The following is a 111,600-nucleotide window of genomic DNA, read 5'->3' on the forward strand; positions in this document are numbered from 1 at the left end:
GGTTCGACGCCGAGCGAGACCGCCCCGACATCGCCGTGCTCGCCGAGGGCGTACCAGCCGAGCACGTCCTCCTCAGCGGCACTGATCTGGACGTAGGTGCGCAGTTCGCCGTCCTCGACGGCCGTCCCGGCGAGTTCGACGCCGCCGATCGCGCCCAAGTCGCCCTCGATCGCTTCGCGCTCTTCGCGGCCGGTCGCGGTCTCGCCGTCGAGGAGCGCGAGCACGTCGGCCTCGTGCGCGGCGACGTCCTCGACCGTGTACTCGCTCGACGCGAACATGGCCGCGACGGCGTCGGCGCCGTCCGCCGCGACTTCGAGGCCGTCCGCCGTCGCGGCGACGTGGAACGCGCCGCCGGTGTCGAGCGTGTAGACCCCTTCGCGCGCTTCGAGTTCGGCCGGGTCGACCGTGGCGGCCGCCTCGGGGGCGGGGATCGGCTCGCCGCTGACGAGCGCGGGCGCGATCGCCTCGACCAGCTCGCCCGCCACGACCGCCTCGGAGTTCGACACCACGGCCACGGACGTACCGGTCTCCGGGAGCCAGGCCGCGACCGCGTTGTGGCCGGTGTCCCCGCCGCCGCCCGAGGCCGTGATGACGGGCGCACCGAACAGGTCCGGGCCGACCGACACCCAGCCGGGCAGCTCCACGCTGCCGTCCCCGTTGTCGAAGGCCGTGTCCAGCAGCAGGTCCGTCGCCTTCGGTGAGATCACCTCGCCGGTGAACAGGTCCCTGGTCCAGGCTCCGAGCTCGGCGGCGGTCATCGCGAGGTCGCCGTTGCCCGCGAGCGCCCAGTGCGGCCCGGCGAACCCGCCGTGCTGCACCGCGGGCGCTCCGTCCACGGTGCCGACCGCGCGCGGCCCGGGCGCGGCGGGCTCGCCGTCCCAGAACCCGCCGATGCGTGCGCCGCCGACCCGCAGGATCTCCTCGGCCAGGTAGGCGCGGTAGTCGCCCGTGGCCTCGTCGACGATGAGCGCCAGCAGCGAGTACCCGGCGTTGGAGTACAGGAACTCGGTGCCCGGTGCGAAGGCCGAGCGCATCGCGCTGAGCATCGCGACGGCGTCGTCGCGTTCGAGCGGACGATGGTCTTCGCCCCATGCGCCTTCGATGCCGCCGGTGTGCAGCAGCAGTTGCTCCACTGTGGCCTCGGCGGCCGGGCCCTCCAGGCCGGGCAGGAGGTCGCCCGCGCGGTCGTCGAGCGCGAACCGCCCTTCATCGGCGAGGTCGAGGACGGCGGCGGCCGTGAACGCCTTGCTGATCGAGCCGATCGCGAACACCGTGTCGTCGGTGTTCGGCGCGGTCCCGTCGGCGAGGCCGAACGCGGCCCTGCAGTCGTCGCCGATCGCCAGCGCGCCGCTGAACCCCGCGTCGGCCCAGCCGCTCAAGGCGCCCGTGAACGCGGGTTCGCAGCCGCCGGTCCCGGTCTCGGCTTCGGGGTCCGCGGTGCATCCGGCGGCCATGAGGACCGCCGCCAGGGCGATGAGAGTGCGTTTCATGGGCCGAACGGTAGGCGCGGCGCTGTGAACCGGGTGTGAACGCGGGGGGCTTGGGCCGCCCGCTTCCCGGGTATTCGCGGGCATGGACCGTGAACCGCCGCGAGACGACCAGGGCATCCCCGGCTTCGACGAGTGGGACGTGCCCGTAGCGCCCGGGATCGCCCTGCACGGGAGGTCGGGCGGCTCCGGACCGGCCGTCCTGCTCCTGCACGGCCACCCGCGCACGCACGCCACCTGGCACCGGGTCGCGCCCGCCCTCGCGGCCGCGGGACACACCGTAGTCTGCCCCGACCTGCGCGGGTACGGGCGCTCCTCCAAGCCCGAGCCCGACCCCGGGCACGAGGTCTACTGCGACCGGGCCATGGCCGCCGACGCGGTGGCCCTCATGGCCGCGCTCGGCCACGAGACCTTCGCCGTCGCCGGGCACGACCGCGGCTGCTACGTCGCCTACCGGTGCGCGCTCGACGCGCCCGACCGCGTCACCGCGCTGGCCGTGTGCGACGGCGTGCCGATCCTCGAAGCGCTCGAACGGGCCGACGCCGGCTTCGCCGAGCGGTGGTGGCACTGGTTCTTCCTCGGCGCCTCGCCGCACGCCGAGCGGGTGATCACCGCCGACCCGCTCGCCTGGTACCGGCCGGACGAGGCGTGCATGGGCACCGGCAACTACCGGGACCTGGTCGCGGCCCTCGCCGATCCGCGCACCGTGCGGGCGATGGTCGAGGACTACCGTGCCGGGCTCACCGTCGACCGCGCGAACGACGCGGCCGACCGCGAGGCGGGCCGGCGCATCGCGGCGCCCACCGTCGCCGTGTGGTCGCGTCACGACGACATGCCGCTGCTCTACGGCGATCCCGCCGCGGTCTGGGCGCCCTGGTGCGAGCGGCCCGTCGGGACCGCCGTGATCGACTCGGGCCACCACATGGCCGAGGAGGCGCCGGAGCAGACGGCCGCCGCGCTCGCCGCGTGCTTCGGCGGTCAGGGGCGGGGGAGGTCCAGGAGCACGACTTCGCACCGGTAGTGCTGGGAGGCGGTCATCGGCCCGCGGAACCACAGGAGCGGGGTGCGGGACGGGTCGCCGGGGGCCACGATCGGCCGGAGATTGTCCACTTCGGAGTTCTCGGTGACGGGCGTCCACGCCCAGAACCGGCCCGCCGCCGCGGCCCGGCCGTGGAAGATCTCGCGGTGGGGGAGCTCGGTGCCGTCGCGCGGGTCGACCGGCGTGGAGATGTAGACCGAGCCGGGGTCGTACGGGTCGATCGCGGCGAGGCCCGTGTAGTCCTCCTCGTGCGGCATGAGGCCGGGCCCGGCCTTCGCCAGCTCGTTCACCGTCCACTCGCCGCCGGGGGCCATGCGCGCGTAGAAGAACCGCAGGTCCGGCGCGGCCTGCCGCCGACCGAGGTCGAGCTCCTCGTCCCCGGCGCGGGCGGTGAGGACCGCCGCGACCCCGCCGTTCGCGGTCGTGCGGATGTCGGTGGTCCAGCAGTGCGAGATCCGCACCCCGCCCCAGCGCGAGCCCGCTTCCAGGACCGTCGTGAGGCCCTCCTGCGACGGCGCCTCCCCGTCGAGCGCCTTCGGGTCCAGCACCGTGCCGTCGCTGCGGTGCAGCGCCCCGTTCTCCAAGTACCCGTGGTAGATCGAGTTGTCGAAGTCGCGCGGGTGGTGGTCGGTGGTGACCAGGTGGAGGCGGTCCCCGGCCGCGGCGTACCGCGTGTAGCCGTTGACGTAGCCGACCTTCGGGCGCGTGAAGAGCTTGCCCGCGTAGGACCAGGTCTCGCCCTCGTCGTCGGAGACGAGCGCGCACTGGTCGTCGTTCACGGCCCGCGCGAAGCAGTACAGCCGCCCGTCCATGGCCCGCAGGTTCGAGTAGGTGACGCCGCGGCCCCCGGTGTGCGGGCCCCAGTCGAAGGTCCGCTCCGGGCCCCACCGGGTCGGGTCGCCCGGTTCGCTGACGCGCCAACGGGTCAGGTCGTCGGTCTTGTGCTTGGTGTAGACGGCGAGCCAGCGCCCGTCGGAGCGCCGCCACAGGGCGGGCACGTCGTGGTCGTCCACTTCGAAGCGCTCGTGGAGGACGACGACCTCGGACTCGCCGGTGCGCAGGTCGACGACGGCGAGTTCGACGTTGCCCGAGCGCGCCTCGCCGCCGGGCCCCTCGGCCGCCGCGATCGAGCCGACGACCAGGCGCTGTGCCTCGGGGTCGACGAGCGCGCGCTCGTCCTGGAACCAGCACCACGCGCCGTTGTCGTTGACGACGATCGGTTCGGCGAATCCGGGCATGACGGCCTCCTAGTCGTATCGACTCCCGACACTATATGAAAGCGCTATCCAACGGAAGGGCGGCCCCGACCGCGCCCAATGGCGTGCCACCAAAGATGCAGTCCCCCTGCGAAACCTCGGTCCCCAGGCCGACGTGCGGGCCCCCGCGCGTCCATAGGCTCGAACCATGGACCTCGCACTCGGCGCCTCCCTCGCGGCCCTCGCGCTCATCGACTCGACCAGCTTCGGCACGCTGCTCATCCCGATCTGGCTGCTCCTGGCCCCCGGCCGCGTCAAGGCCGGGCGCATGCTCGCCTACCTGGCCACCATCGCCGCGTTCTACCTCGGCGTCGGCCTCCTCATCAGCCTCGGCGCCGCCGCCTTCTTCGACGACATCGGCGCGCTCCTCGAGACCCGCCCGGCACTGTGGACGCAGCTCGTCCTCGGCGTCGGCCTGCTCATCCTCAGCTTCCGCTTCGACTCCAAGAAGCAGAACGGCGAGAGCGGCCGCGTCTCGCGCTGGCGCGAACGGGCCCTCGGCATCGAAGCGGCCGAAGGGGACGGCGCGACCCGCACCCGCGCGTCCGTGCTGCCGCTCATGGGACTCGCGCTCGCGGCGGCCACCATCGAGGTCGCCACGATGCTCCCGTACCTCGCCGCGATCGGCATGGTCACCTCCGCCGGGATCGGCGCGGCCGGGACCGTCCTGACGATGGCCGGGTACTGCGCGGTCATGGTCCTGCCCGCGCTGCTGCTCCTCACCGCCCGCCTCGCGGCGCGCGACGCCGTCGAGCCGGTGCTGCGGAAGATCAACGACTGGATGGTCAGGAACGCCGCGTCCACGACCGGCTGGGTGCTCGGCATCGTCGGCTTCCTCGTCGCCCGCGACGCGGCCTGGCGGCTCGACCTGTTCGCGACGCTCCTCAACCGCTAGCGGGGCGCCCCGGCGGAGTCCGCCGGGGCGCCCGCGCGTCAGCAGCCGATCCGCTCGGGCCCGAAGGCGACGTCGTCGTACCAGAGGGTGTCCGCGTCGTTCCCGTAGCTCTCCCAGCCGAGCCGCAGGTCGGCGAGGTCGGGGCTCCAGCCCGGCTTCGCGAGCCACTGCGCGTCGACGTCGTGGGTCGCCGTCCCGTCCACGACGAGGCCGTCGACCAGTTCGCCGTCGACCCACGTGGCGAGGGTCCCGCCGCTGATCCGGAACTCGACGCACGTCCACGCCGCCACCGGGAGCGGGCGGCTCAGCGCCACGCCCGCCGGGCTCTGCGCCGGGAGGGTCGCGTCGTCGGACTCCCGGTTCCACTGCAGCGCACCGTTCTGGCCGCCCAGGCGCAGGTCGGTGTTCGCGTCGTTCCGGTCCTGCATGGCGATCATCGTCGTGTGGTTCTGCGGCTGCGCGGTCGAGTGCCGCATGTAGACGCGGAACCACTCGGCGTCGGCGGGCAGGTCGCGCCCGATGAACACGTGGTTGCAGTAGGTCGCTCCGCCCTCGATACGCACCGAGGCGCCGCCGCTGTTGGCGACCGACCGGTCGACCGCGGCCGTCCCGGTGCCCGTGCAGTCGGCCGCGCCCACGGTCCACGCGCCGCCCGGGACGGTCCCGGTCTGGTCCTCGAAGCCGTCGCACACCGCCCCGGCCGGGCAGTCCTCCGGCGGGCCGGTCGGGTCCTCGCTGGGCGTCTCGCTCGGGGTCGCGCTCGCGGTGCCCGTCGGCTGGGCGACCCCGCCGCACTCGACCCCGTTGAGCACGAAGGAAGGCGGCTGGACCGCGCTCCCGGAGACGATGAGCCCGAACAGCTCCCGGGTCGCGCCGGAGGCGACCGAGGCGTTCCAGCCCACGTCCGATCCGGTGAAGCGCGCGCCCGACTGGGCCCAGTCCACGTTCCAGGCGCTCTGGACCGAGGCCCCGGCCGCCAGGTCGAACGCGACGGTCCAGCCGTTCACCGGCTCGGTCCCGGCGGTGAGCCGCACGGCGGCCTGGTGGCCGCCGTTCCATGAGCTGACAACCGTGTAATCGATCCGCTCGCAGGCGGCGGCGTGCGCCGGGCCCGCCGACACCACTGCGATCGCGGAAGCGGCGAGCGCCGCACAGGCGGCGGCGATGGCCGCGAGCCGCCGGGTTCGCATGACAGGCATGCGCAGTCCTCCTCTGGTCGGGTCCGCTCCACCCCAACCCGACGGCGGACTTGCACCTATATATCGACTTTCATGAATATAGACCCGTTTCGGCCTCCGGAGAAGACCCGCGGAGTGATCAGGAATCGAGAAGCACCGGGGGCCCCGGCGGAAATATCGTTGTGACATCAGCAAGACCACCGCACCGATCAGGGAGAAGACCATGAACGCCATCGACACCGTCACCTTCGAAGTCGACGACACCGCCGCCGCCGAAGCCTTCTACGCCGCCGCGTTCGACCTCGGCGAGGACTCGTGGCTGCGCGTGCGCCCCGCGAAGGACGCGAGCAGCGGCTTCCGCGGCTTCGCCGTCTCGCTCGTGGTCACCGAGCCCGGCACCGTCGACAGCTTCGCCGAGACCGCCCTCAAGGCCGGTGCCACCGCGATCAAGGCCCCCGAGAAGAGCCTGTGGGGCTACGGCTGCGTCCTCCAGGACCCCTTCGGCAACATCTGGAAGATCGCGACCTCGCAGAAGAAGCACACCGGGAACGCCCCCCGCACCGTCGACTCGGCGAACGTCGGCATCGGCGTCGCGGACGTCGCCGCCACCAAGCAGTTCTACATCGGCAAGGGCCTCGAGGTCGCCAAGAGCTTCGGCCGCAAGTACGTCGAGTTCGAGGCCCCGGCGGGCAGCGTCTCCCTCTCGCTCTACAGCCGCAAGTTCGCCGCCAAGACCTCGTTCGTCTCGCCCGAGGGCTCCGGCTCGCACCGCATCGTCTTCGGCAGCGGCGCGGGCACCTTCACCGACGCCGACGGCTTCGAGTGGGAAGCCGCCTAGGGCCGCAAGCGGTTCGGCGCGGGCGTCCGGCCCGTGCCGCGGCGGCGGTGACGTATGCGGCACCCGCGGGCAGTTCGGGCGAATCGGGGCTTCCGGCCTGTTAGCGTGGCCCCACACCACGCGGAACGGAGCACCCAATGACGGCACGACGAACCCTCGCCGCCCTCGCCATCGGCGCACTCCTGGCGCTCAGCGCCTGCAGCGAAGACGGCGGCATCGAGATCCCGACCGACGCCCCCACCCTCCCCGACTGGGAGTCCTCCCTCGACGAGCTCGCCTCAGAGTTCCCCACCGACCTCGCCGGGGACCTGCACGACCTCGTGCCCGACGCGACGCCCGAGGAGCTCCTGGCCGACGCCCAGGCGCTCTGCGGCGAGGTCGCGGCCAACGCCGACGAGGAGCAGCTCGCCCGCGACGCCGCCGAGCTGTTCGGCGTCGAGGAGGCCGAGGGCCCCACGATCGTCGAGACCGTGAAGCCCTACTGCGACGTCATCAGCCAGTAGCCCCCGGATCCGACAAGACACGGGCGCGCCCGCGCGCGCCCGTGTAGCGTCCGGATAGACCGCTTCCGCCGCTTTCGTCACGGCTTGTCAAGCCCCCCGCGGCGGTCCGGTCGGACAGGGGGCTCGGACGTGGCAGACGGCAAAGCACCGGTCGACATGGTGCTGGTGGAATTCCCAGGCAACGACTTCACCGGCGAGATCTTCGCCGAACTCGAACGGCTCGTCGACGCCAAGACGATCACCGTCCTCGACGCGCTCTTCGTCCGCAAGGACGCCGACGGGTCGGTGCGGTGGATCGAGGCCGACGAGACCGAGGACACCCGGCTCTCGCGGCTCGTCCGCGACCCGGCCGGGCTCTTCGCTGAAGAGGACGTCGAGGCCGTGGCCGCCGACCTCGAACTCGACTCCTCGATCGCCATGCTCCTGTTCGAGCACACGTGGGCCGCGAACCTCTCTGGCGGCGTCCGGCGCGCCAACGGCCGCGTCATCGACTGGGCCCGCGTGCCCGCCGCCGCCATCGACGAACTGACCGGCCTGATCGAGGAGGAAGCCCGATGATCCGCAGAGTCGGCAGGCCCGGCCTGCTCGGGACGATGGCCCGCACCGCCGTCATCGCGGGCACCGCCAACGCCGTGACCAGGGGCATGAACCGCGCGTCGGCGTCCAAGGCGCAGACGCAGGCCGACGCCGAGGCGTACCGCGCCCAGCAGGCCCAGCCCGCGCCGCCCGCCCCGGCCGCCGCGCCCGCGGGCGACGACACCATCGCCAGGCTCAAGCAGCTCGCCGAGCTGCACTCCGCGGGGGTGCTCGACGACGCCGAGTTCGCCGCCGCCAAGGCCAAGCTGCTCGCATAGGACGGACGGAGGGCACGGAGCACCGGGCTCCGTGCCCTTCCGCGTGCGGACATATAAGTACCAACCAGGCCGAGTGTCCGATTCTCGGGCCTCTGGTGAGGAAGCACCCACCCTTGTCGCCGAAACGAGCGGTCCGGGCTTTGCGGGATCGCGATCCGGGGCGGCTACCGTTGAAGGATGACCTACAGCTATCTCTCGAGCGACGACGCCACCGCCGTCCTCGAGTCCAAGTACCCCAAGGCGCAGCGGCTCGCGGCGCTCTCGGACATGCTCGACGCCGAACTGCTGTGGGACCACGATGCCCGGACGTTCGTGTACGCCGTGGACTGCTGGATCGAGGGCACGGGGTACGGCACGCGCCTGCACACGTGCGCGGTCTGGAACGTCACCGCCGACAAGGACCTGGCCTTCGGGTTCTCCAAGGCGTCCCGGAACGCCGACCCCGAGCTCGTCTCGGCCGCCGCCGGCGAGATCCTCGACATGGTCGCCGCCGGCGTCGCCGCCGCCGACGACGCCGCGGCCTCGGTCGCGATCACCGCGGTCCTCCACTCCGGGCTGGCCGAGTCGCCGTCCCGCAAGCCCATGTTCGCCGCGCTCCGCGCCCAGCAGGCCGCCCGCGCGTCCGCCGTGTAGCACCGACCTCTCAGCGGGCCGCCCTCCCGGGACGGCCCGCTTTTCCATGCCCTGAACGTGAGGCTCGCCATGCCCCAGGCGCGGCGCGCCTGGTCCCGGTCCCGCCTGCTGGAACCATGCCGACCCCGGGTTGCATGAAAATTCAGCAGCATGCATACTCATAACCATGTCTAAAGTTCTCTCCTCGCTCCCCGTCGGCGAACGCGTCGGCATCGCCTTCTCCGGTGGCCTCGACACCTCCGTGGCGGTCGCCTGGATGCGCGAGAAGGGAGCGGTGCCCTGTACGTACACCGCCGACATCGGCCAGTACGACGAGCCCGACATCGCCTCGGTCCCCGGACGGGCCATGGAGTACGGCGCCGAGATCGCCCGGCTCGTCGACTGCAAGGCCGCGCTGGTCGAGGAGGGCCTGGCCGCGATCGCGTGCGGCGCCTTCCACATCAAGTCCGGCGGGCGCACCTACTTCAACACCACCCCGCTGGGCCGGGCCGTCACCGGCACCCTGCTCGTGCGGGCCATGCTCGAGGACAACGTGCAGATCTGGGGCGACGGCTCCACGTACAAGGGCAACGACATCGAGCGGTTCTACCGCTACGGCCTGCTCGCCAACCCGTCACTGCGGATCTACAAGCCGTGGCTCGACGCGGGCTTCGTCTCCGAGCTGGGCGGCCGGACCGAGATGTCCGAGTGGCTGACCGAGCGGGACCTCCCGTACCGGGACAGCAAGGAGAAGGCCTACTCCACCGACGCGAACATCTGGGGCGCCACCCACGAGGCCAAGGCCCTGGAGCACCTGGATGCCAGCCTGGAGCTGGTCGAGCCGATCATGGGCGTCGCGCACTGGGACTCCGAGCTGGAGATCCTCCCCGAGGACGTCACGATCGGCTTCGAGCAGGGCCGGCCGGTCCAGATCAACGGCAAGGAGTTCGGCTCCGCCGTCGACCTGGTGCTGGAGGCCAACGCCATCGGCGGGCGGCACGGCCTGGGCATGTCCGACCAGATCGAGAACCGGATCATCGAAGCGAAGAGCCGGGGCATCTACGAGGCCCCCGGCATGGCGCTCCTGCACGCCGCCTACGAGCGGCTCGTGAACGCCATCCACAACGAGGACACCCTCGCGATCTACCACGCCGAAGGGCGGCGGCTCGGGCGGCTGCTGTACGAGGGCCGGTGGCTCGACCCGCAGGCGCTCATGATCCGCGAGTCGCTGCAGCGGTGGGTCGGCACGGCCGTCACCGGCGAGGTGACCCTGCGGCTGCGGCGCGGCGAGGACTACTCGATCATCGACACCTCCGGGCCCGCGTTCAGCTACCACCCGGACAAGCTCTCGATGGAGCGGACCGAGGACTCGGCGTTCGGCCCGAACGACCGGATCGGCCAGCTCACCATGCGGAACCTCGACATCGCCGACTCGCGGTCGAAGCTCGAGCAGTACGCCGGGATCGGCATGGTCGGCAGCGCCCACCCGACCCCGATCGGCGCGGCCCAGGCCGCCTCCACGGGGCTCATCGGCGCGATGCCCAGCGGCGGCGCGACCGCCATCGCCTCCCGCGGCGAGGCCCCCGAGGAGGAACTGCTCCTCGACCACGCCGCGATGGAGTTCGGCACCGACTAAGACGCACGCGAAAGCGCCCCGGGGTCCGCGGACCCCGGGGCGCTTCGGTGTTCCGGGACCGCGGCGTCGCGGCCCGGAACGCTTCCATTGGCGCGCTTACTGCTCCAGGACTTCGCGCAGCTTCGCCGCGAACTCGTCGGGCTTCTCGGTCTGGCCGTACTCGCCGCCGAGGAAGCCGCCGTGGCCGCCGGGGAAGACCACCGGCTCGGCGCCCAGGCGCTCGGCCACGACCTTCCCGGCCCGGGCCGGGAGGATCTCGCCCGAGTCCTCGCCGATCCCGACCACGATCCGGGTCGCGGCGGCGTTCAGCGCCGCGAAGTCGTGCCGGTAGGCGTTGCAAGTGACCATGTTCAGGCCCAGGAGCGCGTCGTCGCGGCTGCCGTCGTCCTCGGCGGGGAGCCCGAACGCGGCCGGGTCGGGCGCGGGCTGCTCCAGGTACGCCTCGGTGAACGGGCCCTGGTGGGAGACCAGCGCGATGAACCGGGCCATGGCCGGGCCGAACCCGGTGGCCAGATAGTCGTCGCGGATCTGCGTGCAGGCCTTGAGGATCACCTCGGCGTCGGGCAGTTCGGCGGACGCGGGCGGCTCGTGGGCGACGAGGGTGCGGACCAGTTCGGGGTGCCGCGCGACCAGCGCGAGGGCGTTGACCGCGCCGCCGCTGCTGGCGAACAGGTCGACCGGGCCGCCGACCGCTTCGACGACGCGGCGCAGGTCGTCGGCGTGCTCCTCCACGGTGTTCTCGGCCGCGCCGTCGGTGCGGCGGCTGCGCTCGGCCCCGCGCGGGTCGTAGGTGACGACGCGGCGGTCCGCGAAGTGCCCCGCGAGCGTGACGAAGCCGCTCGCGCCCATGGGAGAGCCGACGAGCAGCAGGGTCGGCCCGTCGCCTTCGCGCACGTCGTAGTGCAGGACGGCCCCGGGGGCTTCGATCGTGTGGGACCGCATCTCGGTCATCGTGTGTCTCCTCGTGTGTCAGCAGGTGCTGCCGGTGTAGACGACAAGCGTTCCGCGAATTCATCGCCGGGTTTGACCTCCGCCGATTTTTATGCTTAAAATCTGAGGCCGGGACACTGCAGAGAGGAGGCGGCGGATGAGCGGCGCAGCGCGCAAGGCGAGCATGTCCGACGTCGCCGACCTCGCCGGGGTCTCGGCGATGACCGTCTCGAACGTCATCAACCGCCCCGAGGTCGTCTCGGAGGCCACCCGCGAGAAGGTCCTCGCGGCGATGCGGGAGCTGCGCTACCGCAACAACCTCGTCGCCCGCAGCCTGCGCCTGGCGCAGCCGCGCCAGATCGGCTACGCCCTCCCCGCCCGCAACCTGGTCGACAACCAGTACATGGACGCGTTCCTCCACGACCTCGCCGCCGCGTGCCAGGACGCCGACCGCAACCTCACGCTCATCACCGAGCAGGACACCGACGCGCTGCTGAAGGCCTGCGAGGACCTCTACTTCGGCCAGTCCGCCGCCGGGTTCGTCATCTCGAACGTGCGGCCCGACGACCCCCGGCCGGTCGGGCTGCGCGAACGCGGCATCCCCTTCGTCGCCTACGGCCGCACCGCCGAGGCGTTCGCGACCCCGTGGAGCTGGGTCGAGGGCGACGCCGCGCGCGGCATCGAGGCCGCGGTCGACCACGTCGCCGAGCGCGGTCACCGCGAGCTGGCGCTGCTGGGGGCCGTCCCGCACACCGTCATCGGCCGACTCCGCGAGCTCGGCTACCGCGACGCCTGCACCCGCCTGGGCCTGACCGGATCGCTCGCCAAGACCCGGATCGTGAACTGCGCCAACGACCTGGCGACCGGGGTGCGGGCCGCCGCGATCCTGCTCGACTCGCCGTCGCCGCCGACCGCGCTCGTCTGCGCCTCCGACCCGCTCGCCGCCGGAGCCGTCATCGCGCTCCAGGCCCGCGGCCTCGCCCCCGGCCGCGACGTGGCCGTCACCGGCTTCGACGACACCCCGCTCACCTCGTTCGGCACCGTCGGCATCACCTCGGTCCGGCAGGCCTCGGCCGCGATCGCCGCCGAGCTCGTGCGCCTGGTCATCGAGCAGCCCGGCTCACCCGAGCACCTGGTGGTCCCGGGGGAGCTCGTCGTCCGCTCCAGCACCGATCCCGACGCCTAACGCAAAAGCCATGGCGCCCAACGATTTTTAAGCTCACAATGCGTAAAACCACCAAAGGAGACACACCAATGACCACTGATCCGATCCGAGTCGTCGTCTGGGGCGAGAACCGGCACGAGCAGGTCGAGCCCTCCGTCGCCGAGCGCTACCCCGACGGCATGCACGGCGCCATCGCCAAGGGCATCAGCGCGTGGCTCGGCGACAAGGCCGTCATCACCACCCACACCCAGGACGAGCCCGAGCACGGCCTGACCTCCGACGTCCTCGACGCGACCGACGTCCTCATCTGGTGGGGCCACGCCGCGCACGGCGAGGTCCAGGACGAGATCGTCGAGCGCGTGCACCGCCACGTCCTCGCCGGCATGGGCCTCATCGTGCTCCACTCCGGGCACTGGTCCAAGATTTTCACCAAGCTCATGGGCACCACCTGCACGCTGCGCTGGCGCAGCGAGCACGACCGCGAACTGGTGTGGACCGTCAACCCGCAGCACCCGATCGCGCGCGGCATCCCCAACCCGATCGTCATCCCCGAGCAGGAGATGTACGGCGAGTACTTCGACGTGCCGACCCCCGACGAGCTCATCTTCATCTCCGGCTTCACCGGCGGCGAGGTCTTCCGCTCCGGCATGACCTACCGCCGCGGCTTCGGCCGGATCTTCTACTTCAGCCCCGGCGACCAGGACTTCCCGGTGTACCACCACCCCGACGTCAACCACGTGATCGCCAACGGCGTCGAGTGGGCCCGCCCCGACCGCGAGCGCGAGACGCCGACCCTGCTGCGCTACGACACCGACGACTTCTTCAACGGCCAGGGCTACCGCGGGGCGTTCGAACGATGAGCTTCCGAACGATCACATCCGAAGGGCCCCTGCGGCTCGTCGTCGCGGGCGCGGGCGGGATGGGCCGGGCCTGGAACCGGAACATCATCGGCGAGCCCGGCGCCGAACTCGTCGGCATCGCCGACCTCTTCCCCGAGGCCGCCGCCTCGGCCGCCGCGGAGACCGGCATCGAAGGCCTCGCCACGGGCACCGACGCGATCGAAGTCGCCCGCCGCACCGGCGCCGACGCCATCGTGAACGCGACCATTCCCGAAGCGCACCACCCGGTCACGATCGCCGCGCTCAGCGCGGGCCTGCCCGTCCTGGGGGAGAAGCCGGTCGCCGCCACCGTCGCCGAGGGCCTCCAGCTCGCGGCCGCCGCCCAGCTCACCGGGCAGCTGTTCATGGTCAGCCAGAACCGCCGCTACCACCCGGCGCTCCACCAGGCCAAGCAGCGGCTCGCCGGGCTCGGCGCGGTCGGGATCGTCTCGGTCGACTTCTTCCAGTCCCCGCACTTCGGCGGCTTCCGCGACGAGATGGCCAGCCCGCTCCTGCTCGACATGGCCATCCACCAGTTCGACATGGCCCGCTACCTCCTCGACGCCGACCCCGTCTCGGTCCTGTGCGAGGAGTACAACCCGGCCTGGAGCTGGTACAAGGGCGACGCCGCAGCGAACGCGGTCTTCGCCATGGAGGGCGGCGCCCGGTTCACGTTCAACGGGTCCTGGTGCAGCCCCGGCCACGAGACCTCCTGGAACGGCTCCTGGCGGGTCTCGGCCGAGCACGGCTCGGTCCTGTGGGACGGCGAGGGCGACCCCGTCGCCGCGCCCGACGCGCCCTTCGAGCCCGGCGAAGACCTCGGCCGCGACATCGCGGGCTCCTTGCGGCAGTTCGTCACCGCGCTGCGCACAGGGCGGGAACCGATGGGGCGCGTGCACGCCAACGTCATGAGCCTCGCTATGGTCGAGGCCGCGACGCAGAGCGCGGCACAGGGGCGGCGGGTCGCGATCGACGACGTGCTCGACCGCTCCTATGACGCGGCGCTCGCGACCGAGCGCGACCCGGAGGTGCTCGCCGTACTGAAATCGTGGCCTTCCGTGCGGGAGGCCCTGAGCGCTGAAGAGGAGCGCAGCAGTGAGTGATTCCCTCAATGTCGGCATGATCGGGTACGCGTTCATGGGCGCGGCCCACTCGCACGCGTGGCGCACCGCGCCCCGCTTCTTCGACCTGCCGCTCGCGCCGAACATGACCGCGCTGGCCGGACGCGACCCCGAGCGGGTCGCGGCCGCCGCGTCGAAGCTCGGCTGGGACTCCAGCGAGACCGACTGGCGGCGCCTGATCGAGCGCGACGACATCGACCTGATCGACATCTGCGTCCCCGGGAACCTGCACGCCGAGATCGCGATCGCCGCGCTCGAGGCGGGCAAGCACGTCCTGTGCGAGAAGCCCCTGGCGAACTCGGTCGAGGAGGCGGAGCGGATGACCGCCGCCGCCGAGGCCGCGAAAGCCCAAGGCGTGTACGCGATGTGCGGGTTCTCCTACCGCCGCACCCCGGCCCTGTCGCTCGCGAAGCGCCTGGTCGACTCCGGTGCGCTCGGCCCGATCCGGCACGTGCGCGCGCAGTACCTCCAGGACTGGCTGACCGACGAGAACGCGCCGCTGACGTGGCGGCTCGACAAGTCGCTGTCCGGTTCCGGCTCGCTCGGCGACATCGGCGCGCACATCATCGACGCCGCGCAGTGGGTCTCGGGCGCGGACATCACCGGCGTCTCGGCGCTCATGGAGACGTTCGTGAAGGAGCGGCCCATCGGCGGCGACTTCGTGGGCCTGGGCGGCACCGGCGGCGCGGACGGCCCGAAGGGCCCGGTCACCGTCGACGACGCCGCGATGTTCACCGCCCGCTTCGACGACGGCGCGGTGGGCGTGTTCGAGGCGACCCGGTTCGCGCTGGGCCGCAAGAACGCGATGCGCGTGGAGCTCAACGGCACCAAGGCGTCCCTCGCGTTCGACTTCGAGGACATGAACTCGCTGTGGTTCTACGACGCGTCCGAGGAGCCCAACGCGGGCTTCCGCCGCATCCAGGCCACCGAGCCCGAGCACCCGTACACCGGCAACTGGTGGCCGGTCGGGCACGGCCTCGGCTACGAGCACGCCTTCACGCACCAGGTCGTCGACCTCGTGGGCGCCATCGCGAACGGCGAGCAGCCGACGCCGTCGTTCGCGGACGCCCTGCGCGTCCAGAAGGTCCTCGCCGCGGTCGAGGCGAGCGCCGGGAACGAGAGCCGCTGGACGGCGGTCTAGCGAACAGTGCGGGGCCCGGCCGATCGGCCGGGCCCCGCACTGCGCTCAGCAGCGGGTGCGCTCGGCGAGCCACCCGGCCATGGCGCGGACGCCGAAGCCGATCGCCGCTTCGTCGGGATCGAACAGCGGGAAGTGCGGCGACGCGGTCATGATGTCGGTGCCCGGGCCGCGCACACCGAGGTACGTGAACGTTCCCGGGACGCGGTCGACGAACAGCGCGAAGTCCTCTCCGTTGAACGGCACCACCGCGTGCAGCACGGTCGCCGAGTCGCGGCCCATGGCCCGGCGCAGGTGCCGCTGGAACGCGTGCGACTCCGCTTCGGGGCACACCAGCGCCGGGAACGGGTCCCCAGGGAAGTCGACGGCCCCGTACGGTCCGGCGATCCGCCCGACCTCGGCGCGGACCTCCGTGTACCGCTCCTCGGGCCAGCACCGGTACGACACCCGCACCTCGGCCCGGTCGTCGGCGGCGCCGTCCGCGACACCCGCGCGCATCGTCACGAACTCGGCGAGCGGCCCGTCCTCGGTCTGGAGGTGCGCCACCAGCGCCTCCAGGTCCGCCGAGTCGGCGGGCAATGGCACCGTGGAGAGCCCGTTCAGCTCCTCGGCCAGCGCCGCCGCGCGGGCCCGCGCGTCCGCTCCGGTGACGTGGACCGCGCCCCTGTCCTGGCCCGGCAGGCCGAGCCCGGGGTTGACGCCGAACGTGCCGACCGGGAACGGCCCGCAGTGGAACGCGTGGATCTCCTTGAAGCCGTAGGTCTCCAGCACGCCTTCGGCGAGCATCGCCCTCGCTCCCGCGAGGCTCTCCTCGGCGGGTTGGAACACGAAGACCACGGTCCCGTGCAGGCGGTTGCGCAGCGAGGCGAGCACGCGGGCGATCCCGACGCCGACGGCGGTGTGCAGGTCGTGCCCGCACAGGTGCTCCGGTCCGGTCGCGCCGCCGATCTGGTCCTGGCCGGGGACGGCGTCCATGTCGGCGCGGAACGCCACGGTGCGTCCGGGCCTGCGGCCCTTGAGGACGCCGACGACGCCGTGCCCGCCGACGCCGGTGGTGACGGTGAGCCCGGCGGCCGCGAGGTGCTCGGCGACGACGGCGGCCGTGCGGGCCTCCTCGCCGGGGCCCTCGGGGTGGGCGTGGAGGTCGCGGCGGAGTGCGATGAGGTCGGCCTCGACCCGGGCGGTCGCCGCGTCAACCGCGTCCTGGTCGAGGAAGGCGATGCTCGTGGCCTGCGCGACCGAGGGCGCAGTGGCCGCGGCAGCCGCCGCGGCGGCGCCGATCACGGCGCGGCGGGTGAGGACGGGGGTGTCGGTCCTGAAGCGGGACATCGGGTCTCCTTCGTCGTCGGAGGGGTGGTGACCTCTCTGATTCTGTGGAGAACGGCCGTGAAGCGCAGTAACGGAGGCCCCCGGACCGGGGTGGGGCAGCCCCCCGAAAAAATACTGGAGAAAAGTTCCGCAGGGATGTCGAGAACCGCGGGGCGGCTCCGTCCTAGGGTTGTCAGCGGCGAACGAGCCGCCCGAACCGAAGGAGGCCGTCATGGCCAAGTACCTGCTTCTCAAGCACTACCGCGGCGGACCGAAGCCGCACGAGAACGCCGTGCCGATGGACGAGTGGACTCCCGAGGAGATCACCGCGCACATCCAGTTCATGAACGACATGATCGAGGACCTCAAGAAGCGGGGCGAGTTCGTCGACGCCCAGGCGCTCGCGCCGCAGGGCGAGTTCGTGCGCTACGACGGCGAGGGCCGGGCCCCCGTCACCGACGGCCCGTTCGCCGAGACCAAGGACCTCATCGCCGGGTGGATGGCGATCGACGTCGAGTCCAAGGAACGCGCCTACGAGGCCGCCGCGTACCTCTCCTCGGCCCCCGGCAAGGACGGCAAGCCGATCCACGAGTGGCTCGAGGTGCGGCCGTTCTACGGCGAAGCGCCGACGGTCGAATAGGCGCGGTGGGCAGCCGATGATCGACGAGCACCTGCTGCGGGACCTCACCCCGCAAGTGCTGGGCGTCCTCGTCCGCCGCGGAGCCGACTTCGCGGCGGCCGAGGACGCCGTCCAGGACGCGCTCGCCGAGGCGGTGCGCCGCTGGGACGGCGGGGTCCCCGACGAGCCGAAGGCCTGGCTCGTCACCGTGGCCTGGCGCAAGTTCCTGGACGCGCGCCGCTCGGCCTCCGCCCGGGTCCTGCGCGAGGTCGCGGTCCACCGCGAACCGGAGCCGGGCCCTGCCGAGCAGTCCGACGACACGCTCCTGCTGCTCAGCCGCTGCTGCCACCCCGCGCTCTCGCCCGGGTCGGCCGTCGCGCTCACCCTCCGCGCCGTCGGCGGCCTCACCACCGCCGAGATCGCGCGCGCCTTCCTCGTCCCCGAAGCGACCATGGCGCAACGCATCTCGCGCGCCAAGCGGACGCTCGCGGGGGAGCGGTTCGAGCGGCCCGGCGACGTGCGCGCCGTCCTCAAAGTGCTCTACCTGATGTTCGACCAGGGGTTCGTGGGCGGCACCGACCTCGCGGCCGAGGCGATCCGCCTGACCCGCCAGCTCGTCGCGTCCGTCCCGGACGACCCCGAAGCCGCGGGCCTGCTCGCACTGCTCCTGCTGCACCACGCGCGCCGCCCGGCCCGCACCGACGCCGCGGGCCAGCTCGTGCCCCTCGCCGACCAGGACCGGTCCCTCTGGGACACAAGGATGATCGCCGAAGGCGTCGACCTCCTGCAGCACGCGCTGGCGGCGGACCGGCTCGGCGAGTACCAGGCGCAGGCCGCGATCGCCGCGCTCCACGACGACGCGGCCACCGCCGACGAGACCGACTGGCCGCAGATCCTCGAGTGGTACGACGAACTCGACCGGATCACCCCGGGCAGCCCGGTCGTCGCGCTCAACCGCGCGGTCGCGGTCGGCCACGTCGACGGCCCGCTCGCGGGCCTGCGCCTGGTCGAAGCGCTCGACCCCGGCCTGCCGCGCCGCGACGCCGTCGCCGCGTACCTGCACGAGCGCGCCGGGAACCTGAAGGAGGCCGCCCGCCTCTACAAGGCCGCCGCCGAGTCCACAGTGGTCATGTCGGAGCACATGCACCTGCTCAAGCAGGCCGCCCGCCTCAACCGCGGCTAGCCCAGCTTCACCCCCGTGTGCGCCTCCAGCCGCTCCAGCAGCGCGTGCTGGAAGTCCGGGTCCGAGGCCGCCGGATGCGAACGACTGACCTTCCGGTGGTACCAGTAGCCGCCGGTGCGCGGGACGATCTCCTCCTCGGGCGCGGTCGCCAGCCACTCCTGGGTCCGGTGCCCCGCCTCGAGGTCGCCGGGCGCGCCCGGGCCGCCCATGCGGGTCGGGACCCAGCCGGGGTCGACCACGTGCGCCACCGTGTCCGCCCAGCGGCGCGCGACCGCGAACGCCAGCGTCGTCTCGTACAGCTTCGCGTCCTCGTACGCGCCCGGCCGCACCCGCGTCTCCGCGAAGTCGATCCCGTCCAGGTCCGTCGAGCCGTCCAGGTGGTAGCCGCTGCTCAGATAGATCAGCCTGCGCGGCTTCGCCATCGCCGCCGTCAACAGGTACGGGGCGACCGTGTTCACCTGCAGCGCACCGGGATCGCGATAGACCCCGGCATTGTGGATGACCGCGTCGAAACGCCCGAACGCGTCCGCCTGCCCGGCCACCGAGAGCGTCTCGCCCATGTGCGAGAGGTCCCCGTGGACGAACGCGTACGGCGCCAGATCCGGCAGCCGGTCGGGACTTCGCGTGTGGACGACCACGCTGTGCCCCTGGGCCGTGAGCGTCCGCGCGGCCGCCAGGCCGAGCCCGGTCGAGGCCCCCGTGATCAGGATGAGCGCCATGGGCGTCCTTTCGTCGAATCCCTGCGGGGCCGAAGATACCCGCGCCGGGACCGCGAAAACCGATTGCGCCGCACCGGCGCGGTCGTGTGTGATGCGTGCATGGAAACCGAACTGAATACCCCTGACAGCACCGCCGAAGCGATCGCGGCGCTGCGCGAATGGCAGTCCGACGACGCGCCGATGCAGCTCCACCCCGGCGACCTCGGCTGGTACCAGCAGCTCGGCGCCGAGAGGGCTGCCGCGGCAGTCCGCACCTGGAGCCGCGACGGCCGCATCCTCGCCGTCGGCATGCTCGACGGCCCCGACGTGCTGCGCGTGACGACCGCACCGGAGTACCTGCACGACCCCGACCTGGCGCGGCAGATGGCCGCCGACATCGGCGACCCCGGACGCGGCGTCCTCCCCGAAGGCGACGCCAACATCGAGATCCCGGACGGCGCGGCCCTGCGCGAACCGCTCGCGGCGGCCGGCTGGCAGGCGGACGAGGCCTGGACGCCCCTGTTCCGGAGCCTCGCCGACCCGGTCGAGGCCCACGGCCTGCGCATCGAAGTGGTCGGCCCCGAACAGGCCTCCCTCCGGGCCGAACTGCAGCGGGCCGCGTTCGAGGGCTCCCGCTTCGACGAGGAGCGCTGGCACGCCATGGCCTCCGGCCCGGCCTACGCGGACGCGCGCTGCCTCATCGGCTTCGACGACAAGGGCGACGCCGTCGCGCTCACCACCGTCTGGTCCGCCGGACCCGGCAGGCCCGGCGTCGTCGAGCCGATGGGCGTCCACGAGGACCACCGCGGACGCGGCCACGGCAAGGCCATCTGCCTCGCCGGGGCGGCCGCGCTGCGCGACATGGGCGCCTCCAGCGCGATCGTGGCCACGCCCCCCACCCTCACCGGAGCCGTCGCCACGTACAAGTCCGCCGGATTCCTGCCCCAGCCCGAGCGCATCGACCTCGCCCGGAAGGCCTGACCCGGGTTCCCCTCGCGCAGGGGAGGAGCCTCCCCCGCGCGAGGGAACCCGGAACCCTTGCGGCGCGCGCAGAATGAATCCGAGAGCGAGACCACCCGCCACCGTCAACGACGACAGTCCGATGTGAGCGATGGGTCCCGCCGATAGGAGTCAGCCATGCAACGCGTCGTCATCGTCGGAGCCGGATTCGCCGGGTACCACGCCGCCCGCAAGCTCGCAAAGGGCCTCAAGGGCCGCGCCGAGATCGTGCTCGTCAACCCCACCGACTACTCGCTCTACCTCCCGCTGCTGCCCGAAGTGGCCGCCGGAGTGCTCGACCCGCGCCGGATCGCCGTCTCGCTCACCGACACCCTGCCCGGCGTCCGCCTCGTCCTCGGCACCGTCGACCGCGTCGACACCGCCGCCCGCCGCGTCCACTACCGCGACCCCGAGGAGACCCCGGGCGACCTCGCCTACGACCGGCTCGTGCTCGCCGTCGGCAGCGTCAACAAGGTCCTCCCCATCCCCGGCGTCGCCGAGCACAGCCACGGCTTCCGCGGCATCCCCGAAGCGATCTACCTGCGCGACAAGATCATCCGCCAGATCGAACTCGCCGCCACCGCCGCGGACCCGGCCGAGCGCGCCGCCCGCTGCACCTTCGTCGTCGTCGGCGCGGGCTACACCGGCACCGAGGTCGCCGCCGCCGGGCAGCTCCTCACCAGGGCCCTCGCCCGCCGCCACCCGGCCCTGCGCGACCAGCCCGTGCGCTGGCTCCTGCTCGACCTCGCCCCGCGCGTCCTGCCCGAGCTCTCGCCGCGGCTGGCCGCCACCGCCGAACGGGTCCTGCGCCGCCGCGGCGTCGACGTGCGCCCCGGCACCTCGGTGAAGGAGGCGACGGCCGAAGGCGTCCTGCTCACCGACGGCGAGTTCGTGCCCACCCGCACGATCGTGTGGGGCGCGGGCGTGCGGCCCGACCCCGTCGCCGCCGGCATCGGGCTCGCCCACCTGCGCGGCCGCATCGAGACCGACGAGTTCCTCGCCGTGCCCGGCTACCCCGAGATCTTCGCGTGCGGCGACGCCGCCGCCGTGCCCGACCTGACCCGCCCCGGCGAGCTCTGCGCGATGACCGGCCAGCACGCCGAACGCCAGGGGAACGCGGTCGCGCGCAACGTCGCCGCCTCGCTCGGCCACGGGGCCGCCCGCCCCTACAAACACCACGACCTCGGCTTCGTCGTCGACCTCGGCGGCTGGCAGGCCGCCGCCAAACCCCTCGGCGTCCCGCTCTCGGGCCTGCCCGCCAAGGTCGTCACCCGCGGCTACCACCTGATGGCCATGCCCGCGAACCGGATCCGCACCGCCGTCGACTGGGCCCTGGACGCCCTCCTGCGACGCCAGAGCGTCCAGTTCGGGCTCGTCCGCTCGCCCGCCGTCCCGCTCGACTCGGCCGACCCCGAACTCCCGGCGCGCGACCTCGCCGCGCGATAGGCGGGGCACCCGAAAGTTCCGCGGCCCCGCGAAACCTTAATCTGATTCGCATGTTCAAGACTTCCCTGGGCGACGGCGCGGAACTGCGCCCCCTCACCCCCGACCTCGCCGAGGAGTTCATCGCGAACGTGGACCGGGGCCGCGAGTTCATCGGGCGGCACGTGGGGTTCGCCGACGCGGTCGCCGACCTCGACGCCGCGCGGCGCATCCTGGAGACCTACGCGGAGAAGGCCGCCGCCGACACCGGCCGCATCTGGGGCGTGTGGCTCGACGACGTCCTCGTCGGCGGCGTCCTCTTCCGCACCATGGACTTCAACATGGAGACCGCCGAAGCAGGCTGCTGGCTCGAACCCGCCGCCGTCGGCAAAGGCCTGGTCACCCGCGCGGTCACCGCGATCATCGACTGGGCGGTCGAGGTCCGCGGCATCCACCGCGTCGAGTGGCGCACCTCCACCCGCAACGCCCCCAGCATCGCCGTCGCCGAGCGCCTCGCCATGACCAGGGAGGGCGTCGCCCGCGACTCCTACATCCACCGCGGCGAACGCCTCGACATGGAGGTCTGGGCCGTCCTCGCCCCCGAATGGCGGGCCGCCCGCCGCCCCTGAGACCGCGAACGCGGCGTCCGGACGGACGCCGCGTTCAACTGCGGTTCAGGACTCCCGCTGGAGCTTCGCCACCTCCTGCTCGAGGTCCTGGCGGGTCAGGCGCAGCTGCTCCTCGGCGACCTCCACGGCCTCGAGGAAACTGCGGGCCCGGACCAGCTGCCTGATCCGGTCCTCGGCCTCCGCGTCGCGGCGGCCCTCGTTGGCCCGCCGGTACTCCGCGACCGCCCGGTCCGCCTCGTCCTTGGCGCGCGCCTGCGTCTGGCGCATGAGCTCGGAGGCCTGGGACCGCGCCTGGGCGATGATCTGGCGCGAGTAGTGCTGCGCCTGGTTCACGTAGCCCTCGGCCTGCTGCTGCGCCTGCGAGACCAGGTTGACGGCCGTCGAGGTCGGCGTCGTGGGGGCCGCCGCCTGCAGCCGGAGGGAGCTCTGCTGCGACTGCCAGGACCGCAGCGCCTCCTTCAGCTTCTCGGCGTCGATCCGCAGCGCGGCCTCGCGCTGGTCGCGGCTGGCGAGCTCGTCGGCCACGAGCTCCAGGAAGCGGTGGACCTCGTCGGGCTGGTAGCCGCGCCGGGTCAGGCTCGTCATCGAGAACCTGGCGTTGTTGACCTGCCCGACGGTGACCTTCACCTCGCGCGAACGGTAGCTGTACATGCTGGAACGTCCTCTCTCACGCGCCCGAGGGCTCGAAGTGGATGGCCTCCGCCGGGACGCCGGCGCCGGCCAGGTGCTTCCTGCTCGCCTCCACCATCCCGGGCGGCCCGCACAGGTACACGTCGGCGCCCGAGCAGCGCCCCTGCGCCACAGCCAGGTCCGCTGGAGCGCCCACGCGGGCTCCGGCGCCGAACAGGTCCTCGTCGACGCACGGCACGACCTCGAGCCAGTCGTACCGGGCCGCGAGGGCCCGCAGCTGGTCGAGGCAGTACAGGCCCGCCGGGTTCCGGGCGCCCCAGTACAGGCTGGTCGGCCGGGGCGCGGCGGCCACCTGCTCGACGAGGGCCTTCATGGGGGCGACACCGGTGCCGCCCGCGATCATGGCGATCCGGCCCGAGCCGGGGCGCAAGGTGAGCGCGGTGCCGGTGGCCGGTCCGACCCGGAGGGTGTCGCCGGGACGGAGCAGGGAGACGAGCGCGGTCGAGACCTCGCCGCCGTCGATCGCGCGGACGTGCAGCTCGACGGTGCCGTCGGTGCGGGGCGCGTTCGCGGGGGAGTACTGCCGCCAGGCCCGGGGACGCAGGCTCGTGCACAGTGAGACCGATTGGCCCGGAAGGTAGTCGAGCCGCGTGCCGGGGTCGATGGTGATGACGGCGGTCTCGAGGTCGCGGCGGTCGTGGGCGACGACTTCGGCGTCCCACCAGGCCGGCGCGTAGTGGGCCGCGGCGTCGGCGGCGTCTGCCATGGTCGCGGCTACCAGCTCGTAGGCCGCCGTCCAGTCCGCGGCGATCGCGGGCGTCCAGTGCGGGCCGCTGAAGTGCTCGAGCGTCGCCAGGAGCGCCGCGCCGACGGCGGGGTAGTGGCCCCGCAGCGCCCCGAACTTGCGGTGGTCGCGGCCGAGCGCCTGGAGGGTGGGGACGACCGCGTCGATGGTGTCGACGTTGCTGACCACGGCGCCCAGCGCGGTCACGAGCTTGTCGCGCTGCGCGGCCATGTTCATGGGGAACAGGTCGCGCGTCTCGGGGTGGGTGAGGAACAGGGTCGAGTAGAAGTACAGCGGGACCTGGTTGCCGTGGGCGGCGACCAGGCTCCAGTTCTTCTTCAACCGGTCGGCGTCGATCATGCGCCTAGTCGGCGCCGATGACGTCGGGTGCGACCGATTCGAGGACCTGGCCGACGTGGTCGATGATGTCGCGGGGGACCTCGAGCTCCTCGAGGACCGCGGTGAGGTGCGCGCCGACCGCCTTGTACTGGCCGACGGAGATGTCCATGGCCTTGTGGGCCTCGGCGAGCTCGCGCCCGGCGTAGCTCTTGGGGCCGTCGAGGACCTGCGAGATCAGGGCGACCTGGTGGCGCTTGAGGACGGCCAGGTCGGTGCCGGTGAAGAACCCGGCCAGCTCGTCGTCGGCGAGGAGGCGGCGGTAGAAGCGCTCCACGGCCTCGGTGACGGCGGGGGCGCCGCCTATGCGGTCATATGCGGACATGCCCTGCTCATCGGCTGCATTCATGGTCACTCATCCTTAAACGTGATGCCTGATACGCGCCAGAGCCTACCGACGATCACCCGCAAGGTCCATAGTGCTGCTCATGTTTCCGCTTGCCGTTGTTGCGATAGTAAATCGTAAGTGGACGATTACCGTTCGCATCGTGCGCGACTTGTCACGGAGGGAAGACGACGAAGAAGGCCCGGAGGAATTCCTCCGGGCCTTCTTCGTATCGGTGGTCGATACTGGGATCGAACCAGTGACCCCTCGCGTGTGAATCCATTCCAGCCCTGAATCGGTCCACGTTGTCGGCACATGGTTCATATCTGACCTGCACCTACGTGTCCCGTAGCGTCCGCTGAAGTCCAGAGCGGTGCGCGACCTATGGCCCCGGAATTGGCCCCAGCTTGGTTTCTGGGAGGGGCTGAAACACGGGGAGTCTCGATGGGGGCGTTCGGAAGCCTGAACCCTTTTGAACCCTTTCGCGACAAGGCTCTGACCTGGTCATATATCGGTAAAGGGTTCAAGGGGTTCAAAGTTTCAAGATTGGGCGTACAACAGAACCCCCCCTCTCTCTTGTTGAGGTTCTACAAGAGGGAAGGGGGTTGAACCCTCTTTTCTTGCCCCCCAGGGGAATTGGGGGGTATACCCACATAGGGAAACCCGCTGAAAGTCGCTCTACGTGGCTCTCAGCGGGTTGCGTTTTCCCAGCTCACGGGCTTATTTGCCCTCCTGTTTCAGCTTCGCCCTGACCTCGCGGTGAGCTTGCCACGGGCGGCTTCTCATCGCTCTTCCGGAGCGCAGCGGCGAGCAGGACAACGGCCATACCTATGAGGACTTGGAGCTCAAGTCGTTCACCGAGAACGAGAGCGCCGAGAAGCACGGAGACGACGGGAAGCAGGTAAACGACGACGGACGCGGCGGTCGGTCCGTCGTCGGTGATGATTCGGTAGTTCAGCAGGTACGCAAGGCCGGTGCCGAGGACACCGAGGATGAGCACGGCGACGACGGGACCGACCTCCCACCGGGGGACAGGCCAACCGAGAATCGGGATGAGAGCGAAACTCAGCGCGGTGGCGCAGATGAGTTGCCCTGCGGCCATTCGCAACACACCGAGATCGCGCTTTACGAGGAAGTGCCCAATGTACACGTAGCTGACGCCGTAGGACGCCGCCGCAGCAAGACACGCGAGGCCGCCCCAACTTGCAATGTCGGCCCCAAGATTCCACGGCGAGAAGATGAGCACCACGCCGACGGAACCCAGGACAAGGCTCCACGCGTTCAGCCGGGCGGACCTCCCGCTTCGATACGCCAGCACGGTGAACAAAACGGTCCATAGGGGAGTTGAAGCGTTGATGACCCCGGCTGCGGCCGATGACACGGTCTGCTCTCCGATACCGAACAGCAGGTACGGGATTGTGTTGCCGAAGAGGGCGGCTATCAGCAGATGACCCCAGGTGTTCCGGTCTGAGGGCAGTCCGAGACCCTGCAACCGCAGGATCGCAACGAGTGCTGCGGCTCCAAGTGCCATCCTCAGTCCTGTGATCTGGATCGGTGAGAACCCGCCAAGGCCGATCTTGATCCAGAGAAAGCCGGAGCCCCACAGGGCCGCCAAGGCGGCTACCCGCAGGGCCCCCGAGTAGCGACTTGCCACTAGTCCTCGATCCGAATGCGGTAGTCGAGTCCGTTGATGTCGGCTCTCATCGTGAAGTGGGTGACCTCAAACGGCTGGTCATCCTGGTCGATCCCGGTGTGAACCACGTCGATGACCGGAACTCCGGCGGGGATCTTCAGGCCCTTGGTCTCCTCGGGAGTCGGCATCCGGGATGAGATCTCCTCCCGGATCGCGGTGATGCGGTGCCCTCGGTCCTCGAAGCGGCCGTACAGGCTGCCCTTGCCCATGTTGGGCGAGTCGGCGAGCACGGTTCCCTCCGCGATCTCCCAAGGGATGTAGGTGATGCCGATCTGGACTGGCTCCTCATCGGCGTAGTACCAGTTCTCTCTGCGAACGACGAAGTCGTTCTCGGGGGTGAGACCGAGTCGGCTCGCGATGTCAGCAGGCGGCCGGATCTTCGTGATGGAGGGGCAGTTGACCCTCGGGGTCTTCCCTTGTTTCTCAACCTCGGCGCGGAACGGCGACTTCCCGGTCTCCTCTCGAAGCTGGTTCGAGTAGCGCTCGGCGCCGAGCCTGAGCAGCCGCCGAGGTCCCCGGACTGTTGGGCGGGCTCGGTCCCGGTTGTCGATCAGGCCCTCGGCGATAAGGATCTTGACCGCCTCGGCCGCCGTGTTGCGGGCGACGTCGTACCGCTTCACCAGCTCCCTCTGCGACGGCAGCTTCTGGCCAGGCTCGTAGACGCCGTTGATGATGTCGTCCCGGAGCTCGTTCGCCATCCGGTGCCGTGGCGCGAGCTTCGTGGGCTCTTCGGGTCCGGTCGCTTCGGGGCCGGAGGTCTGGTTGGTCATCCGTTTCACCTCGTTAATCAGTGTATCTCAACTGGCTTGGGCCAGATACTTGCGCAGGCCGAATCATCCATGCTATAACTGGCTTAAGCCAGATCTGGCCTAGGCCAGATTTACTACATGGAGGCACGCATGGAATTCAACGGCTCGAACCCGGTGGCGTCGGTGGCGGCGCGTCTCTGCCGCTCGCTGCATGACCACACGCCGTCCTGGGAGGACGTGGCGTGCCCGGAGTGCTGGGAGACGGCGCTGATCGCTGACAAGGAAGCCGCTGCCGAGGCGGGGCTTCCGGAGGTGTGCGAGGCGGACCCGGACCTGGTCGATGAGGTCGCGGTTGAGCGCGCGGTGGCCGGCAAGGCGGTCGAGCTGACCGTGGCCGAGTGGCAGGCCGCGAAGCTTGCGCTCATGCAGCGCCGCCAGGTCGGTCTCTGTCACGCCCGATACCTGCTCTCCCGCACGGTGACCGTGGTTGACGCCCTGGGATCGCCGCTGGACCCGCGTCTCCTCGGCCAGGTCTCCGGAGCTCGCTCGTTCAGCCCGGCCCGCGTCGTCACGCTCGCCGCCCGCACTCGCGCCCGCCGCCAGGCCTCCCGCCGCGAGGCGTTCACTGCCGGGCTGGTCCCGCAGGCCGCTTGAGGGCGAAACCCAGGCCCCTGGGCCTGTGGTCCGGGTGAGGGCGGCTCCCTCCCCGCTGATGAGCCAAGCCGAACCGAAAGCAGGAAGCCCATGCAGCGCAACTTCTTCGTCTCCTACGCCCGCGTCAGCCAGAACGGTGGTGGGTTCGGGTTCTCCTCCCTGACCCTTTCCCAGAACAGCCCGATGACCGCTGAGGCGTTCAACGGCCTCATCACCCTGCTCAAGGAGCAGAACCCCGGCTGGGACTGCATCGTCCTGTCCTTCCACGAGCTGGAAACGACCGAAGCACCCGCAAGCGTCTAGGCGAAACCCGGCCTTCGGGCCGTGGTCCGGGACCAGGTGGCACCTGACCCGCTGACGAGCCAAGCCACACCCACCCAAGGAGGACCGATGAGCCCCGAGGAACGCGCCGAGGCCCTGGAGCAGGCCCGCGACCTGATCGCCTGGTTGGAGTCCAACCCCGACATCCCCTTCGACAACATCGAGGTCCGCTACAGCGTCCACGGCGAGAGCGACGAGGCCGAACTTGCCGAGCTGGCCTCGATCAGTGCCGCGGCCGGCATCGCGATCACCGGAACTTTTGGCGGCGCGCCGCAGGACGGCGATCACCAGTACGTGCGCCGTGGGGGCCGCTACGAGCCCGTCTACTACCAGGCCGTCGCGATCCCCAGCGAGTACATGGCCCGCCACGACGCCCTCTACTCCTACCGCGACTGCGTCGAGCCCGAGACCAACAAGACCGTGCTCGCGACCGCTGCGTGAGGCGAAACCCGGGCCTTCGGGTCCGTGGTCCGCCGGTGGATGGCTTCCCCGGCGCTGATGAGCCAAGCCGAACGAATCGAGGAGACGCGGATGAGCAACGGACGCAAGCACATGACCCGCCAGGAGCGCCGCGAGGCGGACCGCCGGTACACGGAGGCGCGTGACCGCCTCAACGCCTACACGCCCGAGGGCGGTGCGGAAGACGACGAGTTCCTGCGGCTCAATGCGGCCGTGATCGAGGCCGAGCAGTCGGCCGGGCTGTGGGCGAAGCTCCGCAGCTGAGGCGAAACGCAGGCGCAGCCTGCGTCCGGTGCCGGGTGGCTCCCGGCCCGCTGATGAGCCAAGCCAGATCAGATCGAAGGGAGGTACAGCCGGTGTATCGAGTCGAGTTCGATGACCCGGAGGGCGAGCGGCACGGCGGGTTGCCGACGTTCAACTTCCGCCACGCCCCCAAGGGCCTTGCCACGCGCCGCCAGCTCGCGGCTGAGGGCAAGACACCGGGTCGCCAGCCGATCGCGGCGCAGATCCTGTGGCGGCGCGGCTCCCGCGTCCGCTGCGCCTACCTCTACCGCACCGACTTGGCCCGTCCGAAGCGCCCGGCGACGGACGCGCAGTTGGCCGCGCTGCTGAAAGCGCATGTGGCGCAGTGCATCTGTCCCACCTGCGGGCGCGAGTTCGGCTACTACATCCCGCGCCGCTTCGGCGAGTGCACCGACTGCCACAACACCCCCGCCGCCGAGCGGGCCGAGGCGTGGACGGAGGCGGCCTGATGGAGACCATTGCCGCTCGCTTCCCGGCCTACGCCGCCTTGACCGATGACCAGCTCCTCGAACTGATCGAGGAAACCGGGATCGCCCTTGCCGAGTCCGCCCGCGGCGCCCACGAGCGCGCCGTCTTCCGCATGGACACCGTCGCCATGCGTCTGGGCATCGCCGAGGAGATCGAACCCCTTGCCGCCTACCTCGTGGGCGAGAACGGAGACCTGTCATGAGCACCAACCTGATCGGGCCCGACGAGCCTGGGAACGAGTGGGCGGCGATCGAGGCCGCGGTCCTGGCCGCCTCCGGCATCGAACCGAACCCCGCCCCTGCGGACGTCCCGGCGCCCGCCGCCGTGGACGAGTCCGAGGCCGATGTGGACCCCGAGGCCGACTCGTACCTGTGGCCGTCCGTGGTGGATGCCAAGGGCCGCAACACTGGCGAGTTGGCCCGGCCCAACCCTGAGGCGGCGCGCGCGGCGATGCGCCGCGCTGCGGCCGTCTCGGCGGCCGACATCCAGGCCCTGGCCGGGGCGATCTCCGAGCCCGAGGCGCGCGACATCATCGCGCAGGCTGCCGGACAGCGCTCGGTCGAGCGGGAGCTGGGCGCGGGGGTGGCGAAGCTGCGGGCGCAGCTGGCGGCCGAGGGCGCCCGCCGCCAGGCCGAGCACGAGGCGCGCATGGCCGAGGCGCGCCGCCGCCGTGAGAACCGCGCCGCAGCGGCCCTGGAGCGCCGCGACCGCGCTCTCGACCCGACCACCCGCGTCGTGCGCCTTGCCGCCGCCGAGCGGTGGGTGCCGTGGATCGCGACGCTGCCGGCGTTCCTGGCCGCCGGGCTCGGCGCGGTCAACGTCGGCGTGAGCCTCGACGTGCTCTCCCCGGGCACGCAGCTCATCAACTGGATGGTGGAGCCGCTACTGACGCTGCCGGTTGTGGCGATCTTGATCGCGCAGATCCTCGGCGCGGTTGGCGAAGGCGACGCCAACCCGTACCGCCGACTGGAGCGGTGCCTGGTCTTCGTGGCCCTGGTGCTCAACGTCGGCCTGCACATCGCCGTCGACGGGCTCACCCCTGCCGCGTTCGTGTGGGCGATCGTCCCGGCCGGGCTCGCGATCTCCGCGAACCTGGTGCCGCGCTTGATCGGCCACACCCGCCAGGCCCTCACCGCCGCCTCCGCCGAGCCGATCACGGACGTAGCGCCGCAGGCGTTCCGGGTGGCCGCCGGGAACCGAGTCCAGGTGGACTCAGACTGGACCGCGCCTGGACCGTCGCAGGTCAGCACGGGTGACGCGGGTGAGTCCAGGTCGGACGCCGAAGTCCTCGCCGACCTCGCCGAAGCCGTCCGCAACCGCACGATCGACCCCGGCACCGGCCGCCCGATCGACCCCAAAAGCGCCGAGTCCATCCGCCGCACGATCGGCATCGCCAAGGCGCGCGCCCGGTGCGCCCGTGACCAGTACGCCTCGATCGAGGCGACCGAATAGCCCACCTCTGGCGGGGGCCGGGCCTGCTGCTCGCCCGGTCCCCGCCGCCACCGATTGGAGAAGCGCATGCCGAAGAAGGGGCTGTGGACCGGGTTTTGGTCCGAGACCGGCTACAAGGTCGCGCGCAAGCAAAAGCAGAGCCTGCAGAACTGGTTCACCCACCACCCAACGACGTTCCTGCTCGCCTGGGGCACCAAGGGCCTGGTGTGGAACCTCCCCAAGGTCACCGGCAAGGCCGCCTGGAAGGGCGGGCGGCACCTGCTGGGCAAGACCACCAAGACCAAGACCCTCAAGGCCGCTCGCGAGAGCGTCACCGTCATCACCAACGCCGACAAGGGAACCGGCGGCACCGCGCAGGTCAGCTACGGCGGCAACGTCGTCACGTTGATCCCCAACGGCGCCGCCCGACCCGCTCACATGAAGGGACCGCTCATGCAGACCGGAAAGCAGATGCTCGGCTCCACGCCCATGGGCAAGCTGTTCGTCGCCCTCGCCGCCGAGCTGGAGTACTTCACGCCCGCCCGCGACAAGGAAGCGACCTCGACGCTCAACCTGCTCACCGACGCCCACCAGGCGTTCGGGCGCCTGGCGGGCGGGGTCGACATGTTCGCCGATGTCGTCTTCGCCTGCGGCATGCACTCGCGCGTCGTCCACCACCTCTACCAGGCCGTCGAAGACGCCGAGACGATCAGCGAGCGGATGCGCCAGGCTCGCCGCCTGGTCGAGACCATCTACGGCGACCGCATCATGCAAGAAGAGTCCAGCGTCGGTGTCGTCAACGCCCTGCCCGCCATCGCAGGCGGCGAAGAGACCACCGGCCTGGTCCCGCTCGCGACCAAGCTCGCCGCCTACTACATGGCGTTCGAGCCGCGCGTCGACGAGGAAGCGACCTCGATTCTCGAGGTCGTCAAGGTGAGCCAGGCCGGGTGGGCCGTGGTCGGTGAGGCCGCCACGGCCCTCGCCGAACGCCTAAGCGCCTTCGCAGTCGACCGGCGCGTGCGCGTCAAGGTCGCCTCGGGCGCCGACTCAGCGGTCGGTACCTCCGCTGCGTTCGGGGCCGCCCGCCGGTCCCTGACGAGCCTGTACCGCGCGCAGATGGCCCAGGAGGCCACCGGCACCGCCACCATCCTGACCATCCCGCTGGGCCGCGCCGCCTAGCACCGCCTGCTGGAGCGGCGGCACTCGCCGCTCCAGCACCACCCTTGAGAGGACGATTCCCATGGGCTCCAACACCAATGCCAAGCACGTCGGCCACGTGGTCATGCAGACCGGGCGCGGCGCGGTCAAGGCCACCGAGTTCACCGTGCACCACTGGCGGGGACTCCTGCCGGTCCTGTGCATCGGCGCGGCGATGGTCTTCGCGGGCGGCTCCAGCCTCTTCGCATGGCTCTACGGCCCCTGGGCGTGGGCCTGGACGAGCGCGATCGGCATCGTGCTGTTCATCTGGGCGGACGGGTGGGTCGGAACGCTCCAGCGGCCCGCACGCGCCCCCGGCGTCGCCTTCCTGCTGTTCACCACCGCAGCCTCGGTCGTCCTTATCCTTGCCGGGGCCTACATCGAGGCGTACATGGTCGTCGGCGTCGCCGGGCTCGTCCTCGGTACGTGGTGGTGGAACGGGCAGGCCTACCAGGGCCACAAGGCCGTCAAGCGCGCCGAGCGGCGCATGGAGACCGTCCTTGCCAAACTCGGGATCTCGGCCGGCACCCGGATCACCTCCACGCGCATCCTCCCCGACGGGTCGCGTGAGTGGCGGCTCTACCTGGGCGACGAGGACCGGCCCGACCAGATCAAGGCCGAGGACGTCGCCCACATGCTCAAGACCAACCTCGACCGCGTCGTGGTCCGCCGGGTCGAGAAGGGCTCCTCGCGGTCGGTCAAGATCGTCCACCTCGCCAAGTCGCCCGACCAGATCGCCGAGAAGGTACACCCAGCCCTCAAGGCCACCAACCGCGCCGCAGGCGGGACCTGGGAGCCCGGCAAGCGCTCGGTCCTCAACGGCCTGCCGACCGGGTCCGTCCTGGGGTCGGCCGCCGAAGCGGTCATGAAGCTGTACAACGCCTCCCAGGACGCCCGCTGTGTGATGCTGCTGGGCAAGTCCGGCATGGGCAAGACCAACACCGCCACGGCCGCCCTGCTGTCCCTCATCGCCTGCAAGGACGCCGTCGTCGGAGTCTGCGACATCCCCAAGGCCGGAAACCTGGGCCTGCCGTTCGCCCCTGTGCTGCACCGGATCGCCCGGACCGCTGACGAGCTGGAGGCCGACCTGGTCGGGCTGTACAACCTTGCCTCGGACCGGTGCGCTCGCCTGGCGCGCGGCGAAGTCCACACCGCCGAGGGCAAGCGGGCCCGCAACTGGGTGCCCTCGCCGACCTCCCCGGCTGTCGTCTACTTCCTCGACGAGCTCGCCAACACCATGCTGGCGATCGGCGCGAAGAACGCCGACCAGGCCGAGCGGATCTGGGACCTGCTCATCGGGCTGGGCCAGTTCGTCCGCCAGGCCGGGATCGTGCTCGTGCCGATGTCGCAGACCGCCAAGCTCCAGATGATCCGCCCCGACTTCACGAGCCAGATGGGCACCTACGTCGTCCACCAGCTCAAGAAACTCGCCGACGGCGGCGACATCTGGCAGGGCCTTGACGTCAACTACCTGGAGGCGGGACTGCCGAAGGTCGGCATGAACCTGCTGGGTGATCTCGACGGAGGCGACCCGGTCAAGACCATGTCTTACGACATGGACTCCCAGATCGCCGACGAGGCCGAATGGAACCGCGCTGTCGCTGACTACATCGGTCACCGCCCCCACCTCCACCACGTCGAAGTCGGCACGCTCGGCTGGGGCAACGCCCTCTGCGGCACCAACACCGCCGAGACGGCCGTCGCCGTCGCCGGACAGCACCCGGCCGCTCTCGCGCCTGCCGCGCCGCTGGCGACCGATGAGCGCGGCATGGACGCCGCCGCCCTGCTCGCCGACGCGATCGAGGACGACCAGATGCCCGCCGGGGCCGGGATCATCACCGGCGCCGACCCGGTCGACGGCGACGACGAGCGCCAGGCCGCCGTCCTGGCCGCGCTCGTTCAGGCCGCCGCGAAGGGCCTCTCGCGCGCCGACATCGAGCGCACCGCCTCCCTGTCCACCTCGACCGCCAAGCGCGTCCTGGGCGCCCTCCAGACCGGCCAGAGCCCCCGCGTCCGCCGTGAGGGCTCAGGCCGCGCCACCCGCTACTACCTGGCCGACGACCAGCTCGTCTCGGCCTGAACCGCACCACAACCCGAAGGGACACCACGGTGAAGAAGAAGCCCGGCGACCGCTACCAGATCGACCACAACCCGCTGGAGGGCTACACCCTCGACGAGCTCGTGACCGTCGCGCTTGGCCGCGCCAAGGACCACGCCGAGCTAGGGGAGGAGACCGAGTCGACCGCTTGGGCGGCGATCGCCCAAGCCGCAGCGACCTTCCACCTGTCGCAAACCCTCGCCAACCTGCGCGAGTAGCAGCGGCTCACCAGCCGATCCTTTCGGCTCAACCGAAGAGATTAATACCCGATAGTCCGATTTATCGGCCCAGTTTTCGGCTCACGGCCCTGGGCTGCGGCTCACGCTGCGGCCGAAGCGCGCCCGATTCATGCCTGGGAATCCGGTTTACGGCTCATCGTGAGCCGCAAACCGACCCCCCATAGGGGGCAGGCGACCCGGGTGAGCCGCAACCGTACCCGCCAACCACGCACGCAAGGAGTACCAGCGATGCCCGAGAACGACGACACGACGCCCGAGCCCTGCCGCGAGTGCGGCAAGAGCCCCTGCGCCTACTGCCACGACTGCGGCGGTGAGTACGGCCGCGGCGGGCCCTACGCCTGCGTCTGCGGCGACGACTACGAGTGCTGCGTCGACGGCGATTGCTACGACTGCCTGCGCGCCGCTGGCCTCGCCGACGACTACTAGCCACCACGGCCCGGCCCCTCGGGGCCGGGCCTTCAACGAAGGAGCAACCGATGCGACACACCTGGGAACACCGCGACCGCCACAACGCCACCTGCACCACGTGCGGCACCACCGCGCAGAAGCGCCCGCACCCCTACGAGCGCCGCTGGTTCACCGAGTGGCACCTGCCCGACGGCAGCTACACCAACAACTACGAAGGCCAGCCCACCCCGCCCTGCTCGCCCGCCGAGGACGCGGCGCCCGCGAACGATCTGCTCGCCGCAGCCCTCGCCTGCGCGCGTCGCGGCTGGCCGGTCTTCCCGCTCCTCAAGGGCGGCAAGCGGCCCGCGATCACGAACTGGGAGGCCCGCGCCACCACCGACCCCGACCGCATCCGCGCATGCTGGGGCAAGGCCGATTGGAATATCGGCCTCGCGACCGGCCCCGCCGGTTTGGTGGTGGTCGACCTCGACCGGCCCAAGGGCGGGCAGGAGCGCTTCAACGACGACGGGTCGATCTACACCGGCGCGGTCGGCTACGACGCTCTCGCTGCCGAGGCGGACGGGGCGAGCGGCCTGGGGGAGACCTTCACCGTCGCCACCCCCTCGGGCGGCTGGCACCTCTACTTCGACCACCCCGAGGGCGTTGCGCCGCTGCGCAACACGGCCTCGACGCTCGCCTACCTGGTCGACACCCGCGCCCACGGCGGCTACGTCGTCGCGCCCGGCTCGCGCACCGACGCCGGCGCCTACACCGCGATCCACAAGCACGACCCCTTGCCGCTCCCGGCTTGGCTCGCGCAGCGGCTCACGCCCGCCCCGCGACCCGCACACGCCCCTGGCGCGGCGGTGCCTGCTGCGGCCCAGCTGGCGCGCTCCAAGCGGCGCACAGCCCGCCTCGCGGCATACCTCGCGTCTGCGATCGAGCGCGAGACCACCGCCGTCGCCTCCACCGCCACAGGCGGGCGGAACCACCGCCTCTACTGCGCCGCAGTGGCTCTCGGGCAGCTCGCCGCCTCCGGTTACCTCACCGATGCCGAAGCGACCGAACCACTCACGCTCGCCGCCCGCACCGCTGGCCTGGAAGACCTCGAAACCGCACGCACCATCGCCTCCGGCCTCACCGCAGGCGCCCGCAACCCCCGCACCCTCGATCTCGACTAGCCACACCGAACCCGAAGGGAGACAGCATGTTTGACCACGAGCACACGCCACCGCCGCCCGAGGACACCGACCTGGGCGTGTTCGCGCCGCCGAAGCGGCGCGTGGCCTGGTCCGCGACCGACCTCATGGACGCCGAGTTCCCCGAACCGAAGTGGGCCGTGCCCGGCATGATCTGCGAGGGCGTCAACCTGTTCTGCGGCCCGCCCAAGGTCGGCAAGTCCTGGGCAAGCCTCGGGCTCGGCCTCGACATCGCCGCCGGGGGCGTCGCGTTCGGGTCGATCCCGGTGAACGCCGGGCCGGTCCTCTACCTCGCACTGGAGGACACTGCGCGCCGCCTCCAGTCGCGGATGCGGACCCTGCTCGCCGGGAACCGCGCGCCCGAACAGTTGACGATCGTCACCGAGTGCCCGCGCCTGGACAACGGCGGCGCCGAGATGATCGACGGCTGGCTCACCGCCCACCCGACCGCGCGCCTGGTCGTGGTCGACGTGTTCGCCAAGATCCGGCCCGCCGCCGCGCACGGTTCCAACGCCTACGACGCCGACTACGCGGCGATCGGCGCGATCAAGCGCCTGGCCGACAAGCACGCCGTCGCCTTCCTCGTCGTCCACCACGTCCGCAAGGCCGGGTCGGACGACTTCCTCTCCGAGGTGTCCGGGACGAACGGCATCGCGGGCGCCGCTGACGCCACGCTCGTGCTCAAGAGGGGGCGCGGCAAGGCCGACGGGCTGCTGCACATCACCGGCCGCGATGTCGAAGAGGTCGAGCACGCCTTCGCGTTCGACCCCGCACGCGGCGCCTGGCGACTGCTCGATGGCGATCCGCGCAAGCTCACCGAATCCGACAACCTCACCACTGTCTACGACTGGCTGCTCGACAACCCCGAGTCCGGCCCCGCCGCCATCGCGGCTGGGACCGGGATTAAGCCCGAATCGGTCAAGACCACACTCAAGCGCGGCTCGGAGAAGGGCTGGTTGTTCCAGAAGGCCCGCGGTCGGTGGACAGCGGTCGAGAACACCACCGCCGACGAGTTGTTTTGAACCCCTTGAAACTTTGAACCCTTTGAACCCTTTACCGGTATAGACGCAGGTCAAGACCTATATCCGAAAGGGTTCAAAAGGGTTCAGCCCGAAGAACGAAACAGGCCCCGGCGCGAGTTGGAAGTCCGCCGAGGCCCGAAAAGAAAGGTTGTGAACCCAGCATGACACACGCCAACACCAGCACCACCGACGAGGTCCAGCCGCTGTACACCCCTGAGGAGGCCGGACGAGTCCTCCGCATCGGACGCTCCCGCATCTACGAAGACCTTCGGCGCTGCCGCCTCCGCTCGATCAAGGTCGGGAGGTCCCGCCGCATCCCCGCCGAATGGCTCAACGAGTACCGCACCCTGCTCATCACCGAAGGCACCGAGGAGAACTAGCCGTGAGCGACACGCCAGCACGCCGCAAGAAGGCCAGCCACGGCGAAGGCACCATCTATTGGAGCGACGCCGAGAACTGCTTCATCGGTGAGATCTCACTCGGCTTCAGGCCGGATGGCAGCCGCATCCGGCCGAAGGTCCGAGGCCGCACCAAGACCGAGGTGCGGAACGGCTTCAAGGAGCTCAAGGACGACCACGCCAACGGGATCGAGCTGGGCGACAAGTACACCGTTGCCCAAGCCTGCCGGGACTTCCTGGCGCGCGGACTTCCGCGCCAGGACGAGGAGACCGTCAAGGGCATCGCGATCCACATCAACAAGCACATCATTCCGGGCCTGGGCAGGGCGAAGCTGAAGCGGCTCAGTGCCGACGACGTGGACGACTTCCTGGCCGCCAAGAAGACCGAAGTCTCCACGAGCTACCTCGGGCGCATCCTCGGGACGCTGCGACGCGTCATCCGGTTCGCGCAGCGGCGCAACAAGGTCGCACGCAACGTCGCCGACCTGGTCGAAGCGCCGACAGCGAAAGACGGCCGCCCGAGCAAGGCCATGACGCTCGACCAGGGCAAGGAGCTGGTGCGCAGATGTCGAGAGAGCCGGGAGCCCTGGATCTACGCCTACGTCGCGCTTTCGATGTTCACCGGTGTTCGCACAGAGGAGGCCCGGCCGCTGAAGTGGGAGCACACGCACCTCAACCCGGTCAAGGGCGAGCGCTGCTCCTGCCGGAGGGTCCACAGGGAGGACCTGCCGCCGCACGTCGAAGTGTGGCGCTCGGTCCGCAAGAAGGGCGACACCAAGACCGAGAAGAGTCGCCGCACCATCGCGTTGCCGGCGTACGTCGTCGCGATCCTCACCGATTACGCGGCAAGGCAATTCGAGTCGCGCAAGCGCAACGGGCACGAATACGAGAACATCGTCTACGTCTTTGGCACTCGCAACGACACGGTGAAGGACGCCCGCAATGTGGCGCGCTACTTCCAGGACATCGTGGCGAACGACAAGCTCGGCGAGACGATTGAGGGGGACTGGACGCCCCGGGAGCTGCGGCACACGTTCGTCTCGTGGATGTCCGACCAAGGCGCGAGCGACGAACTCATCGCTGACCTGGTGGGCCACAAGAAGACCTCGACCACGCGCACGGTCTACCGGCACCAGCTCCGGCCGGTCATCACTAAGGGCGTCGACCTACTCGACGGCGTGTTCGCGGAGGAGTTCCGGAAGGCCGAATAACACCGGCAATGGCCCCGGATTTGGCGACAAAGAAGGCCCGGCGGATATCCGCCGGGCCTTCTTTCTGCTGGTGGTCGATACTGGGATCGAACCAGTGACCCCTCGCGTGTGAAGCGAGTGCTCTCCCGCTGAGCTAATCGACCGGGACGAGGTAGAACTGTACCGGAGTGCGCTGCGCGGGCGTCGTCTGGGGGGTTGGGCGTACCGGCGGTCACAGGGCGGCGGGTTTGGGAAGCGCTTGACAAGGGAGTGAGGGGTCGATAGTCTTCGATGCGTTAAATCGTTTCAATTGAGGTCTGCGCGCGTCCCCTCCGCGACTCCGACGTGTTCTCGCAGGCCTCGAGCGTTCTCGAGGAGCCCCTTCCATGAGTCCTCCCAGTATGTTTCGCAAGGTCGTGGCGGTGTCGATGGTCGGCGCGCTGGCCGGGGCCGGAGTCACCGCCTCGGCGCAGTCGCACGGCGGCGGCCACCGCGACGACATCCAGCTCGAACGGCTCGACCGCGGCCTCGTCGCGGCCGTGACCGGCGACGGCGTCTTCCTGAGCTGGCGGCTGCTCGCCGACGAGGTGAGCGGTTATAACGATTCAGGTCTGACCGGCGCGGTCTTCCGCGTCTACCGCGACGGCCGCAAGATCGCCACCGTCACCGACTCGACCAACTTCCTCGACACCAAGGGCGACGCCGACTCCGAGTACCGCGTCGTCGCGCTCGAACGGGGCTGGCCGACCGACATCTCCGACGAGGTCACGCCCTGGTCCCAGGAGTACCTCGACATCCCGATGCAGAAGCCCGCCGACGGGGTCACCCCCGCGGGCGAGGCGTACACCTACCGCGCCAACGACATCAGCCCCGGCGACCTCGACGGCGACGGCGACTACGAGTACGTCGTCAAGTGGGACCCCTCGAACTCCAAGGACGTCTCGCAGGTCGGCTACACCGGCCCCGTCTACATCGACGCCTACACCCAGGAGGGCGAGCTGCTCTGGCGCATCGAGCCCGGGGTGAACATCAGGGCCGGCGCGCACTACACGCAGTTCGACGTCTACGACTTCGACGGTGACGGCATCTCGGAGGTCATGCTCAAGACCGCACCCGGCACCAAGACGGTCTCGTATGTGGAGGACGAGGAGCGGTACATCACGCTTCCCGAGGACGACGTCGAAGCGGGCGTCACCCACGAGGACGACTACCGCCTCTCCGCCGCCGGGTACTACGACCACCTCGTGGAGATCTTCAAGGGCTGGGACCAGCACCCCGAGGTCGTCAAGGGTGACTGGCCCGCGACGATCGAAGCGGCGCTCGGCGCCGACGCGCAGTTCGACTTCGCCTACCCGCTCTCGCAGGCGGACGCCGAGACGCTCGCCGACTACTTCATCGACGTCTACGCGCCCGCCCGCTCCACCCGGAACCAGCTCCGGAACTTCGCCGGATTCGTCCTCTCAGGACCGGAGTACCTGACGGTCTTCAACGGCCGCACCGGCCTCGAGATGGACACCGTCGACTTCCCGGTCCAGCGCGGCGACGACGGCCTCGAATGGGGCGACTACGCGATGGCCCGCATCGAGCCGGGCAACCGCGTCGACCGCTTCCTCTCGGGCGTCGCCTACCTCGACGGCGAGCACCCGACGGCGATCTTCGCCCGCGGCTACTACACGCGGACCACGATCACCGCGATCGACTGGGACGGCGAGGAACTGACCCAGCGCTGGCAGGCCGACTCCGGGCACGCCCCCATGGCGAACCCGTTCAACGCCTCGCCGCACGGCGTCGAAGGCCCCGACCCCGAATGGGGCACGCTGACCACGCAGGGCGACCACTCGCTGAGCGCGGCCGACGTGGACGGCGACGGCAAGCAGGAGATCGTCTACGGGGCGGCGACGCTCGACGACGACGGCTCGCTGCTGTACTCCTCGTACGACGTCATGCCGCCGCAGGCCAACAACCCGGGCACGCTCGCGAAGCTCGGCCACGGCGACGCGCTCCACGTGGGCGACTTCGACCCGGCCCGCGAGGGCCTGGAGATCTTCTCGGTCTTCGAGGGCGGCGCGTGGGCGCCGTACGGCTATGCGATGCGCGACGCCGAGACCGGCGAGGTCCTGTGGGGCGGCTACTCCGGCCGCGACACCGGGCGCGGCATGGTCGGCGACGTCGACCCGTCCATCCCCGGTTTCGAGGCCTGGGCCTCGCTCCCGCCGGACCAGGCGGGCAACCCCGAGGGCCTGTTCACCGCCACGGGTGAGCCGATCGAGGGGGTCACGCCGGGCACGAACATGAGCATCCGGTGGGACGCCGACCTCACGACCCAGCTCGTGCACGGCGCGGACGCGGCCACGAAGGAGTACACCACCGTGCGCGACTTCCAGGACGGCGTCGTCCTCGACGCGGCCGGGACGCTCACGAACAACTACACGAAGGGCAACCCCGGCCTCGTGGCCGACGTGTTCGGCGACTGGCGCGAGGAGCTTTTGGTGCGCACCGAGGACTCGACCGCGATCCGCGTGTTCCTCTCGACCGAGGTGACCGACCACAAGCTGTTCACGCTCATGCACGACCCGCAGTACCGGGTCGGCGTGGCCAATCAGCAGACCACCTACAACCAGCCGCAGTACACGGGCTTCTACATGGGCTCGGACATGGACTTCGGCGACGTCGAGGTGCCGGACTACTACACGCCCCGCTACCGGGGCTGACCCGGACGGATCGGGACAGGGGACGGGCCGCTTTCTCGCGGTTCGTCCCCTGTCTGCTGCTGCACAATGGATCGGCGCTCGGTTGGACCCCTTGGGAGCGTCCGCTTCGAACCCCTGCTGAGGAGCCACTGTGCGACGATCCGCCCTTCCAGTTGCCGCGAGCATGCTCGCCCTGACCGCCTGCACCGCCGAGACGCCCGCCGAGCCCGGCCCGGAGCCGGTCATCGAGCTCGTGACGGACGGCCTCCAGTTCCCCGGCGACCTGCACGACCTCGGCGACGGGCGACTCCTGCTCTCGGACCAGATCGGATTCATCTACGTGATCGCGGACGGCCAGCTCCAGCCCGGCTCGTTCCTGGACCTCTACGACGCTGTGCGCGGCCCCCTTGAAGGTCCTGAGCTGGGGCTCTCCGGGTTCGCCCCGCACCCGGACTTCGCCGAGAACGGCCGCTTCTTCGTCTACTACACCGCTCCTGCGGACGAGGACGCCGAGCGCGCCACCCGGACCGGCGTCCTCTCGGAGTTCGCTCTCGCCGCGGACGGAGCGTCGCTCGACCGCGGCTCCGAGCGGGTGCTGCTGCGCCACCACGGGATCGACGACCACATCGGCGGCCACATGGCCTTCGACGCCGACGGGATGCTGCTCCTCGGTCTCGGCGCGCCCACCGGCTCGCAGCAGGCGCAGGACCCGTTCGACCTGCACGGCAAGGTGATCCGCATCGACGTGGACGGCGCCGAGCCCTACGGCATCCCCGCGGACAACCCGTTTGCGGACGGCGCCGAGGGCGCTCCCGAGGTCTACACCATGGGCCACCGCAACCCGTGGCGCGTCCACTTCGACCCGGAGGTCGGCCTGCTCATCCCGGAGCCGATGTTCACGGACAAGTACTCCGAGGTCAACCTCGCCGCCCCGGGCGCGAACTTCGGCTATCCGAACGACACCGCCGGGGAGCCCTTCTGCTACGAGGACGGCGCTACGGAGCCGCTGGAGCCCTGCGCCGACCCGTTCACCGCTCCCGTAGTCGAGTACTCGTGGGAGACCGGGACGATCTGCGCGGGCGCGGTCGTCTACCGGGGCGAGGCCCTGCCGCAGTTCCAGGGCAAGGTCATCGCCGCGGACTGGGACGGGGCGCTCATCGCCGCCGAGGTCGCTTCCGATGGGCGCTGGGAGCACGAGGCGATCCCGGTCGAGTTCCCGGCTACCGCGCCCCTGCAGGGGCAGCTGTGGTCCATCGACGTGGACGCGGCCGGGGAGGTGTACCTGATGACCTCGCCGCTGGGCGGCGGCGGTCAGGGGAAGCTGTACCGCCTCACCGCGGCCTGAGCCATAAGGGACGTTCGGCGGGGCGCCTGACCGGGCGCCCCGCCGCCATGCGGCGGACATGGACGTATCCGAATTGAGACATGGGATGATACGAGGAATTCACTCCGAAGCCTTGCTTTCGACCCGCTGGTGCGGTTGAGTGAAGACCGCCCCCATCATCCGCCTCGCGCCCTCGCGCCGAGGTCCCGTACGACAGCATTGGAGCCTTCCTGTGCGTTCCCTCAGACGGCGAGCCCGGCTCGCGGCGGCGGCCGCAGGCGCGGTCATCGTCGGCGCGTCCGGTCTCGTCTTCGCCTCTTCCGCCTACGCGGACATCGACATCGTGAACATCGGCGAGGTCCAGGGCTCGATCGCCGACGGCGACACCGACTTCACCTCGCCCCTCGCGGGCAAGACCGTGTACGTCCAGGGCGTGGTCACGCAGCTGACCCTCGACCCCTCCGGCAATCGGGGCTTTTTTATTCAGGAGCGCGCCGACGCCACCGACGGCGACCCGCTGTCCTCCGACGGCATCTTCGTCTTCAACAACAAGTTCTCCACGGTCCGCACCCTCAACGGCTCGCCCGCGCAGGCCGAGCTGGGCGCGAACTGGAACGTCAAGGTGGGCGACGAGATCGTCGTGCGCGCCGTCGTCGGCACCTACTTCGGGAACATCCAGTTCAGCGGCGGCTCCACGTTCGTCTACGACGTGGTCGAGTCCGGTCTGGACCCGCTCAATGAGGTCGAGCACGTCGAGGTCGACCCGCCGAACGACGCGAAGGCCTCCACCGAGTACTTCCGCCGCCACCTCGGCATGCAGCTCACCGTCCCCGCCGACTCGGTCGTGACCGCCGGGCGCGACGTGTACTCCAGCGGCGGCGAGGTCTGGGCGATGCGCGGCGACAGCGAAGCGGCCCAGCAGGACGGCTACGCCGCCCGCGCCTTCCGCGACGCGCACCCGCTCGACACCGCCGAGGGCGCCTTCGACGACGGCAACGGCTACCTGTTCGTCATGGGCGACCTGGGCCTGCGCGCCACCGAGGGCACTACCGAGACCGTGATCGCCCCGGCCAAGACGTACGACGTCATCACCGAGGCCAACACCGGCGGCGTGTACCTCTCGTTCGCCAAGTACGCCATCGAGGTCGCGAACGACCTGACCCTCGAGGGCGGCCTTGAGCCGGCCGAGAACGAGCCGGTCGAGGCGGCGGGCAAGAACGAGGTCGCGATCTCCTCGTACAACATCGAGAACCTGTACGACTTCCGCGACAACCCGAACTCCGGCTGCGACTTCGCCGGCAACACCGGCTGCACCGACCCCGAGGATCCCGAGGGGAACGTCAAGCCCCCGTTCGACTACGTGCCCGCGAGCGTCGAGGAGTACCAGGCGCAGATGGAGCGCCAGGCGCAGCAGATCGTCGAGGACCTGCAGAGCCCCGCGATCCTCATGACCCAGGAGGGCGAGGCCCAGGACGTCTGCTCGGTCAACCCGGAGTGGACCGCCGGATCCGGCCTCGGCGCCGACCGTCTCGTGTGCGACCTCGTCAACACCGGTGACGCGAACACCGGCGGCGACGGCGCCCCCGACTCGATCCAGGAGCTCGCGCTCGTCATCGCCGAGTACGGCGGCCCGACCTACGAGGTCGCGGGCGACCTGGACTCGGCCGACACGCGCGGCATCATGACCGGCTTCATGTGGCGTCCCGAGCTCGCCGAGCTGGCCGAGGCCGACGAGGACGACGCCGTCCTGGGCGCCGCGCCCGCGATCGACTACGCGACGGCGGCCGACGAGATCAACGCCGACGTGCAGAACCCGAAGGCCCTCAACGCGGCGCTGCCGCAGGAGGTCGTCGACCAGTGCAAGAGCTCGGGCGTGTTCGCCTGCAACGGGTACGACGTGTACAGCCGTCCCACGCAGGTCGGCAAGTTCGACCTCAAGGACCGCAAGGGCAAGGTCGTCTCCGAGATCTACCTGGTCAACAACCACTTCTCGTCGGGCCCGAACACCCGCGTGCTGCACCGCACCGAGCAGGCGAACTACCTGGCGGCAGTGACGAGCGCGATCCTCGCGGACGATCGCAAGGCGAGGGTCCTGGCGGGCGGCGACTTCAACGTCTTCCCGCGCCCTGACGACCCGTTCGCCGAGGGTCAGGTCATCTCCGGCGACTGGGTCGGCCCGTCCGACCAGCTCGCGGGCATGTACGAGGACTCGGGCCTGTCGAGCCTGTACGACGTGATGGTGCGCTGCCAGCCCGAGGCGGCCTACTCCTACACCTACATGGGCCAGACGCAGACGCTCGACCAGATGTGGGGTTCGCCGGCCGTCCTCAGGAAGCTCGAGGACGTCACCAGCGCCCACATCAACGCGGACTACCCGGCCGACGCCTACGAGTTCGGCGAGGAGCCCGCTTACGGCCGCTACGGCGCGTCGGACCACGACCCGACGGTCGTGACGCTGAAGCTGAAGTAGCGCAAGCGAAAGCGAAGGGGCGGGATCATTCGATCCCGCCCCTTCTCACTTTGCAACTCAGGTCTTAACGGCGCCTTCTCAGAAGAGCTTCTTGGCGTTCTGGATCGCGGTCGCGAGGGCCTCGATCGAGGCGGCGGCGAGGCCGTAGGAGTACATCGGCTCGGCCTCCCAGCCGACGATCTGTCCTTCCTGGACGGCCGGGAGGGCCTGGAAGGTCGGGTACTCGGTCAGCTGCGCGGGCTGGAGCGACTGGACGCGGTTGTCGAGCAGGAGCACGTCGGCCTGGTACTTGTCGACGTTCTCCCAGGACAGGAACTCGAAGTACGAGCCGGTGGCCTCGTCGAGCGCGTCGGGCACGATGATGTCGACGCCGAGCTCCAGGAAGAAGCGGGTGTCGTTGCCCATGAGCGGGCTGGAGGCGTAGAACGTGTCAGCGGCGGCGGCGCAGGCGAGGACCTTGACCGGGTTCGCGGCGGCGGCGGCCTTGAGGGCCTCCACGGCGGCGTCGTAGCGCTCCTTGTTAGCGGCGTTGGTCTCCGAGTCGAGGTCGGCGCCGAGGGACTCGGCGAGCTCGGCGTGGCGGCCGATGACGGTGTCGAGCGTGTTCGACAGGCCTTCGTCGTTGGCGCTGAGGGCGACGACCGGCGCGAGACTCGTGATGTTCTCGGCGCTCTCGGCGGGCACGTACCAGAGCGAGGCCGGGTCGATGTAGTAGTGGGTCATCATGACCTCGGGCCCGTAGGCGGCGTAGGCCTCGACGTCGAACTCGCCGTAGACGTTGCCGAAGACCTCGAGGTCGGCGACGGGGAGGTTCCCGGCCTGGGTGGTGGGGGTGCCGTCCTCGTTCGTGGTGGGGCCGTAGACGGCCGGGATCTCGATGCCGAAGTCGTAGAGCGCGGCGGCCATGCCGGTGAAGGCGACGATCTTGGTCGGAGTCGCCTCGAGCTCGGTGGTCTCGTCGCGGTCGTCGGTGAACTCCCAGGGGCCGGTGCCCTCGGCGCCGTCGTCGGACGAGGAGTCGTCGTTCCCGCAGGCGGCGAGAACGCCCGTGAGTCCGAGGGCGCCGCCGCCCGCGAGCAGGCCGCGGCGGCCGAGCTTGACGCTGTCGGCATCGAAAGCCATGTGTTTCTCCTTCTTGAAGGGCGGTTGAGGGCCGGATTCCGAACGGCTCGCGGACGCAGCCCGGCCGATCGCAGGTTAGGCTAACCTAAGCAGATTCCGGCCCTCTGAACTGGGGTCATGACGTGGCGTCAGCCACTGGCCCCGCGGCTAGGGGGCGGTGCCTACGCGAGCGGCTGCGCGGCCGCGAGCCCCTCTGTGATCCGTTCCAGCTCAACGGCACCGCCGATGTGCGAGTACACCGGCTCGCCGTTCCAGCGGTACACCTGCCCGGCCTGCACCGCCGGGAGCGCCGCCCAAGTGGGGTAGTCCGCGAGCAGCGTCTCGGGCGCGATGTTCCCGGTCCGGATGTCGAGGAAGATCGCGTCGGCCTCGTACTTGTCGATGTTCTCCCAGGACAGGAGCTCCCAGTAGTTGTTCTGGTCCGGGTTCTCGGGCACGACGAAGTCGACGCCGAGCTCGACGCACTTGGCGATGATGTTGAACGTGGGCGGGTTCGCGATGTACAGCCCGTCGGGCCACGCGCCGACCGCGACGACCTTCAGCGGCTTCTCGGCGACCGCTTCTGCCACGCCTCCGGCGGCCGCGCCGAAGCGCTCCACTCCGGCCGTGTTCGCCTCCGACTCGAGGTCGGCGCCGAGCGCCTTCGCAAGGGACGCATGGCGGTCGATGATCTCGTCGATGGTCGGCTTCGACACCTCGATGCCGATCCCCGGCGCGAGCGCCTGGACTTCCTCGAGGCGCTCCTCGGGCACGAACCACAGGTCGAAGCCCTCGTAGTAGTGGGAGACGATGAGCTGCGGGTTCAGCTGGGCGAACTGCTCGACGTCGAACTCGCCCCAGGCGTTGCCGAGGACCGTGAGGCCCTCGACGGGCATGCGCCCGGCCTGGATGTCGGGGGAGCCGTCGGCGAGCGTGGTCGGCCCGAACACGGCCGCGACCTCGACGCCGTAGTCGTACAGGGCGGCCGCGAGGCCGGTGAACGCGACGACCGCGGTCGGCGTGCTGTCCAGCTCGACCTCGGTCTGGTCGCGCTCGTCGAGGAACGAGAACGGCCCCGACGCGGCGCCGGTGCCCTCGGCCGCCGGCTCCTCCTCGGAACCGCAGGCCGCGAGCAGCGAAGCGGCCCCGAGGCCGCCGCCCGCGGCGAACAGGCCGCGACGGGTGAGGCCGGAGGGGACGAGGACGGGGCGGGCGCGGAGTGGCACGGGGAACTCCTTCACGGGGGAGAGCGACGATGGCAGGGGTGTCGCGGTTAGGTTAGCCTAAACAAAACCGCAGCCACTATCCCTCCGGAGACCGCACTTGTCAACCGCCCAAAGCGCCAGGGAGCAGGCCCCGGCGCTCGACTCGCCAAGGGACGCAACCGCTGCCGCGCCGCCCTCGCGCACGGCCCGCCGGATCCTCGGCCTCTTCGCCCTCGTCGCCCTCCTGGCGGTCCTCGCGGTCCTCAGCGTCGCCGTCGGCTCCCGCGCGATGGACCTCGGCCAGGTCTGGGCCGGGCTCACCGACGCGAACGCGGAGTCCTACCCCGTCGTCACCGAGCTGCGCGTGCCCCGCACCGTGCTCGGCCTCGCCGCCGGGGCCGCGCTCGGCCTCGCCGGGGCGCTCATGCAGGCCATGACCCGCAACCCCCTCGCCGACCCCGGCCTCCTCGGCGTCAACACCGGCGCCGCGGCCGCCGTCGTCACCGCCTCCTACTTCATCGGCTCCGTCGGCTTCACCGGCACGATCGCCTTCGCGTTCCTCGGCGCGGCCGCCGCCTCCGTCGCCGTCTACCTCATCGCCGGGGCCGCCAGCGCCACCCCCGCGCGGCTCGCGCTCGCGGGCGCCGCGGTCACGGCCGCCGGGTACGCGTACGTCTCGGCGATCCAGCTCATGGACGCGGCGACGCTCGACCAGATGCGGTTCTGGTCGGTCGGGTCGCTCGTGAACGCGCACGTCGCGCCCATGCTGCCGGTCGTCCTCCTCATCGGCGGCGCTGCCGTCGTCGGGGTCTTCCTCGCCCGCCCGCTCAACGCCCTCGCCCTCGGGGACGCGACCGCCACGGGCCTCGGCGTCGACCCGCGCGTGCTGCGCGTCGCCGGGATCGCCGCGATCACCGTCCTCGCCGGGACCGCGACGGCCGTGTGCGGCCCGATCGTGTTCGTCGGCCTCGTCGTGCCGCACGTCGTGCGCGCCTTCACCGGGCCGGACCAGAACTGGGTCCTGCCCTATTCGATGCTCTCGGGCGCGGCGTTCCTCGTCGCCGCCGACGTCCTCGGCCGCGTCATCGCCCGCCCCGCCGAAGTGCAGGTCGGCATCGTCTGCGCCGTCGCGGGCGGCCCGTTCTTCCTCTACCTCGTGAGCCGCAGGAAGGTGGCCCGCCTGTGAGCACCCTGACCTCCGGATCCACCGTGGTCCGCTTGGGCGGCAACTCGGTCCGGGTCCGCCACCGCACGCTCGCGGCGGTCGTCGGCTCCCTCGCCGTCCTCGCCTTCGTGGCCGTGTGGTCGGCCGCGACCGGCTCGACCGCGCTCGGCCTCGAACGCACCTGGGCGGCCCTGCTCGACCAGGGCACCAAGGGCGACGAGTTCATCCTCTGGGAGCTGCGGTTCCCGCGCCTGGCCACGGCCCTCGGCGTCGGCGCGTGCATGGGCCTGTCCGGCGCGTTGTTCCAGAACCTCACCCGCAACCCGCTCGGCAGCCCCGACATCCTCGGCCTGACGCAGGGCGCGACCTCCGGGGCGCTCGTCGCGATCGTCCTCACCGCCGGGTCCCTCCAGGTCACCGCCGGGTTCGCGGCGCTCGGCGCGCTCGCCACCGGGCTCCTCATCTGGGCGCTCACGCGCGGCGGCGATCCGTCCGGGTACCGGCTCGTGCTCGTCGGCATCGGCGTCTCGGCGATCCTCGCGGGCGTCAACGGCTACCTGCTCACCCGCACCAACACGATCGACGCGTTCCGCGCGGTCTACTGGCTCACCGGCGACCTCTCGGGCCGCGACCGCAGCCAGGCCTGGACCGCCGCGCTCGTGTTCGCCGCAGGGCTGATCGTCGTCATGTTCCTGTCGCGCGGCCTCGACGCGCTGCGCCTGGGCGAAGCGAGCGCCACGGGCCTGGGCGTGCACGTCACGCGCACCCGCGTCATCGCGCTCGTCACCGCCTCGGTCCTCACCGCCGGGGCCGTCTCGGTCGCCGGGCCGCTCGCGTTCGTCGCGCTCGCCGCCCCGCACATCGCGGCCCGCCTCACCGGCTCCGCCAGGAGCTTCGTGCTCTCGGCGATCATCGGCGCGCTCATCGTGACCGCCGCCGACATGATCGCGGTCGCCGGAGTCGGCGACCGCCAACTGCCCACAGGGGTCGTCACCGGCGTGGTCGGCGGCCTCTACCTCGTGTGGCTGCTCATCGCCCAACGCAAGAAGGAGGTCATGTCGTGACCGCTGGTCCGCTCGTAGTCCAGGACGCCACCATCGGCTACGGCCGCGTCGCCATCAGCCAAGGCCTCGACGTGACCATCCCCGAAGGGGAGTTCACGGTCATCCTGGGCCCCAACGCCTGCGGCAAGTCGACCCTGCTGAAGGCCTTGGCGCGCATGCTCAAGCCCTCCGCCGGGCAGGTCCTTCTCGACGGCAGGGACATCCACTCCCAGCCCACCCGCGCCGTCGCGCGCCGCCTGGGCCTGCTCCCGCAGTCGCCGATCGCGCCCGACGGCATCACCGTCGCCGACCTCGTCGCGCGCGGCCGCTACCCCCACCAGGGGATCCTCAAGCAGTGGTCCGCGGAGGACGAACGCGTCGTCGCCGAGGCCATGGCCGCCACCGACATCAGCGAGCTCGCCTCGCGCGGGGTCGACGAGCTCTCCGGCGGCCAGCGCCAGCGCGTGTGGATCGCCATGGTCCTCGCCCAGCAGACGCCGCTGCTCCTGCTCGACGAGCCGACGACGTTCCTCGACATCACGCACCAGATCGAGGTCCTCGACCTGTGCGCGAAGCTCCACCGCGAGGGCCGCACCCTCGTCGCGGTGCTCCACGACCTCAACCAGGCCGCCCGCTACGCCACGCACCTCATCGCGATGCGCGACGGCGAGGTGGTGGCCGAGGGCGCCCCGGCCGAGATCGTCACGGCCGACACGGTGCAGAAGGTCTTCGACCTGCCGTGCCGGATCATCGACGACCCCGAGTCCGGGACGCCCCTGGTGATTCCTAAAGCGCTGGCTTCGACGCCGCTCTAGCGAGCCGGCGCTCGATCTCGAGCCCCGCGACCAGGACGATCACGACGGCGCCCAACTGGAGCGCCGCGTTGACCAGGCCGAGCGGGGCCAGCGCCAGGACCGCGGCCGCGAGCGCCACCCGCTCCCACCAGGGGCGGGGCAGCGGCATCGACATGCGCAGCCCGGCCGTGCCGAGCAGGAACGTCGCGACGCCGCCCGACAGCAGCAGCGTCGAGGCGAGGTCGAGCGGCTCCATGGCGTGCCCGACGGCGTGCTTGAGCCCGGCGGCGGTGACGAGGATGCCGACGAGCACCGGGATGAACGCGTAGGACAGGCCCGCGAGGACCTTCCGCACCCGCTTCACCGCGTCCTTCGTGTGCGTCAGGATGTGCTCGGTGGCGGGGATGTCGTGTACGAACAGCGACCACCACATGCACGCGGCGACCGCGAGGCCGAGGACGGCCGCGACGAGCAGGTTCGCGTTCACCGGGAGGTCCTTCGCGCCGATCCCGATGGCCACCACCGATTCCCCGAGCGCGACGATCACGACCAGGCCGTGCCGTTCGGTGATGTGCGCGGGGTGGAGGCTGAGGCCGCGCTGGCCGTGCCAGATCGGGACCGTCCACACGATGGCGGTGGCCAGGGCCCAGAGCGCGTAGCGCCACACGCCTCCGGGGCCGATCTCGGCGGCGAAGACGGCTGCGACGGCGACGAGGTTCGCGATGAACACGGGCCCGAAGGAGCGGGCGGCCTGCATGTACATGAGGCCGTGGACGAGCACGACGACGAGCAGGCCGACGGCGATCCAGATGCCGCCGCCGCTCTCGAACGCGACGGGGACGGCGAGGGCGATGACGAGCCACCCGGCCATGGCGCACAGGAGGAGCACGCGGCGGGCGGGGCGCTCGGGCGGGATCACGTTGGTGAGCCAGGAGTACCCGGCGTACATCCACCACAGGAACCCGAACATGAGCACGGTCTGGAGCAGGCCGATGAGCGGGTCGTAGGCGATGATCGCGGTGAACTGGGCGACGGTGAAGACGAAGATGAGGTCGAAGAACAGTTCCAGCGTGGAGACCGGGAGGTCGTCCTCGTCGGGCACGGGGTTGATGCGTTCGACGAACCAGGAGGGAAGGATGCGGGTCACGAACGGTCACGTTAGCACGCGCCCGCGTCCTTTCCCCTTTGTCTTATTTCTGGTATTCCGGGAGGTCGATCGCGGTGGCGGCCTTGTGGATCGCCTTCACGACGGGGGCCATGAGGCGTTCCTTCCCGGGCATGCGGGAGACGACCGCGAGGAACGCCATGCTGGAGCTGATGCGGGCCTTGGACGGGATGACCATGCCCTTGATGTTCGAGGGGCCGAGGGCCTGGTTCGCTTTCGCGAAGGGGGCGACGATGGTCTCGTACGCGGCGAACGCGGACGGGTCGCCGTCGGCTTTGGCGAGTTCTCCGGCGAGGACGTACGCGTCGACGAGCGCGAGGCTGGTGCCCTGCCCGGAGGCGGCGGAGGCGCAGTGGGCGGCGTCGCCGACGAGCGCGACGCGGCCTTGCGCGAGCGTGTCCATCGCGATCTGGGCGAGGGAGTCGAAGTAGAAGTCCGGGGTGGTCTCGGCGGCGGCGAGGAGCTTCGGGACCTCCCAGCCCTCGTTCGCGTAGGCCTCGCGGAGGATCGCGACCTGCGCGGCGCGGTCGGACCGGTCGTACTCGAGTTTGTCCGCGGCCCAGAGGAACAGGGCGGTGGCGTGCGTGTTCCCTGCGGTGTTGTAGACGAGGGCGGTGCGGTTCGGACCCACGTAGGTGAGCTCGCAGCGGTCGAGGCCGAGGTCGTTGGGGACGGAGTAGGAGGCGACGCCGTAGCCCATGGGCCAGATGTAGTCGTCCTCGGGGCCGAACGCGAGCCTGCGGGTGCGGGAGTGGAGGCCGTCGGCGCCGACGACGAGGTCGAAGTGCTCGGCCTTCCCGCTCTCGAACTCGACGTCGACCCCGTCTGCGGTCTGCTCCAAAGACGCGATCGAGTCGCCGAAGCGGTAGTCGACGGCGGATTCGGTGAGTCCGTAGATGATCCGCCCGAGTTCGCCGCGGTGGATCTCGGCGTCGCCGTGCTCGCGGCCGCCGAACGTGTCGCCGTCGAGGCTGGCGACCTTGCGGCCCTTGGCGTTGACGATCGAGGCGCTCTGGATGTCGGTGCGGGCGGCGCGGATCGGCTCCATGATGCCCATGCGTTCGACGACGTCGAGCGCCGCGCCGCGGATGTCGATCTTGTACCCGCCGGGCCGCAGCTCGGGGGCGCGCTCCACGACGACGGGCTCGAACCCGTTGCGGTGCAGCCAGTAGGCGAGGGTGGTCCCGGCGATTCCGGCACCGGAGATGAGGACGCGTTTCGCTGGCATGGTGGGGGACTCCGTTCGGTTCGCCCCGAGGGGAAGAGGGGGCCGGCCCGCCCGCCGGGGCAGGTGGCGAAGCGGACCGGCCCTCTCATCCTAGGGTCGAAACGGCTCACACCGTCCGGTGGGGACGGCGGCCGGGGCCGCTACTCCAGGCGTGCGACCGGGAGCCGCACCTCGATCGCGGTGCCCTCGCCGGGCTCGCTGTCGAGGCGGATCTCGCCGCCGTGCGCGGCGACGATCGAGGACACGATGGAGAGCCCGAGCCCGGAGCCGCCGGTGGCGCGCGACCGCGACGGGTCGGCCCGGTAGAACCGGTCGAAGACCTTCTGGCGGTGCTCGGCCGGGATGCCCGGGCCGTGGTCGGCGACGCGCAGGACCGCCCAGCCGCCGCTCTCGGCGACCGAGACGTCGATGGAGGTGCCCTGCGGGGTGTGCACGCGGGCGTTGGTCAGGAGGTTCACGAGCACCTGCCGCAGCTGGCCCTCGTTGGCGACCACGGTGATCGGCTGGCGCGCGGAGAGCCTGATCGGGTGCGTCGAGGCGGCGACCTCCGCGTCGTCCACGGCGTCCTGCGCGAGTTGGGTGAGCTCGACCAGCTCGCGGTCGCCGCCCACCTCCTCGTCGAGGCGGGACAGGACCATGAGGTCGTCGACGAGCTTCGCCAGGCGCGCGTTCTCGCTGCCGATGCGGCTCATGGCCCGGTCGAGCTTCTCGCCCTGCGGGGTCGCCCCGGACTCGTAGAGCTGGACGTAGCCGCCGATGGCGGTGAGCGGGGTGCGCAGTTCGTGCCCGGCGTCGGCCACGAACTGGCGCAGCCGCTCGTGCTGGCGGTCGCGCTGCGTGATGGCGTCGGTCAGGCGCGAGACCATCCGGTTGAGCGCCAAGGACAAGCGGCCCATCTCGGTGCGCGGGTCGGCGGCGGTGATGCGGTGGTCGAGGTTCCCGGAGGCGACGGTCTCGGCGTCGGCGACCATGTGGTCGACCACGCGCAGCCCGCGCCGGGTGATGATCCAGGCGATCACGATGCCGAGGGCGGCCACCACGAAGCCGGTGATGAGGACGGTCCGTGTCAGGGTCGAGATCGTGGCCTCGACGCCGTCCATCGAGGTGGCGACGACGACGGTGTAGGTGCCGCTGACACCGGTGAGTTTGGCGTTGACCAGGCTCGCGGCCCGGTAGGACGTCTCGCCGTCGACGCTCTCGACGGTGAAGTACTCGCTCTTGGAAGGGGGTGAGGACAGGTCGGGCATCGAGTAGGGGTCGTTCTTGAAACCGGCGGGGGTGCCTAGGACGAGCGTCCCGTCCTCGTCGAAGATCATGAGCGCGAACTCGGCGTACGGGACCTCGCCGGTCGACTCGTTGCCCTCGGCGGGACCGATGTCGCCCTGCTTCAGCACGCCGTGGAGTTTCTGATCGACCTGGTTGATCAGGTGGCTGGAAACCGTCTGCACGGTCACGAAGCCGATGATGCTCACCGCGACGATGAGCAGGACCGCCATGGCTGCGGCGATCTTGGTGCGGATTGCCATGGGGGCCTACTCCTGCGGCGGACGCAGCATGTAGCCGACGCCGCGGACGGTGTGGATGAGCCGCGGGCCGAGCTTGTCGAGCTTGCGGCGCAGGTAGAACACGTACGTCTCGGCGAGGCTGGACTCGGTCTCGAAGTCGTAGCCCCAGACCTGGCGCAGCAGCTCCGATTTGGACACCACCCGTCCGGCGTTGGCCGCGAGGTAGCGCAGGAGCCGGAACTCGGTGGGGGACAGGTCGATCGTCTTGCCGTCGCGGGTGACCTGGTGGGCCGCGAGGTCGAGGATGAGGTCGGCCACGGCGACCGTGTCGCCGCCGCGCGAGGAGGCCGTCTCCTTGCCGATGGTGCGGCGCAGGACCGCCGAGACGCGCAGCGAGAGCTCCTCGAGCCGGAACGGCTTCATCAGGTAGTCGTCGCCGCCGGAGCCGAAGCCGTCGCGGAGGTCGTCGGGCGCGGTGCGGGCGGTCAGGAAGATGATGGGCGTCTCGTCGCCGGAGGCGCGCATTCGGTCGGCGACGCCGAAGCCGTCGAGCCCGGGCATGTTCACGTCGAGGATCACCAGGTCCGGCCGCACCTTCTCGAGCGAGGCCAGGGCCTCGGTGCCCGAGCGGGCGGCGGTGACGTCGTAGCCCTGGAAGGAGAGAGCTTCGACCAGCAGGTCGGCCAGGCTCTCCTCGTCATCCACTACGAGGAGCCGTGCCGGGGACCCGTCGCCCCGGAGCGGCACCGCTGGCGGTGTTGCCCCGGCTGGCCCGCTGGTCGAAGTCATCCACCGCTCCTCAGTACTCGTGCCGGGCCTCGGTCGGTTGCCCGTCGGCGCGTTTCGTTCGGCCAGCCTATTGCACCCTTCGTGGGCCTGAAAGGGTTAGCGACCGTTTCCAGGGGAGTTCTGGACGCGCTCTCAGCTGGCATTCAGCTACGGATCGGAGTGTCGTGCCGAGCGGGCTACCGCCAGAAGTTACTGACTAGTAGTATTCGGGTGACACCGAACACTTGGAGGCAGAGCAATGGAGCCAGCCATCAACACGCAGGCCCTGAACGGCAGGGCCGCGTTCGTCACCGGCGCCAGCCGCGGCATCGGCGCGGCCATCGCCGTCGCACTCGGCGCGGCCGGGGTCAAGGTGGCGCTGTTCGCCAAGACCGGCGAGCCCCACCCGAAGCTCCCCGGGACCCTCTACGACACCGCGAAGCTCATCGAGGACGCGGGCGGCCAGGCCCTCCCGATCGTCGGCGACCTGCGCGACGCCGAAGCCGTGGGCGAAGCGGTCGACACCGCCGCCGCCGCGTTCGGCGGGCTCGACATCTGCGTGAACAACGCCTCCGCGCTCGACCTCACCGGCATCGGCGAGCTCAGCCTGAAGAAGTTCGACCTCATCGCGGGCGTGAACCTGCGCGGCACCTTCGCTACCGTCAGCGCCGCCCTCCCGTACCTGCGCGGCTCCGACCACGCCCACCTGCTCACCGTCAGCCCGCCGCTGAACACCGACCCCAAGTGGTTCGCGGGCGGCCCCTACACGGCCACCAAGTACGGCATGACGATCATGACCCTCGGCGCCGCCGAGACCGAGCCGGGCGTGGCCGCGAACTGCCTGTGGCCCAAGACGACCATCGCCACCGCCGCCGTCGCGTTCGCCCTCGGTGGGCAGCCGATGATCGACCGCAGCCGCAAGCCCGAGATCGTGGCCGACGCGGCGCTGGCGATCCTCGCGAAGGACCCGAAGGACTACACCGGCAACGCCGTGATGGTCGAGGACGTCCTCGCCGCCGAAGGCGTCACCGACCTGTCCGGCTACGCGGTCGTACCGGGCCAGGAGGACTTCCAGCCCGACATCTACGTCGACTAGCGGGCCTGGCCCCGGTCCTCGTCGGTCATGTACTCCTGCGCGGCGTCCCGCTCTTTGCGAGCGGCCCTGACCTGCGCGGGAACCCCGGCGAGGACCACGATCGCGAGTACTGCGAGCACGCCCGCCGCGATCGCGGCGGGCACCGACCAGCCCGTCTCCCGCACCTCGAACTCGCCGAACTCGGCGCACGCGCCCGTCACGGTCTCCCCGTCGGGCCCGGTGCTCTCGCAGACCGCGGACGTGCGGACTTCCTCGCCTTCGTAGACGAGCACCCGCTCCTCGCCGGGCAGTGCCACGATGAGCAGCACCACGGCCAGTGCCAGCGTCACGAGCGCGCTGAAGACCGCGACTCCAGGCGTGTCCGGCACCAGCCGCTGCTTCCGCTTCGCCCCGCCGCCGAGCCCGAAGTCGGCCTCCGAGAACTCACGACCACGCCCGTTCCGATTCCTCACGCCCCGATCGTACTGCCGCCACACGCACGCGAAGGCCGCCCCGCGACGCGGGACGGCCTTCGGCTGGCACTGCTAGCTGAACAACCGCTCTGCCGAGTCGACTTGGAACGCCCTGGCAGCCCAATACTGGAGCTGCTCGAGGTCGGTGCAGGAGGTGATGCGCTCGCGCTCGGCGCCGTCGATCTCGATCCCCCGCTGGTCGAGGATCAGCAGCAGCATCTCGGCATGGCCCTTGGCCTCGCCCTTCGCTTCGAGCTCGTCGATGAAACTGGCCTTGCGTTCTTCGTTGGTGTCCGTCTTCACCAGTGCCTCCAGTCGTTCCAACGCCTTTTCTGAAAGGACGCGGTTGGCAATTCGAGTGTACTTCTGTCGTAGGTGCTCCGGCAGGATCCACAGCGCTTCATAGAGCGCCGCCATCACCGCCTCGCCGTGCTCGCCGTCGCCGTGGGTCATGCAGGAGAGCAACGCCATCTGCTCGACTCCCCGAACCTGCTCGGCGGAAGTGACGACTGGGATGAGATCGGGGCCGATGACGAACGGCACCAGCGTGAATGCCAGATGGCCGGTTTCGATGGGCTGGGCTGCCCAGCGGGCCGTGCGCTCGTTGGGGCAGATGACGACAAGCGCGACCGGGCAGCGCAACTGGGTGCGGATCGAGATGAGGTAATCGGGCCAGACGAAGGACTTGTCGTCGTCCGGCTGGCGCTGCATCTCGTAGACCAGCGCGAACACGGGTTCCTCACCGAGGTAGTAGACCTCGACACCGTCGCAATCCTCCTTGTCTGGACGGTCGAGGCGCGTGATCGCCTCCGACCCGGGGCGGACTTCGGTGTAATCGGGGAGTCGCTGGCCGAGCAGGTCGCAATACAGCTCGGTGGCGAGCTTTGGGTTGTCCTGCAACAACCTCAGCGGTGTCTCATGTTCGTAGGTGACCACGAATCCAACTTAGGTTCGATGGGACCCGCTGCGTTGCAACGACACTCCGCCCGCATCAGCTGTGATGTACACCGTCTGGGAGCGGCGGCCTGCCAGGAACCACCAGGCGAATCCGGTCGCTGTTGCGAGAAGGCCTGCGGCGATGCCCAAGGCGCTCAGGGAGAACCATCCGAGGGCCGTGCCGAGCGCGGCCAGCGAGAGGCGGGCGGTGGCGTTGTAGGTGGTCACGTGGATGGAGGTGACCCGGCCGCGGAGCTCCGCAGGGACGGTGTCCAGGAGGATCGTCGTGTCGAGCGCGATGACGCACCCGCTCGCGAGGCGCATGGCGACCAGGCACGTCAAGGCCCCGGCCAGACCCGGTGCGGCGAAGAAGCCCGCCCATGCGAGTCCTTGCGCCGCATAGCAGGCGGCCCACACCGGCAGGTGCGTCGAGCGGGGGAGGCGGCTCGCGATGACCGTGCCGGCGAGGACGGCGACCCCGTCGCAGGCGAACACGAGCGCGACGGTCGCGGCGTCGCCGCCGAGGCCGTCGACGACGTGGCCGCTGAGCATGACCGTGTAGCCGCCGCCGATGAAGCCCCAGGCGATGCCGATCCAGATCACCGACCGGGCGAGCGGGTAACGGCGGGTCGCGCCGAACCCCTCGCGCAGGCCGGTCGCGAACGACCGCAGCCGGGCGCCGACGCGTTCGCCGTCCGGGGCCGCGGCCGGACCAGTCGCCCGGACCTGCGACAGGACCACCGCGCCGCAGGCGATGAGCGCGGCCGCGCCACCGATCGCCGCGACGGGCGACCACGCGGACACCAGGCCCGCACCGATCGCGCCGACGATCGTCATGATCCCGCCGAGCGAGCCGAACGCCGCGTTCGCCTGCTGCCGCTCCTCGGGCGCGACGAGCCCGTACAGCCACTGCTGCCGGGCCGCGGGCCAGAACGCCATCGCGATGCTCTGCGCCGCATAGCAACCCGCGAGGACGACCAGGTTCCCGGCCGAAGCGCCGACGGCCATCCCGGCGACCGCGACCGCCTGCGCGGCCACCGTCCACAGCAGGAGCGGCCGCAGCCGCGCCCGGTCGGCGGCCAGACCCGCCACCGGTGTGAGCAGCAGCGCGGGCAGGACTCCGGCGAGTTGGACGGCGGCCAGGGCCGCCGTCCCGGCGGCGTCGAGGACGTGGAGCGCGACGCTGATCTGCAGCATCCAGAACGCCGCCGAGAGGCAGGCCGCGGCCGACCACAGCCGCCGCACATCGCGGTTCACGCGATGAGGTGGACGTCGCCGAACTCGTGCCAGAGGTAGCGCGACTCGATCGCGGCGGCGTAGGAGTCGCGGAGGAGGCCGGTGTCGACGACGGCCTCCAGCATCGAGAGGTGCGTGGAGCGGGGCTCGTGGAAGCCGGTGAGGAGGCCGTCGACGACCTGGACCGGGTTGGCGGGGGAGATGATGCGGTCGGTGTGGCCGGAGGCGGCGACGACAGCGCCGTCGACGACCGCGCTCTCCAGCGCCCGCACCGCGGTGGTGCCGACGGCGATGACGCGGCCGCCGGACGCCTTGGCGGCGTTGACGTTCCGGGCCGTGTACTCGCCGACCTCGAACCACTCGGGGTACGGGTCCTCGTCGCTCTCGAGCGAGGCGACCCCCGTGTGCAGCGTGATCGGGGCGATCCCGACCCCGGCCGAGACCAGGCGGGTGACGATCTCGGGCGTGAACGGCCTTGCCGCGCTGGGCATCTCGGCCGAGCCGGGTACCGTGGCGAACGCGGTCTGGTAGGCGTGCAGCGGCCAGTCGCGGTCGACGTAGGAGTACCGGATCGGCCTGCCGTACCGGGCCAGGTAGTCCGGTACCGACTCGACCGGCGGCCGGGTCACCCACAGCCGCTTACCGAAGCGCCGCTCCAGCCGCAGCGCCGTCTTGCCCGGGAGGTCGACGGTCCGGCCGGGCACCTCGCCGAGGAACGGCTTGCCGCGGTCGCGCAGCTCCACCAGCCACGACCCGTCGGGCCGCGTCGAGGAGAAGTGGACGCGCAGGCCCTGCCGGGTCGGCACGGCCGCCGGAAGGGTCGCCGAGTTGTTGACCACGAGCAGGTCGCCGGGGCGGACGAGCGCGGGGAGGTCGTCGAAACTGCGGTGGCGGATCTCGCCAGTGGCCTTGTCAGACACCAGGAGCCGCACGTCGGAGCGGGCGGTCCCGCGCGTCTCGGCGGGTTCGACCGCCTCCAGGGCGGCGTCCAGGGCGAAGTCGAAGGGGGAGGTCAATGTGGTGCTCACGCCCTGGCCTCCTCATGGGTGTGGTTGTGCAGCTTGTCGAAGTCGCGGGCGGCGTACCGGCCGCTCTCGGGGGCTTTCCACTCGCAGGTGCACCAGCGGGCGCCCACGAGCGAGTAGATCGCCGCGGCGGCCAGCGCGGGCGGGTCGGCCTCGGCGGCGTCGGCCTCGCCGACCGCGTCGGCGAGCATCGCGGTGGACATCTCGCCGGGGTCGAGCGCCCAGACGGCGATGGCCGGCTCCTCCGCGGCGAGCACGTTCGACAGCTGGTCGAGCGCGGCCTTCGTCGACCCGTACGGGCCCCACGTCGCGTACGGGCCGGTCGCGGCGTCGGAGGAGATGTTGACGATCGCGCCGCCGCGCTCCCGCAGGGACGGCAGTGCGAGCTGCGCCAAGGCGATCGGAGCCCAGACGTTCATCTCGAACAGGCGCGGCCACGCCGTCAGGTCCGCTTCCGCGAGCAGCGGCAGCGGAACTTCACCCAGTGTCGAGGCGTTGTTGACGAGGAGGTCGAGCCTGCCTTGGGCCATGGCGACGAGCTCCCGGCGGTGCACGGCGTCGGTGACGTCCCCGGCCAGGTAGGCGGCGCCGAGGCGTTCGGCGACGCGTTTGAGCCGCTCCTCGCCGCGGGCGGTGAGGATCAGGTTCCAGCCGGAGGCGGCCAGGCGCTCGGCGAGGGCCTCGCCGAGCCCGGCGGAGGCCCCCGTGACGATGGCGGTGCGGTCGTCCACTTGCGGCAGCTGTGCTTCACTCATGGCCTCACGCTATTTCCGGCGCGGGCCGGGCGCATCGGGCCGAGGTCGCGGTCAGGACTGCGGCGCAGGTCCTAGGACCAGCGACCGAGGCCCGAGTGCCGCCGCGTCGACTAGATTGGCAGCGTGACCGCCTCTTCTGATCCGACCGCGCTGCTGCACGAGGTGTCGGCCGCCGTCGGCGCGATCACCCGGCACCTGTCCGTGCACCAGGTGCTCGAGGTGATCGTCTCCTCGGCCCGGCGCCTCGTCGGGGCCGACTACGCCGCCATCGGCATCCCCGACGACGAAGGCGGGTTCGCCGAGTTCATCACCGACGGCATCGGCGAGGAGCAGCGGCTCGAGATCGGGCCGCTGCCGCGCCAGCACGGGATGCTCGCCGCGATCCTCGCCGAGAGCGAGCCGATCCGCCTCGACGACCTGCGCCGCGACCCGCGCTTCCAGTGGTGGCCGAAGGCGCACCCGAGCATGGCCGCGCTGCTGGGCGTCCCGATCCAGGAGTGCGGGCGGACCCTCGGCATCGTCGTGCTCACCAACGACCTCGGCAAGCCCGGGTTCAGCGAGGCCGACACCGAGCTGATCGAGCTGCTCGCCTCGCACGCGGCCATCGCGATCACCAACGCCCGGCTGTACGAGCGCAGCCGCGAGCTCACCGTGGTCGAGGAGCGCAACCGGCTCGCCCGCGAACTCCACGACGCGGTCATGCAGCGCCTGTTCTCCCTGCGGCTCTCCGCGCGCGCCGCCCGCAAGCTCGCCCCGACCGACCCCGAGGCCGCCGCTTGCCGCCTCGCCGAGGTCGAGACCCTCGCCGCCGAGGCCATCGCCGAGCTGCGCGCCGTAATCGTCGAGCTCCGGCCCGCCGACCTCGACGCGCACGGCCTGGTCGAGACCCTGCGGCGGCACGTCAACCTCCTCGACCGCCTGCACGACACCGAGGTCACGTTCGAAGTGAGGTCCCCTGTGGACCTCTCGCGGGACGGCGAGGTCGAAGTGCTCCGGCTCGTCCAAGAAGCCCTGAGCAATGCGTTCCGGCACGCCCGCGCCCGCCGCGTCGCCGTCACCGTCGAGTCCGAGCGCATCACCATCGCCGACGACGGCGACGGCTTCGACGCCGACGAGGCCGCCACGCGCGGCCTCGGACTCCTGTCGATGCGCGAGCGCGCCAAGGCGCTCGGCGGCGGCCTCGACCTGAGGACCGCCCCGGGCGAGGGCACCGCCGTGGTCCTCGAACTCGACTCGACCGAGGAGGCCGACCGTGGCTGAGATCCGGCTCCTCCTCGTCGACGACCACCCGGTCGTCCGTCGCGGCCTGCGCGGCTACCTCGAACTCGAACCGGACTTCACCGTCGTCGGCGAGGCGGGCGACGGCGAAGAGGCTTTGCACGCCATCGAGGAGACCCGCCCCGACGTGGTCCTCCTCGACCTCAAGATGCCCGGACTCGACGGCCAGGGCGTGCTCGAACGCCTGGACCAGGACGCCCCGCGCGTCCTCGTCCTCACCTCCGCCACCGACGCCGAACGCGTCCCGAACGCCATCACCGCGGGCGCGGCCGGGTTCGTGTACAAGGACATCGACCCCGACGCACTGGCGAGCGCGATCCGAACCGTCCACTCCGGACAACTGCTGCTGTCCCCGGTCGCCATGCGCGGCTTGATGAACGGCAACGGCAGCACGACCTCGGCCCCTTCCCTGACCCCGCGCGAGAGCCAGGTCCTCGGCTTGATCGCTAAGGGCCAGACCAACCGCCAGATCGCCCGCGCCCTCGGCGTCTCGGAGAAGACCGTGAAGACCCACGTCACGAATCTCCTGCGCCGCATCGGCGCCGCCGACCGCACCCAGGCAGCACTGTGGGCGGTTCGCCACGGTATCGGATGAATCGCTGATTGTGACCGTCTATTGAGTCATCACCCATCGTGATCATTTAAGGTCCCGTCGTGTGCCCCGGCGACGGGCTCCCGAACTTCGCCTGGGAGATGGCCTTCTAGGAACGCTGCGCGAAGCTTGAGTGACAGAGGAAGCCGGCGGCACCGGTTCCGGTGCCGCCGACGTTTTCGCGTGGGCTAGTTGACTTCGAGGGGGTCGCCGCCTTGGCGGTTGCCGGTGTCGAGGGCGTCGATCTGGGCGAGGTCGGCGTCGGTGAGGGCGAAGTCGAGGACCTGCCAGTTCTCGCGGATGCGTTCGGGGGTCACCGACTTGGGGATGACGACGTTGCCGCGCTGGAGGTTCCAGCGCAGGACGACCTGCGCCGGGGTGCGGCCGTGGGCCTCGGCGACCGTCTTGACGGCGGGCTCGTCGAAGAGGCCGCCGCCGCGCAGGGCGAGCGGGCCCCAGGACTCGGTGACGACGCCGTGCTCGTCGTGCCAGGCCCGCAGCTCGGGCTGGCTGAAGTACGGGTGCAGCTCGACCTGGTTGATCTCGGGGGCCGTGCCGGTCTCGGCCTCGCAGCGGGCGAGGTGGTCGATCGTGAAGTTCGAGACGCCCGCAGAGCGGAGCAGGCCCTCGGAACGGGCGTCGAGCAGCGCCTGCCAGGACTCGACGTACTTGTCGACCTTCGGGCGCGGCCAGTGCAGGAGGTACAGGTCGAGGTAGTCGGTGCCGAGCCGCTCGAGGGACTCGTTCAGGTTGCGGCGGACCTCGTCGTAGCCGTGGTCCCAGGTCTTGCTGGTGAGGAAGATGTCGCCGCGCGCGACGCCGGACTGGCTGATCGCCTTGCCGACACCGGTCTCGTTGCTGTAGCCCACGGCGGTGTCGACGAGCCGGTAGCCCGTCTCGAGCGCGGTCGCGACCGCGGCGCGCACGTCGGCGCCGTCCTCGATCCTGAAGGTGCCGTAGCCGTAACGCGGGATCTGGGCCCCGCCGGACAGGGTGATCGCTGTGCTCATTTCGCTCATGCGCGCGAGCCTACTCAGTTGGAAGGCGATTGCAAAACGCCCCGCCGAGAAATACTTGCCAATATGGAAAGTCTCGACTTGACGTAATGGAAAGTCATCCGCTAGACTTTCCGACATGGAAAGTGAACTGACCCCCCAGGAAGCGCAGGCCGCCCTCGCCGCCGTGCACGAGTCCCGTTCCGACATGGCCGACCGCCTCATCACCCCGTGGTGGTACCACCCCGTGCTCGGCGTCCTCGTGGGCGGACTCGTCGCCGTCGCGACGAGCGGCGTCGCGTTCCCGATCCTGATCGGCGTGCTCGCGGTCTACGGCGTGGGCCTGTACCTGCTCGTGACCGCCTACCGCCGCAAAGCCCGCGTGTGGTTGAGCGGATTCGACGGCGGCCCGAAATCGCGCCGCAGCGCCACGGCCATGCTGGTCGCCACCCTCGCGATCACGATCGCGGGCTCGGTGTTCAGCATCGGCCTGGAGATCCGCTGGACGGCCCTGCTCACCGGCCTCGCGGTCGCCGCGGCCGTCACCGTCTGGGGCCGCCACTACGACAAGGTCGTCCGGGCCGAGCTGCGTGAGGCCTCATGACCGCAGCAGGGTTCGAGAGCGCGCGGTTCGACGAGATCATCCACGCGCCCAACCGGTTGCGGATCTGCTCGATGCTCTCGGCGATGAACGAGGTCGAGTTCGCCGCCCTCCGGGAGGCCCTCGGCGTCTCCGACTCGGTCCTCAGCAAACAGCTCAAGGCCCTCGAGGACGCCGGATACCTCAGCGTCAAGAAGTCCCCTTGGGAGGGCCGCACCCGCACCTGGGCCGCCCTCACCCCCGCCGGGAAGGACGCCTTCAACGGGCACGTGGCCGAACTCCGGCGACTCGCGGCGGGCGTCGCACTCGAGTAGCGCACAACGGAAAGCGGGGCGGGCGGCCAGGCCGCCCGCCCCGCTCCTCAGCGCTCGTTGCCGCCGGGGTCGATGCCCTGGCGCTTCCCGGTCTCCAGCGCGTCGATCGCCGCCATCTCGTCCCCGGTCAGTGCGAAGCCGAACACTTCGAAGTTCTCGGCGATACGGCTCGCCTTGGAGGACTTGGGGATCACGACGCAGCCGTGTTGCAGGTGCCAGCGGATGACGACCTGGCCCGGGCTCATCCCGTGCGCCTCGGCGGCGGCCGTGACGGCCGGTTCGGCGAGGACCGAGCCGGTGCGCTGGCCGAGCGGCCCCCACGACTCGGTGGCGATGCCGCGTTCGGCCTGCCAGGCGCGCAGCTCGGGCTGGTTGAAGTACGGGTGCAGCTCGACCTGGTTCACCGAGGGGTACACGCCGACGGCGTCGTGGACGGCGTCGAGGTGCTCGGGCAGGAAGTTCGAGACCCCCGCCGAGCGGATCAGGCCCTCCTCCTTGGCCTTGAGCAGGGCCTCGAAGGTCTCGGCGTACAGGCCCTGCTTGGGCGAGGGCCAGTGGATCAGGTACAGGTCGAGGTAGTCGGTGCCCAGGCGCTCCAGCGAGGCCTCGAGCGCGGCGCGCGCCTTGTCCGCGCCGTGGTGGTCGTTCCAGACCTTCGTGGTGAGGAAGACCTCGCTGCGCGGGACGCCCGAGCCGTTGACCGCGCGGCCGACGCCGACCTCGTTGCCGTACATCTCGGCGGTGTCGATCAGCCGGTAGCCGGTGGCGAGCGCGGCCTCGACCGCCTGCTGGGCCTCGTCGTCGCCGACCTTGTAGGTGCCGTAGCCGATGCGGGGCATCGCGGTGCCGTCGTTGAGCTCGATCGGAGCGCTGAGATCAGTCATGCCCCGAGGGTAGCCGCGTCAGAGGGCCTTGCGGTCGGCGTCGACCATGATCCGCGCGAGCTCGTCCCAGTGGACCTTGGCCTTCCAGCCGATCTCGCGCGCGATCTTGGCGGGGTTGCCGATGAGCTCGGGGACCTCGGCGGGCCGCTCGTACCGCTCGTCGTGCTCGACGTGGTCGCGCCAGTCGAGCCCCGCGTGCCCGAACGCGGCCTCGGCGAAGTCGCGGACGGTGGCGGGCTTGCCGGTGGCGAGGACGTAGTCGACCGGTTCGTCGTGCTGGAGCATGAGCCACATGGCCTCGACGTACTCGGGCGCGTAGCCCCAGTCGCGCACGGCGTCCATGTTGCCGAGGAAGACCTTCCGCTCCAGGCCGGCCTCGATGCGGGCGACGGCGCGGGTGATCTTGCGGGTCACGAACGTCTCGCCGCGCCGGGGGCTCTCGTGGTTGAAGGAGATCCCGTTGACGGCGAACATGCCGTAGGACTCGCGGTAGTTCACGGTGGCCCAGTGCGCGTAGACCTTCGCGACGCCGTAGGGGCTGCGCGGGTGGAACGGCGTGGCCTCGTCCTGCGGGGGCGCGGTGAGGCCAAACATCTCCGAAGTGGACGCCTGGTAGATCCGGGTATCGATCCCGCTGGCGCGCACGGCCTCCAGGAGCCGGATCGCGCCGAGCGCGGTCACGTTCGCGGTGTACTCGGGGAGGTCGAAGCTGACGCGCACGTGGCTCTGGGCGGCGAGGTTGTAGATCTCGTCGGGGCGCACGTCCCGGACGAGGTTGCCGAGCATCCCGGCGTCGGTGAGGTCGCCCTTGTGGAGGAAGAGCCTGCGACCGGTGTCGTGCGGGTCCTGGTAGACCGCGTCGAGGCGGGAGGTGTTGGCCAGGAGCGACGACGCGTGCCGGACGATCCCGTGGACCGTGTACCCCTTCGCGAGCAGCAGCTCCGTGAGGTACGAGCCGTCCTGCCCGGTGATGCCGGTGATGAGGGCGGTCCGGCCGGGAGTCGTTGTCATGCGCGGTCCTTCGGCGTCGTCGAGCTCGGGAGGTGTTCGGAGCGGCCGATCCAGTCGGCGCAGAGCCGCAGGCCCTGGCGGCGCGCGAAGGGGAGGTCCCGGCTTCCGGCCAGGCGCAGCACGCCGTCGGCGACGCCCGCCGAGTAGGTGGCGGGGTCGGCGACCGGGGCGTGCTCGAGGCGGGCGAGGATGACGCCTTCGACGAGGCCGAAGACGAGGTGCGCGCGCTCGGCGAGCCCGCCGGGCGGGTAGTCGCGGGCCGGGTCGGTGCGGCCGAGGAGCTCCCGGTAGGAGTCGCGCAGCCGCCCGCGCATCTGCCGGAACGGCGCGAAGGCCTCCTGCTGCACTTCGGGAAGCAGGTACAGCGCGCCGAGGTTGTGCTCGGCCCCGGCGAGCTGCGCGGCGTCGATGCGGGCGAGGGCCCAGAGGCGGGCTTCGGCGGAGGCGTCCCGTTCGGCGAGCGCCCATTCGGCGAATTCGAGGGACGGGGCCACGGTGGTCTCCAACAGGCTGCTCAGCAGGGCTTCCTTGCTGGGGAAGTGGTAGTACATGCTGGCCTGGCGCATCCCGGCCCTGGCGGCGATGGCGCGGGTGGAGGTGGCCGTGTAGCCCTGGACGGTGAAGAGCTCGGACGCGGCGGCCAGGATCTGGTCGCGGGGCTCGGCGGCGGGTGCGGCGCCGCCGTCGGGGCCCTGGGCGGCCCGGGGGCGGCCGACGCGCCGCTTGGGCCGGTCCGCCTGGGACTCCTTCGCTGCGGTGGGCATCGGTACGCCTTCCTGTCCAGTGTGCGCGCACCAGTCTAGTTCGCGGGCTTCCGATCCGGTCGGCGAGCGCGTGCCCGGCGCGCGCCGGGCCTCAGCGCGTTGCCGTTGTGCGGGGGTGTTCATGCCGGTGAAATAAATTCTGTCAATCGATCGAAATACCAGGGCGATTAGTTTCTATCGACTGATAGAAATCTGATCGGAAGGTGCCCGATGATACTCCTCGGTGTAGGGCTCTCAATCGTCGTCGTCCTCGTGATTGGCCTGGTCGTGTCCCGGAAAGTGGACGGCGACTCCGGCCGCTACCTCGTCGCGGGCCGCACGCTCGGCGTCCCGCTCGTCGCCGCCGGGCTCATGGCCCAGGCGGTCGACTCCAACGCCACCCTCGGCAACACGGACCTCGCCTACGGCTTCGGCTTCTGGGCAGGGGCGAGCCTGCCCATCGGGCTCGCCCTCTGCCTGATCCTCACCGGCGTCTTCTTCGCCAAGCGCATGAACGCCGCCAAGCTCCTCACGCTCCCGGACTGGTACGCCCGCCGCTACGGGCGCCGCATCGAACTGTCCGCCTCGGTCGCCATGATCGGCGCCTACGTGCTCCTGCTCGCCGGGAACCTCGTCGCGGGCGGCTTCCTGTTCGAGCACTTCCTCGGGATCGACTACACCGTCGGCGTGCTGCTCATCGTCGCCGTGGTCATGACGTACACCGTCGCCGGAGGCATGTTCTCCGACTCCTACACCGCCGCCGCCCAGATGGTCATCACCGTCGTCGGCACCGCCTCCCTGTTCACCTGGGTGGCCCTGACCCACGGGATCTCGGTCCCCGAAGGCATGGGCGCCTTCGACCTCGGACAGCTCACCGACCCCGCCCAAGGCGCCCCGATCAACTGGGCGACCCTCATCGCCCTCGGCGTCGGCGACATCGTCGCCATCGACTTCATGCAGCGCATCTTCTCGGCCAAGAGCCCGTCCGTCGCCCGCCGCGCCTGCTTCCTCGGTGCGGCCGGGACCCTCCTCATCGGCATCCCCTTCAGCTACGTGGCCCTCTCCGCGGTCGACATCGTCGGACCCGACGCGGGCTCCGCGGTGCTGTTCACGCTCCTGGAGGACCACGCGCCCGCCTGGCTCGCCATGCTCGTGCTCGCCGCGGTCGTCGCCGCCTCCTGCTCGACCGCGAACGGCGCGATCCTCGGCACCGGCGCCGTCGCCGCCCGCAACATCGCGGGCATCCGCGAGACCGACAGCGGCCGCCTCCCCGAACTGAAGGTCTTCGGTGCGGGCAAGGACCCGCTGCTGCGCGCCAGCCGCATCGCGATGTTCCCGATCGTCGCCCTCGCCGTCCTGGTGGCGGTGCGGGTCCCGCAGACCGGCATCCTGCTCACGCTCGCCTTCGACCTCATGCTCGCGGGCCTGGTCGTGCCGTTCGCCTTGGGGCTCTGGTGGAAGCGCGGCGGCGCGGCCTCGGCAGCGGCCGCGATCGCCGTGGGCTTCGGCGTGCGCCTCACCCTGTTCGCCCTCACCCCCACGGTCTACGGCGTCCCGAACGACCTGCTGTACATCGAGAACGACGTGTTCACCGCGTCCCTCGACGGCTGGTCCACCTTCATCGCGTTCCTCGCGGGGACCGCCGCCTACGCGGCGGTCGCGCTGCTGCGCCCCGCCAAGGCCTACCGCACCGCGGCAGCGGCGCCCGGCGCAGTCCGCGAACCGGTGGCCGCGAAGGCCTGAGCCGCGCCGGAGGCCCCCGCGGACGCGTTCCGCGGGGGCCTCCGCCGTGTCCGCCGACGACAAGCGGCACAACCGGTTGTGCGGCCAAGGCAATCAAGCCGAAACGCGGCAGTCACCGCTCCGAACCCTTGCGCGGCTAATTTCTATCAAGCGACAGAAATTGATCGGAGCGGAGGACCGCATGACCGAAACCCCTGCACCCCAAGCCGAACCGTCAGCCACGGGCAACACCTACGCCGCCCGCGACCACGCCCGCGCCCAAGAAGCCGCCGCAGCGGCCACCGAACGCGCCTGGGTCCCCGCCGCCGACCACCCCGGCACCCCGGCCGACATCGACCCGGACAAGCTCGTCTGGGCCGAGACCGTCGGCGGCGGCGGATACGCCCACCAGACCCTCGCCCCCGGCACCGTCGTCGAACTCACCGACCTCGACGGCGACGCCTGCGTACACCTCGCCCTCGCCTGGGCCGGAAGTCCCTGGGAGCGGCTCTGCGTCGCCGACACCCTCAAAGTCCAGTGGAACGCCTACCTCGGCCAGGGCAGCCTCCTGCTCTCCGACCAGGGCCGCGCGCTGGCGACCCTGGTCATGGACGAGTCCGGCCGCCACGACGCGTTCTGCGGCGCGCCCACGGCCGCCCAGAACGAGGCGCGCTACGGCGACGGCACGCCCTGGGGCCCGACCCCGGCCGCCCGGGAACTGCTCAAGCTCGCCGCCGCCAAGCACGACCTCACCGCCCGCGACCTCCCGCAGACCGTCGCACTCTTCAAGGGCCTCAAGGCGGACGCCGAAGGCCGTCTCCACTGGCTGGGGGGCTCCGGTCCAGGCAGGAGGGTCCGCCTCCTCGCCGAGGCTCCGCTACTGGTCATGCTCGCGAACACCCCGCACGCCCTCGACCCGCGCGAGGACTACACCGTCGGCCCGGTCCGCGCCCTCGCCTGGCGCGAGCGCCCGACAGGAACCGGCGACGCCCGCTGGGACGCCACCCCCGAAGGCCGCCGCGCCCTCGCCAACACCGCCGCCCGGATCGGAGCCGCCGCATGACCGCCGAACCGCCCACTGTGTCCGTCGTGGACCCCCGCGCCCCCTGGTCCGGGTTCGTCGCCGCCGGGCAGACCCTGCTGATCACCGACCTCGAAGGCAACCAGGCCGTCGACTTCCTCCTCTTCGACGCCGCCGACACGAGCCTGCGCTACAGCGCCCAGAACACGATCGCCGCCGCCGGATCGCTGTTCCTGACCACCGGCTCGGTCCTGCGCGACGTCGAGCACCGCCCCCTCGCGCGCGTCACCGCCGACAACTGCGGCCGCCACGACACCATCGGCGGCGCGTGCTCCAAGGAGTCCAACACCCTCCGCTACGGGCACCAGACCTGGGCGCAGCACGCGTGCGTCGAGAACTTCCTCCACGAGGGTGCGAAATGGGGCCTGGGAAAGCGAGACATGACGAGCAACGTCAACTGGTTCATGAACGTGCCCGTCGAGGACGACGGCTGCCTGGGCATCGTCGACGGCATCTCCGCGCCCGGCCTCGAGGTGGCCCTGCGCGCCGAACGGGACGTCATCGCCCTCATCTCCAACTGCCCTCAGATCAACAACCCCTGCAACGCCTTCAACCCCACCGCGATCCGCGTCTCGGTCACCGGGCCGACCGACGCCTCGAGCACCCCGGCGAGAGCGGAGTCCTGACTTGACCTTCGACACCCTCCTGATCGCCAACCGCGGCGAGATCGCCGTGCGCGTCATCGCCACCGCGAAGCGCATGGGCCTGAGGACCGTGGCCGTCTACTCCGACGCCGACCGGGCCGCCGCGCACGTGGACGCCGCCGACACGGCGGTGCGCATCGGCGGCCCCGCCCCCGCCGACTCCTACCTGCGGCCCGAACGGATCCTCGAAGCCGCCGCCGCGACCGGCGCGGGCGCGATCCACCCCGGCTACGGCTTCCTCTCCGAGAACGCCGCCTTCGCGCGGGCCGTCGAGGACGCCGGGATCGCCTTCGTCGGGCCCGCCCCCGAGCACCTGGAGCTGTTCGGCGCCAAGCACACCGCGCGGGCCGCCGCCGAGGCCGCCGGAGTCCCGCTCCTGGCCGGGACCGGGCTGCTCGACGGCGTCGAGCACGCCCTCGCCGAAGCCGACCGCATCGGATACCCCGTGATGCTCAAGGCCACCGGGGGCGGCGGCGGCATCGGCATGCGTCCGGCCGCCGACCCTGCCGAACTGCGCGAGGCCTGGGACAGCGTCAAGCGCCTCGCCGAGAGCGGCTTCGGCGACGCCGGGCTCTTCCTCGAACGCCTCGTGCGCCGCGCCCGGCACGTCGAGGCGCAGGTCTTCGGCGACGGCCTCGGCGAGGTGGCGGTCCTCGGCGACCGCGACTGCACCCTCCAGCGCCGCAACCAGAAAGTGGTCGAAGAGGCCCCCGCACCCGACGTCCCGGCCCGCCTTCGCGAGCGCTACCAGCAAGCGGCGCAACGGCTCTGCGCCGACGTGCGCTACCGCTCCGCGGGCACCGTGGAGTTCCTGTACGACACCGAACGCGAGGAGGTCGCGTTCCTGGAGGTCAACACCCGCCTCCAGGTCGAGCACCCCGTCACCGAGGCGGTCTTCGGCGTCGACCTCGTCGAATGGATGCTCCGCCTCGCCCAAGGGGACGCCGCCCCGATGCGCCGCCCGCTGCGGGCGAGCGGCCACGCCGTGCAGACCCGCCTGTACGCCGAGGACCCCGCCCAGGGCCACCGGCCCTCCACCGGCACGATCACGCACCTCGCGCTCCCCGGAGGCGTCCGCGCCGACACCTGGATCGAGGCCGGGACCGAGGTCGGACCGCACTACGACCCGATGATCGCCAAGCTCATCAGTCACGGCCCCACCCGCGCCGACGCCGTCGCCACCGCCGCGAACGCCTTGGGCGAGCTGCGGATCGCGGGGGTCGAGACCAACCAGGGGCAGCTCGCCGCGGCCCTCGCCCACCCCGACTTCGCGGCCGCGCGGCACACCACCGCGACCCTCGCCGACGTCCCCGACCCGCGCCCGCGCATCGACGTCCTCGCCGCCGGGACGCAGACCACGATCCAGGACTGGCCCGGCCGCACGGGCTACTGGCAGGTCGGCCTGCCGCCCTCGGGCCCCATGGACGACCTGTCGTTCCGCCTCGGGAACCGCGCCCTCGGCAACCCCGAGGGCGCCCCCGGCCTCGAATGCGTCGCGCAGGGGCCGACACTGCGGTTCAGCCACGGAACGACGGTGTGCGTGACCGGCGCCCCGGCCCCGATCACGGTGGCCGGTGCGCCTGCGCCGCAATGGGAGCCGTTCGACGTCCCCGCTGGAGCCGAACTCGCGGTGGGCGCTCCCGAGACCGCGGGCATCCGCACCTACCTGCTCGTGCGCGGCGGCCTCGACGTGCCGCACTATCTCGGCTCGGCCGCCACGTTCACCCTCGGCGGGATCGGCGGCCTCACCGGGGCCGCGCTCAAACCCGGCGACGTCCTGCGCGCCGCACCGGCCGGGCCCGGGACGCCGGCCCCCGTGCCCGAAGCGGACCGGCCGGCGTTCACGAACGTGTGGGAGCTGCCGGTCGTCGAAGGCCCGCACGCCGCCCCCGAGTTCTTCACCCGCGAGGACATGGACGACTTCTACAGCGCCCGTTGGGAAGTCCATTTCAACTCCGCCCGCACCGGGGTGCGCCTCACCGGCCCGAAGCCGCGCTGGGCCCGCCCGGACGGCGGCGAGGCGGGCCTGCACCCGTCGAACCTCCACGACAACGCCTACGCGATCGGAGCGGTCGACTTCACCGGGGACATGCCGGTCCTGCTCGGGCCGGACGGGCCGAGCCTGGGCGGGTTCGTCTGCCCAGCGACGGTGATCAAGGCGCACCGCTGGCGGCTCGGGCAGCTGCGGCCGGGGGACACCGTGCGCTTCGTGCCCGTCAGCGACGCGGGCGTCCCGAACGCGCGACGGAACCCGGCGCTCGCCCCGGCCCCCGACCGCGCCCCGGTCGCCGACGGCGGCGTCCTGGCCCGGATCGCGGCCGGACCGGACGCCCCGGCCGTCGCCTACCGCCGCTCGGGCGACGACAACCTCCTGATCGAGTACGGGCCCAACCTCCTCGACCTGGCCCTGCGGATGCGCGTGCACGCCCTGGCCGAAGCCGTCGCCGCGAGCCTCGGCGACGAAGTGCTGCTCGACCTGACTCCCGGAGTGCGAAGCCTCCAGGTCCACTTCGATCCGGCCCGACTCAGCCAGTCCGCACTCGTCGATCGGCTGACAGAAATCGAAGCGACACTGCCTTCCACGGAAGACCTCGCCGTGCCGAGCCGCGAAGTGTGGCTGCCTCTGTCCTGGGACGATCCGGCCACCCGGGAGGCCATCGACCGGTACATGAACGGCGTGCGGGACGACGCGCCGTGGTGCCCGTGGAACATCGAGTTCATCCGCCGCATGAACGGCCTCGACTCGGTGGACGACGTCTACCGCACGGTCTTCGACGCGGAATACATGGTGCTCGGCCTCGGCGACGTCTACCTCGGCGCGCCCGTCGCGACCCCGCTCGACCCGAGGCACCGGCTCGTCACCACCAAGTACAACCCGGCGCGCACGTGGACGCCGCAGAACGCGGTCGGCATCGGCGGCGCGTATCTGTGCGTCTACGGCATGGAAGGCCCCGGCGGCTACCAGTTCGTGGGCCGCACCGTGCAGGTGTGGAACACCTACCGCCAGCGCGGCCCGTTCACCGGGGGGAAGCCGTGGCTGCTGCGCTTCTTCGACCGCATCCGCTGGTACCCGGTCGGGACCGAGGAGCTGGGGGAGCTGCGGGCTGAGATGGACGCGGGCCGGTTCACACCGCGCACCGCCGACGGGGAGTTCCGCTACGCCGACTACCGCCGGTTCCTCGACGCCAACGAAGAGGGCATCGGCGCTTTCCGTGCGCGCCAGGCGGAGGCGTTCGCGGCTGAGCGCGCAGCCTGGGAGGCCTCGGGCGAGTTCGACCGCCAGGAGGCCGAGCCGCCGCAGGCGGCGACCGAGGAGGTGACGGCCCCGCCCGGCGGGGCCGTGGTGGCCGCGCCGCTGGCGGCGGCGGTGTGGAAGGCCCTGGTCGAGCCGGGGCAGGAGGTCGGAGCCGGGGACGCGCTGTACGTCCTGGAGGCGATGAAGATGGAGACCCCTGTGCTGGCGCCTCAGGCCGGGCGGGTCCTCAAGGTCCTAGCGGGCCCGGGAGACCTTGTGGCGCAAGGCAGCCCGCTGGCGGTCCTGGAACCGAGCTGAGGACGGCGCGCGGCGGCTGAGTCCCGGAGGTCCGGCAGGAGTCGGCCAGGAGTCGGGCAGGGCCGCCGCGCGAAGCTGCGCCGGGTGAGGAGCGGTGCGGCGCGAAGCCGTGGCGGCCAGGGAGCGCCGGGGTGGGAGGAGGTGCGCGGCAGCGATGCGGCGCGCTGCCGCATCGCGCGGCGAGGGACGTTCACGTCCCGGTCATCGAGACATCATCGACCCGTCCCGCCGCGTTGCCACGCGAAACGGCCTCGATTCCTTACGGTGTGTGGGCAAGCGATCCCTCCCATCTGTTCGCCCGCAAAGGAACCGCTCATGCAACGTCGTAACCTCCTCCGCGCGGCCGTGGTCGGCACCGGCTCCGTCGCCTTCGGCTTCACGATGACCCGCCCCTCGTTCGCGGCCTACCCCGTCCAGACCGGACCCAGCCCGTACGGGTCCCTCCAGTCCGCCGACGCCAACGGCGTCCTGCTCCCGCAGGGCTTCACCTCCCGCATCGTCGCCCGCTCCTCCCAGACCGTGCCCGGCACCTCCTACACCTGGCACGGCGCGCCCGACGGCGGCGCGTGCTTCGCCGACGGGAACGGCTGGATCTACACGTCCAACGCCGAGCTCTCGACCGGCGGCGGCGCGGGCGCGCTGCGCTTCGACTCCTCGGGGAACATCGTCGACGCCTACCGCATCCTCAGCAACACCCGCACCAACTGCGCGGGCGGCGCGACGCCCTGGAACACCTGGCTCTCCTGCGAGGAGGTCGACCGCGGCTACGTCTACGAGACCGACCCGTTCGGCGTCGACGCCGCCGCACAGCGGGCCGCCATGGGCCGCTTCAAGCACGAGGCCGCCGCGTGCGACCCCGACCGCGGCGTCGTCTACCTGACCGAGGACGTCTCCGACGGCGCGTTCTACCGCTTCAAGCCCACCACCTGGGGCGACCTCGCCTCCGGCACGCTGCAGGTCCTCACCGAGTCCGGCGGGGTCCTCACCTGGAAGAACGTGCCCGACCCCGACGGCTCGCCGACCGCCACACGCAACCAGGTCGCCAACACCAAGCGCTTCAACGGCGGCGAGGGGTGCTACTACGCCGACGGCGTCTGCTTCTTCACCACCAAGGGCGACAACCGGGTCTGGGCCTACGACGCGGTGAACAACACGATCGCCATCGCCTACGACGACAACCTCACCTCCAGCGCGCCGCTCACCGGCGTCGACAACATCACCGGCGCCGCCGCCAGCGGCGACCTGTTCATCGCCGAGGACGGCGGCAACATGGAGATCTGCATCATCACGCCCGACGACATCGTCGCGCCGTTCCTGCGCCTCTCCGGCCACGGCTCCTCCGAGATCACCGGCCCGGCGTTCAACCCGGCCGGGAACCGCCTCTACTTCTCGTCTCAGCGCGGCACCTCCGGCTCCAGCTCCGGCGGCATCACGTTCGAGGTGACCGGCCCCTTCCGCACGGCCTGAACTGAAGAGGCCCAGGGGTGCCGGCGCGCCGACGGCGAGTCGCCGTCATGCGCGCGCCGGCGCCCCCTGCGAATCACCGCGCTTCGCGAAGCCCCGCAGACGCCGCCGCGTCGCTAGGATGTCGGGACGTGTCCCTACAACGGAGTCGGTGATCGCCAATGCCCGTCCTCACCGTCGACCTCGCGATCGTCGGCGCCGGTCCCGCCGGCCTCTTCGCCGCCTACTACGCGGGGTTCCGCGGCCTGAAGACCGTCGTCCTCGACGCGCTTCCCGAAGCGGGCGGCCAGATCACGGCCATGTACCCCGAGAAGCAGATCCTCGACGTCGCCGGGTTCCCCTCGGTCAAGGGACGCGACCTGGTCGACAGCCTGCTGCGCCAGGCCGCCCCGTTCGAACCGCAGTACCTCCTCGGCCGTCAGGCGAGCAAGCTCGCGCACCCGGACGGCAAGCCCGTCCTCGAACTCGCCGACGGCCAGCGCATCGAGGCCGAAGCCGTGCTCATCACCGGCGGCCTCGGCAGCTTCTCGCCCCGGCCGCTCCCGGCCGCCGAGGACTTCCACGGCGCGGGGATCGTCTACTTCGTCCCCGAACTGGCCGCCCACGCAGGGCAGGACGTGGTGATCGTCGGCGGCGGCGACTCCGCGTTCGACTGGGCGATCGCCCTCCACGGCATCGCCCGCAGCACCGTGATCGTGCACCGGCGCGAGAAGTTCCGCGCCCACCAGGCGACCGTGGACCAGGTGCGCGGTCTCGGCGTGCCGATCCTCGTCAACGCCCAGGTCACCGCCGTCCACGGCACCGAGACGGTGAACGGCGTGTCCATAGAGGTCAAAGATGAGGGGGTCCGCGAGCTCCCGGCCGATGCGATCGTCGCGGCCCTCGGCTTCACCGCCGACCTCGGGCCGCTGGGGGAGTGGGGCCTCGAGCTCGACCGGCGCAGCATCGCCGTGGACTCCACGATGGCCACCAATCTGCCGCGCGTCTACGCCGCGGGCGACATCGCGTCATACCCGGGCAAGGTCAAGCTCATCGCGACCGGCTTCGGCGAGGCCGCCACGGCGGTCAACAACGCTGCCGTCGCGATCGACCCCGAAGCGCACCTCTTCCCTGGACACTCGAGCGAGAATCCCTAATCCATTGCAGCACAAGGGATCTCAAAAATCCAAATGGGACTAACGTGACGTACTGACGGGTATCGCGCCAGAGGCTCCAACGCGAGTCCTACTATGCGGAGATGCTTGCCATGACCGCCGCGGACGGCCGCCTCGCCGCCGCCCAGGTGCCCGAACCCGCGCCCGGCCCCGATGAAGTGCTCATCGAGGTCGCCGCCGCCGGCGTCAACCGCGCCGACCTCCTCCAAGTCGCCGGCCACTACCCGAGCCCGCCCGGTGCGCCCGCCTGGCCCGGACTCGAGGTCTCCGGCACGATCGTCAACGTCGGCAGCGACGACAACGCCACCTTCCTCGGCGCCGAGGTCTGCGCCCTGCTCCCCGGCGGCGGCTACGCCCAGTACGTCACCGTGGACGCCGGACTCGTGCTCCCCAAGCCCGAGAAGGTCGACCTCGTCGACGCGGCCGCGCTGCCCGAGGTCGCCGCCACCGTCTACTCCAACCTGGGATACCTCCTCGACACCCCCGCCGCCGACCGCAAGCGGCGCGTCCTCGTCCACGGCGGCGCGGGCGGCATCGGCACCTTCGCGGTCCAGTTCGCGAAGCAGCTCGCCGGAGCGGAGGTCTGGACGACCGCGCGCGCCGAATGGGCGCAGCGCCTCCAGGCGCTCGGCGCCGACCGCGTCATCGACTACCGCAACGAGGACTTCGCCGCCCTCGCCATGGAAGCGGGCGGCGCGGACGCCATCCTCGACGTCATCGGCGCGGCCTACTTCGAGCCCAACCTCAAGGCCCTCGCCCAGGACGGCCGCCTCGCGATCATCGGCCTCCAGCAGGGCACCAACGCCCAGATCCACCTCGGCGGCCTCCTCGCCAAGCGCGCCACGATCACCGGCACCACCCTCCGGGCCCGCCCGCTCGAACAGCGCCGCCAGATCCTCGCCGAAGCCTTCGAACGCGTCTGGCCCGCACTCGACTCCGGCGAGATCGAACCCGTCGTCACCACCAGGATCCCGCTCGCCGAAGCCGCGGAAGCGCACCGCCTCATGGGCGCGGGCGGCCACTTCGGCAAGATCGTCCTCACCGCGAAATAGGCGGCCGAGCGACCCCGGCCGCCTGGAAATCAGGCGGCCGAGCGGCCCCGGCCGCCCGGAGATGTCACACCCGCAGGGCACCCTTGAGTCCGGGGGCGCTGCGAATGTCCGATTCGCACAGAACCGCCGAAACGCGCCCGACCAGCGAGCCCTATGTCGGACCCGAACGGCACCATTGCAACCGGGGGCGCCTCGCGACGCCCGAATTATGTAGAAACGCCAAGACGCGCCGGGCTCGAGAGCCGGGCGCGTCCTCTCGTTCGCCTACTTCTCGCAGCAGCCGTGGCAGCAGTCCTGGCCGCCGCACTGGCACGACTCGTCGTTGCAGCAGTTGCAGCACTCGTCGGTCATGTTCACCCGCACTCACCTCCCTCGGAAGCACCGGGCGAGGCCCCCGCCCGCAGACCCTGCCGGGCCGGAGGGCACCAGTTCTCGGGCAGCGGCGGGTCGCACGAGCCCGAGTCGACCGCCCGCAGCATGTCCGTCAGCTGGGTCCGCAACCCTTCCAGCCGCGCGATCTCCGCCGAGATCTCGCTGATCCGCCGCTCCAGGTGCTGTCCGGCGGGCTCGCACGGGCACGATCCCGTGTCGCGCACCGCCAGCAGGTCGGCGATGTCGGCCAGGCGCAGCCCCGCGCGCTGGCACGCTCGGATGAACCGGGCCCGGTCCAGCGCCTCGGCGTCGTACCGGCGGTACCCGGCCGCGCTGCGCTCGGGCGCGGGGAACAGGCCCTCGCGCTCCCAGTGGCGGATGGCGTCGGTCGTGACGCCCACCTCGTCGGCGAGCCTCCCGACGGTCAGGGTCACGGTCGCTGCGGTCATGGATGAACCGTAGACCTTGGTGTCGGGACCAAGGTCAAGTCCGGACGCGAGGGAATCACCACCACGCCCGCGACCCGCTAATGCGATGGAGTCCACAACGCCGCGGCGACTACCATGGAGCCGAATATCCGCAGGCGGAAATCCGTCTACCAGCGAACGAGGAGAACCGTGGCACCCGCAGCGCCGAACCACAGCAGCCCAGCCGTCATCGAACCGCTGTGGGTCACTGCTGGCACCACGTGCGCTGCGGCGGTCGCCGAGGCCGGCCTCCCCGGCAACGGGCCGAACGCGATCGTCGTCGTCCGCGACGCCGACGGCCAGCTGCGCGACCTCTCGTGGGCCCCCGAGGCCGACACCAAGGTCGAGCCCGTGCCGCTGAACAGCCCCGACGGGCTCAACGTGATGCGCCACTCCGCCGCGCACGTCATGGCGCAGGCCGTCCAGGAGCTGAAGGAGGCCAAGCTCGGGATCGGCCCGCCGATCACCGACGGCTTCTACTACGACTTCGACGTCGAGGAGCCGTTCAACCCCGACGACCTCAAGGCCGTCGAGAAGCGGATGCTCCAGATCATCAAGCAGGGGCAGACCTTCCACCGGCGCAAGTACGCGTCCCTCGACGAGGCCCGCGCGGAGCTCGCGAACGAGCCGTACAAGCTCGAGCTCATCGAGACCAAGGGCGAGGGCACCGACGCCGACGAGATCATGGAGGTCGGCGGCGGCGAGCTCACCGCGTACGACAACCACGACCGCAACGGCGAGCGCGTCTGGGGGGACCTGTGCCGGGGCCCGCACCTGCCCTCGACCAAGCTCATCGGCGCCGTCAAGCTCATGCGCTCGGCCGCCGCGTACTGGATGGGCTCTGAGAAGAACCCGCAGCTCCAGCGCATCTACGGCACCGCTTGGGCGACTGTCCAGGACCAGAAGGACTACCTCGCGCGCCTCGCCGAGGCCGAGAAGCGCGACCACCGCAAGCTCGGCCAGCAGCTCGACCTCTTCTCGTTCCCGGACGAGCTCGGCTCGGGCCTGCCGGTGTTCCACCCCAAGGGCGCGATCATCCGCCACGAGATGGAGTCCTACCTGCGTGCGAAGCAGCACGAGGCCGGATACGAGGTGGTGAACACCCCGCACATCACCAAGGAGCAGCTGTTCCACACCTCGGGGCACCTGCCGTACTACGCGGACACCATGTTCCCGCCGATGGAGCTCGAGGGCGCGAACTACTACCTCAAGGCCATGAACTGCCCGATGCACAACCTGATCTTCCGCTCGCGCGGGCGCTCGTACCGCGAGCTGCCGCTGCGCCTGTCGGAGTTCGGGACCGTGTACCGGTACGAGAAGTCCGGCGTGGTCCACGGCCTCACCCGCGTGCGCGGCCTGACCCAGGACGACGCGCACATCTACTGCACCCAGGAGCAGGCGCCGGGCGAGATCCGCAGCCTGCTGGAGTTCGTGCTGCAGCTGCTGCGCGACTACGGCCTCAACGACTTCTACCTGGAGCTGTCCACCAAGGGCGAGTCGGAGAAGTTCATCGGCGACGACGAGCTTTGGGCGACCGCGACCGAGACCCTGCGCCAGGTGGCGGAGGAGTCCGGGCTCGACCTCGTCCCGGACCCGGGCGGCGCGGCCTTCTACGGCCCGAAGATCTCCGTCCAGGCCAAGGACGCGATCGGCCGGACCTGGCAGATGTCGACCATCCAGCTCGACTTCAACCAGCCCAACGGGTTCAACCTGGAGTACTCGGCCGCCGACGGCACCCGCAAGCAGCCGGTCATGATCCACCGGGCGCTGTTCGGCTCGATCGAGCGGTTCTTCGGCGTGCTCACCGAGCACTACGCGGGCGCGTTCCCGGCGTGGCTGGCCCCGGTCCAGGCCGTCGGCATCCCCGTCCGCGACGAGAACGCCGACTACCTCGAGGCGTTCTTCGGCAGGCTCCGCGCGGCGGGCATCCGCGGCGAGGTCGACCACTCGGACGACCGCATGCAGAAGAAGGTCCGCAACGCCCAGCTCCAGAAGATCCCGTTCATGGTCATCGCGGGCGACGAGGACCAGGCCGCCGGCACCGTGTCCTTCCGCTACCGCGACGGTTCCCAGCGCAACGGCGTCCCGATCGACGAGGCCATCGCCCACGTCGCCGAGATCGTCGAGTCCCGAGTCAACGAAGGCCCCTCGGCCGCAACCGAAGAGGCCTGACCGACCGTTCTCGCGGCCCGCACCATTCCGGTGCGGGCCGTTCGCGTTTAACGGCTTGCCGGTCTCTCCGAGCCAGCGGGCGAGGCGGCCTGCTCTGGCGAGGGCGGTGAGGCGTTCCTCGGTGGCCTCGCGCAGGGCCGGGTTGGTGACGATGAGGAGCTGGTCGCCCGAGCGGAGACGGTCGGGCTTGGCTGGCACGAAGAGGCGGTCCTTGCGCACGACTCCGGCGATGGCGCTGCCCTCGGGGAGCCGCAGCTCGAAGATCCTGATGCCCGCCAGCCCTGAGCCCTTCTGGACGGCCACGGCGAGGACCTCGGCGTCGACCGCGTCGAGCGGCGCCGCCTCGATCTCCACCTCCTGCACCGTCTCGGCCTGTACCAGGCCGAGACGGCGGGCCACCCACGGCAGCGTCGGCCCCTGGAGGAGCGTGAAGACGACCACCAGCACGAACACCATGTCCCACAGTCCCTGCGCGCCAGGGAGATTCGCGGCGTGCGGGATCGTGGCGAGGACGATGGGGATCGCGCCGCGCAGGCCCGCCCACGACAGGAGCGTCTTCTCCTTGAACGTGAAGCGGAACGGGATGAGGCACAGCCACACCGAGAGCGGCCGGGCGACGAGCGTGAGCACACCGCCGACGACCAGGGCCGGGACGATCGCGTTGACGAGGTTGTCCAGGGAGGCGAGCAGGCCGAGCATGACGAACATGCCGAGCTGGGCGACCCACCCGAGCCCGGTCGCGAACGACTGCGTCGCGGCCCGGTGCGGCAGATGGGAGTTGCCGAGGACGAGCGCGGCCAGGTACGCCGCGATGAACCCGGAGGCGTGCAGGACCCCGGCGGCCGCGAACGCGGCGAGCCCGAGGCTGAAGACCGCGAGCGGGTAGAGGCCCGAGACCGGCAGTGCGAGCCGCCGCAGCAGCCAGGCCCCGCCGAAGCCGATCGCGACGCCGAGCGCCGAGCCCACCGAGAGCTCCCACAGCAGGTCCCCGATGAGGTGCGCGGCGTCCGGGATGCCCGCCGCCGACGAGAACGCGAGCACCAGGATCACCGCGGGGGCGTCGTTGAAGCCCGACTCGGCTTCGAGGGTGCCGCTGAGGCGCTTGGGCAGGCCGACGCCGCGCAGTTCGGAGAACACGGCCGCCGCGTCGGTGGAGGCCACGACCGCGCCCATCACGAGCGACGCCTGCCAGTCGAAGCCCAGCAGGTAGTGCGTCCCCAGGGCCGTCACGGTCACCGAGATGCCCACGCCCGCGGTGGCGAGCATCCCGGCGGGGGCGAGCTGCCGGGAGATCGCCCGCCACCTGGTCGAGAGCCCGCCCTCGATGAGGATGAGCGCCAACGCGAACGTGCCGATGACCTGCGCGAGCTCGAAGTCGGTGAAGCGGATGCCGATGCCCTCGCTGAGCACCATCCCGGCCGCGAGGAAGATGAGCAGCGCGGGGAGGCCGAGCCGGTGGGTGGCCCGGATGGCGGCGATGGACAGGAGCACGGTGACGCAGCCGATGAGCACTACGAGGTACAGCTGGGGCAACGTCACGTCCGGAGCTTAACCGACACGACGTGTCACGGTGTTTTCGTCGGGTTTCCGGCTCGCTTCCCGCGTGGCCTAGGATCGTTCCGTGGAAGAGCGCGAAGGCGAAGGCGTCGGCGTCCCCGACGGGTACGAGCGGCTGTGGACCCCGCACCGCATGTCCTACATCCAAGGCGAGGGGAAGCCCACCGGCGACGACGCGGACGTCGAGGGCTGCCCGTTCTGCGAGATCCCCAAGCTCGAGGACGCGGACGGCAACATCGTCGCGCGGGCCTCGTCGATGTACGTGGTCATGAACAAGTACCCGTACAACAACGGCCACCTCATGGTCGTGCCCTTCCGGCACGTGCCCGACTACACCGACCTGGACGCGGACGAGATCGCCGAGATGGGCGCGCTCACTCAGCGCGCCATGACCGTGCTGCGCGCCGTGATGGGCGCGCACGGGTTCAACATCGGCATGAACCAGGGCCAGGTCGCGGGCGCGGGGATCGCCGGGCACCTGCACGAGCACATCGTCCCGCGCTGGGGCGGCGACGCGAACTTCATGCCGATCATCGGGCGCACCAAGACCCTCCCGCAGCTGCTGAAGGACACCCGCGAGGAGCTCGCGGCCGCATGGGAGCGGGTGTGACCGGGCGGACCCCGTTACAGTCAGAGGTGTCGCTCCTCCCGGCCCGTTCGGGGGCGGGCACCGCACCCACTTGCCCGAACACCCACTTGGGCCTGCCTAAGAAAAACAGGAGACCATGGCGAAGTTCCTTCGGACCTCCGGCCGAGCGGGCGTACGCCGCTACGTCGACGCCGCCGCGAAGGTCCTCATCCGCGTCGGCGTGTCCGCCAACGCCGTCACCGTCGCCGGAACCGCCGTGGTCGTCGGCGCCTCCGTGCTGCTGCTCGCCCCCGGGCACCTGCTCGCGGGCCTCATCGTCGTCGCGGCCTCGGTCCTCACCGACATGCTCGACGGCGCGATCGCCCGCGTCAACGGCACCACGAGCCGCTTCGGCGCGCTCCTCGACTCCACTTGCGACCGTCTCGCGGACGGCGCGATCTTCGCGGGGCTCGCGTACTTCCTCCTCGCCGAGGACCGGGGCCTGGGCGGCGCGCTCGCGCTGTGGGCGCTCATCGCCTCCCAGATGGTCTCGTACGTGAAGGCCCGCGCCGAATCGCTCGGCGCCGAGTGCAACGTCGGCATCGCCGAGCGGCCCGAGCGGCTCATCATCGCGGCCGCCACGGTCCTGGCCGAGGTCCTGGGCGTGCCGTGGGCGCTCGAAGCGGGCATGGGCCTGCTGGCCGTGCTCGCCTCGATCACCGTGGTGCAGCGCCTGGTGTTCGCGCGCGCGGCGCTCGCCGCGAGCGAGGAGCGCGTCGATGTCTGAACGCCTCACCGAGCTGGCCTATCTGGCCGCCTGGCGCGGCGTGCGGCTCCTCCCCGAGGGCGCGGCCGGCGCCCTGGGGAACCGCTTCGCGGACCGCGCGCTGAAGAAGAACGGCCGGGGCGTGCGCCAGCTCCGCAAGAATCTGGCCCGCGTCGTCGGCGGCGAACCCGACGAGGCGCTCATGCGCCAGGCGATGCGCTCGTACGCCCGGTACTGGCTGGAGGCGTTCCGGCTGCCGTCGATGAGCACCGCGCGGCTGCAGCAGAAGTTCGAGATGAACGGCTACGAGCCGGTGCACGAGCGGGCAGAGCGGGGCCTGGGCTCGATCGTGGCGCTGCCGCACTGCGGGAACTGGGACTTCGCGGGCGCCTGGGTCGGCGCGGTCGCGAAGGACCGGCTCACCACCGTCGCCGAGCGGTTGAAGCCCGAAGGGGTCTACCGGCGGTTCCTCGAATACCGCGAGTCGCTGGGCATGCAGATCATCCCGACTTCCGGCGGCGACCGCAATCCGCAAGCGGCCCTTGGCGAAGCGCTCGACGACGGGCACGTGGTCGCGCTCGTGGCCGACCGCGACCTGGGGCGCGGCGGCACCGAGGTGAAGTTCTTCGGCGAGGCCACCACGTTCCCCACCGGGCCCGCGCTGCTGGCGATCCGCAACAAGGTCGAGCTGTTCACCGCCGCGATCCACTACGAGGACGACCGCGCGGTCTGCCACATCAGCGGCCCGGTCGACCTCGGCACCGGCTCGTTCCGCGAGCGCGTCTCCGGCACGACCCAGCGCATGGCCGAGGCCTTCGAGGAGGGCATCCGCGCGCATCCGGCGGACTGGCACATGCTGCAGCGCTTCTGGTCCGCCGATTTCGACGCGCCGCGGGAAAGCGCGCACTGACATGGCGGACCTGCTGCGGATCGGGATCGTCAGCCCGTACTCCTTCGACGTCCCCGGCGGGGTCCAGTTCCACATCCGCGACCTGGCCGAGACCCTGATCGACGCCGGGCACGACGTGTCGGTCCTGGCCCCCGCGACCGAGACCGCGGACCTGCCGGACTTCGTGGTCCCCGGCGGGAAGGCCGTCGCGGTGCCCTACAACGGATCCGTCGCGCGCCTGGCGTTCGGGCCGCGCTCGGCCGCGCGCGTGCGCAAGTGGTGCGCGGAAGGCGACTTCGACGTCGTCCACGTGCACGAACCGCTCACGTTGAGCCTCTCCTATCTCGCGGTGCTCAACGCCAAGTGCCCGGTCGTGGCCACGTTCCACACCGCGATCACCCGCTCGCGGATGCTCGCGGCCGGGAAGCACATGGCGCAGCTGGTCCTGGAGAGCCTCTCGGCGCGGATCGCCGTGAGCCCCTACGCGCGCAAGGTCCAGGTCGAGCACCTGGGCGGCGGCGCGGTCGAGATCCCCAACGGCGTCTCGGTCGCGTTCTACCGCAAGGCGGCCCCGCTCGCGGACAAGCCGGACGGGCCCACGATCGGGTTCATGGGCCGGTACACCGAGCCGCGCAAGGGCTTCCCGATCCTGCGCGAGGCGTTCGCGCGCCTCGCCGCCGACCGCCCCGACCTGCACCTGCTCGTCGTCGGCCGCGGCGACCCCGAGGCGGCCGTCGCCGGGCTCGACCCCGACGTCGCCCGCCGCATCCGCTTCCTCGGCGCGGTGGACGACGAGCAGAAGGCCTCGATGCTCGCGGGCGTCGACCTCTACGTCGCCCCCAACACCGGCGGCGAGTCGTTCGGGATGATCCTCACCGAGGCCATGGCCGCCGGGACCTGCGTCCTCGCCTCCGACATCGAGGCGTTCAGCGCGGTCCTCGACGACGGCAAGGCGGGGGAGCTGTTCACCATGGGCGACAGCGCCGACCTCGCGGCCAAGGCCGCCCGGCTCCTCGACGACAAGGCACTCCGTACGTCGTACGTAGAGCGGGCGAACGAGTGGGTCAAGCGCTACGACTGGCCCGAGGTCGCCGCCCGGCTCCTGGAGGTCTACCGCGCCGCCATCGAAGCGGGCACCGAACGCCGCTGAGCCCCGTAAAACGTGTGACCGCCTCTTTACTCTGCGTGCGCAATGGGTACATAATGAGGCGAAGGGGCCGCGTAGTCCCGTGCCGGAGCCGCACGCGCGCGGACCCCACGGAGGGCAGTTCGATGGCCGATATCTCTCACCGGGGCGAAGCGAAGATGGGCGAAGCGATGACCACGCACCCGGACGTCCACGAGATGCGGGCCCGCTACGACAAGATGCTCGGCCGGAGGGACGTGGCGTTCATCGACGCCCCCGTCTTCCTCGTCGGCCTCTACTGCATCATCTCGCCCTGGGTGGTCGGGTTCTCGGCCACGCAGGCCGACTTCGCCACGCACAACCTGATCGTCGGCATCGCCGTGGGCCTGCTGGCGCTCGGATTCACCGTGGCGCCCGAGCGCATGTACGGCATGAGCTGGGCGCTCTGCGCCGTCGGCGTCTGGCTGGCGGTCTCGCCTTGGGTGCTCATCACCAACCCGGAGACGAGCCTCATCTGGAACAACGTCATCGTCGGCGCCCTGACCTTCCTCCTCGGCCTCATGGCCGCCTGGCAGGTCCGAGGCACCCGCGAGACACCGCCCGCAGGGGCCGAGATGTAGCCCGTACCCGAACCCGCACAGCGCCCGCCTCCGGATCCCCGGCGGCGGGTGCTCCCACGTAATATCAGCCCGATGTGGTGGTTGGCTGTGCTCGTGACGATCGTGGCCGTCGTAGGCGCGTACGCGACATGGACGGTCACCCGGGTCGAACGCCTGCACCGCCGCGCCCGCGCCGCCGAGGGCGCCCTCCTCGCCAAGCTCGACGACCGCGCCGAGACCGTCCTCAAGTTCGTCGGCACCCCCGGCTTCGAAGAGGTCGTCGCCCTCGCCCTCTCCGTCGTCGCCGTCCCCGCCGACACCCAGCGCCAGCGCGAACTGCGCGAGTACGCCGAGAACGACCTCACCCGCGCCCTGCGCGAACTCGCCGCGAACCCGGTCTGGTCCGACGACCTCGACGCCGCCAACCGCCGCGTCGCCCTCGCCCGCCAGATCCACTCCGACTTCGTGCGCGACGCCGTCGCCTCCCGATCCCTCCCGATGTCCGTCGTGCTCCGCCTCCACCGCCGCCTGCCCCGCCCCGAGTACTGGGACATCGAAGACCCCGTGCACTAGGCCGCGACGGCCTCACTCCGGGTTTGTATCACCGGGCCTGTGAGGCGGGTCGCGGCGTAGACTCGGCCAGGTCAGCACCCCCTCATGGCGAAGCCATGGACATGCCCAGCAGTTGACGACTACCTCAGATGGAGCCGGGAACCGTGTCAGAGACCCAGAAGACCGAGGCCGAGATCGGGACCGCCCGCGTCAAGCGCGGCATGGCCGACATGCTGAAAGGCGGCGTCATCATGGACGTCGTCACGCCCGAGCAGGCCAAGATCGCCGAGGACGCCGGGGCCGTCGCGGTCATGGCGCTCGAGCGCGTCCCGGCCGACATCCGCCGCGAAGGCGGCGTCTCGCGCATGTCCGACCCCGACATGATCGACGGCATCATCGAGGCCGTCTCGATCCCCGTCATGGCCAAGGCCCGCATCGGCCACTTCACCGAAGCGGCCGTCCTGGAGTCCCTCGGCGTCGACTACGTGGACGAGTCCGAGGTCCTCACCCCCGCCGACGAGGCCAACCACATCGACAAGTGGCAGTACAACGTGCCGTTCGTGTGCGGCGCGACCAACCTCGGCGAGGCCCTGCGCCGCATCAGCGAGGGCGCGGCCATGATCCGCTCCAAGGGCGAGGCCGGGACCGGCAACGTCGTCGAGGCCACCCGCCACATGCGACAGATCCGCCAGGACATCGGCAAGCTCACCACGCTCGACTCCACCGAGCTGTACGCCGCCGCCAAGGAGCTCCGCGCCCCCTACGAGCTCGTCGCCGAGGTCGCCAAGCTCGGCAAGCTCCCGGTCGTGCTCTTCACCGCGGGCGGCATCGCCACCCCCGCGGACGCGGCCATGATGATGCAGCTCGGCGCCGAGGGCGTCTTCGTCGGCTCCGGCATCTTCAAGTCCGGCGACCCGGCCAAGCGCGCCGCCGCCATCGTCAAGGCCACGGCCTTCTACGACGACCCGAAGGTCATCGCCGAGGTCTCCCGCGGCCTGGGCGAGGCCATGGTCGGCATCAACGTCGACACCCTCCCCGAGGAGCAGAAGCTCGCCAAGCGCGGCTGGTAGACGGACGCGGAACGGGCCGGGAGCATCTCGCTCCCGGCCCGTTCCCGTGTTCTGATGCCGAGCCTAGAGGTCGAGCAGGGCCCCGCCGGTGGCCATGACCGCCTCGCAGCCGTTCCCGTACTCCTCGACGAACAGCTGCGGCGTCCCCTGCCAGTGCCCGGAGACGACGACCTGTACTGGGTCGTACTCCTTGGTGCACATGCCGTCCGCGGCCGGGATCCGGTCGATGCGCCCGCCCGCGTCCTCGAGCTGCGCGCACACCCGCTCCGCGTTCGGGTGCTCGCTCAGCCCGGCCGGGCAGTCCAGGGTGATCGTGACGTCCTCGCCCCCGTTCAGCGGGTGCAGGAAGACCTGGAAGCGGCTGTGCGGGGCGTCCGCGTGGAGGGCCTGGGCCGGTCCGGCCGCGGCCGCCTGCGCGAACGCGGCCGCGCCGATAACGGCTGCGGCGCTGACAAACTGCTTGAGCATGCCGCGATCCTAAGGACCCGAAGGGGTCCGCACCCGCTTCGACACGCTTTAGGCTGGGGCCATGAACGCAAGCGACCTCGATCAGCTCCCGACCGCCGACCTCCAGCAGCGCGCGTTCGCGCTGGCGCGCGAGCGCCGCGACTGGCGGTTCTTCATCGACCTGTTCCGGCACACCCCGACCGCGCTCGAATCCGAGGACATCGACCCCGACGTGGCCGAGATCGGCGTCGCGATCGACGATCTGCTCGGCATCTGGCGCGAAGCCACCAAAGGGGACTGGGGCTCGGCCGAGCCCCTGGCGCGGGCGGCGTTCATCGACTACATCCAGCGGCACGGCTCGGCCGAGTCGGACTAGTCCTCCGCGAGGTCCTTCTCGCTCTTGCTGAGCCACCAGCGGATGTCGGTGGAGAACAGCCACCACAGGGCGAGCACGGACGCGAACACCCACGGGGCGACCAGGAGCCCGAACTGCGTGGACATGTACATGCCCTCGACGAACAGGATCGCGGTGGCGCCGACCGCCCACCAGCGCACGGCCTTCAGGCGGGACTTGAGGCGGGTCGCGCACAGCGCCGCGATGATGGACGCGATGACTGCGAGGCCCGCGATGGTGACCGTCATGACGAGGAACCCGGTGCTCTGGAATGTCTCGTAGGCGGTCTTCGCGATCTCCTCGGGCTCGGTGCCCTCGACCGGGTTCTCCTGGTAGTGCTTCAGGATCTCCGCTTCGCTGATGCTGCGCGCGCCGAGGGAGTTGTAGAAGAACAGGGTGCCGAGCAGCACCGCGAACGCCACCTGCACCCACATCGCGATCTGGAGCCGCAGGAGCTTCTTGCGGGGCGTCTCGCCCTCGCCGTTCGCGTCCTTCTCGGGCTCGATCGGGCCCTTGTCGCGGCCGAAGTTCGGTTGCGGAAGCATTATGTGGCCTTTCAGCTGGCAGGTCGCCCGGCGTGCGCCCTAGTGGTTGAACCCTAGTGGTTGAACCAGCGGCGGGCGAAGCGCTCGGTAAGCGTTCCCAAGATCGTAATCGGCACGATGACGAGGCCGATGCAGAGCGCCCAGTAGAGTCCGCTCGTGAACAGCAGCCAGCCCAGGCCGACGATCGCGGCGACCTGCACGAGCAGGATCAGGACCCACAGGATGCGCCACTGGAAGCGCAGCAGGGCGATGGCGAGGACCAGGAACAGCGCGAGGCCGCCCAGGCCGACGGCGGCGCGGTAGACGTCGTGCTCGGCGGCCGGGGGCACGAAGTCGTTCGCCTGGTGGTGCAGCAGGACGATGAGGCCGCCCGCGACGAGCGCGATGAGCGCTTCGATCCACATGGCGTTGCGTCCGGCCCGGACGGCGCGGGGCATCGGGTTGCGCTTCGAGGTCTTGGCCATCTTCTTCTTACTCCCGGGCATGAAGGGGTGCGTCACGTTCGATCGCAGACTTTAACGGATCGTCGCCCCTCGGCCGAGTTCAGCCTGCTTTCGGTCACAGCGGCGATCGAGCAGGTAGGCACGGGAGCGAACCCGAATTACGCTTGTGGCGCCCGATGCACCGAGACTTTTGGAGTTCTCTCATGACCGCTGTGCCCCTGATCGGCGTGCTCGCCCTGCAAGGCGACGTGGTCGACCACATGCGCGCGCTCGAGGCCGCGGGCGCGCGGGCCGTGCGGGTGCGCCGCGCCGAGGAGCTCGACGCCGTGCAGGGCCTGGTCATCCCCGGCGGGGAGTCGACCACCATGAGCAAACTCCTGGAGATCTTCGACCTGTTCGAGCCGGTCAAGAAGCGGCTGGACGCGGGGCTGCCGGTGTTCGGGTCGTGCGCGGGCATGATCATGCTCGCCGACGAGGTCCTGGACGGCCGCCCCGACCAGCGCTCGTTCGGCGCGATCCCGATGACGGTGCGCCGCAACGCGTTCGGCCGCCAAGTGGACTCGTTCGAGACCGAGATCGCGGTCGAGGGCATCGCGGGCGACCCGTTCCGGGCCGTGTTCATCCGGGCCCCGTGGGTCGAGCGCGTGGGCGAAGGCGTCCAGGTCCTCGCCAGGGTCGACAGCGGTGACGGGGAGGGCGGCGAGCAGGGCGGTAGGATCGTCGCCGTACGTGCGGGCGCTTGCCTGGCCACCTCCTTCCACCCGGAGGTGACCGCTGACGCGCGGGTGCACGAGTACTTCGTGGGAATGGTCCGAGGCGCAGACGCCGGACCGGTCGAATAAGAGGAACGAGGAACGCCGGTATGAGTGGTCACTCCAAGTGGGCGACGACCAAGCACAAGAAGGCCGCGATCGACGCCAAGCGGGGCAAGATCTTCGCGAAGCTCATCAAGAACATCGAGGTCGCGGCGCGCACCGGTGGTCCTGACCCGGCGGGCAACCCGACGCTCTTCGACGCGATCCAGAAGGCCAAGAAGAGCTCGGTCCCCAACGACAACATCGACCGCGCGGTCAAGCGCGGCGGCGGGCTCGACGGCGGCGGCGTCGACTACGAGACCCTGATGTACGAAGGCTACGCGTCGGGCGGCGTCGCGGTGCTCATCGAGTGCCTCACCGACAACCGCAACCGCGCCGCCGCCGAGGTCCGCGTGGCGCTGACGCGCAACGGCGGCTCGCTCGGCGAGGCCGGCTCGGTCGGGTACATGTTCTCCCGCAAGGGCACGATCATCGTCTCCGCCGACGAGAAGCTCACCGAGGACGACATCCTCATGGCGGTCCTCGACGCGGGCGCCGAAGAGGTCAACGACCTCGGCGAGGGCGGCTTCGAGGTGCTGTGCGAGCCGACCGACCTCATCGCGGTGCGCACCGCCCTGCAGGAAGCCGGGATCGACTACGACTCGGCCGAGGCGGGCTTCGTGGCCTCCACGCACATCGCCGTGGACGTCGAGGGCGCGCGCAAGGTCATCCGCGTGGTCGACGCGCTGGAGGACTCCGACGAGGTCCAGAACGTGTGGACGAACGCCGACATCTCCGACGAGGTGCTGGCGCAGCTCGACGCCGAGTAGACATCGCGTACGAAAGGCCCGGAACGCCCCGCGTCCCGGGCCTTTCGGCTGCTCAGCGGGGTTTAGGCCGGGCCCGGGCGGGCACCTCCGGACCGTGGGAGACCAGAGGTTCGCCGACAGAGCGGACGCCGGACGTGCGCTGGCGCTGCGGCTGGTCGACGACTACTACGGCCGCGACGGCCTGCTGGTGCTGGGCCTCCCGCGCGGCGGCGTCCCCGTGGCGTACGAAGTGGCGATGGCCCTCGAAGCGCCCCTCGACGTGTTCACGGTCCGCAAGATCGGCGTGCCCGGCCGCGAGGAGCTGGCGATGGGCGCGGTCGCCTCCGGCGGCGCGGTGGTGATGAACTACGAGGTCGCCGACATGATCGACATCGCGCCCCGGGAGTTCGACGAGGCCGCCGAGCGCGCGCTCGCCGAGCTCGCGCGCCGCGAGGAGGTCTATACGAGGGGCCGTCCGCCGCTGCGGCCCGAGGGCCGGACGGTGATGCTCGTCGACGACGGCCTGGCGACCGGGGCGACGATGCGCGCGGCGGTGCGGGCCGTGTCGGAGCTGGGCCCCGAGCGGGTGGTCGTCGCCGTGCCGTGCGCGCCGAAATCGGCCGTGCGGGAGCTGTCGGCGATGGTCGACGAGCTGGTGTGCGTGTCGGTCCCGCCCTGGTTCCAGGCGGTGGGCCAGTGCTACGAGCGGTTCGACCAGACCAGCGACGAGGCGGTGGGCGAGCTCTTGGAGGCGGCCGCGTCGCGCGGGGAGCGCTGAAACGAGAAGGGGCCCGGAGCGTTCCGCTCCGGGCCCTCGCGTCTGCGCTGCTAGGCGATGGCGGGTTCCTTGCGGTACACCGCGATCGTCCACACGACCGCCGCGGCGGTGGCGACCGCGTACACGCTCAGGCCGATCGTCATGTTCGCGAGCGTCACGCCGCCGATGGTGGCGAGGGCGGGCATCGCGCCGCCCGCGCCCATCTGGAGCGAGCCCATGAACGCCGAGGCGGTCCCGGCGATCTGGGGCGGCTGCGAGGACATCGCGGCCGCGCCCGCGTTCGGGAAGACCACGCCGCAGCCGAACATCATGAGCACGATCCCGGCCGGGACCGTCCACAGGTTCTCGGCGCCCGCGAACTGGACGGCGGCGATCCACGCGACGCCGGCGAGCGAGATCGCCATGCCGGTGATCATGCGCTGGTTCGACTCCGAGTGGTCGATCATGAGCATGTTGACCTGGTTGCCCGCCAGGAGCGCGAGCGTGCCGAGCGCGAACAGCAGCGAGTAGAAGCCCGCGGTCGCGCCCAGCTCGTTCTGGGAGATGAAGCTGAACGTCGAGACGTACGTGAACAGCATCGAGAAGTTCATGATGACCACGAGCGTGGGCGCGATGAAGCGCGCGTCGCGGACCAGCGTCCACAGGGACGCGGCGAACTCGCGCCCGCCCATCGCGCGGCGCTCCTGCGCCGGGAGGCTCTCGGGCAGGAACCTCCACACCAGGAACGTGGTCAGGACCGACAGGACGGCCATGAACACGAACACGGTCTGCCAGGGGCCGAAGCGGATGAGCTGCGCGCCGACGATCGGGCCGAGCATCGGCGCGAGCATCGTGACGAACATCATCTTGGCCGTGAACCGGGTCATGTCGTCGCCCGCGAAGTGGTCGCGGATGACCGCGCGGGCCACCACGACCCCGGCCGCGCCGCTGAGGCCCTGGATGAAGCGCATGACGATGAGCAGGTCGGCGCTCTGCGCCACGGTGCACACCAGCGAGGTGACGGTGAAGACCATCATGCCGATGAGCAGCGGCTTGCGACGGCCGATGCGGTCCGAGAGCGGGCCGATGAAGGCCTGGCCCAGGCCCATGCCGATCATCATCGAGGTCAGGGTGAGCTGGATGCGGCTCTCGGGGGAGCCGAGGGCATCGGCCATCGCGGGGAAGGCCGGGAGGTAGAGGTCGATCGCGATCGGCGCGGTCGCCGAAAGCGCCCCGAGCACGAACACCATCGTGGCGATGAAGCGTCGCGAGTGTCCGGGCGCGGCGACCGGCGGTATGAAGGCAGCAGCAGACACAGTTGGTCCCAACAGGTTTCGCAGGGTGGCAATGGAGCGGTGAAGGACAGCGGCGAGCCGGACTCGAATCTCGCGTCTCGCACCGATGGGAGGTGGCCGCGAGCGGTCCGGCCGGTTACAAGCCAAGCACGTTACTAGCCGACCGGCAAGTGGTTTATGGGCTAGGCCACCGGTCCGATTCCCGACTGATGACAGTCAGTCCGCAACGCACCCTCGGACGTGCTTGGGACCGAACGTCGGACCGGCCGGATAAGCTGACGCATCGAGCGACAGGAGGAACGCGTGCGCGTCATGGGGATCGACCCGGGCCTGACCCGGTGCGGCGTCGGCATCGTCGACGGCCGCCCCGGAGCACCCGGAACCATGGTCGCCGTCGGCGTCGTCCGCACCGATCCCGAAGCGCCCCTTGCCGACCGGCTCCTCGCCCTCGACGACGGCCTGCGCGCCTACCTCGCCGAGCACGAGCCCGAGGCCGTCGCCGTCGAACGCGTCTTCAGCCAGCACAATGTGGCCAGTGTCATCGGCACCGCGCAGGCCTCCGGCATCGCGCTCCTCGCCGGAGCCCGCCTCGGCCTGCCCACCGCCACCTACACGCCGTCCGAAGTGAAGTCCGCCGTGTGCGGCAACGGCACCGCCGACAAGCGCCAGGTCACCTCCATGGTCACCCGCATCCTCCGCCTCAAGGAGGCGCCCAAGCCCGCCGACGCGGCCGACGCCCTCGCCATCGCCATCTGCCACCTGTGGCGCGGCGGCGTCAAAGCCCGGATCCAAGCCGCCGTCAACAAGGAGAGCGCCCGATGATCGCCCAGCTCACCGGCACCGTCGCCGCCGTCGGCGAGGCCTACGCCGTCGTCGACGTCCAAGGCGTCGGCTACGCCGTCCACGCCGGGGCCCACACGCTCGCCAACCTCAAAGTCGGCTCCACGACGGTCCTCGCCATCTCCACCATCGTCCGCGAAGACTCGATCACCTTGCACGGCTTCAACACCGCCGACGAACGCGACCTGTTCGAACTGCTGCAGAACGCCCAGAAGATCGGCCCCCGCATCGCCCGCGACGCCGTCGACGTGCTCCGCCCCGACGCCATCCGCCGCGCCATCGCCACCGGCGACACCGCGACCCTCACCCGCATCCCCGGCGTCGGCCAGAAGAGCGCCGAGCGCATCGTCCTCGACCTCGCCGACAAGATCGGTCCCGTCGACCTCGGCAACGTCCCCAAACAGGCCGGCGGCCGCCCCGGCGGCTGGAGGACCCAGGTCTCCCAAGGCCTCCAGGCACTCGGCTGGTCCGCGAAGGAAGCCGAGTCCGCCATCGAGAAGCTCGACGCCGAAGGCGCCGAAGGCCAGGACGTCCCCTCGCTCCTCAAGCAGGCCATCCGACTCCTCGGAAAGCGATAGGGCATGGAACGACCCGACGACTACTCCGCCGAAGAGTGGGACAAGGCCCTCACCGCCGCCGAGGCCACCGAACTCGACCGCCTCGCCGAAGAGGGCATCCGCCCCGGCAAGCTCGACGACGTCATCGGCCAGGCCCGCGTCCGCGAGCAGATCAGCCTCCTCCTCGAAGGCGCCCGCCGCCGCGGCTCCTCGCCCGACCACCTCCTGCTCTCCGGCCCGCCCGGCCTCGGCAAGACCACCCTCGCCATGATCGTCGCCGCCGAACTCGGCGTCGGCCTGCGCCAGACCTCCGGCCCCGCCATCGAGCGCTCCGGCGACCTCGCCGCGATCCTCACCAGCCTCGGCCCGAACGAAGTCCTCTTCATCGACGAGATCCACCGCATCGCCCGCCCCGCCGAAGAACTCCTCTACACCGCCATGGAGGACTTCCGCGTCGACGTCATCGTCGGCAAGGGCCCCGGCGCCACCGCCATCCCGCTCGAACTCGAACCGTTCACCCTCGTCGGCGCCACCACCCGCGCCGGACTCCTCACCGGGCCCCTGCGCGACCGCTTCGGCTTCCTCGGCCAGCTCGAGTTCTACGACGACGACGAACTCCAGGCCATCGTCACCCGCTCGGCGGGCATCCTCGACGTCGCCATCGACCCCGCCGGAGCCGTCGAGATCGCCGGACGCTCCCGCGGCACACCCCGCATCGCCAACCGCCTCCTGCGCCGCGTCCGCGACTTCGCGCAGGTCCGCGCCGACGGCGTCATCACCGCCCGCGTCGCCTCCGAGGCCCTCCAGCTCTACGACGTCGACCAGCTCGGCCTCGACCGCCTCGACCGCGCCGTCCTGCGCGCCCTCTGCGGCACCTTCAACGGCGGACCGGTCGGCCTCACCACACTCGCCGTGGCCGTGGGGGAGCAGCCCGACACCGTTGAAGAGGTCTGCGAACCCTTCCTCGTGCGCGCCGGGCTCCTCGCCCGCACCCCGCGCGGGCGCGTCGCCACCGCCGCCGCCTGGCACCACCTGGGACTCAACCCGCCGAGCGCCGAAGGGCTCTTCGGCAGCGGCGACGCGTAGGGTGGGCCATAGGGGGGACAAAGCGTCACACCCGGCGGGATAGACTCCGCCCACGTCACCCACTGACATTCCGAACGACGGCATTCTGACAGCACTGCAGTTCGGACGGCACCGAAGAAAGGCACCACCGTGCAAGCATCCGTAGACGTCCTCGCGCAGGAAGCCGGCGGCTCGAACATCATGTTCCTCGTCATGATCGTGGGCTTCATCGCGCTCATGTACTTCGTCATGATCCGCCCGCAGAAGAAGCGGCAGCGCGAGCAGCAGGACATGCAGAACAACGTCGCGCCCGGTGCCCGCGTCATGACCATCGGCGGCCTCTACGGCACCGTCGTCGACTCCGACGACGAGACCGTCACCCTCGAAGCCAGCGACGAGACCTTCCTCGTCTTCGCCCGCCAGGCCATCGCCAAGGTCGTCACCCCCGCCGAGACGGCCGAGACCGAAGAGGCCCCCGCCGCCGAGGAGATCAGCGAAGCGGACGCCACCCTCTCCGACGAGGACCTCGACAAGCTCCGCGCGAGCGACGAGACCACCGAAGGCGACGACAAGGGCAAGCACGCCGGCAACCCGGACCGCAAGGAGTACTAGGACTCGCGGTGCCGCTCCACCCCCGGGCCCTGCACCGCCTGTGAGGCACCCGTCCTAGAATGAGCCCCGCCGAGGGTACGTGTGCGAGAGCACAGCCGCGGCGCGCTCCCCGCGCGCCCGCGGCTCCTCGCGCCCGCCCCTATTCGAGTTCTGAGGAAGAGACCGACCATTGGCTTCAGTAACGGGCGCTGACCGCCCACGGAAGAAGATCCAGCGCAAGCGCCTGCCAGTCGCCCCCTACTTCGTGGCGCTGCTCCTGGTGCTCGCGATCCTGTGGGTCGCCGCGCTGGCGGGCTCGGGATGGAAGTTCCCCACGCCGAAGCTCGGTCTCGACCTGCAAGGCGGCCTGTCGATGACGCTCACGGCCTACCAGCAGGGGAGCGACGAGCCCCCCTCGGCCGAGACCATGGAGCAGGCCCGCCAGATCATCGAGGGCCGCGTCAACTCCACCGGCGTCTCCGAGCCCGAGGTCTACGTCGAGGGCACCGAGAACATCGTCGTGAACGTCGCGGGCGACGACATCGACGAGCAGGCCCTCCGCGACGTCGGCGCACCCGCCGAGCTCCGGTTCCGCATCGTCACCAACTCCGTCGCCGACACCTCCGCGCTCGAGGACGCCCTCGCCGAGGAGACGCCGACCGAGGAGCCCACCGACGCCGCCAGCGAGGAGCCCACCGCGGAATCCTCCGAGACGCCCGCCGACGGCGAAGCCTCCGAGACCCCCACGACGGAGGAGACCTCCGCCGGCTCCGGCCAGGCCGCCACCACCGACGAGGTCGCCGCGACCCTCGACGAGGTGTGGGCGAAGGTCGGCCCCGACGCGGCCGCCGCCGCCCAGGCGCTCACCGCCGCCCCCGACGAGGCCACCAGCCTCCTCCTGGAGCCCTTCGGCACCCTGGCACCCGAAGAGGTCGCCCTCCTCCCCGCGACCGTCCAGTTCTACATCCCGCAGATCACCTGCGAGACGCTCGACGCCCGCCCGCCGGGGGCCGTCCAGCAGCCCGACATCGAGGTCACCGCGTGCTCGGCTCCCGAAGCCGCCGCGGCCGACGACCCGTCGCTGACCTTCCAGTACAAGTACCTGCTGCAGCCCGCGACCGTGCTCGGCTCGGACGTCACCTCCGCCGACGTCGGCACCGACCAGGCGAACCTCAACCAGTTCGTCGTCAACGTGCAGTTCTCCGCCGAAGGCGCCGACAAGTGGAGCGCCCTCACCACCGAGAACCTCCAGTCGCAGGTCGCGATCGTCCTCGACAACGAAGTCGTCAGCGCCCCGACCATCCAGGAGGTCTCGTCGAACTCGACGCAGATCTCCGGCGAGTTCACCGCCGCCGAGGCCAACCAGCTCGCCGACCAGCTCAACTTCGGCTCGCTCCCGACGAACTTCATCGTCGAGACCGTCAACGAGGTCACCGCGACCCTCGGCGTCGACCAGCTCGAGGCCGGCGTCTTCGCCATGGCCCTCGGCCTGCTCCTGGTCATCATCTACTGCTTCGTGTACTACCGCGTGATCGGCTTTGTCGTGCTCGGCAGCCTCGTCGTCGCGGCCGCGATCCTCTACCCGACCGTGTCGCTCCTGGGCTCCCAGATCGGCTTCACCATGACCCTCGCGGGCATCGCGGGCTTCGTGGTCGCCGTCGGCATCACGGCCGACTCGTTCGTCGTCTACTTCGAACGAATAAAGGAGGAGATGTCCGGCGGCCGCTCGGTCCGCTCGGCCGTCCCGCGCGCCTGGGTCCGCGCCCGCCGCACCATCCTCTCGGCCAGCGCCGTCTCGATGATCTCCGCGGTCGTCCTGTACATCCTGGCGATCGGCCCGGTCCGGGGCTTCGCGTTCACGCTCGGCCTGTCGACCCTCGTCGACCTCCTGGTGGTGTTCGTGTTCACCCACCCGATGGCCGAGTGGCTGGCCCGCGGCAGGGTCCTCACCAACGTCCACCTCTCGGGGCTCCACTCCAAGGCGACCCCCGCCACCGGCGACGCGGCCGCGAAGGCCTAAGGAGATCCGATGAGCACCAAGCAAGAGAAGCGCCCCAACGTCTTCAGCCAGCTGTACCGCGGCGAGACGGACTTCCAGTTCGTCGCGCACCGCAAGAAGTTCTACATCGCGTCCGCGGTGGTCCTCGCCGCGCTCGCGGTCGTCATGATCTTCAAGGGCTTCGTCCTCGGCATCGACTTCGCGGGCGGCGTGCAGTACAACGTGCCCGCGGGGCAGACCGACGCGTCCCTCGAGCAGGTCGAGGGCGCGGCGGCCGACGCGGGCGCCGACGTGGCCTCCGGCCAGGTCGTCGGCTCGGGCGACGACCGCTCGTACATCATCCGCATCGGCGAGCTCTCGACCGACGAGGCCGCCCAGATCCGCGAGGCGATCGCGGCCGAGGCCGGGGTCGGCACCGACTCCATCTCGGTCTCCGAGGTCTCGGCGACCTGGGGCGAGTCCGTCTCCCGCCAGGCCCTGATCGCCCTCGCGGTGTTCCTGGTCCTGGTCGCGATCTTCATCTGGATCCGGTTCGAGCGGCGCATGGCGGTCGCGGCCATCGGCGCGCTCGTCCACGACCTCGTGCTGACCGCCGGGATCTACGCCCTGGTCGGCTTCGAGATCACGCCGTCGACCATCGTCGGCATGCTCACGATCCTCGGCTACTCGCTGTACGACACGGTCGTGGTCTTCGACAAGGTCCAGGAGAACACGGCGCAGCTGCTCCAGACGCGCAGCAAGACCTTCGCCGAGGGCGTCAACGACGCGATCAACCAGACGCTCATGCGCTCGATCAACACCTCGCTCATCGGCGTCCTGCCGGTGGCCGCGCTGCTGTTCGTCGGTGTGGGCCTGCTGGGCGTCGGCACGCTGAAGGACCTGGCGCTGGTGCTGTTCGTCGGCATGATCGTGGGCGCGTACTCCTCGATCTTCCTGGCCGCCCCGTGGGTGGTCGACATGGCCGAGCGCGGCGCGGTGTACAAGCGCCACAACCAGAAGGTCGCCAACAAGCGCGCAGGCGTGGAGGACGAGAAGCCCGCCCGCAAGCCCGCGAAGGCCGCAGACAACGACGAGGACGACTTCGTGCTCGCCAAGAGCGAGGACCTGCCGGCCGAACTGCTGGAGGAGCCGGAGAAGGCCTCCAGCGGCTCCGGCGCGGGCCGCTCGGGCGGTTCGAAGAAGCGCAAGCGGCGCTAAGGCGCTGCGGACACGAAGCGGCGGGCGGACCTACCAGGTCCGCCCGCCGCTTCGCGCTGGTTGGCTCCTCGTGAGCCGGCGGCGCGGGGCCGCTTCGACATGGCTCGGACGTCAGGCGCCCTTGTCGCCCTTGATCTTGCCTAGCGCGTCCTGCGCCATGTCCTTCGCCTTGTCGGCGTATTCGTCCATCTTATCGCCCATGGGCGATTCTTTGGCCTTGTTGTACAGATCCTCGGCCTTGTCCTTCATGTCGCCGGCGCTGTCCGAGACCTTGTCCTTGGCCTCGTTGAACTTGTCCTGCATCCCCACGATGAACCCCTCCCTACGTGAGTCGGTTTCACTATAGGGGCGCTCCGGCGGGTCCGCCGGGATTCGGACTACATCCCAGGTCGAACCCCGAACGCTACTGGAGGATGACGCCGGAGGGGCCGATTGCTCCTTACGGTCGGGTCATGAACGACATGGAACCCACCGCGCGGGCCCGCACCGCGATCGTCATCGGCGGCGGCGTCGCCGGCCCCGTGGCCGCCCTGGCCCTGCGGAAGGCCGGCATCGAGGCGACCGTGTTCGAGGCCTACCGGCCCGGCACGGGCTCGCGCGGCGGGCCGCTGGGGCTCGCCCCGAACGGCCTGAACGCGCTGCGCACCGTGGGCGCCGACCGGGCCCTGACCGACGAGGGCATCCCGACGCCGCGCATGGTCATCCACTCCGGTTCGGGCAAGGTCCTCGGCACCGTCGAGTCCGCCCCCGACCTGCCGGTGAACACGACGATCCCGCGCGGGCGCATGGCCGAGCTGCTGCAGGGGCACGCGGCGGCCTCGGGCGTCCCGATCGTGTACGGCAAGCGCTTCGTGGACGCGGTGGACACCGGCCGCAGCGTCATCGCCCAGTTCGACGACCACACCACGCACGAGGCGGACCTCCTCATCGGCTGCGACGGCATCCGCTCCACGGTGCGCGGCATCATCGACCCGGCCGCGCCGCGGCCGCGCTACACGGGCCTCATCGGCCTCGGCGGGTTCGCCGACACGCCGCTCGGCGTCAGCGACACCGGCGGGGCCTTCCACATGGTCTTCGGCCGCAAGGCGTTCTTCGGGCACGTCTCGGACGGCGAGCGCACCGGCTGGTTCGCGAACCTGCCGTTCAAGACCTTCGACCGCGAGACGCTGGCGGGCACCTCGTTCGAGACGTGGATCGCCCTGATGCGCGACCTGTTCGCCGACGACAGGAGCGCCGCGCTCCAGATCCTGGACCACGTGACGCCCGAGTCGTTCATCCCCGCGTCCCCGCTGGAGGACCTGCCGCACGTGCCGGTCTGGTCCAAGGGCCGCATCGCGCTCATCGGCGACGCCGCGCACGCGACCTCGCCCTCCTCGGGCCAGGGAGCGAGCATGGCGATCGAGTCGGCGGTGGAACTGGCCCGCTGCCTGCGGGACCTGCCGGTGCCGCAGGCGTTCAAGGCCTACGAGCACGCCCGCAGAGACCGCGTCGAACGTGTCATCGCCACGGCGGCGCGCACCAACCAGTCCAAGGCCGCCGGACCGGTCGCGGCCCGCTTCAGGGACGCCCTGATGCCGTTCTTCATGGAGCGCTTCACGACCCCCGAGAAGATGGCCTGGCAGTACGCCCACACCATCGACTGGAACGCCCCCGCCGTTTAGCGGTTGACGAGTTGGGTGAGGTCGTCGATGAAGCCCTGTTCGGCTTCGGTGACGGCGACCTTCCTGCTGAAGAAGCCGCCGTTCTTGGACTTGGAGGCTTCGGCGACGCGGGTGGCGAGGGTGATGAGCCAGGCGCCGTAGGCCTCGGCGTCAGGGGCGTCGGCCTTGTCGCGGAGGAGGCTCATCGCCTCGTCGGCCTGCTTGAGCGCCAAGGCCATCGCGCCGTCCGCGAAGGGGACCTCGCGGTCGTCGGCCTCGGGGTCGGTGCGCTCGCGGATGGCGAGCGCGACGGCCTTGACGAAGGCGTTCTGGTCGCGCTGGGCGTCCTTGAAGACCTTGGCCCCGGCCGTGACCTCCTTGAGGAAGGCGAGGGCGTTGGTGGAGCCGTCAGCGGCGATGGCGCCCTTGAGCACCGCGCCGGGGGCCTCGGCGAGCAGTTCGCGTTCGTCGTCGGTGAAGGCGGAGAGATCCGTCAACGGTGGTCCTTCTCGGGTTCAGGAACGCTCGGCACCCGTGAGGCGGTAGGCGTCGTAGACGCCGTCGACCTTGCGGATGACCTTGATGATGTGGTCCAGGTGCTCCGGGTTCGCCATCTCGAACGTGAAGCGCGACAAGGCGACCCGGTCGCGCGTGGTCGTCACGGTGGCCGACAGGATCGAGACCCGCTCGACGGAGAGCACCTGCGTGACGTCGGCGAGCAGGCGGTGGCGGTCGAGCGCCTCGACCTGCACCGTGGCGATGAACGTCGCCTGGTCGTCCTCGTGCGACCAGTGCACCTCGAGGACGCGGTCGGGCTGCAGCTCGATGCGCTCCTCGGCGTTCTCGCAGTCCCTGCGGTGCACCGAGATCACGTGGTAGCGGGTGGCGAAGCCGATGATCGGGTCGCCCGGGATCGGGTTGCAGCAGTGGGCGAGGCGCACCGGCATCTCGCCCTCCTCCATGCCCGCCACGGTGACGGCGGCGTGGATGTCGCCGTGCGCCTCGGGGACGATCCGGGCGGGCTGCGTCGGCGCGGTGGCCTCGGCCATGTCCTCGGCGGCGCCCTCGGCCCCGCCCTGGACGTCCAGGAGCCGCTGCACGACCTGCGTCGGCGAGACGTGGTGCTCGCCGAGGGCCGCGTAGAGCGCCTCGACGTCCTTGAGGTTGAGGTCCTTCGCGAGCGACGTCAGGTTGTCGTGGGTGAGCATGCGCTGCAACGGGAGGCGCCGCTTGCGCATGGCCCGCGTCAGCTCGTCCTTGCCCAGCTCGATGGCCTCTTCGCGGCGCTCGCGCTTGAAGTGCTGCTTGATCTTCGTGCGGGCGCGCGGGCTCTTGACGAAGCCCAGCCAGTCCTCGCTGGGGGAGGCGTTCTCGGAGTTCGAGGTGAAGACCTCGACGACGTCGCCGTTCGACAGCGTCGACTCCAGCGGCACGATCTTGCCGTTGACCTGCGCGCCGATGCAGCGGTTGCCGACCTCGGTGTGAACGGCGTACGCGAAGTCCACAGGGGTCGAGCCCGCCGGGAGGGCGACCACGTCGCCCTTGGGCGTGAACACGTACGCCTCGGAGGAGGCCAGGTCGAAGCGGAGCGCGTCGAGGAACTCGGACGGGTCCGCTGCCTCGCGCTGCCAGTCGAGGAGCTGGCGCAGCCACGCCATGTCGTCGATGTGCGCCGGGGGACCGGCCACAGTGGAGTTCTTGGTCTCCTTGTACTTCCAGTGCGCGGCGATGCCGTACTCGGCGGTGCGGTGCATCGCCCACGTGCGGATCTGGATCTCGACGGGCTTGCCGTTCGGGCCGATCACCGTGGTGTGCAGCGACTGGTACATGTTGAACTTCGGCATCGCGATGTAGTCCTTGAAGCGCCCCGGCACCGGCTGCCAGTTCGCGTGGATCACACCGAGGGCCGCGTAGCAGTCCCGTTCGCTCTCGACGAGGATGCGCAGGCCCACCAGGTCGTAGATGTCGTTGAAGTCGCGGCCGCGGACGATCATCTTCTGGTAGATCGAGTACAGGTGCTTCGGGCGCCCGGAGACCTCGGCCTTGATGCGCGAGTTCTTCAGGTGGTCCTTGACCTGGGCGATGACCTGCTGGAGCAGCATCTCCCGCTGCGGGGAGTGCTCCGAGACCAGGCGCGCGATCTCCGAGTAGCGCTTCTTGTAGAGCGTCGCGAAGGAGAGGTCCTCCAGCTCCCACTTGATGGTGTTCATGCCCAGGCGGTGGGCGAGCGGGGCGAGGATCTCCAGGGTCTCGCGGGCCTTCTGCTCCTGCTTCTCGGGCGGCAGGAACGTCAGGGTCCGCATGTTGTGGAGGCGGTCGGCGAGCTTGATGACCAGGACCCGCGGGTCCTTGGCCATCGCGACGACCATCTTGCGGATCGTCTCGGCCTTCGCCGCGTCGCCGAGCTTCACCTTGTCGAGCTTGGTGACGCCGTCGACGAGGAGGGCGACCTCGCCGCCGAACTCGTCGGAGAGCTCCTCGAGCTTGTAGTCGGTGTCCTCGACGGTGTCGTGCAGGAGCGCGGCCACGAGCGTGTTCGTGTCCATGCCGAGCTCGGCGAGGATCGACGCGACCGCGAGCGGGTGCGTGATGTACGGGTCGCCGGACTTGCGGAACTGCCCGTTGTGCAGCTCCTCGGCCCTCGTGTAGGCCGACTGCAGGAGCCGCACGTCGGCGCGCGGGTGCGCGGCCCGGTGGGCGGCCACCAGCGGTTCGAGGACCTCGGGGAGCTGCGAGGACTGCCAGGGCGCGTTGAAGCGCGCCAGACGGGCCCGCATCCGCCGCCCGGTGGGGGGCCCGATCGGGCCGCCCGAGGTCGGCGCGGCGTCAGCGGACTTGCCGGACGCGGCTCGCTCGGTCACCACGCACGCCTCCTCGGTGTCAGCACGGCATCAGCTTCGCGAATGTTCAACAAAGCGTCGACATCAATCCTAACCGCGAGGGGTGGTGTGATCCGCCACCGATGCCCGGAGGCGGACCCTTCCGGCGTGCTACATGCCCGGGACGGCGACTTCCATCGCCCCGGCCGCGGCCACCTGCTCGACGATGTCGAGGCCCTCGGTCACCTGGCCGAGGATCGTGTAGTCGGCGGGGAGCTGCGTGTCCTTGTACACGATGAAGAACTGGCTGCCAGTGGTGCCCGCGCCGGCGTTGGCCATCGCGATGGTCCCGACCGGGTAGTTCCCCGCGGCCTCGACCGGCAGGTTCTCCTCGCCGTACGAGTAGCCCGGGGAGCCCTGGCCCGCCATCTCGGGGGTGCCGGCCTCGATCGCGGCGCGCGCGTCGGGGTCGCCGCACTGGAGGACCCAGATGCCGTCGATGACCAGGCGGTGGCACTGCTGGCCGTCGAAGTAGCCGTCCTGCGCGAGGTGCGTGAAGGAGCCGGCGGTGCACGGGGCGCCCGCGGTGTCGATCTCCGCGGTGATCGTGCCGAGGTTGGTGACGATCGTCATGACCTGGGTGCCCGCGGCGGGCTCGGTGGCGGCCGGGGTCGGGCTGGTGCCGTCCGCGGAGGTGTACATGCAGTCCTCGGTCGCGGAGGCGTCCGGCGTGCTCATCTGCACGCACTCGAGGTAGACGTCCTGGGCGGGCTGGCCGTCCGTGACCCCCTCGGTGGCGGTGCCCTTGGCGCCCTCGCCGCTCGGCTCGACGCCGTCGCAGCGGGTCGAGGCGGCCTTCGCGTCCTCGACGAGCGCCGCGATGTCGCCACCGCCGGAGCTCGAGCCCTCGTCGTCGCCGCCCAGCCACGCGAACGCGCCCCAGGCGATCAGGGCCAGGGCGACGAGCCCGGCGACGCCGCCGACGCTCCACGCGACGGTGCGCCTGCGGGCCTCCTCCTCTGCCTTGGCGGACATGCGCTGCTGCAACTGCTGCCGGGCGGCCAGGCGCTGGGCTTGTTTCGACGCCACCGTCGATCTCCTTCGTCGCGCGTTCGGGGGTACTTACTCGGTCGTTTCGGAGGGGGTCTCGGCAGGGGCCTCGGAGGTCGCCTCGGCGGTCGGGTCCACCGTCGCGCTCGGGTCGAGCGGGACGCTCTCGGTGACCTCGGACGAGGGGGTCTCCTCGGCCGCGGGCTCGTCGTCCCCGAAGAACCACGACCCCGACTGCCACAGGTAGGCGAGGGTCAGCACCGCGGCGACCGCGAGGAGCCCGCCCAGCGCCTGGAGCTGGCGGCGGCGGCGCAGCCTGCCCGCGAGGCGCGCGTTCTTCTTCGCGTTCGCGATGCGCTGCTTGCGCTGCTCCATGTGCTTGGACTTGGCGGGCACCTGGCCTCCTACTGCTGCCGGTTCCGGCGGTGCCTGCGAACCGTTAGGCCGGGCACCGCCGTTTCAGGGGTTACGAGTTCCGCAGTTTAGCCGGGACAAGTCAGACGCGTCACCGCAGGATGCCCGGTGTATCCTGACCCGGCGAAGGGAGGGGGAGCGGTTGCTCATCGAGACGCTGGTTGCGGATGCGTTCGGCACGAACTGCTACGTGCTGTCGGCCGGTCCCGGATCCGAGTGCGTGGTCGTCGACCCCGGCATCGGCATCGCGCCCCGCCTGGACGACCTGCTCAGCGAGCGCGGCCTCAAGCCCGTCGCCGTGGTCCTCACCCACGGGCACCTCGACCACACCTTCTCCGTCGCCCCGGTGTGCGGCGCGAGCGACATCCCCGCCTACATCCACACCGACGACCGCCACCTCCTCGCCGACCCCGCCCAGGGCTTCAGCGCGAACATGATGTCGCTCGTCGGCACCGGCCTCGAATGGACCGAACCGGACGACGTCCAGGCCCTCGCCGACGGCGGCGTCGTCGAACTCGCCGGGATGCGCTTCACCGTCGACCACGCCCCCGGCCACACCGCCGGGTCGGCCATGTTCCACACCGCCGACGCCGAAGGCCGCTACACGCTCACCGGCGACGTCCTCTTCCGCGGCGCGATCGGCCGCACCGACCTGCCCGGCGGCAGCGACGCGGCCATGCAGGACACCCTGCGCGACAAGGTCCTCCCGCTCGACGACGCGACGATCGTCCTGCCCGGGCACGGCCCCAGCACCACCATCGCGGTCGAACGCGTCCGCAACCCGTACCTCAAGCGCGCCGCGCAGCATTAGCCGCACACCGCCGCGCCTCTTTTCTCATCGAACAACGCTAGGAGACCGCCATGTCACGACCCCAGCCGCTCTCGGGTTTCCCCGAACTGCTGCCCCGGCAGCGGATCGTCGAGCAGCAGGTCGTCGACCACCTCCGCCGCGCCTTCGAGCTCCACGGCTTCGCGAACCTCCAGACCCGCGCCGTCGAGCCCATGGACCAGCTGCTGCGCAAGGGCGAGACCTCCAAGGAGGTGTACGTCCTCAGCCGCCTCCAGTCCGACGGCGACGAAGGCGACGTCGGCCTCGGCCTGCACTTCGACCTCACGGTGCCCTTCGCGCGCTACGTCCTCGAGAACGCCGGGAAGCTCAACTTCCCGTTCCGCCGCTACCAGATCCAGCCGGTCTGGCGCGGCGAGCGCCCCCAGCAGGGCCGCTTCCGCGAGTTCTGGCAGGCCGACATCGACATCGTGGACGTCGGCGAGCTGCCCGCCCACTACGAGGTCGAACTGCCGCTCGTCATCAACGACGCCCTGAGCGGCCTGCCGATCCCCAAGGTCCGCATGCACGTCAACAACCGCAAGCTCTCCCAGGGCTTCTACCGGGGCGTCGGCATCGGCGACACCGAAGAGGCCCTGCGGATCATCGACAAGCTCGACAAGATCGGGCACGACGCGACCGCGAAGCTCCTCGTCGAACGCGTCGACGCCACCCCCGAGCAGGCCGAGGCCTGCCTCCGGCTCGCCGCGATCAGCGCCGAGGACACGTCGTTCGTCAACGAGATCCGCGCCCTCGGCGTCATCGACCCGCTCCTCGAGGAAGGCCTGAACGAGCTCGCCGCCGTCGTGGGCGCCGCCGCGAAGGAGGCCCCCGGCTTCGTCGTCGCCGACATGAAGATCGCGCGCGGCCTCGACTACTACACCGGCACCGTCTACGAGGTCTTCATCGAAGGCCAGGAGCACCTCGGCTCGGTCTGCTCGGGCGGGCGCTACGACACCCTCGCCTCCGACGGCAAGCACACCTATCCCGGTGTGGGCCTTTCGATCGGCGTCTCGCGCCTGCTCGTCCCGCTCCTCAACTCCGGCGCGCTCACCGCCGACCGCGAGGTCCCCACCTGCGTGCTCGTCGCCCTCGCCAACGAGGACGAGCGCTCCGCCGCCAACGGCCTCGCCCAGCGCCTGCGCAAGCGCGGCATCCCGACCCAGGTCTCGCCCACGGCCGCGAAGTTCGGCAAGCAGATCAAGTTCGCCGACAAGCGCGGCATCCCCTTCGTGCTCTTCACCAACGACGAAGGCACCCAGATGAAGGACATCCGCTCGGGCGACCAGGCCACCGTCGACGTCGACGCCTGGAACCCCCCGGCCGAAGACCTCAACCCCCGCATCATCGCCGAATAACGAGAGCGAACGGGCGCCCCCGCATCGTGGGCGCCCGTTCCGCAGCCCGCACTACGCGAGCGCCTTGACGTTCGAGCCCTGCGCGGTCGCGGCCCGCGCGACGCGCTTGCGGCGCACCGGCATCCCCATCGTCGGGTTCGCGGTGCCCCACGCGGCGCCCTTGCAGATGAGCTCCTTGTACAGCGCGGCCGTGCGCCCGCGCAGGAACCCGGTCTTCGCCCGGTCGTCGGCCGTCACGAACTGGATCAGGCCCTCCTTGCGGCCCAACGAGATGCACTGCTGCGCGTACGCCAGCGGCACCTTGCCGCGCTTCGCCCCCGTGAGCTCCGCCGCGATCGCGTCGGCCGCGATCCACGCCATCGGAATGCCCGAAGCGCACGACATGCGCAGCGGCTTGCCGACATCGCTCATGCCGTAGCCCGCGTCGCCCACCGCGTACACGTCCGGGTGCGACACCGAGCGCATGTCCCGGTCCACGACGATCTGGCCCCGGTCGGTGACCTCCAGCGTCGTCGCCGCCGCGATCGGGTGCACCGCGAAACCGGTGGTCCAGATCGTCAGCGCGGCAGGGATCTCCCCGGCCTCGGTCTCGACGGCGTCGGCGCGCACGCCGGTGACCCCCGCGTGCTCGTGGACGCGGATGCCGAGCTTCTCCGCGACCTTGCGCAGGTGCGCGGCTGCCTTCGGTGTGAGCCAGTCGCCGAAACCGCTGCGGACGGCGATCGACACGTCCAGGTCCGGCCGGGCCTCGGCGATCTCGGTGACCGCCTCGACGCCCGTCAGGCCGCCGCCGACGACGACCACCGACTGCCCGGCGTCCAAGCGGGCCAAGCGCTCCCGCGCCTTCAGCGCGCCGGGGCGGCTCGCGATCTCGTAGGCGTGCTCGGCCGTGCCGGGGACGCCCATGTCGTTCCAGCCGCTGCCGAGGGCGTACACGAGCGTGTCGTACTCGAGCTCGGCCGCGCCGTCCGCGTCGGCGACCGCGACGGTCTTGCGGTCGGCGTCCACGGCGGTGACCTTCGCCAGCCGCAGCTCGACCCCGGTGCCCTCCAGCATCTCGGCGAGCGGGCGCGGCTTGAGGTCCTGCCCGGCGGTCACCTGGTGCATGCGGACCCGCTCGACGAAGTCGGGTTCGGCGTTGACGAGGGTGATGCCGACGTCCTCGGTGCTCACCTTCCGGGCGAGACGGCCGGCGGCGCTGGCACCGGTGTAGCCGGCGCCGAGGACGATGATGCGGTGCTGCATACCGTGCTTCTGTGCATGGGACATGGCGTGCTCCTGTCTGGATCGGGTTCGCCACTTGAACCGGGCGGCCCCGCGATCCCTGACAGGTTCTCGACGTGAAGCACGTCACATAGGTTTAGAAGGCGGCGACCAGGAGCGGTTCGCCGTGGTCGGCGCTGTTCCACTGGGCCGTCGCCCGCTCGAGCTTGTCGGGGTTGACCTGGTTGCGGAACGCCGCGATGCCGTCCTCGCCGACCTCCAGGACCATGACGCCGACGACGCGGCCGTCGAGGACCGCGACCGCCGCGGGCTCGCCGTTCGCGGTCCACGCGTACACCTCCGGCGAGCCGCCGAGGATCCTCCGCTTCGCCTCGGCGGGCCGGAACAGGCCCCACAGGAACTTCGCGACGGCGGTCGCGCCCGCGTACGGCTTGGTGCGCGCGGGGATCTTCCCGCCGCCGTCGCCCATCGCGTAGGCGTTCTCGGTGAGCAGCTGCACCAGCGGCGCGACCGACCCGCCGGTGGCGGCTGCCAGGAACTCCTCGACGATGCGCCGCGCGTCGGCCTCGTCGATCTCCTTGCGCGCCTTGCCGTCGGCGAGGTGCTTCTTGGCGCGGTGGAGGATCTGCTGGCTCGAGGCCTCGCTGATCTCCAGGAACTCGGCGATCTCGCGGTGCGGGTAGTCGAAGGCCTCGCGCAGCACGTACACGCCGCGCTCGACCGGGGTGAGCCGCTCCATGAGCGTGAGCACCGCGTAGGACACCGACTCGCGCTGCTCGGCGGTGTCGGCCGGGCCCAGCATCGGGTCGCCCGCGAACAGCGGCTCGGGCAGCCATTCGCCCACATACGTCTCGCGGCGGGCGCGCGCCGACGTGAGCTGGTTGAGGCACAGGTTGGTGAGCACCTTCGTCAGCCACGCCTCCGGCACCTCGATGCGCCCGCGGTCGGCGGCCTGCCAGCGCAGGAAGACCTCCTGGACGGCGTCCTCGGCCTCGCCCGCCGAGCCGAGCAGGCGGTAGGCGATGGCCTCCAGGCGGGGCCTGGAGGCCTCGAACCGGTCGAGTTCGGTCACGGTGACGGGCATGGACCGATCGTAGCCCGCGACGGGCCGTGCCAGTCGGTCTCGATGCGGCGCAGCGGTTGTGCGCGCTCCTAGACTTCCTTGACGCAGTAGACCGCGGTGATCGAGTCGATCTCGGGGTCCCAGTCGCGGCCCGCGGCGATCGCGGTGTCCGTGTAGTAGTAGTTCGTGTTGCCGGTGCCCGCGCACGCGTCGGCGGCCGCGACGGAGTGGGCCGGGTCGGTCGGCTCGGGGTCCTCGGGGCTCTGCACGACCTTGAGGACCTCCCAGTAGGCGAGGTCGGACGAGCAGTCGACGACGTAGAAGCCCTCGGGGTTGTTCTCGATGCACTCGCCTTCGGCCGGGACGCGGTACACCGATTCGCCCTCGGTGGTCTCCTCCTCCGCGCTCGGCTCGTCCGAGGTCTCCTCGGCTTCGTCGGAGGTCTCCGCGGCGGCGGTGGTCTCCTTCGCCGGGTCGGGGTCGTCGTCGCCGCTCATGCTGAGGCCCAGCATGATGCCGCCGCCGATGACGGCGACCACGACGACCACGAGGGTGATGATGAGCGGCGTGTTCGAGTTCCCGCGCGGCGGCGGGGGCGCGGCCTGGCCGGGCTGGAACGCGCCGCCGGGCGGGCCGACCGGGGGCTGCGTGTAGCCGCCGGTCTGGGCGTACGCGGGCCCGGGGGAGTAGGGCTGGCCGGGCGGGGCGCTGCTGGGGTGGCTCGGCGCGGTCTGGTAGCCGCCGGGGGCGTACGGGTCGGGGCGCGAGTACGGGTCGGCGTCGGTCGTGTAGTGCTGGGGTGCGGGCGAGGGCTGGCCGTAGCCCGGCGACTGGTTGGGGTCGTAGGGGTTCGGCGGGGGATAGGCCATGGGGTTCTCCGTCGCGGGCAGGGTTCGAGGGCGTTATGGATGCGCTTGGGTTCCATCATATTGCTCTCTTGCGACGCACTCGGCCCTTGCGCCTGCGCACGCGTGCGGCGCACACCGGCACCGCGCGGACTTCCCGGGGCGCGAAAAAGGGCCGCCCCGGGCGGGGCGGCCCTCAGGCCTGTCGGTGTCCGCGTCAGGCGTTGTCGCTGCTGCAGTAGGCGAAGTAGACGAGTCCGTCACCGCCGGTCACGGGGGTGGCGTAGTAGTCCGAGTTCACGCAGCCGCCGAGGGCGGTGGTGGTGTCGAACGAGAGCTCGTCCACGGGCGGGTCGTACGTCTCGACCTCGTCGACGACGTAGAGCGCCAGGGTGTTCGCGCAGTCGAAGGTCCGCAGGCTGTCGTCGGTGCAGTCGCCGGTGTTCGGCGTGACGGGGCGGCCGCCGTCGGCGTCCTCCTTGTCGATGGCCTCGACGCAGTAGAGGTAGTCGACCGGTCCGCCGGTGCCCGAGATCTCCTCGGTGTAGACGTACTGGAACGACAGCCACGGCTGGCCCGGGGTCCAGCCCATGTACTCCTGGCCGCAGAACGAGGCGGCGATCGACGGGTCGGTCAGCTGGCCGGAGTAGTCGACCTCGGCGCCCGAGTCGTCGGAGACCTGGGTGATCGTCCAGAACGCGGCCGGGTCGTCGCAGGGGACGACCAGCTCCGCGTCGGCGGTCGCGGCCGCGTCGGACATGCAGTCGCCGACGGCGGCGGCCTCGGCGGCCTGCATCTCGTCGTCGGAGAGGGTGGTGTCGGTGCCGTCCGAGTCGTTGCCGGAGTCGCCGCCGGCGAAGGCCCGCACGATGACGATGATGACGCCGATGACGAGCACGCCGGCGCCGCCGAGGATCTTGGCGACGAGGCCGCCGCCACCGCCGCCGGAGGCCGGGGGCATGGGCGGCGGGGCGCCGTACGGCGCCGGGGGCTGCTGGGGGGCGCCGTAGCCGGGCTGCTGCGGCGCGCCGTAACCGGGCTGGGACGGCTGGCCGTAGGGCTGCGGCTGCGGCTGGGGGGCGTACCCGCCCGGCTGCTGCGGCGGGTAGCCCG

111 protein-coding genes, 1 tRNA gene, 1 other RNA gene and 1 pseudogene (2 of these 114 cut by a window edge) are annotated in these 111,600 nt (G+C 70.9%); 72 read left to right on the forward strand and 42 right to left on the reverse strand.

What is annotated here, in order from left to right:
- On the reverse strand, positions 1 to 1,490 hold the 5' portion of the coding sequence (locus ACGGCP_RS11120) for a serine hydrolase domain-containing protein (protein WP_392964252.1). It extends 136 nt beyond the left edge of the window; 1,490 of the gene's 1,626 nt are visible here — the first part of the coding sequence; its start codon is at positions 1,488 to 1,490; its stop codon lies beyond the left edge, outside the window.
- 82 nt (positions 1,491 to 1,572) lie between these two features.
- Between ACGGCP_RS11120 and ACGGCP_RS11125 the strand changes: the two genes are divergently transcribed.
- Positions 1,573 to 2,508: an alpha/beta fold hydrolase gene (locus ACGGCP_RS11125; protein ID WP_392964254.1), complete on the forward strand. Its 936-nt coding sequence runs from the start codon at positions 1,573 to 1,575 to the stop codon at positions 2,506 to 2,508.
- Here the strand turns inward: ACGGCP_RS11125 and ACGGCP_RS11130 are convergent.
- Positions 2,466 to 3,764 carry a BNR-4 repeat-containing protein gene (locus tag ACGGCP_RS11130; protein ID WP_392964257.1) on the reverse strand — a complete coding sequence of 433 codons (1,299 nt, stop codon included), beginning with the start codon at positions 3,762 to 3,764 and terminating at the stop codon, positions 2,466 to 2,468. The two genes, ACGGCP_RS11125 and ACGGCP_RS11130, sit on opposite strands and share 43 nt — an antisense overlap.
- A gap of 166 nt (positions 3,765 to 3,930) precedes the next feature.
- On the opposite strand from ACGGCP_RS11130, the gene ACGGCP_RS11135 reads away from it, so the two are divergent.
- Positions 3,931 to 4,677, forward strand: coding sequence for a GAP family protein (locus ACGGCP_RS11135; RefSeq protein WP_392964260.1), 747 nt, complete (start codon positions 3,931 to 3,933; stop codon positions 4,675 to 4,677).
- A gap of 38 nt (positions 4,678 to 4,715) precedes the next feature.
- On the opposite strand, the gene ACGGCP_RS11140 is transcribed toward ACGGCP_RS11135, so the two are convergent.
- A complete protein-coding gene (locus ACGGCP_RS11140; protein WP_392964262.1) occupies positions 4,716 to 5,876 on the reverse strand; it encodes a cellulose binding domain-containing protein in 1,161 nt (386 codons plus the stop codon).
- A gap of 202 nt (positions 5,877 to 6,078) precedes the next feature.
- Here ACGGCP_RS11140 and ACGGCP_RS11145 point away from each other — a divergent pair, with 202 nt between their 5' ends.
- The 6 genes from ACGGCP_RS11145 (at position 6,079) to argG (ending at position 10,298) form a co-directional block, all read left to right on the forward strand.
- Positions 6,079 to 6,693 carry a glyoxalase gene (locus ACGGCP_RS11145; protein ID WP_392964265.1) on the forward strand — a complete coding sequence of 205 codons (615 nt, stop codon included), beginning with the start codon at positions 6,079 to 6,081 and terminating at the stop codon, positions 6,691 to 6,693.
- A 137-nt stretch (positions 6,694 to 6,830) separates the two neighbouring features.
- The gene (locus ACGGCP_RS11150; RefSeq protein ID WP_392964267.1) at positions 6,831 to 7,196 is read left to right on the forward strand and encodes a hypothetical protein; all 366 of its coding nucleotides are present in this window, start codon (positions 6,831 to 6,833) and stop codon (positions 7,194 to 7,196) included.
- A gap of 129 nt (positions 7,197 to 7,325) precedes the next feature.
- On the forward strand, positions 7,326 to 7,754 hold the full coding sequence (locus ACGGCP_RS11155; RefSeq protein WP_392964269.1) for a hypothetical protein: 429 nt from the start codon (positions 7,326 to 7,328) through the stop codon (positions 7,752 to 7,754).
- Positions 7,751 to 8,050: an SHOCT domain-containing protein gene (locus ACGGCP_RS11160; protein ID WP_392964271.1), complete on the forward strand. Its 300-nt coding sequence runs from the start codon at positions 7,751 to 7,753 to the stop codon at positions 8,048 to 8,050. The genes ACGGCP_RS11155 and ACGGCP_RS11160 overlap by 4 nt, the downstream gene beginning before the upstream one ends.
- Positions 8,051 to 8,227: 177 nt before the next feature.
- Positions 8,228 to 8,683, forward strand: a complete 456-nt coding sequence (locus tag ACGGCP_RS11165) for a hypothetical protein (protein ID WP_392964274.1) — start codon at positions 8,228 to 8,230, stop codon at positions 8,681 to 8,683.
- A gap of 166 nt (positions 8,684 to 8,849) precedes the next feature.
- On the forward strand, positions 8,850 to 10,298 hold the full coding sequence (gene argG, locus ACGGCP_RS11170; protein WP_392964277.1) for an argininosuccinate synthase: 1,449 nt from the start codon (positions 8,850 to 8,852) through the stop codon (positions 10,296 to 10,298).
- A 96-nt stretch (positions 10,299 to 10,394) separates the two neighbouring features.
- Here argG and ACGGCP_RS11175 read toward each other — a convergent pair whose 3' ends face one another.
- Positions 10,395 to 11,249: an alpha/beta fold hydrolase gene (locus ACGGCP_RS11175; protein ID WP_392964279.1), complete on the reverse strand. Its 855-nt coding sequence runs from the start codon at positions 11,247 to 11,249 to the stop codon at positions 10,395 to 10,397.
- A gap of 136 nt (positions 11,250 to 11,385) precedes the next feature.
- On the opposite strand from ACGGCP_RS11175, the gene ACGGCP_RS11180 reads away from it, so the two are divergent.
- From ACGGCP_RS11180 to ACGGCP_RS11195, 4 genes are all read left to right on the forward strand, one after another.
- On the forward strand, positions 11,386 to 12,414 hold the full coding sequence (locus ACGGCP_RS11180; protein WP_392964281.1) for a LacI family DNA-binding transcriptional regulator: 1,029 nt from the start codon (positions 11,386 to 11,388) through the stop codon (positions 12,412 to 12,414).
- A 68-nt stretch (positions 12,415 to 12,482) separates the two neighbouring features.
- Positions 12,483 to 13,253: a ThuA domain-containing protein gene (locus ACGGCP_RS11185; RefSeq protein WP_392964283.1), complete on the forward strand. Its 771-nt coding sequence runs from the start codon at positions 12,483 to 12,485 to the stop codon at positions 13,251 to 13,253.
- Positions 13,250 to 14,374 (forward strand): Gfo/Idh/MocA family protein, encoded by a 1,125-nt coding sequence (locus ACGGCP_RS11190; protein ID WP_392964286.1) that lies wholly within the window; start codon positions 13,250 to 13,252, stop codon positions 14,372 to 14,374. Before ACGGCP_RS11185 ends, ACGGCP_RS11190 begins: the two co-directional genes overlap by 4 nt.
- 16 nt (positions 14,375 to 14,390) lie before the next feature.
- The gene (locus tag ACGGCP_RS11195; RefSeq protein WP_392965081.1) at positions 14,391 to 15,533 is read left to right on the forward strand and encodes a Gfo/Idh/MocA family protein; all 1,143 of its coding nucleotides are present in this window, start codon (positions 14,391 to 14,393) and stop codon (positions 15,531 to 15,533) included.
- Between the two features lie 45 nt (positions 15,534 to 15,578).
- Here the strand turns inward: ACGGCP_RS11195 and ACGGCP_RS11200 are convergent, their stop codons facing one another.
- Entirely contained in the window at positions 15,579 to 16,859 is a 1,281-nt protein-coding gene (locus tag ACGGCP_RS11200) for a M20 family metallopeptidase (RefSeq protein WP_392964289.1), read from the reverse strand.
- A 211-nt stretch (positions 16,860 to 17,070) separates the two neighbouring features.
- Here ACGGCP_RS11200 and ACGGCP_RS11205 point away from each other — a divergent pair, with 211 nt between their 5' ends.
- Positions 17,071 to 17,478 (forward strand): YciI family protein, encoded by a 408-nt coding sequence (locus ACGGCP_RS11205; protein WP_392964291.1) that lies wholly within the window; start codon positions 17,071 to 17,073, stop codon positions 17,476 to 17,478.
- A 19-nt stretch (positions 17,479 to 17,497) separates the two neighbouring features.
- Positions 17,498 to 18,640: an RNA polymerase sigma factor gene (locus tag ACGGCP_RS11210; protein WP_392965084.1), complete on the forward strand. Its 1,143-nt coding sequence runs from the start codon at positions 17,498 to 17,500 to the stop codon at positions 18,638 to 18,640.
- On the opposite strand, the gene ACGGCP_RS11215 is transcribed toward ACGGCP_RS11210, so the two are convergent.
- Positions 18,637 to 19,359, reverse strand: a complete 723-nt coding sequence (locus tag ACGGCP_RS11215; protein WP_392964294.1) for an SDR family NAD(P)-dependent oxidoreductase — start codon at positions 19,357 to 19,359, stop codon at positions 18,637 to 18,639. The two genes, ACGGCP_RS11210 and ACGGCP_RS11215, sit on opposite strands and share 4 nt — an antisense overlap.
- A 99-nt stretch (positions 19,360 to 19,458) precedes the next feature.
- Between ACGGCP_RS11215 and ACGGCP_RS11220 the strand changes: the two genes are divergently transcribed.
- The 3 genes from ACGGCP_RS11220 to ACGGCP_RS11230 all read left to right on the forward strand — a co-directional run bounded on the left by ACGGCP_RS11220 (position 19,459) and on the right by ACGGCP_RS11230 (position 22,388).
- Complete coding sequence (locus ACGGCP_RS11220) at positions 19,459 to 20,319, forward strand: GNAT family N-acetyltransferase (protein ID WP_392964296.1); 861 nt, start codon at positions 19,459 to 19,461, stop codon at positions 20,317 to 20,319.
- A gap of 156 nt (positions 20,320 to 20,475) precedes the next feature.
- The gene (locus ACGGCP_RS11225; RefSeq protein WP_392964299.1) at positions 20,476 to 21,783 is read left to right on the forward strand and encodes an NAD(P)/FAD-dependent oxidoreductase; all 1,308 of its coding nucleotides are present in this window, start codon (positions 20,476 to 20,478) and stop codon (positions 21,781 to 21,783) included.
- 50 nt (positions 21,784 to 21,833) lie between these two features.
- Entirely contained in the window at positions 21,834 to 22,388 is a 555-nt protein-coding gene (locus tag ACGGCP_RS11230; protein WP_392964303.1) for a GNAT family N-acetyltransferase, read from the forward strand.
- Positions 22,389 to 22,433: 45 nt separating this feature from the next.
- Here the strand turns inward: ACGGCP_RS11230 and ACGGCP_RS11235 are convergent, their stop codons facing one another.
- From ACGGCP_RS11235 to ACGGCP_RS11255, 5 genes are all read right to left on the reverse strand, one after another.
- Entirely contained in the window at positions 22,434 to 23,039 is a 606-nt protein-coding gene (locus ACGGCP_RS11235; RefSeq protein WP_392964305.1) for a DivIVA domain-containing protein, read from the reverse strand.
- A gap of 16 nt (positions 23,040 to 23,055) precedes the next feature.
- Positions 23,056 to 24,162: a globin domain-containing protein gene (locus tag ACGGCP_RS11240; RefSeq protein WP_392964308.1), complete on the reverse strand. Its 1,107-nt coding sequence runs from the start codon at positions 24,160 to 24,162 to the stop codon at positions 23,056 to 23,058.
- Between the two features lie 4 nt (positions 24,163 to 24,166).
- Entirely contained in the window at positions 24,167 to 24,547 is a 381-nt protein-coding gene (locus ACGGCP_RS11245) for a group 1 truncated hemoglobin (RefSeq protein ID WP_392964311.1), read from the reverse strand.
- Positions 24,548 to 25,235: 688 nt separating this feature from the next.
- A complete protein-coding gene (locus ACGGCP_RS11250; protein WP_392964314.1) occupies positions 25,236 to 26,177 on the reverse strand; it encodes a DMT family transporter in 942 nt (313 codons plus the stop codon).
- Entirely contained in the window at positions 26,177 to 26,914 is a 738-nt protein-coding gene (locus ACGGCP_RS11255; RefSeq protein ID WP_392964316.1) for a GntR family transcriptional regulator, read from the reverse strand. Before ACGGCP_RS11255 ends, ACGGCP_RS11250 begins: the two co-directional genes overlap by 1 nt.
- Before the next feature lie 201 nt (positions 26,915 to 27,115).
- On the opposite strand from ACGGCP_RS11255, the gene ACGGCP_RS11260 reads away from it, so the two are divergent.
- The 16 genes from ACGGCP_RS11260 to xerC all read left to right on the forward strand — a co-directional run bounded on the left by ACGGCP_RS11260 (position 27,116) and on the right by xerC (position 38,352).
- A complete protein-coding gene (locus tag ACGGCP_RS11260; protein ID WP_392964318.1) occupies positions 27,116 to 27,619 on the forward strand; it encodes a hypothetical protein in 504 nt (167 codons plus the stop codon).
- Positions 27,620 to 27,709: 90 nt separating this feature from the next.
- Positions 27,710 to 27,922 carry a hypothetical protein gene (locus tag ACGGCP_RS11265; protein WP_392964321.1) on the forward strand — a complete coding sequence of 71 codons (213 nt, stop codon included), beginning with the start codon at positions 27,710 to 27,712 and terminating at the stop codon, positions 27,920 to 27,922.
- Positions 27,923 to 28,009: 87 nt separating this feature from the next.
- Positions 28,010 to 28,381, forward strand: a complete 372-nt coding sequence (locus ACGGCP_RS11270; RefSeq protein ID WP_392964323.1) for a hypothetical protein — start codon at positions 28,010 to 28,012, stop codon at positions 28,379 to 28,381.
- An RNA gene (locus ACGGCP_RS11275) (hammerhead ribozyme type II) lies at positions 28,381 to 28,454 on the forward strand. Before ACGGCP_RS11270 ends, ACGGCP_RS11275 begins: the two co-directional genes overlap by 1 nt.
- Positions 28,455 to 28,471: 17 nt before the next feature.
- Complete coding sequence (locus tag ACGGCP_RS11280; RefSeq protein WP_392964326.1) at positions 28,472 to 28,663, forward strand: hypothetical protein; 192 nt, start codon at positions 28,472 to 28,474, stop codon at positions 28,661 to 28,663.
- Between the two features lie 53 nt (positions 28,664 to 28,716).
- Positions 28,717 to 29,151, forward strand: a complete 435-nt coding sequence (locus tag ACGGCP_RS11285) for an RRQRL motif-containing zinc-binding protein (RefSeq protein ID WP_392964328.1) — start codon at positions 28,717 to 28,719, stop codon at positions 29,149 to 29,151.
- Entirely contained in the window at positions 29,151 to 29,372 is a 222-nt protein-coding gene (locus tag ACGGCP_RS11290; RefSeq protein WP_392964331.1) for a hypothetical protein, read from the forward strand. Before ACGGCP_RS11285 ends, ACGGCP_RS11290 begins: the two co-directional genes overlap by 1 nt.
- Positions 29,369 to 30,622, forward strand: coding sequence for a hypothetical protein (locus ACGGCP_RS11295; RefSeq protein ID WP_392964334.1), 1,254 nt, complete (start codon positions 29,369 to 29,371; stop codon positions 30,620 to 30,622). Before ACGGCP_RS11290 ends, ACGGCP_RS11295 begins: the two co-directional genes overlap by 4 nt.
- 66 nt (positions 30,623 to 30,688) lie before the next feature.
- Entirely contained in the window at positions 30,689 to 31,780 is a 1,092-nt protein-coding gene (locus ACGGCP_RS11300) for a hypothetical protein (RefSeq protein ID WP_392964337.1), read from the forward strand.
- A gap of 61 nt (positions 31,781 to 31,841) precedes the next feature.
- Positions 31,842 to 33,878: a hypothetical protein gene (locus ACGGCP_RS11305; RefSeq protein ID WP_392964340.1), complete on the forward strand. Its 2,037-nt coding sequence runs from the start codon at positions 31,842 to 31,844 to the stop codon at positions 33,876 to 33,878.
- Between the two features lie 29 nt (positions 33,879 to 33,907).
- On the forward strand, positions 33,908 to 34,114 hold the full coding sequence (locus ACGGCP_RS11310; RefSeq protein WP_392964342.1) for a hypothetical protein: 207 nt from the start codon (positions 33,908 to 33,910) through the stop codon (positions 34,112 to 34,114).
- A 249-nt stretch (positions 34,115 to 34,363) separates the two neighbouring features.
- On the forward strand, positions 34,364 to 34,561 hold the full coding sequence (locus ACGGCP_RS11315) for a hypothetical protein (protein WP_392964345.1): 198 nt from the start codon (positions 34,364 to 34,366) through the stop codon (positions 34,559 to 34,561).
- A 50-nt stretch (positions 34,562 to 34,611) separates the two neighbouring features.
- Positions 34,612 to 35,703: a bifunctional DNA primase/polymerase gene (locus tag ACGGCP_RS11320; protein ID WP_392964348.1), complete on the forward strand. Its 1,092-nt coding sequence runs from the start codon at positions 34,612 to 34,614 to the stop codon at positions 35,701 to 35,703.
- 26 nt (positions 35,704 to 35,729) lie between these two features.
- Complete coding sequence (locus ACGGCP_RS11325) at positions 35,730 to 36,743, forward strand: AAA family ATPase (RefSeq protein ID WP_392964350.1); 1,014 nt, start codon at positions 35,730 to 35,732, stop codon at positions 36,741 to 36,743.
- A gap of 161 nt (positions 36,744 to 36,904) precedes the next feature.
- Positions 36,905 to 37,123, forward strand: coding sequence for an excisionase family DNA-binding protein (locus tag ACGGCP_RS11330; RefSeq protein ID WP_392964353.1), 219 nt, complete (start codon positions 36,905 to 36,907; stop codon positions 37,121 to 37,123).
- Positions 37,124 to 37,125: 2 nt separating this feature from the next.
- Positions 37,126 to 38,352, forward strand: coding sequence for a tyrosine recombinase XerC (gene xerC / locus ACGGCP_RS11335; RefSeq protein WP_392964355.1), 1,227 nt, complete (start codon positions 37,126 to 37,128; stop codon positions 38,350 to 38,352).
- Between the two features lie 68 nt (positions 38,353 to 38,420).
- On the opposite strand, the gene ACGGCP_RS11340 is transcribed toward xerC, so the two are convergent.
- Positions 38,421 to 38,495: transfer RNA gene (locus ACGGCP_RS11340), tRNA-Val, on the reverse strand.
- A gap of 222 nt (positions 38,496 to 38,717) precedes the next feature.
- Here ACGGCP_RS11340 and ACGGCP_RS11345 point away from each other — a divergent pair.
- The 3 genes from ACGGCP_RS11345 (at position 38,718) to ACGGCP_RS11355 (ending at position 44,815) form a co-directional block, all read left to right on the forward strand.
- Positions 38,718 to 41,042 carry a rhamnogalacturonan lyase gene (locus tag ACGGCP_RS11345; protein WP_392964357.1) on the forward strand — a complete coding sequence of 775 codons (2,325 nt, stop codon included), beginning with the start codon at positions 38,718 to 38,720 and terminating at the stop codon, positions 41,040 to 41,042.
- Positions 41,043 to 41,172: 130 nt separating this feature from the next.
- On the forward strand, positions 41,173 to 42,366 hold the full coding sequence (locus tag ACGGCP_RS11350) for a PQQ-dependent sugar dehydrogenase (protein ID WP_392964359.1): 1,194 nt from the start codon (positions 41,173 to 41,175) through the stop codon (positions 42,364 to 42,366).
- Positions 42,367 to 42,577: 211 nt separating this feature from the next.
- A complete protein-coding gene (locus ACGGCP_RS11355) occupies positions 42,578 to 44,815 on the forward strand; it encodes a hypothetical protein (RefSeq protein WP_392964362.1) in 2,238 nt (745 codons plus the stop codon).
- A gap of 78 nt (positions 44,816 to 44,893) precedes the next feature.
- Here the strand turns inward: ACGGCP_RS11355 and ACGGCP_RS11360 are convergent, their stop codons facing one another.
- Positions 44,894 to 45,937: an ABC transporter substrate-binding protein gene (locus ACGGCP_RS11360; RefSeq protein ID WP_392964365.1), complete on the reverse strand. Its 1,044-nt coding sequence runs from the start codon at positions 45,935 to 45,937 to the stop codon at positions 44,894 to 44,896.
- A 161-nt stretch (positions 45,938 to 46,098) separates the two neighbouring features.
- Positions 46,099 to 47,142 (reverse strand): ABC transporter substrate-binding protein, encoded by a 1,044-nt coding sequence (locus ACGGCP_RS11365; RefSeq protein WP_392964368.1) that lies wholly within the window; start codon positions 47,140 to 47,142, stop codon positions 46,099 to 46,101.
- Positions 47,143 to 47,239: 97 nt separating this feature from the next.
- Here ACGGCP_RS11365 and ACGGCP_RS11370 point away from each other — a divergent pair, with 97 nt between their 5' ends.
- Genes ACGGCP_RS11370 through ACGGCP_RS11380 form a run of 3 tightly spaced genes read left to right on the forward strand, consistent with a single transcriptional unit; the run spans position 47,240 to position 50,144 of the window.
- Positions 47,240 to 48,307, forward strand: a complete 1,068-nt coding sequence (locus ACGGCP_RS11370; RefSeq protein ID WP_392964371.1) for a FecCD family ABC transporter permease — start codon at positions 47,240 to 47,242, stop codon at positions 48,305 to 48,307.
- Positions 48,304 to 49,350 carry a FecCD family ABC transporter permease gene (locus ACGGCP_RS11375; protein WP_392964374.1) on the forward strand — a complete coding sequence of 349 codons (1,047 nt, stop codon included), beginning with the start codon at positions 48,304 to 48,306 and terminating at the stop codon, positions 49,348 to 49,350. The genes ACGGCP_RS11370 and ACGGCP_RS11375 overlap by 4 nt, the downstream gene beginning before the upstream one ends.
- Before the next feature lie 32 nt (positions 49,351 to 49,382).
- Positions 49,383 to 50,144 (forward strand): ABC transporter ATP-binding protein, encoded by a 762-nt coding sequence (locus ACGGCP_RS11380; protein ID WP_392965086.1) that lies wholly within the window; start codon positions 49,383 to 49,385, stop codon positions 50,142 to 50,144.
- Here ACGGCP_RS11380 and ACGGCP_RS11385 read toward each other — a convergent pair.
- The 4 genes from ACGGCP_RS11385 to ACGGCP_RS11400 form a co-directional block, all read right to left on the reverse strand.
- Entirely contained in the window at positions 50,116 to 51,270 is a 1,155-nt protein-coding gene (locus ACGGCP_RS11385) for a low temperature requirement protein A (protein WP_392964377.1), read from the reverse strand. The two genes, ACGGCP_RS11380 and ACGGCP_RS11385, sit on opposite strands and share 29 nt — an antisense overlap.
- A 43-nt stretch (positions 51,271 to 51,313) precedes the next feature.
- On the reverse strand, positions 51,314 to 52,516 hold the full coding sequence (locus ACGGCP_RS11390; protein WP_392964380.1) for an FAD-dependent monooxygenase: 1,203 nt from the start codon (positions 52,514 to 52,516) through the stop codon (positions 51,314 to 51,316).
- A 140-nt stretch (positions 52,517 to 52,656) separates the two neighbouring features.
- A complete protein-coding gene (locus ACGGCP_RS11395) occupies positions 52,657 to 54,042 on the reverse strand; it encodes a sensor histidine kinase (RefSeq protein ID WP_392964383.1) in 1,386 nt (461 codons plus the stop codon).
- 6 nt (positions 54,043 to 54,048) lie between these two features.
- Entirely contained in the window at positions 54,049 to 54,810 is a 762-nt protein-coding gene (locus ACGGCP_RS11400) for a response regulator transcription factor (RefSeq protein ID WP_392964385.1), read from the reverse strand.
- 238 nt (positions 54,811 to 55,048) lie between these two features.
- Between ACGGCP_RS11400 and ACGGCP_RS11405 the strand changes: the two genes are divergently transcribed.
- Positions 55,049 to 55,885, forward strand: coding sequence for an SDR family oxidoreductase (locus ACGGCP_RS11405; protein ID WP_392964388.1), 837 nt, complete (start codon positions 55,049 to 55,051; stop codon positions 55,883 to 55,885).
- Here ACGGCP_RS11405 and ACGGCP_RS11410 read toward each other — a convergent pair.
- The 5 genes from ACGGCP_RS11410 to ACGGCP_RS11430 all read right to left on the reverse strand — a co-directional run bounded on the left by ACGGCP_RS11410 (position 55,882) and on the right by ACGGCP_RS11430 (position 60,289).
- Positions 55,882 to 56,337, reverse strand: coding sequence for a hypothetical protein (locus ACGGCP_RS11410; RefSeq protein ID WP_392964391.1), 456 nt, complete (start codon positions 56,335 to 56,337; stop codon positions 55,882 to 55,884). The two genes, ACGGCP_RS11405 and ACGGCP_RS11410, sit on opposite strands and share 4 nt — an antisense overlap.
- A 72-nt stretch (positions 56,338 to 56,409) precedes the next feature.
- Positions 56,410 to 57,273 carry a hypothetical protein gene (locus ACGGCP_RS11415; RefSeq protein WP_392964394.1) on the reverse strand — a complete coding sequence of 288 codons (864 nt, stop codon included), beginning with the start codon at positions 57,271 to 57,273 and terminating at the stop codon, positions 56,410 to 56,412.
- 9 nt (positions 57,274 to 57,282) lie between these two features.
- Positions 57,283 to 58,530, reverse strand: a complete 1,248-nt coding sequence (locus ACGGCP_RS11420; protein ID WP_392964397.1) for an MFS transporter — start codon at positions 58,528 to 58,530, stop codon at positions 57,283 to 57,285.
- Positions 58,527 to 59,537, reverse strand: coding sequence for an S-adenosylmethionine:tRNA ribosyltransferase-isomerase (locus ACGGCP_RS11425; RefSeq protein ID WP_392964399.1), 1,011 nt, complete (start codon positions 59,535 to 59,537; stop codon positions 58,527 to 58,529). The genes ACGGCP_RS11420 and ACGGCP_RS11425 overlap by 4 nt, the downstream gene beginning before the upstream one ends.
- Positions 59,534 to 60,289 (reverse strand): SDR family oxidoreductase, encoded by a 756-nt coding sequence (locus tag ACGGCP_RS11430; protein WP_392964402.1) that lies wholly within the window; start codon positions 60,287 to 60,289, stop codon positions 59,534 to 59,536. The genes ACGGCP_RS11425 and ACGGCP_RS11430 overlap by 4 nt, the downstream gene beginning before the upstream one ends.
- Before the next feature lie 114 nt (positions 60,290 to 60,403).
- Between ACGGCP_RS11430 and ACGGCP_RS11435 the strand changes: the two genes are divergently transcribed.
- Positions 60,404 to 61,549, forward strand: a complete 1,146-nt coding sequence (locus ACGGCP_RS11435; RefSeq protein WP_392965088.1) for a GAF domain-containing protein — start codon at positions 60,404 to 60,406, stop codon at positions 61,547 to 61,549.
- Complete coding sequence (locus ACGGCP_RS11440) at positions 61,542 to 62,162, forward strand: response regulator (protein WP_392964405.1); 621 nt, start codon at positions 61,542 to 61,544, stop codon at positions 62,160 to 62,162. The genes ACGGCP_RS11435 and ACGGCP_RS11440 overlap by 8 nt, the downstream gene beginning before the upstream one ends.
- A gap of 185 nt (positions 62,163 to 62,347) precedes the next feature.
- Here ACGGCP_RS11440 and ACGGCP_RS11445 read toward each other — a convergent pair whose 3' ends face one another.
- On the reverse strand, positions 62,348 to 63,178 hold the full coding sequence (locus tag ACGGCP_RS11445; RefSeq protein WP_392964408.1) for an aldo/keto reductase: 831 nt from the start codon (positions 63,176 to 63,178) through the stop codon (positions 62,348 to 62,350).
- A 115-nt stretch (positions 63,179 to 63,293) separates the two neighbouring features.
- On the opposite strand from ACGGCP_RS11445, the gene ACGGCP_RS11450 reads away from it, so the two are divergent.
- Positions 63,294 to 63,758 (forward strand): hypothetical protein, encoded by a 465-nt coding sequence (locus tag ACGGCP_RS11450; RefSeq protein WP_392964410.1) that lies wholly within the window; start codon positions 63,294 to 63,296, stop codon positions 63,756 to 63,758.
- Positions 63,755 to 64,069 carry a transcriptional regulator gene (locus ACGGCP_RS11455; RefSeq protein ID WP_392964412.1) on the forward strand — a complete coding sequence of 105 codons (315 nt, stop codon included), beginning with the start codon at positions 63,755 to 63,757 and terminating at the stop codon, positions 64,067 to 64,069. Before ACGGCP_RS11450 ends, ACGGCP_RS11455 begins: the two co-directional genes overlap by 4 nt.
- 47 nt (positions 64,070 to 64,116) lie before the next feature.
- Here ACGGCP_RS11455 and ACGGCP_RS11460 read toward each other — a convergent pair whose 3' ends face one another.
- Genes ACGGCP_RS11460 through ACGGCP_RS11470 form a run of 3 tightly spaced genes read right to left on the reverse strand, consistent with a single transcriptional unit; the run spans position 64,117 to position 66,728 of the window.
- On the reverse strand, positions 64,117 to 64,953 hold the full coding sequence (locus ACGGCP_RS11460) for an aldo/keto reductase (RefSeq protein ID WP_392964415.1): 837 nt from the start codon (positions 64,951 to 64,953) through the stop codon (positions 64,117 to 64,119).
- 18 nt (positions 64,954 to 64,971) lie between these two features.
- Entirely contained in the window at positions 64,972 to 65,964 is a 993-nt protein-coding gene (gmd, locus tag ACGGCP_RS11465; RefSeq protein WP_392964418.1) for a GDP-mannose 4,6-dehydratase, read from the reverse strand.
- Entirely contained in the window at positions 65,961 to 66,728 is a 768-nt protein-coding gene (locus ACGGCP_RS11470) for a TetR/AcrR family transcriptional regulator (protein ID WP_392964422.1), read from the reverse strand. The genes gmd and ACGGCP_RS11470 overlap by 4 nt, the downstream gene beginning before the upstream one ends.
- Positions 66,729 to 66,938: 210 nt before the next feature.
- Between ACGGCP_RS11470 and ACGGCP_RS11475 the strand changes: the two genes are divergently transcribed.
- The 7 genes from ACGGCP_RS11475 to ACGGCP_RS11505 all read left to right on the forward strand — a co-directional run bounded on the left by ACGGCP_RS11475 (position 66,939) and on the right by ACGGCP_RS11505 (position 77,377).
- A complete protein-coding gene (locus ACGGCP_RS11475; protein WP_392964425.1) occupies positions 66,939 to 68,450 on the forward strand; it encodes a sodium:solute symporter family protein in 1,512 nt (503 codons plus the stop codon).
- Between the two features lie 181 nt (positions 68,451 to 68,631).
- Positions 68,632 to 69,492, forward strand: coding sequence for an urea amidolyase associated protein UAAP1 (locus ACGGCP_RS11480; RefSeq protein WP_392964427.1), 861 nt, complete (start codon positions 68,632 to 68,634; stop codon positions 69,490 to 69,492).
- On the forward strand, positions 69,489 to 70,136 hold the full coding sequence (locus ACGGCP_RS11485) for an urea amidolyase associated protein UAAP2 (protein WP_392964430.1): 648 nt from the start codon (positions 69,489 to 69,491) through the stop codon (positions 70,134 to 70,136). The genes ACGGCP_RS11480 and ACGGCP_RS11485 overlap by 4 nt, the downstream gene beginning before the upstream one ends.
- A gap of 1 nt (position 70,137) precedes the next feature.
- A complete protein-coding gene (gene uca, locus ACGGCP_RS11490; protein WP_392964434.1) occupies positions 70,138 to 73,707 on the forward strand; it encodes an urea carboxylase in 3,570 nt (1,189 codons plus the stop codon).
- Positions 73,708 to 74,022: 315 nt separating this feature from the next.
- Entirely contained in the window at positions 74,023 to 75,174 is a 1,152-nt protein-coding gene (locus tag ACGGCP_RS11495; RefSeq protein ID WP_392964436.1) for an alkaline phosphatase PhoX, read from the forward strand.
- A gap of 158 nt (positions 75,175 to 75,332) precedes the next feature.
- Entirely contained in the window at positions 75,333 to 76,307 is a 975-nt protein-coding gene (locus ACGGCP_RS11500; protein ID WP_392964439.1) for an NAD(P)/FAD-dependent oxidoreductase, read from the forward strand.
- Positions 76,308 to 76,408: 101 nt separating this feature from the next.
- A complete protein-coding gene (locus tag ACGGCP_RS11505; protein WP_392964441.1) occupies positions 76,409 to 77,377 on the forward strand; it encodes an NAD(P)H-quinone oxidoreductase in 969 nt (322 codons plus the stop codon).
- A 353-nt stretch (positions 77,378 to 77,730) separates the two neighbouring features.
- On the opposite strand, the gene ACGGCP_RS11510 is transcribed toward ACGGCP_RS11505, so the two are convergent.
- Entirely contained in the window at positions 77,731 to 78,198 is a 468-nt protein-coding gene (locus ACGGCP_RS11510; RefSeq protein WP_392965091.1) for a MerR family transcriptional regulator, read from the reverse strand.
- A gap of 168 nt (positions 78,199 to 78,366) precedes the next feature.
- Here ACGGCP_RS11510 and thrS point away from each other — a divergent pair, with 168 nt between their 5' ends.
- Positions 78,367 to 80,388: a threonine--tRNA ligase gene (gene thrS / locus ACGGCP_RS11515; RefSeq protein ID WP_392964443.1), complete on the forward strand. Its 2,022-nt coding sequence runs from the start codon at positions 78,367 to 78,369 to the stop codon at positions 80,386 to 80,388.
- A 117-nt stretch (positions 80,389 to 80,505) separates the two neighbouring features.
- On the opposite strand, the pseudogene ACGGCP_RS11520 reads toward thrS, so the two are convergent.
- Positions 80,506 to 81,927, reverse strand: a pseudogene (locus ACGGCP_RS11520) (potassium/proton antiporter); the annotation flags it as partial.
- Between the two features lie 82 nt (positions 81,928 to 82,009).
- On the opposite strand from ACGGCP_RS11520, the gene ACGGCP_RS11525 reads away from it, so the two are divergent.
- The 7 genes from ACGGCP_RS11525 (at position 82,010) to pdxS (ending at position 87,515) form a co-directional block, all read left to right on the forward strand.
- Positions 82,010 to 82,555, forward strand: a complete 546-nt coding sequence (locus tag ACGGCP_RS11525) for an HIT family protein (RefSeq protein WP_392964445.1) — start codon at positions 82,010 to 82,012, stop codon at positions 82,553 to 82,555.
- Positions 82,556 to 82,670: 115 nt separating this feature from the next.
- On the forward strand, positions 82,671 to 83,300 hold the full coding sequence (pgsA, locus tag ACGGCP_RS11530) for a phosphatidylinositol phosphate synthase (RefSeq protein WP_392964446.1): 630 nt from the start codon (positions 82,671 to 82,673) through the stop codon (positions 83,298 to 83,300).
- Positions 83,293 to 84,189, forward strand: a complete 897-nt coding sequence (locus ACGGCP_RS11535; RefSeq protein WP_392964448.1) for a phosphatidylinositol mannoside acyltransferase — start codon at positions 83,293 to 83,295, stop codon at positions 84,187 to 84,189. The genes pgsA and ACGGCP_RS11535 overlap by 8 nt, the downstream gene beginning before the upstream one ends.
- Positions 84,190 to 84,202: 13 nt before the next feature.
- Positions 84,203 to 85,318, forward strand: coding sequence for a glycosyltransferase family 4 protein (locus ACGGCP_RS11540; protein ID WP_392965094.1), 1,116 nt, complete (start codon positions 84,203 to 84,205; stop codon positions 85,316 to 85,318).
- Between the two features lie 122 nt (positions 85,319 to 85,440).
- Positions 85,441 to 85,914, forward strand: coding sequence for an SPW repeat protein (locus ACGGCP_RS11545; RefSeq protein WP_392964451.1), 474 nt, complete (start codon positions 85,441 to 85,443; stop codon positions 85,912 to 85,914).
- A gap of 72 nt (positions 85,915 to 85,986) precedes the next feature.
- Positions 85,987 to 86,466, forward strand: a complete 480-nt coding sequence (locus tag ACGGCP_RS11550) for a hypothetical protein (RefSeq protein WP_392964454.1) — start codon at positions 85,987 to 85,989, stop codon at positions 86,464 to 86,466.
- A gap of 128 nt (positions 86,467 to 86,594) precedes the next feature.
- Complete coding sequence (pdxS, locus tag ACGGCP_RS11555; protein WP_392964457.1) at positions 86,595 to 87,515, forward strand: pyridoxal 5'-phosphate synthase lyase subunit PdxS; 921 nt, start codon at positions 86,595 to 86,597, stop codon at positions 87,513 to 87,515.
- A gap of 63 nt (positions 87,516 to 87,578) precedes the next feature.
- On the opposite strand, the gene ACGGCP_RS11560 is transcribed toward pdxS, so the two are convergent.
- Positions 87,579 to 87,983: an SSI family serine proteinase inhibitor gene (locus ACGGCP_RS11560; protein ID WP_392964459.1), complete on the reverse strand. Its 405-nt coding sequence runs from the start codon at positions 87,981 to 87,983 to the stop codon at positions 87,579 to 87,581.
- 61 nt (positions 87,984 to 88,044) lie between these two features.
- On the opposite strand from ACGGCP_RS11560, the gene ACGGCP_RS11565 reads away from it, so the two are divergent.
- Complete coding sequence (locus ACGGCP_RS11565) at positions 88,045 to 88,338, forward strand: hypothetical protein (protein ID WP_392964462.1); 294 nt, start codon at positions 88,045 to 88,047, stop codon at positions 88,336 to 88,338.
- Here ACGGCP_RS11565 and ACGGCP_RS11570 read toward each other — a convergent pair.
- Positions 88,335 to 88,901: a hypothetical protein gene (locus tag ACGGCP_RS11570; protein ID WP_392964465.1), complete on the reverse strand. Its 567-nt coding sequence runs from the start codon at positions 88,899 to 88,901 to the stop codon at positions 88,335 to 88,337. The two genes, ACGGCP_RS11565 and ACGGCP_RS11570, sit on opposite strands and share 4 nt — an antisense overlap.
- Positions 88,902 to 88,954: 53 nt before the next feature.
- Complete coding sequence (locus ACGGCP_RS11575; protein WP_392964467.1) at positions 88,955 to 89,401, reverse strand: hypothetical protein; 447 nt, start codon at positions 89,399 to 89,401, stop codon at positions 88,955 to 88,957.
- A 146-nt stretch (positions 89,402 to 89,547) separates the two neighbouring features.
- On the opposite strand from ACGGCP_RS11575, the gene pdxT reads away from it, so the two are divergent.
- From pdxT to ACGGCP_RS11590, 3 genes are all read left to right on the forward strand, one after another.
- Positions 89,548 to 90,186, forward strand: a complete 639-nt coding sequence (gene pdxT, locus ACGGCP_RS11580; RefSeq protein ID WP_392964469.1) for a pyridoxal 5'-phosphate synthase glutaminase subunit PdxT — start codon at positions 89,548 to 89,550, stop codon at positions 90,184 to 90,186.
- A gap of 20 nt (positions 90,187 to 90,206) precedes the next feature.
- Positions 90,207 to 90,968, forward strand: a complete 762-nt coding sequence (locus ACGGCP_RS11585; protein WP_392964472.1) for a YebC/PmpR family DNA-binding transcriptional regulator — start codon at positions 90,207 to 90,209, stop codon at positions 90,966 to 90,968.
- A 94-nt stretch (positions 90,969 to 91,062) separates the two neighbouring features.
- Positions 91,063 to 91,725 (forward strand): phosphoribosyltransferase, encoded by a 663-nt coding sequence (locus tag ACGGCP_RS11590; RefSeq protein WP_392964475.1) that lies wholly within the window; start codon positions 91,063 to 91,065, stop codon positions 91,723 to 91,725.
- Between the two features lie 50 nt (positions 91,726 to 91,775).
- Here ACGGCP_RS11590 and ACGGCP_RS11595 read toward each other — a convergent pair whose 3' ends face one another.
- Positions 91,776 to 93,020 (reverse strand): multidrug effflux MFS transporter, encoded by a 1,245-nt coding sequence (locus ACGGCP_RS11595; RefSeq protein ID WP_392964478.1) that lies wholly within the window; start codon positions 93,018 to 93,020, stop codon positions 91,776 to 91,778.
- 282 nt (positions 93,021 to 93,302) lie between these two features.
- Between ACGGCP_RS11595 and ruvC the strand changes: the two genes are divergently transcribed.
- The 6 genes from ruvC to secF all read left to right on the forward strand — a co-directional run bounded on the left by ruvC (position 93,303) and on the right by secF (position 99,248).
- Positions 93,303 to 93,821 carry a crossover junction endodeoxyribonuclease RuvC gene (ruvC, locus tag ACGGCP_RS11600; protein ID WP_392964481.1) on the forward strand — a complete coding sequence of 173 codons (519 nt, stop codon included), beginning with the start codon at positions 93,303 to 93,305 and terminating at the stop codon, positions 93,819 to 93,821.
- Positions 93,818 to 94,417, forward strand: coding sequence for a Holliday junction branch migration protein RuvA (gene ruvA, locus ACGGCP_RS11605; RefSeq protein ID WP_392964484.1), 600 nt, complete (start codon positions 93,818 to 93,820; stop codon positions 94,415 to 94,417). The genes ruvC and ruvA overlap by 4 nt, the downstream gene beginning before the upstream one ends.
- Before the next feature lie 3 nt (positions 94,418 to 94,420).
- A complete protein-coding gene (gene ruvB, locus ACGGCP_RS11610; RefSeq protein WP_392964486.1) occupies positions 94,421 to 95,482 on the forward strand; it encodes a Holliday junction branch migration DNA helicase RuvB in 1,062 nt (353 codons plus the stop codon).
- 129 nt (positions 95,483 to 95,611) lie between these two features.
- A complete protein-coding gene (gene yajC, locus ACGGCP_RS11615; protein WP_392964489.1) occupies positions 95,612 to 96,073 on the forward strand; it encodes a preprotein translocase subunit YajC in 462 nt (153 codons plus the stop codon).
- A 169-nt stretch (positions 96,074 to 96,242) separates the two neighbouring features.
- Complete coding sequence (gene secD / locus ACGGCP_RS11620; RefSeq protein ID WP_392964490.1) at positions 96,243 to 98,072, forward strand: protein translocase subunit SecD; 1,830 nt, start codon at positions 96,243 to 96,245, stop codon at positions 98,070 to 98,072.
- A gap of 9 nt (positions 98,073 to 98,081) precedes the next feature.
- A complete protein-coding gene (gene secF / locus ACGGCP_RS11625; RefSeq protein WP_392964492.1) occupies positions 98,082 to 99,248 on the forward strand; it encodes a protein translocase subunit SecF in 1,167 nt (388 codons plus the stop codon).
- A gap of 111 nt (positions 99,249 to 99,359) precedes the next feature.
- Here secF and ACGGCP_RS11630 read toward each other — a convergent pair whose 3' ends face one another.
- Positions 99,360 to 99,557: a YtxH domain-containing protein gene (locus tag ACGGCP_RS11630; RefSeq protein ID WP_392964495.1), complete on the reverse strand. Its 198-nt coding sequence runs from the start codon at positions 99,555 to 99,557 to the stop codon at positions 99,360 to 99,362.
- 143 nt (positions 99,558 to 99,700) lie between these two features.
- Between ACGGCP_RS11630 and ACGGCP_RS11635 the strand changes: the two genes are divergently transcribed.
- The gene (locus tag ACGGCP_RS11635; RefSeq protein ID WP_392964497.1) at positions 99,701 to 100,909 is read left to right on the forward strand and encodes an FAD-dependent monooxygenase; all 1,209 of its coding nucleotides are present in this window, start codon (positions 99,701 to 99,703) and stop codon (positions 100,907 to 100,909) included.
- On the opposite strand, the gene ACGGCP_RS11640 is transcribed toward ACGGCP_RS11635, so the two are convergent.
- The 4 genes from ACGGCP_RS11640 to ACGGCP_RS11655 form a co-directional block, all read right to left on the reverse strand.
- Positions 100,906 to 101,385, reverse strand: a complete 480-nt coding sequence (locus tag ACGGCP_RS11640; protein WP_392964500.1) for a hypothetical protein — start codon at positions 101,383 to 101,385, stop codon at positions 100,906 to 100,908. The two genes, ACGGCP_RS11635 and ACGGCP_RS11640, sit on opposite strands and share 4 nt — an antisense overlap.
- An 18-nt stretch (positions 101,386 to 101,403) precedes the next feature.
- On the reverse strand, positions 101,404 to 103,752 hold the full coding sequence (locus ACGGCP_RS11645; protein WP_392964503.1) for a RelA/SpoT family protein: 2,349 nt from the start codon (positions 103,750 to 103,752) through the stop codon (positions 101,404 to 101,406).
- Between the two features lie 126 nt (positions 103,753 to 103,878).
- Positions 103,879 to 104,796, reverse strand: coding sequence for a peptidylprolyl isomerase (locus ACGGCP_RS11650; protein ID WP_392964506.1), 918 nt, complete (start codon positions 104,794 to 104,796; stop codon positions 103,879 to 103,881).
- Positions 104,797 to 104,829: 33 nt separating this feature from the next.
- Positions 104,830 to 105,153 (reverse strand): hypothetical protein, encoded by a 324-nt coding sequence (locus tag ACGGCP_RS11655; RefSeq protein WP_392964508.1) that lies wholly within the window; start codon positions 105,151 to 105,153, stop codon positions 104,830 to 104,832.
- 160 nt (positions 105,154 to 105,313) lie between these two features.
- Between ACGGCP_RS11655 and ACGGCP_RS11660 the strand changes: the two genes are divergently transcribed.
- Entirely contained in the window at positions 105,314 to 105,982 is a 669-nt protein-coding gene (locus ACGGCP_RS11660) for an MBL fold metallo-hydrolase (protein WP_392964510.1), read from the forward strand.
- A gap of 50 nt (positions 105,983 to 106,032) precedes the next feature.
- Positions 106,033 to 107,355, forward strand: a complete 1,323-nt coding sequence (gene hisS, locus ACGGCP_RS11665) for a histidine--tRNA ligase (protein WP_392964513.1) — start codon at positions 106,033 to 106,035, stop codon at positions 107,353 to 107,355.
- A 51-nt stretch (positions 107,356 to 107,406) separates the two neighbouring features.
- On the opposite strand, the gene ACGGCP_RS11670 is transcribed toward hisS, so the two are convergent.
- The 4 genes from ACGGCP_RS11670 to ACGGCP_RS11685 form a co-directional block, all read right to left on the reverse strand.
- Complete coding sequence (locus tag ACGGCP_RS11670) at positions 107,407 to 108,600, reverse strand: NAD(P)/FAD-dependent oxidoreductase (RefSeq protein ID WP_392965096.1); 1,194 nt, start codon at positions 108,598 to 108,600, stop codon at positions 107,407 to 107,409.
- 115 nt (positions 108,601 to 108,715) lie between these two features.
- On the reverse strand, positions 108,716 to 109,663 hold the full coding sequence (sigJ, locus tag ACGGCP_RS11675; RefSeq protein ID WP_392964515.1) for an RNA polymerase sigma factor SigJ: 948 nt from the start codon (positions 109,661 to 109,663) through the stop codon (positions 108,716 to 108,718).
- Between the two features lie 68 nt (positions 109,664 to 109,731).
- Positions 109,732 to 110,511 (reverse strand): resistance to Congo red protein, encoded by a 780-nt coding sequence (locus ACGGCP_RS11680; protein ID WP_392964517.1) that lies wholly within the window; start codon positions 110,509 to 110,511, stop codon positions 109,732 to 109,734.
- A gap of 193 nt (positions 110,512 to 110,704) precedes the next feature.
- Positions 110,705 to 111,600, reverse strand: the 3' portion of a protein-coding gene (locus ACGGCP_RS11685) for a hypothetical protein (RefSeq protein WP_392964520.1). Its footprint extends 46 nt past the window's final position; only the last 896 of its 942 coding nucleotides appear in the window; its start codon lies beyond the right edge, outside the window — the gene reads right to left on this strand; it ends in the stop codon at positions 110,705 to 110,707.

This window comes from Glycomyces sp. NPDC048151, from assembly GCF_043202775.1.
GTDB lineage: Bacteria > Actinomycetota > Actinomycetes > Mycobacteriales > Micromonosporaceae > Glycomyces.

Bases quoted from the DNA above. Each gene is read 5' to 3' on its own strand.
- ACGGCP_RS11360 (WP_392964365.1), bottom strand. From the start codon at position 45,937: ATGGCTTTCGATGCCGACAGCGTCAAGCTCGGCCGCCGCGGCCTGCTC.
- ACGGCP_RS11670 (WP_392965096.1), bottom strand. From the start codon at position 108,600: ATGCAGCACCGCATCATCGTCCTCGGCGCCGGCTACACCGGTGCCAGC.
- ACGGCP_RS11330 (WP_392964353.1), top strand. From the start codon at position 36,905: ATGACACACGCCAACACCAGCACCACCGACGAGGTCCAGCCGCTGTAC.
- ACGGCP_RS11295 (WP_392964334.1), top strand. From the start codon at position 29,369: ATGAGCACCAACCTGATCGGGCCCGACGAGCCTGGGAACGAGTGGGCG.
- ACGGCP_RS11500 (WP_392964439.1), top strand. From the start codon at position 75,333: ATGCCCGTCCTCACCGTCGACCTCGCGATCGTCGGCGCCGGTCCCGCC.
- ACGGCP_RS11475 (WP_392964425.1), top strand. From the start codon at position 66,939: ATGATACTCCTCGGTGTAGGGCTCTCAATCGTCGTCGTCCTCGTGATT.
- ACGGCP_RS11505 (WP_392964441.1), top strand. From the start codon at position 76,409: ATGCTTGCCATGACCGCCGCGGACGGCCGCCTCGCCGCCGCCCAGGTG.
- ACGGCP_RS11135 (WP_392964260.1), top strand. From the start codon at position 3,931: ATGGACCTCGCACTCGGCGCCTCCCTCGCGGCCCTCGCGCTCATCGAC.
- ACGGCP_RS11550 (WP_392964454.1), top strand. From the start codon at position 85,987: ATGTGGTGGTTGGCTGTGCTCGTGACGATCGTGGCCGTCGTAGGCGCG.
- hisS (WP_392964513.1), top strand. From the start codon at position 106,033: ATGTCACGACCCCAGCCGCTCTCGGGTTTCCCCGAACTGCTGCCCCGG.
- ACGGCP_RS11445 (WP_392964408.1), bottom strand. From the start codon at position 63,178: ATGAGCGAAATGAGCACAGCGATCACCCTGTCCGGCGGGGCCCAGATC.
- ACGGCP_RS11450 (WP_392964410.1), top strand. From the start codon at position 63,294: ATGGAAAGTGAACTGACCCCCCAGGAAGCGCAGGCCGCCCTCGCCGCC.
- ACGGCP_RS11430 (WP_392964402.1), bottom strand. From the start codon at position 60,289: ATGAGTGAAGCACAGCTGCCGCAAGTGGACGACCGCACCGCCATCGTC.
- ACGGCP_RS11215 (WP_392964294.1), bottom strand. From the start codon at position 19,359: ATGGCGCTCATCCTGATCACGGGGGCCTCGACCGGGCTCGGCCTGGCG.
- ACGGCP_RS11635 (WP_392964497.1), top strand. From the start codon at position 99,701: ATGAACGACATGGAACCCACCGCGCGGGCCCGCACCGCGATCGTCATC.
- ruvA (WP_392964484.1), top strand. From the start codon at position 93,818: ATGATCGCCCAGCTCACCGGCACCGTCGCCGCCGTCGGCGAGGCCTAC.
- ACGGCP_RS11570 (WP_392964465.1), bottom strand. From the start codon at position 88,901: ATGCTTCCGCAACCGAACTTCGGCCGCGACAAGGGCCCGATCGAGCCC.
- ACGGCP_RS11140 (WP_392964262.1), bottom strand. From the start codon at position 5,876: ATGCCTGTCATGCGAACCCGGCGGCTCGCGGCCATCGCCGCCGCCTGT.
- ACGGCP_RS11510 (WP_392965091.1), bottom strand. From the start codon at position 78,198: ATGACCGCAGCGACCGTGACCCTGACCGTCGGGAGGCTCGCCGACGAG.
- ACGGCP_RS11495 (WP_392964436.1), top strand. From the start codon at position 74,023: ATGCAACGTCGTAACCTCCTCCGCGCGGCCGTGGTCGGCACCGGCTCC.
- pdxT (WP_392964469.1), top strand. From the start codon at position 89,548: ATGACCGCTGTGCCCCTGATCGGCGTGCTCGCCCTGCAAGGCGACGTG.
- ACGGCP_RS11300 (WP_392964337.1), top strand. From the start codon at position 30,689: ATGCCGAAGAAGGGGCTGTGGACCGGGTTTTGGTCCGAGACCGGCTAC.
- ACGGCP_RS11545 (WP_392964451.1), top strand. From the start codon at position 85,441: ATGGCCGATATCTCTCACCGGGGCGAAGCGAAGATGGGCGAAGCGATG.
- secF (WP_392964492.1), top strand. From the start codon at position 98,082: ATGAGCACCAAGCAAGAGAAGCGCCCCAACGTCTTCAGCCAGCTGTAC.
- ACGGCP_RS11485 (WP_392964430.1), top strand. From the start codon at position 69,489: ATGACCGCCGAACCGCCCACTGTGTCCGTCGTGGACCCCCGCGCCCCC.
- ACGGCP_RS11230 (WP_392964303.1), top strand. From the start codon at position 21,834: ATGTTCAAGACTTCCCTGGGCGACGGCGCGGAACTGCGCCCCCTCACC.
- sigJ (WP_392964515.1), bottom strand. From the start codon at position 109,663: ATGCCCGTCACCGTGACCGAACTCGACCGGTTCGAGGCCTCCAGGCCC.
- ACGGCP_RS11320 (WP_392964348.1), top strand. From the start codon at position 34,612: ATGCGACACACCTGGGAACACCGCGACCGCCACAACGCCACCTGCACC.
- ACGGCP_RS11680 (WP_392964517.1), bottom strand. From the start codon at position 110,511: ATGGCCTATCCCCCGCCGAACCCCTACGACCCCAACCAGTCGCCGGGC.
- ACGGCP_RS11585 (WP_392964472.1), top strand. From the start codon at position 90,207: ATGAGTGGTCACTCCAAGTGGGCGACGACCAAGCACAAGAAGGCCGCG.
- argG (WP_392964277.1), top strand. From the start codon at position 8,850: ATGTCTAAAGTTCTCTCCTCGCTCCCCGTCGGCGAACGCGTCGGCATC.
- gmd (WP_392964418.1), bottom strand. From the start codon at position 65,964: ATGACAACGACTCCCGGCCGGACCGCCCTCATCACCGGCATCACCGGG.
- ACGGCP_RS11315 (WP_392964345.1), top strand. From the start codon at position 34,364: ATGCCCGAGAACGACGACACGACGCCCGAGCCCTGCCGCGAGTGCGGC.
- ACGGCP_RS11205 (WP_392964291.1), top strand. From the start codon at position 17,071: ATGGCCAAGTACCTGCTTCTCAAGCACTACCGCGGCGGACCGAAGCCG.
- ACGGCP_RS11190 (WP_392964286.1), top strand. From the start codon at position 13,250: ATGAGCTTCCGAACGATCACATCCGAAGGGCCCCTGCGGCTCGTCGTC.
- ACGGCP_RS11200 (WP_392964289.1), bottom strand. From the start codon at position 16,859: ATGTCCCGCTTCAGGACCGACACCCCCGTCCTCACCCGCCGCGCCGTG.
- ACGGCP_RS11470 (WP_392964422.1), bottom strand. From the start codon at position 66,728: ATGCCCACCGCAGCGAAGGAGTCCCAGGCGGACCGGCCCAAGCGGCGC.
- ACGGCP_RS11130 (WP_392964257.1), bottom strand. From the start codon at position 3,764: ATGCCCGGATTCGCCGAACCGATCGTCGTCAACGACAACGGCGCGTGG.
- ACGGCP_RS11560 (WP_392964459.1), bottom strand. From the start codon at position 87,983: ATGCTCAAGCAGTTTGTCAGCGCCGCAGCCGTTATCGGCGCGGCCGCG.
- ACGGCP_RS11270 (WP_392964323.1), top strand. From the start codon at position 28,010: ATGAGCCCCGAGGAACGCGCCGAGGCCCTGGAGCAGGCCCGCGACCTG.
- ACGGCP_RS11390 (WP_392964380.1), bottom strand. From the start codon at position 52,516: ATGCCAGCGAAACGCGTCCTCATCTCCGGTGCCGGAATCGCCGGGACC.
- ACGGCP_RS11235 (WP_392964305.1), bottom strand. From the start codon at position 23,039: ATGTACAGCTACCGTTCGCGCGAGGTGAAGGTCACCGTCGGGCAGGTC.
- ACGGCP_RS11240 (WP_392964308.1), bottom strand. From the start codon at position 24,162: ATGATCGACGCCGACCGGTTGAAGAAGAACTGGAGCCTGGTCGCCGCC.
- ACGGCP_RS11290 (WP_392964331.1), top strand. From the start codon at position 29,151: ATGGAGACCATTGCCGCTCGCTTCCCGGCCTACGCCGCCTTGACCGAT.
- ACGGCP_RS11160 (WP_392964271.1), top strand. From the start codon at position 7,751: ATGATCCGCAGAGTCGGCAGGCCCGGCCTGCTCGGGACGATGGCCCGC.
- ACGGCP_RS11185 (WP_392964283.1), top strand. From the start codon at position 12,483: ATGACCACTGATCCGATCCGAGTCGTCGTCTGGGGCGAGAACCGGCAC.
- ACGGCP_RS11180 (WP_392964281.1), top strand. From the start codon at position 11,386: ATGAGCGGCGCAGCGCGCAAGGCGAGCATGTCCGACGTCGCCGACCTC.
- ACGGCP_RS11480 (WP_392964427.1), top strand. From the start codon at position 68,632: ATGACCGAAACCCCTGCACCCCAAGCCGAACCGTCAGCCACGGGCAAC.
- ACGGCP_RS11165 (WP_392964274.1), top strand. From the start codon at position 8,228: ATGACCTACAGCTATCTCTCGAGCGACGACGCCACCGCCGTCCTCGAG.
- ACGGCP_RS11125 (WP_392964254.1), top strand. From the start codon at position 1,573: ATGGACCGTGAACCGCCGCGAGACGACCAGGGCATCCCCGGCTTCGAC.
- ACGGCP_RS11565 (WP_392964462.1), top strand. From the start codon at position 88,045: ATGAACGCAAGCGACCTCGATCAGCTCCCGACCGCCGACCTCCAGCAG.
- ACGGCP_RS11255 (WP_392964316.1), bottom strand. From the start codon at position 26,914: ATGGCGAACGAGCTCCGGGACGACATCATCAACGGCGTCTACGAGCCT.
- ACGGCP_RS11145 (WP_392964265.1), top strand. From the start codon at position 6,079: ATGAACGCCATCGACACCGTCACCTTCGAAGTCGACGACACCGCCGCC.
- pgsA (WP_392964446.1), top strand. From the start codon at position 82,671: ATGGCGAAGTTCCTTCGGACCTCCGGCCGAGCGGGCGTACGCCGCTAC.
- ACGGCP_RS11305 (WP_392964340.1), top strand. From the start codon at position 31,842: ATGGGCTCCAACACCAATGCCAAGCACGTCGGCCACGTGGTCATGCAG.
- ACGGCP_RS11460 (WP_392964415.1), bottom strand. From the start codon at position 64,953: ATGACTGATCTCAGCGCTCCGATCGAGCTCAACGACGGCACCGCGATG.
- ACGGCP_RS11150 (WP_392964267.1), top strand. From the start codon at position 6,831: ATGACGGCACGACGAACCCTCGCCGCCCTCGCCATCGGCGCACTCCTG.
- ACGGCP_RS11245 (WP_392964311.1), bottom strand. From the start codon at position 24,547: ATGAATGCAGCCGATGAGCAGGGCATGTCCGCATATGACCGCATAGGC.
- ACGGCP_RS11195 (WP_392965081.1), top strand. From the start codon at position 14,391: ATGATCGGGTACGCGTTCATGGGCGCGGCCCACTCGCACGCGTGGCGC.
- ruvB (WP_392964486.1), top strand. From the start codon at position 94,421: ATGGAACGACCCGACGACTACTCCGCCGAAGAGTGGGACAAGGCCCTC.
- ACGGCP_RS11220 (WP_392964296.1), top strand. From the start codon at position 19,459: ATGGAAACCGAACTGAATACCCCTGACAGCACCGCCGAAGCGATCGCG.
- ACGGCP_RS11265 (WP_392964321.1), top strand. From the start codon at position 27,710: ATGCAGCGCAACTTCTTCGTCTCCTACGCCCGCGTCAGCCAGAACGGT.
- ACGGCP_RS11280 (WP_392964326.1), top strand. From the start codon at position 28,472: ATGAGCAACGGACGCAAGCACATGACCCGCCAGGAGCGCCGCGAGGCG.
- ACGGCP_RS11395 (WP_392964383.1), bottom strand. From the start codon at position 54,042: ATGGCAATCCGCACCAAGATCGCCGCAGCCATGGCGGTCCTGCTCATC.
- ACGGCP_RS11175 (WP_392964279.1), bottom strand. From the start codon at position 11,249: ATGACCGAGATGCGGTCCCACACGATCGAAGCCCCCGGGGCCGTCCTG.
- ACGGCP_RS11535 (WP_392964448.1), top strand. From the start codon at position 83,293: ATGTCTGAACGCCTCACCGAGCTGGCCTATCTGGCCGCCTGGCGCGGC.
- ACGGCP_RS11260 (WP_392964318.1), top strand. From the start codon at position 27,116: ATGGAATTCAACGGCTCGAACCCGGTGGCGTCGGTGGCGGCGCGTCTC.
- ACGGCP_RS11285 (WP_392964328.1), top strand. From the start codon at position 28,717: ATGAGCCAAGCCAGATCAGATCGAAGGGAGGTACAGCCGGTGTATCGA.
- ACGGCP_RS11345 (WP_392964357.1), top strand. From the start codon at position 38,718: ATGAGTCCTCCCAGTATGTTTCGCAAGGTCGTGGCGGTGTCGATGGTC.
- ACGGCP_RS11400 (WP_392964385.1), bottom strand. From the start codon at position 54,810: ATGACTTCGACCAGCGGGCCAGCCGGGGCAACACCGCCAGCGGTGCCG.
- ACGGCP_RS11405 (WP_392964388.1), top strand. From the start codon at position 55,049: ATGGAGCCAGCCATCAACACGCAGGCCCTGAACGGCAGGGCCGCGTTC.
- pdxS (WP_392964457.1), top strand. From the start codon at position 86,595: ATGGAGCCGGGAACCGTGTCAGAGACCCAGAAGACCGAGGCCGAGATC.
- ACGGCP_RS11455 (WP_392964412.1), top strand. From the start codon at position 63,755: ATGACCGCAGCAGGGTTCGAGAGCGCGCGGTTCGACGAGATCATCCAC.
- ACGGCP_RS11325 (WP_392964350.1), top strand. From the start codon at position 35,730: ATGTTTGACCACGAGCACACGCCACCGCCGCCCGAGGACACCGACCTG.
- ACGGCP_RS11225 (WP_392964299.1), top strand. From the start codon at position 20,476: ATGCAACGCGTCGTCATCGTCGGAGCCGGATTCGCCGGGTACCACGCC.